The organism is Glaciecola siphonariae (assembly GCF_042652645.1).
Classification (GTDB): Bacteria; Pseudomonadota; Gammaproteobacteria; order Enterobacterales; family Alteromonadaceae; genus Glaciecola; species Glaciecola siphonariae.
On sequence record NZ_JBHSGU010000003.1, the window covers coordinates 1 to 95,429 of the forward strand.

The 95,429-nt window shown below is 45.6% G+C and carries 70 protein-coding genes, 1 tRNA gene and 1 pseudogene; 37 read left to right on the forward strand and 35 right to left on the reverse strand.

What is annotated here, in order from left to right:
* Positions 1 to 816 precede the first annotated feature (816 nt).
* From ACFO4O_RS10675 to ACFO4O_RS10695, 5 genes are all read left to right on the forward strand, one after another.
* Positions 817 to 3,390 carry a hypothetical protein gene (locus ACFO4O_RS10675; protein WP_382408340.1) on the forward strand — a complete coding sequence of 858 codons (2,574 nt, stop codon included), beginning with the start codon at positions 817 to 819 and terminating at the stop codon, positions 3,388 to 3,390.
* Position 3,391: 1 nt separating this feature from the next.
* Positions 3,392 to 4,501, forward strand: coding sequence for a Mur ligase family protein (locus ACFO4O_RS10680; protein ID WP_382408342.1), 1,110 nt, complete (start codon positions 3,392 to 3,394; stop codon positions 4,499 to 4,501).
* On the forward strand, positions 4,498 to 6,852 hold the full coding sequence (locus ACFO4O_RS10685; protein ID WP_382408344.1) for a hypothetical protein: 2,355 nt from the start codon (positions 4,498 to 4,500) through the stop codon (positions 6,850 to 6,852). The genes ACFO4O_RS10680 and ACFO4O_RS10685 overlap by 4 nt, the downstream gene beginning before the upstream one ends.
* Positions 6,853 to 7,020: 168 nt before the next feature.
* Positions 7,021 to 7,182: a hypothetical protein gene (locus ACFO4O_RS10690; protein WP_382408346.1), complete on the forward strand. Its 162-nt coding sequence runs from the start codon at positions 7,021 to 7,023 to the stop codon at positions 7,180 to 7,182.
* Between the two features lie 131 nt (positions 7,183 to 7,313).
* Positions 7,314 to 8,114 carry a LysR family transcriptional regulator gene (locus ACFO4O_RS10695; RefSeq protein WP_382408348.1) on the forward strand — a complete coding sequence of 267 codons (801 nt, stop codon included), beginning with the start codon at positions 7,314 to 7,316 and terminating at the stop codon, positions 8,112 to 8,114.
* A gap of 55 nt (positions 8,115 to 8,169) precedes the next feature.
* Here the strand turns inward: ACFO4O_RS10695 and ACFO4O_RS10700 are convergent, their stop codons facing one another.
* From ACFO4O_RS10700 to ACFO4O_RS10715, 4 genes are all read right to left on the reverse strand, one after another.
* Entirely contained in the window at positions 8,170 to 8,415 is a 246-nt protein-coding gene (locus tag ACFO4O_RS10700; protein WP_382408350.1) for a hypothetical protein, read from the reverse strand.
* Between the two features lie 87 nt (positions 8,416 to 8,502).
* The gene (locus ACFO4O_RS10705; protein ID WP_382408352.1) at positions 8,503 to 9,207 is read right to left on the reverse strand and encodes a FadR/GntR family transcriptional regulator; all 705 of its coding nucleotides are present in this window, start codon (positions 9,205 to 9,207) and stop codon (positions 8,503 to 8,505) included.
* Positions 9,208 to 9,407: 200 nt separating this feature from the next.
* Positions 9,408 to 10,601 (reverse strand): mannonate dehydratase, encoded by a 1,194-nt coding sequence (uxuA, locus tag ACFO4O_RS10710; protein ID WP_382408354.1) that lies wholly within the window; start codon positions 10,599 to 10,601, stop codon positions 9,408 to 9,410.
* 90 nt (positions 10,602 to 10,691) lie between these two features.
* The gene (locus tag ACFO4O_RS10715; RefSeq protein WP_382408356.1) at positions 10,692 to 13,523 is read right to left on the reverse strand and encodes a TonB-dependent receptor; all 2,832 of its coding nucleotides are present in this window, start codon (positions 13,521 to 13,523) and stop codon (positions 10,692 to 10,694) included.
* Between the two features lie 513 nt (positions 13,524 to 14,036).
* Between ACFO4O_RS10715 and ACFO4O_RS10720 the strand changes: the two genes are divergently transcribed.
* The 6 genes from ACFO4O_RS10720 (at position 14,037) to ACFO4O_RS10745 (ending at position 22,828) form a co-directional block, all read left to right on the forward strand.
* On the forward strand, positions 14,037 to 15,368 hold the full coding sequence (locus ACFO4O_RS10720) for a glycoside hydrolase family 88/105 protein (protein WP_382408358.1): 1,332 nt from the start codon (positions 14,037 to 14,039) through the stop codon (positions 15,366 to 15,368).
* A gap of 139 nt (positions 15,369 to 15,507) precedes the next feature.
* Positions 15,508 to 17,973, forward strand: a complete 2,466-nt coding sequence (locus ACFO4O_RS10725; protein WP_382408360.1) for a glycoside hydrolase family 2 protein — start codon at positions 15,508 to 15,510, stop codon at positions 17,971 to 17,973.
* On the forward strand, positions 17,970 to 19,724 hold the full coding sequence (locus tag ACFO4O_RS10730; RefSeq protein ID WP_382408362.1) for a hypothetical protein: 1,755 nt from the start codon (positions 17,970 to 17,972) through the stop codon (positions 19,722 to 19,724). Before ACFO4O_RS10725 ends, ACFO4O_RS10730 begins: the two co-directional genes overlap by 4 nt.
* Positions 19,725 to 19,796: 72 nt before the next feature.
* Entirely contained in the window at positions 19,797 to 20,627 is an 831-nt protein-coding gene (kduI, locus tag ACFO4O_RS10735) for a 5-dehydro-4-deoxy-D-glucuronate isomerase (RefSeq protein WP_382408364.1), read from the forward strand.
* A gap of 28 nt (positions 20,628 to 20,655) precedes the next feature.
* Positions 20,656 to 21,447: a gluconate 5-dehydrogenase gene (locus tag ACFO4O_RS10740; RefSeq protein ID WP_382408366.1), complete on the forward strand. Its 792-nt coding sequence runs from the start codon at positions 20,656 to 20,658 to the stop codon at positions 21,445 to 21,447.
* Positions 21,437 to 22,828, forward strand: a complete 1,392-nt coding sequence (locus ACFO4O_RS10745) for a DUF4861 family protein (protein ID WP_382408368.1) — start codon at positions 21,437 to 21,439, stop codon at positions 22,826 to 22,828. The genes ACFO4O_RS10740 and ACFO4O_RS10745 overlap by 11 nt, the downstream gene beginning before the upstream one ends.
* A gap of 25 nt (positions 22,829 to 22,853) precedes the next feature.
* Here the strand turns inward: ACFO4O_RS10745 and ACFO4O_RS10750 are convergent, their stop codons facing one another.
* Positions 22,854 to 23,828, reverse strand: a complete 975-nt coding sequence (locus ACFO4O_RS10750) for a sugar kinase (RefSeq protein ID WP_382408370.1) — start codon at positions 23,826 to 23,828, stop codon at positions 22,854 to 22,856.
* 291 nt (positions 23,829 to 24,119) lie between these two features.
* Here ACFO4O_RS10750 and uxaC point away from each other — a divergent pair, with 291 nt between their 5' ends.
* The 5 genes from uxaC to ACFO4O_RS10775 are packed head-to-tail and all read left to right on the forward strand — an operon-like array spanning position 24,120 to position 29,829.
* Positions 24,120 to 25,535: a glucuronate isomerase gene (uxaC, locus tag ACFO4O_RS10755; protein ID WP_382408372.1), complete on the forward strand. Its 1,416-nt coding sequence runs from the start codon at positions 24,120 to 24,122 to the stop codon at positions 25,533 to 25,535.
* On the forward strand, positions 25,532 to 27,019 hold the full coding sequence (locus ACFO4O_RS10760) for a mannitol dehydrogenase family protein (RefSeq protein WP_382408374.1): 1,488 nt from the start codon (positions 25,532 to 25,534) through the stop codon (positions 27,017 to 27,019). The genes uxaC and ACFO4O_RS10760 overlap by 4 nt, the downstream gene beginning before the upstream one ends.
* Positions 27,019 to 28,014: a TRAP transporter substrate-binding protein gene (locus tag ACFO4O_RS10765; RefSeq protein WP_382408376.1), complete on the forward strand. Its 996-nt coding sequence runs from the start codon at positions 27,019 to 27,021 to the stop codon at positions 28,012 to 28,014. Before ACFO4O_RS10760 ends, ACFO4O_RS10765 begins: the two co-directional genes overlap by 1 nt.
* Entirely contained in the window at positions 27,998 to 28,525 is a 528-nt protein-coding gene (locus ACFO4O_RS10770; protein WP_382408378.1) for a TRAP transporter small permease, read from the forward strand. Before ACFO4O_RS10765 ends, ACFO4O_RS10770 begins: the two co-directional genes overlap by 17 nt.
* Before the next feature lie 2 nt (positions 28,526 to 28,527).
* Positions 28,528 to 29,829, forward strand: coding sequence for a TRAP transporter large permease (locus ACFO4O_RS10775; protein ID WP_382408380.1), 1,302 nt, complete (start codon positions 28,528 to 28,530; stop codon positions 29,827 to 29,829).
* 9 nt (positions 29,830 to 29,838) lie between these two features.
* On the opposite strand, the gene ACFO4O_RS10780 is transcribed toward ACFO4O_RS10775, so the two are convergent.
* Positions 29,839 to 30,414 carry a YceB family lipoprotein gene (locus ACFO4O_RS10780; RefSeq protein WP_382408382.1) on the reverse strand — a complete coding sequence of 192 codons (576 nt, stop codon included), beginning with the start codon at positions 30,412 to 30,414 and terminating at the stop codon, positions 29,839 to 29,841.
* A 252-nt stretch (positions 30,415 to 30,666) separates the two neighbouring features.
* Between ACFO4O_RS10780 and ACFO4O_RS10785 the strand changes: the two genes are divergently transcribed.
* On the forward strand, positions 30,667 to 31,455 hold the full coding sequence (locus ACFO4O_RS10785; RefSeq protein WP_382408384.1) for an AsmA family protein: 789 nt from the start codon (positions 30,667 to 30,669) through the stop codon (positions 31,453 to 31,455).
* Between the two features lie 206 nt (positions 31,456 to 31,661).
* On the opposite strand, the gene ACFO4O_RS10790 is transcribed toward ACFO4O_RS10785, so the two are convergent.
* Both ACFO4O_RS10790 and ACFO4O_RS10795 read right to left on the reverse strand, forming a co-directional pair.
* Positions 31,662 to 32,993 (reverse strand): NCS2 family permease, encoded by a 1,332-nt coding sequence (locus ACFO4O_RS10790; protein ID WP_382408386.1) that lies wholly within the window; start codon positions 32,991 to 32,993, stop codon positions 31,662 to 31,664.
* Positions 32,994 to 33,209: 216 nt separating this feature from the next.
* Positions 33,210 to 34,100, reverse strand: coding sequence for a DUF72 domain-containing protein (locus ACFO4O_RS10795; RefSeq protein WP_382408388.1), 891 nt, complete (start codon positions 34,098 to 34,100; stop codon positions 33,210 to 33,212).
* Positions 34,101 to 34,416: 316 nt separating this feature from the next.
* Between ACFO4O_RS10795 and ACFO4O_RS10800 the strand changes: the two genes are divergently transcribed.
* Positions 34,417 to 36,477 (forward strand): oxidoreductase, encoded by a 2,061-nt coding sequence (locus tag ACFO4O_RS10800; RefSeq protein WP_382408390.1) that lies wholly within the window; start codon positions 34,417 to 34,419, stop codon positions 36,475 to 36,477.
* A gap of 102 nt (positions 36,478 to 36,579) precedes the next feature.
* On the opposite strand, the gene ACFO4O_RS10805 is transcribed toward ACFO4O_RS10800, so the two are convergent.
* Together ACFO4O_RS10805 and ACFO4O_RS10810 are read right to left on the reverse strand one after the other, a co-directional pair.
* Positions 36,580 to 37,857, reverse strand: coding sequence for an O-acetylhomoserine aminocarboxypropyltransferase/cysteine synthase family protein (locus tag ACFO4O_RS10805; protein ID WP_382408392.1), 1,278 nt, complete (start codon positions 37,855 to 37,857; stop codon positions 36,580 to 36,582).
* 339 nt (positions 37,858 to 38,196) lie between these two features.
* Entirely contained in the window at positions 38,197 to 38,643 is a 447-nt protein-coding gene (locus ACFO4O_RS10810) for a PA2169 family four-helix-bundle protein (protein WP_382408394.1), read from the reverse strand.
* 716 nt (positions 38,644 to 39,359) lie between these two features.
* Between ACFO4O_RS10810 and ACFO4O_RS10815 the strand changes: the two genes are divergently transcribed.
* Together ACFO4O_RS10815 and ACFO4O_RS10820 are read left to right on the forward strand one after the other, a co-directional pair.
* The gene (locus ACFO4O_RS10815) at positions 39,360 to 41,033 is read left to right on the forward strand and encodes a S8 family serine peptidase (RefSeq protein WP_382408396.1); all 1,674 of its coding nucleotides are present in this window, start codon (positions 39,360 to 39,362) and stop codon (positions 41,031 to 41,033) included.
* 124 nt (positions 41,034 to 41,157) lie between these two features.
* Positions 41,158 to 42,111 (forward strand): carbon-nitrogen hydrolase family protein, encoded by a 954-nt coding sequence (locus ACFO4O_RS10820; RefSeq protein WP_382408398.1) that lies wholly within the window; start codon positions 41,158 to 41,160, stop codon positions 42,109 to 42,111.
* A 131-nt stretch (positions 42,112 to 42,242) separates the two neighbouring features.
* Here ACFO4O_RS10820 and ACFO4O_RS10825 read toward each other — a convergent pair.
* The 4 genes and pseudogenes from ACFO4O_RS10825 to ACFO4O_RS10840 all read right to left on the reverse strand — a co-directional run.
* Positions 42,243 to 42,482, reverse strand: a pseudogene (locus ACFO4O_RS10825) (type II toxin-antitoxin system RelE/ParE family toxin); the annotation flags it as partial.
* 79 nt (positions 42,483 to 42,561) lie between these two features.
* Positions 42,562 to 42,750 carry a hypothetical protein gene (locus ACFO4O_RS10830; RefSeq protein ID WP_382408400.1) on the reverse strand — a complete coding sequence of 63 codons (189 nt, stop codon included), beginning with the start codon at positions 42,748 to 42,750 and terminating at the stop codon, positions 42,562 to 42,564.
* 220 nt (positions 42,751 to 42,970) lie between these two features.
* Positions 42,971 to 43,387, reverse strand: a complete 417-nt coding sequence (locus ACFO4O_RS10835) for a hypothetical protein (protein WP_382408402.1) — start codon at positions 43,385 to 43,387, stop codon at positions 42,971 to 42,973.
* A gap of 504 nt (positions 43,388 to 43,891) precedes the next feature.
* Entirely contained in the window at positions 43,892 to 46,348 is a 2,457-nt protein-coding gene (locus tag ACFO4O_RS10840; protein WP_382408404.1) for a methyl-accepting chemotaxis protein, read from the reverse strand.
* A gap of 391 nt (positions 46,349 to 46,739) precedes the next feature.
* Between ACFO4O_RS10840 and ACFO4O_RS10845 the strand changes: the two genes are divergently transcribed.
* Both ACFO4O_RS10845 and ACFO4O_RS10850 read left to right on the forward strand, forming a co-directional pair.
* Positions 46,740 to 48,500, forward strand: coding sequence for a sulfatase family protein (locus ACFO4O_RS10845; protein ID WP_382408406.1), 1,761 nt, complete (start codon positions 46,740 to 46,742; stop codon positions 48,498 to 48,500).
* A 149-nt stretch (positions 48,501 to 48,649) separates the two neighbouring features.
* On the forward strand, positions 48,650 to 49,849 hold the full coding sequence (locus tag ACFO4O_RS10850) for a type II toxin-antitoxin system HipA family toxin (protein ID WP_382408408.1): 1,200 nt from the start codon (positions 48,650 to 48,652) through the stop codon (positions 49,847 to 49,849).
* Between the two features lie 96 nt (positions 49,850 to 49,945).
* On the opposite strand, the gene recD is transcribed toward ACFO4O_RS10850, so the two are convergent.
* From recD to recC, 3 genes are read right to left on the reverse strand one after another with little or no spacing between them, the layout of a single operon-like run.
* Positions 49,946 to 52,141 carry an exodeoxyribonuclease V subunit alpha gene (recD, locus tag ACFO4O_RS10855; protein WP_382408410.1) on the reverse strand — a complete coding sequence of 732 codons (2,196 nt, stop codon included), beginning with the start codon at positions 52,139 to 52,141 and terminating at the stop codon, positions 49,946 to 49,948.
* Positions 52,138 to 56,199: an exodeoxyribonuclease V subunit beta gene (gene recB, locus ACFO4O_RS10860; RefSeq protein WP_382408412.1), complete on the reverse strand. Its 4,062-nt coding sequence runs from the start codon at positions 56,197 to 56,199 to the stop codon at positions 52,138 to 52,140. The genes recD and recB overlap by 4 nt, the downstream gene beginning before the upstream one ends.
* Positions 56,192 to 59,938 (reverse strand): exodeoxyribonuclease V subunit gamma, encoded by a 3,747-nt coding sequence (gene recC, locus ACFO4O_RS10865; protein WP_382408414.1) that lies wholly within the window; start codon positions 59,936 to 59,938, stop codon positions 56,192 to 56,194. The genes recB and recC overlap by 8 nt, the downstream gene beginning before the upstream one ends.
* Positions 59,939 to 60,299: 361 nt before the next feature.
* Between recC and ACFO4O_RS10870 the strand changes: the two genes are divergently transcribed.
* A complete protein-coding gene (locus ACFO4O_RS10870) occupies positions 60,300 to 61,391 on the forward strand; it encodes a polysaccharide pyruvyl transferase family protein (RefSeq protein WP_382408416.1) in 1,092 nt (363 codons plus the stop codon).
* Here ACFO4O_RS10870 and moeB read toward each other — a convergent pair.
* The gene (gene moeB, locus ACFO4O_RS10875) at positions 61,386 to 62,132 is read right to left on the reverse strand and encodes a molybdopterin-synthase adenylyltransferase MoeB (RefSeq protein WP_382408418.1); all 747 of its coding nucleotides are present in this window, start codon (positions 62,130 to 62,132) and stop codon (positions 61,386 to 61,388) included. The two genes, ACFO4O_RS10870 and moeB, sit on opposite strands and share 6 nt — an antisense overlap.
* A 316-nt stretch (positions 62,133 to 62,448) precedes the next feature.
* On the opposite strand from moeB, the gene ACFO4O_RS10880 reads away from it, so the two are divergent.
* Positions 62,449 to 62,694: a MoaD/ThiS family protein gene (locus tag ACFO4O_RS10880; RefSeq protein WP_382408420.1), complete on the forward strand. Its 246-nt coding sequence runs from the start codon at positions 62,449 to 62,451 to the stop codon at positions 62,692 to 62,694.
* Positions 62,695 to 62,696: 2 nt separating this feature from the next.
* A complete protein-coding gene (moaE, locus tag ACFO4O_RS10885; RefSeq protein ID WP_382408422.1) occupies positions 62,697 to 63,146 on the forward strand; it encodes a molybdopterin synthase catalytic subunit MoaE in 450 nt (149 codons plus the stop codon).
* 81 nt (positions 63,147 to 63,227) lie between these two features.
* Here the strand turns inward: moaE and ACFO4O_RS10890 are convergent, their stop codons facing one another.
* On the reverse strand, positions 63,228 to 64,424 hold the full coding sequence (locus tag ACFO4O_RS10890) for a glycosyltransferase family 2 protein (protein WP_382408424.1): 1,197 nt from the start codon (positions 64,422 to 64,424) through the stop codon (positions 63,228 to 63,230).
* 533 nt (positions 64,425 to 64,957) lie between these two features.
* Here ACFO4O_RS10890 and ACFO4O_RS10895 point away from each other — a divergent pair.
* The 4 genes from ACFO4O_RS10895 to moaC all read left to right on the forward strand — a co-directional run bounded on the left by ACFO4O_RS10895 (position 64,958) and on the right by moaC (position 68,444).
* Complete coding sequence (locus tag ACFO4O_RS10895; RefSeq protein ID WP_382408426.1) at positions 64,958 to 66,145, forward strand: DegT/DnrJ/EryC1/StrS family aminotransferase; 1,188 nt, start codon at positions 64,958 to 64,960, stop codon at positions 66,143 to 66,145.
* On the forward strand, positions 66,133 to 66,852 hold the full coding sequence (locus tag ACFO4O_RS10900) for a WbqC family protein (RefSeq protein WP_382408428.1): 720 nt from the start codon (positions 66,133 to 66,135) through the stop codon (positions 66,850 to 66,852). The genes ACFO4O_RS10895 and ACFO4O_RS10900 overlap by 13 nt, the downstream gene beginning before the upstream one ends.
* Positions 66,853 to 66,892: 40 nt before the next feature.
* Complete coding sequence (locus ACFO4O_RS10905) at positions 66,893 to 67,846, forward strand: sulfotransferase (protein ID WP_382408430.1); 954 nt, start codon at positions 66,893 to 66,895, stop codon at positions 67,844 to 67,846.
* 115 nt (positions 67,847 to 67,961) lie between these two features.
* Positions 67,962 to 68,444 (forward strand): cyclic pyranopterin monophosphate synthase MoaC, encoded by a 483-nt coding sequence (moaC, locus tag ACFO4O_RS10910; RefSeq protein WP_382408432.1) that lies wholly within the window; start codon positions 67,962 to 67,964, stop codon positions 68,442 to 68,444.
* Between the two features lie 19 nt (positions 68,445 to 68,463).
* Here moaC and ACFO4O_RS10915 read toward each other — a convergent pair whose 3' ends face one another.
* Both ACFO4O_RS10915 and ACFO4O_RS10920 read right to left on the reverse strand, forming a co-directional pair.
* Entirely contained in the window at positions 68,464 to 70,560 is a 2,097-nt protein-coding gene (locus tag ACFO4O_RS10915; protein ID WP_382408434.1) for a TonB-dependent receptor plug domain-containing protein, read from the reverse strand.
* Between the two features lie 25 nt (positions 70,561 to 70,585).
* Positions 70,586 to 70,945, reverse strand: a complete 360-nt coding sequence (locus ACFO4O_RS10920; protein WP_382408436.1) for a YacL family protein — start codon at positions 70,943 to 70,945, stop codon at positions 70,586 to 70,588.
* Positions 70,946 to 71,319: 374 nt separating this feature from the next.
* On the opposite strand from ACFO4O_RS10920, the gene ACFO4O_RS10925 reads away from it, so the two are divergent.
* A tRNA-Arg gene (locus ACFO4O_RS10925) sits at positions 71,320 to 71,396 on the forward strand.
* 98 nt (positions 71,397 to 71,494) lie between these two features.
* On the opposite strand, the gene ACFO4O_RS10930 is transcribed toward ACFO4O_RS10925, so the two are convergent.
* Entirely contained in the window at positions 71,495 to 71,980 is a 486-nt protein-coding gene (locus ACFO4O_RS10930) for a DUF4174 domain-containing protein (RefSeq protein ID WP_382408438.1), read from the reverse strand.
* 344 nt (positions 71,981 to 72,324) lie between these two features.
* Between ACFO4O_RS10930 and ACFO4O_RS10935 the strand changes: the two genes are divergently transcribed.
* Both ACFO4O_RS10935 and ACFO4O_RS10940 read left to right on the forward strand, forming a co-directional pair.
* Positions 72,325 to 74,496 carry a protein-disulfide reductase DsbD family protein gene (locus tag ACFO4O_RS10935; protein WP_382408440.1) on the forward strand — a complete coding sequence of 724 codons (2,172 nt, stop codon included), beginning with the start codon at positions 72,325 to 72,327 and terminating at the stop codon, positions 74,494 to 74,496.
* Positions 74,486 to 75,115: a thioredoxin family protein gene (locus tag ACFO4O_RS10940; RefSeq protein WP_382408441.1), complete on the forward strand. Its 630-nt coding sequence runs from the start codon at positions 74,486 to 74,488 to the stop codon at positions 75,113 to 75,115. The genes ACFO4O_RS10935 and ACFO4O_RS10940 overlap by 11 nt, the downstream gene beginning before the upstream one ends.
* 104 nt (positions 75,116 to 75,219) lie before the next feature.
* Here ACFO4O_RS10940 and treF read toward each other — a convergent pair whose 3' ends face one another.
* Together treF and ACFO4O_RS10950 are read right to left on the reverse strand one after the other, a co-directional pair.
* Positions 75,220 to 76,830, reverse strand: coding sequence for an alpha,alpha-trehalase TreF (treF, locus tag ACFO4O_RS10945; protein ID WP_382408443.1), 1,611 nt, complete (start codon positions 76,828 to 76,830; stop codon positions 75,220 to 75,222).
* Between the two features lie 23 nt (positions 76,831 to 76,853).
* A complete protein-coding gene (locus ACFO4O_RS10950) occupies positions 76,854 to 78,104 on the reverse strand; it encodes an MFS transporter (protein ID WP_382408445.1) in 1,251 nt (416 codons plus the stop codon).
* Positions 78,105 to 78,517: 413 nt separating this feature from the next.
* Here ACFO4O_RS10950 and ACFO4O_RS10955 point away from each other — a divergent pair, with 413 nt between their 5' ends.
* Together ACFO4O_RS10955 and ACFO4O_RS10960 are read left to right on the forward strand one after the other, a co-directional pair.
* The gene (locus ACFO4O_RS10955; RefSeq protein WP_382408447.1) at positions 78,518 to 78,919 is read left to right on the forward strand and encodes a c-type cytochrome; all 402 of its coding nucleotides are present in this window, start codon (positions 78,518 to 78,520) and stop codon (positions 78,917 to 78,919) included.
* Positions 78,920 to 78,967: 48 nt separating this feature from the next.
* On the forward strand, positions 78,968 to 81,550 hold the full coding sequence (locus ACFO4O_RS10960) for a sensor domain-containing phosphodiesterase (protein WP_382408449.1): 2,583 nt from the start codon (positions 78,968 to 78,970) through the stop codon (positions 81,548 to 81,550).
* A gap of 31 nt (positions 81,551 to 81,581) precedes the next feature.
* Here ACFO4O_RS10960 and rep read toward each other — a convergent pair whose 3' ends face one another.
* Positions 81,582 to 83,597, reverse strand: a complete 2,016-nt coding sequence (rep, locus tag ACFO4O_RS10965) for a DNA helicase Rep (protein ID WP_382408451.1) — start codon at positions 83,595 to 83,597, stop codon at positions 81,582 to 81,584.
* 129 nt (positions 83,598 to 83,726) lie between these two features.
* Here rep and ubiK point away from each other — a divergent pair, with 129 nt between their 5' ends.
* Entirely contained in the window at positions 83,727 to 83,978 is a 252-nt protein-coding gene (gene ubiK / locus ACFO4O_RS10970; protein WP_382408453.1) for a ubiquinone biosynthesis accessory factor UbiK, read from the forward strand.
* Positions 83,979 to 84,029: 51 nt separating this feature from the next.
* Here the strand turns inward: ubiK and ubiA are convergent, their stop codons facing one another.
* Positions 84,030 to 84,899 (reverse strand): 4-hydroxybenzoate octaprenyltransferase, encoded by an 870-nt coding sequence (gene ubiA, locus ACFO4O_RS10975; protein ID WP_382408455.1) that lies wholly within the window; start codon positions 84,897 to 84,899, stop codon positions 84,030 to 84,032.
* On the reverse strand, positions 84,896 to 85,465 hold the full coding sequence (locus ACFO4O_RS10980) for a chorismate--pyruvate lyase family protein (RefSeq protein WP_382408457.1): 570 nt from the start codon (positions 85,463 to 85,465) through the stop codon (positions 84,896 to 84,898). Before ACFO4O_RS10980 ends, ubiA begins: the two co-directional genes overlap by 4 nt.
* A 110-nt stretch (positions 85,466 to 85,575) precedes the next feature.
* On the opposite strand from ACFO4O_RS10980, the gene ACFO4O_RS10985 reads away from it, so the two are divergent.
* Positions 85,576 to 86,025 carry a flagellar basal body-associated FliL family protein gene (locus tag ACFO4O_RS10985; protein WP_382408459.1) on the forward strand — a complete coding sequence of 150 codons (450 nt, stop codon included), beginning with the start codon at positions 85,576 to 85,578 and terminating at the stop codon, positions 86,023 to 86,025.
* A 4-nt stretch (positions 86,026 to 86,029) separates the two neighbouring features.
* Here ACFO4O_RS10985 and glpG read toward each other — a convergent pair whose 3' ends face one another.
* The 5 genes from glpG to ACFO4O_RS11010 form a co-directional block, all read right to left on the reverse strand.
* Complete coding sequence (gene glpG, locus ACFO4O_RS10990) at positions 86,030 to 86,902, reverse strand: rhomboid family intramembrane serine protease GlpG (protein ID WP_382408461.1); 873 nt, start codon at positions 86,900 to 86,902, stop codon at positions 86,030 to 86,032.
* A 3-nt stretch (positions 86,903 to 86,905) separates the two neighbouring features.
* Complete coding sequence (gene glpE / locus ACFO4O_RS10995; protein WP_382408463.1) at positions 86,906 to 87,232, reverse strand: thiosulfate sulfurtransferase GlpE; 327 nt, start codon at positions 87,230 to 87,232, stop codon at positions 86,906 to 86,908.
* Positions 87,233 to 87,273: 41 nt separating this feature from the next.
* Positions 87,274 to 88,311: an L-threonine 3-dehydrogenase gene (gene tdh / locus ACFO4O_RS11000; protein ID WP_382408465.1), complete on the reverse strand. Its 1,038-nt coding sequence runs from the start codon at positions 88,309 to 88,311 to the stop codon at positions 87,274 to 87,276.
* Complete coding sequence (gene kbl / locus ACFO4O_RS11005) at positions 88,308 to 89,516, reverse strand: glycine C-acetyltransferase (protein ID WP_382408467.1); 1,209 nt, start codon at positions 89,514 to 89,516, stop codon at positions 88,308 to 88,310. Before kbl ends, tdh begins: the two co-directional genes overlap by 4 nt.
* A gap of 188 nt (positions 89,517 to 89,704) precedes the next feature.
* The gene (locus ACFO4O_RS11010; protein WP_382408468.1) at positions 89,705 to 90,751 is read right to left on the reverse strand and encodes a glycosyltransferase family 9 protein; all 1,047 of its coding nucleotides are present in this window, start codon (positions 90,749 to 90,751) and stop codon (positions 89,705 to 89,707) included.
* A gap of 90 nt (positions 90,752 to 90,841) precedes the next feature.
* On the opposite strand from ACFO4O_RS11010, the gene ACFO4O_RS11015 reads away from it, so the two are divergent.
* Entirely contained in the window at positions 90,842 to 91,570 is a 729-nt protein-coding gene (locus ACFO4O_RS11015) for a 3-deoxy-D-manno-octulosonic acid kinase (RefSeq protein WP_382408470.1), read from the forward strand.
* Here ACFO4O_RS11015 and ACFO4O_RS11020 read toward each other — a convergent pair.
* The 3 genes from ACFO4O_RS11020 to ACFO4O_RS11030 form a co-directional block, all read right to left on the reverse strand.
* Complete coding sequence (locus ACFO4O_RS11020; RefSeq protein WP_382408472.1) at positions 91,507 to 92,589, reverse strand: RHS repeat domain-containing protein; 1,083 nt, start codon at positions 92,587 to 92,589, stop codon at positions 91,507 to 91,509. The two genes, ACFO4O_RS11015 and ACFO4O_RS11020, sit on opposite strands and share 64 nt — an antisense overlap.
* A gap of 230 nt (positions 92,590 to 92,819) precedes the next feature.
* Entirely contained in the window at positions 92,820 to 93,227 is a 408-nt protein-coding gene (locus ACFO4O_RS11025) for a hypothetical protein (RefSeq protein WP_382408474.1), read from the reverse strand.
* Positions 93,217 to 95,429, reverse strand: a 2,213-nt coding sequence (locus ACFO4O_RS11030; protein ID WP_382408476.1) for an RHS repeat domain-containing protein, incomplete at its 5' end; no start/stop codon positions are given. The genes ACFO4O_RS11025 and ACFO4O_RS11030, both read right to left, overlap by 11 nt.

Sequence of the window (95,429 nt, forward strand, 5' to 3'; positions counted from 1 at the left end):
TAGTAAATCGATTTGGGCTGAAAAGAACTTAGCTCAAATCTAATCTGACAGGCACCGATTGAAAAGCGGGTAAGTGTCAGATCAAGTCTGAGCTAGTACACATAACGCATGATGCTCATGCTAATAAAAGCCACGCCATTACTGGTGTGATCGTCCCCTAAACAACTAGACACTTTTTATTTTCAATATGAAGTTTGATAGGAAGTGCTCCTTGATTTCCACGTTAACCAACATGGATAGATATGTTGAGAACAATAATTCTAACGCAGCGAGAAAATTGATTTTTAACTTAAAAACAAACTCTTAAACATCTTATTTTAAATCGCCTCTCTTTTTCCACTTACAGCCAAGACATATTTCATATTGAGCAACTAATCAGCGAGAGCTAAAATTCAAAACACCTTTTCAAGGAGCCTGACCCCTAGATTCCAGCGTAAGCTAAAAATGAAAACACCTTTTCAAGGAACCTGACCCCTTGATTCAAGAACTTGGTCCTTTGGTCCGTGTTCCGGAATACCTTTTCGAGGAACCTGCCCCTTGATTCCTTTTAGATTCCTTTAGAGGCATTTTCAAGGAACCTGACCCCTAGTTTATTTAGAGGCATTTTCAAAGAACCTGACCCCTAGATTCCCTTTTCAAGGAACCTGACCCCTAGATTCTGATTTGGAACCTGACCCCTAGATTCTTGTAAATTTATTTTGTACAATAATTGAACAATTTAGTATTTACACTAACTACGCCATGGGACTAATGGACGCCGCACGTTAATTTCCGTGAAGTATGGCTTAATGCGAACTTATACGTAAAGGACAATGTATGTCGTACGATGTGTTTAAATTTGTAGCCTTGCGCCCACCCGAAGCTACAAAAGCAAAAAATGACAAAAATACCATCACGCTTGCTTCTGTCACGTCTTCTGAAGCTTTCACCATATATTCACAACTCAACCGTGTTTCAAAAAAACCGACAGAATTCAAAGCTGCCGTTTCTGAAATTGGCGCCGACAAAGCGCTCTCTGCTTTGATGATATCGGGCGTAGACGCGGCGCTTATTAATAAGGTAATAGCAGTATCTGATCTAGACTCAGACGATGTTGTTGTGCTGAATAACGACACAACAAACGCCACCTCAGACAATATCAATCCAATCGTGAATAGCTTACAGCCAAATACAGTGCTTTCGGCTACTGTGAACCCCAATTTAGCCCGTTTTTTTCGTAATAATCGTTTTGAAGGTGTCAGGTTAAACAATGGCAATGCATTAAACGAGGGGAACAACGATACCGCACTCGATGAGGGAAGTGCCGGGAATGTCTTGAATGAGGGGGATAACGATTCCGCGCTTAATGAAGGAAGTGGCTCAAATAGTCTAGATGAAGGAAGCGATGACAACGTACTTGATGAAGGGCCGATACTCCCCGACCTCGACAACGCCTTCGAGGAAGGCCCCGGCATCGATGATAAAATAAGCGAAGAAGATATTGACACTATGCCGAGTTTCTTCCGCCCGGTAGGTGTTGGCGATCTGCAGGTTGTTCAACAAGACTTATATCGTTATGAGTTAGGCGAAATCGCCTACGTTGAAAATGTTCTCGCCAGCGAGTTCAGAGAGCGCTCTCATAAACAATCGAATGAGCAGGAAGTCACGCTATTTGAAGAAGAAGAAACTGAGCACTACATGGAAACAAACCTGCAAAGCTCTGAACGTTTTGAGCTGCAGCTTGCGTCAAAAGAAGAAATAGAAAAAAGAACCAAGAACGAACTGAGCATTAATGTATCGGGCTCGTATGGCCCCACCGTTGAAGTAAAAGCAGGCATGCAGTTTTCCCAAGAAAATGCCAAACGCTCGTCAAACGAACGCTCAAGCCAATTTGCGCAAGAGGTCACTGAAAGCGCGGTTCAGCGAACGCAATCTAGAATTAAAGAGTCACGTAACGAAGTTCAGCGTTCAAAAACTGAGCAATCGAACATCCACCGCTTCGATAATACCAAGAGTAGTGAGCATATCGCTGGCGTTTATCGTTACGTAGATAAAATCTATAAGATGCGCCTTGTAAACCGCGGTGTTCGCTTCTTTTATGAGTTTTATATCCCATCGCCTGGCGCGTATTTGCGGCAACTTAGCGACAATCAGCGCATAAAGCCTGAAAAGAACTTTCCGAAAAAGCCGGCCTTAAAAATCGATGACATCACGCCTGAGAATTACCAAAGTCACGTAGAAAAATGGGGAGTGAGAAACGCACCTGTCCCGCCGGAGCCGAAGGGTGAAACGATGACGGAAGTTGCCTCAGATGCTGACTCAGGCTCAAATGGTGCGCAAAAGGTAAGAAAAGAAGGTTCGTTACTCATAGAGCGTGGCTACGAAGTTACCTCGGTAAACGTCTCTATTACCGCTTTTAAGCAGCATAGCACCGACCCTGAAGTTTGGGTCACCATGGGGAGCGAAACGCTGCAAAAATCCGGCGGCTGGCCAACACTATCAAGCGATGACGACTCAACGGTTTTTAAATTTAAAAGCGCTAAAGGTCAACGCGGTACATTAGGCTTTTCGCTTTATGCGCGCCATGACGCAACCGTACAATTTCTAATTCAAGTGGAGACCAAACCCACCAAGCGCACTATGACTGAGTGGAAACATAAAATCTATGATGCCATTTTTGAAGCCTATCAAGCGCAACTTTCTGCTGCCAAAGCGGAATATGCTGAAACCTTGGCCAACCAATCTGTAGGCGATGTAGTGGATGCTCCACCAGACCGTTTAAGAGAGTTAGAACGCGATGAGCTTAAGCGCTTGTGCTTGCAACTTATGGGCGGAGAAGCGAAATTAGCAGAAGAACGCGTAACCAATGAAAGCAGTTGGGATACGCCGCTTGTGATGGAGAAAAACGAAGGGCCGATGCTCGAAGGCAATCTGCCAATCAGTCGAAAACGCTTAGATCCCATGGCCGTTGAAGTACGATTTGCTGAACAAGCCTTCGAATGGTCCAATATGTCTTTTACCCTATATCCATATTACTGGAACGAGCCGAACCAGTGGGCGAAACTGGTGGCCTTAAAACACGCCGACCCTTTACATGCAAACTTTTTGCGCTCGGGTATAGCAAGAGTACTCGTGCCCGTTAGACTTAATTTTGAAGATAGCGTGCGCGACTTTGTATATCGCGGACGCCCCGCCTTATATTCAACTGAACCGGCGAATATAACTGATGACAGATGGCTTCCCTTGCATCAAGAAATGCGCGAAGCAACTCAGCGTCGACAGAAAGGCGACATTGAAGTAGATACTTGGTTAACGCGAATATCGACTTCCTTAGTTATGCTCGATACCAATGTGCAGGTTGATGAGCATGGGCATATGATGCAACGAAAGAACGACGAGGAAACCGACTAAAATGTCAGGCTCACTTCCACTGATAGTAGGAGTGACTGGCACCAACGGTAAAACTTCAGTCACGACAATGTTAGCGTCATTGTTGAATAAGTTGGGCATTCCAGCGGCGGCTATTGGGCAACGTGTTGAAACACCCGAGGGTGTAAGAGACCGCTGCGAGGTCCCCTCGGGCGTAAAAGGTTTGCCAACTTATATCGCTTGGCTAACGCAAAAATATAACTTAAAAGTGATAGCGATTGAGGTATACAGTGCGGCCCTAGCGAAAGGTCTGCATCGATTAGTCAGGTATGACGCCGTCGCGTTCACTAACATCACCGAAGACCACATGAATGTTCATGGCAATTTCGACGCCTACGTAAAAGCCAAACTAAGGATATTTTCACATTTAGCGCCCAACGGCATCATCGTTTTTGACTCAAGCGAAGAAGGTCTTCTGCCCGTTCAGTCGCAATGTCACGATCTTGGACTTGAGTATGTGATACCAGAGGAACACGCCACCCCCTTTGATTTGAGCTACCAACAACAAAATTGTCGACTTGCACTGTCGTTAGCCGAACAACTTTTGCACGCCAACTCAGAATTGGCATCAAACAAGGTAATATCTCAAGCCCACTTACTCGAAAAGGCCATGGAGCTGCGCTCTCCCCCCGGACGTTATGAGAAATGGAGAATGCCCAATGGAGTGATAGCAGTAGTCGACTTTGCTCACAATCCTGGCGGCATAACAGCAGTTATCAACAGTACTCGCACAGCCTTTAAAAACAATGAAAAGGTAGGTTTTTTATTAAGCTCAAAGGGTGGCTGGGGAGAACAGAAACGACGTTCTATGGCAAAAGCCGCTAGCAGCGCCGACCTCGTCATTGTGAGCGATGATGACCCTCGAAAAGAAGACCCCGCTATTATCCGTTTGCAACTGTCCCATGCACATGGTTACGAAGAGTGTTCACCGCGCAGTCATGCGATTCATACTTTATGCGCAGCAATGAAAAAAGGGGATGTTGCCATTATTGCCGGACGAGGCGCCGACCAGCATTGGCAAAGTATTGTAGGGAGATACCCATACAGTGATGTGCATGTCTTGCAGCAACTAGGCGGCGTAAAAATAGCATGAACAAGGAAGCTCACTATTTTAGTGTTTCGGGTTATAACTTTAATTTGCCCAAGCGAAAAGACGGCTCTTACAATATAAAGTACTTGCATCGCAATGCCACCAATCACGACGAGCTTGCAGTTAACAGACTAAAAATGCTGTTCCAAAAAGAAGGTTTTTTGTATGAGCAAAGCTGTCGAGAAATAAGTAATTCGAGCTCTTTGATGGTAAAGGCTCACATTATCTTTTTTGCCGACCGCAGCTTTGATTTCAAACGAAGCGAAAGATTTAAACGCTTATCTAGAGACTTACCACCCGCCAATCCTGGCGTTACTCTCAGCTTTAGCGGCGCTGATTTGCATAAAGGCATCGTGCGGATCCCCGATGAAGAAACACTGCGCAAAATCGCCCTCATGCAAACGCCTCCGTATGACGCTACAGGCACTATGTCGGGGGCGGAATATGCGCAACATGTATATAAATTCACCCAGAAAAAGGTGGCCTACTACAATCAAGTTCAATCGAAATATTCAGTACGCCCATCAGATTGTGAATTTACTCGAGGTAAAACCGGCGTAAATCTGTATCACTACTACTATAAAACGAAATATAACCGCCTGTACGAAGAATACGGCGGCATATCGAGCTATCCCAAAACCTTTGGCGGTTTCTTGCGAATATTTGATTGGTTTGTTGAGACAAAAGATATCCGCTTAAGCCCGCTAGCCAAAGAATTTGTGAAAGACTTATCAGAGCATATTGATAGCGGTGAGCTAGCGAAGGTACAAAACGTACTGTCGATTAGTGACATTTATGCGGCAATTGAACAGTTGGGTAAAGCAAAAACGAAGGTAATAGAACTTTCTATATTTTCGCACGCATGGTGGGGCGGCCCTGTCTTAGTTAACAGCTTCGATGAACGTTCAGACGGCAAAGCTGGCTTGTGGTTTAAATACGATAGTAATTGTGAGAAACCCAGTGAATTTGCACAAAAATTCACGGATGCAGAATTTGTCGCGGCGCCAATACGAAGCCCTTACGATAAGGATGCCCGCTCAAAATATGACTTCTTATCAACTAGAATACGTTTACATCAGTGGTTAAAAAGTACCTTTCCAGAGGGCGCTGACAGTGTTCGCGGGACCTTAAATGACGAACAGATAAAGTGGTTAAGAGAGCGAAATGTTACGGTTAAAGGAGATTTAGCTCAACGCAATGCTCATGCCCAACAAGCCTTTGACCATCGTTCACGCGTTTTATTGTGGGGATGCAGTGCAGTAAGAGTGCATAAGAAGCTGATTGACGCCTTTCTTCGAAGCGACTCGAGGTCTTATCGCAAGTCTTTTTCTAATAAAGAAAATATAAAGCAGCGGCTTATGAAATATTGGTCGCAAAAAATATCACTTTGGCCGACGAGTTCACAGGGCCCTCAAATTGGCGATATTGAAGAGAATCAAACAAGTGGCATAGCTGCCTACCATGAGCATATTAATCAGTTTAGTAATGAGAAACCGCCTCTCTCTCATGCGTACCAACAACCAAAAAGCCTATCAACATCTACCCTTCGCTTGAAGCAAGGTTTTGCTTCGCCCTGCGACCCGCTGCCTGAGTCAAATGAGAGCATGAAAAGTAGCGATACGATGCACAATATAATCTTCAGAGCCAGTGACACGCCTTATATTTACGGTTTGTCTAGCCCACCTAAATATGAAGACTGGGAAAAATTAAAAAACAATTCAACGTTTATCGAGGCCTTGGGCATTTTTGGGCCCTTCCCACAAGAAGCAAAGGCTTTGGCTAGTGTTTCTGATGATAAAAAATATTGGCAACGATATGTTGATGAAAGAGACAATTCCGATTCGATATTTACCGAAGAGCAACTGCGCAAGGTGCTAGCAGGCGTTGGAGAAAGATTCAGGCGGTCTTGGACCATACAACTTTCACCCAGTCTCATTCCAGAGTACATGGCGATTTATCAGTCTTATAATTGGGTAGTGGCGCTGTCTTGGAGCGTGAAAGTTCAATGTGCTCCGCCGGGCACAGGCACTTTGTTTCAAAGTCAGCGCAGCGACAGAGTTTTTAAATCAAGAGTAAGCCAGGCAAAAAAACGCGTGCCGAAAAAAGTGTTTTATCCGCTCAACGATATTGGTTACCAGCATAAAAGCTATCGCGGATACGCTGAAAAGAATCAAGCCAGAATTAATTTTTATAGAGAGCTGTTTGGTGTAGACACGGCAAAAGACGAAGTACTTAACGAAACAATCGGCTATTTTGTGTTAAACCCAAACGATACCAGCTTTTGGAACTTTGTTTCGTGGCCAGCAATGCGGGACGTGCTGCGAGTAGAGTGGTTAGATAGACAAACTGAGTAGCCCCAAATCTTTACTGCATACAAATACCTATAAGAGTTAAAATTTATTGATTTCAGATCAAAAATAATTTGATGGTCTTCTTTGTAAAAAACCCGATATTAGTCATGTGGGCAGGAGCTTTTGCCTATAGCCACAATCACCATTGATTAGTAATATCGAGAATAGAAAATGAGTAAAGATTACCGCTTCAACAAAAAAGACTATGGTTTTGATGAAGAGCGTTCCGTTGATGGCAATGCGTCAGATAAGCACTTTGATGAAAGAAAGATGTTTGCAAAGCATAAGCCAAAGACAAGTTTTAAGCGTGTAGATAAGCGCAGCTTCGCATAAGCGAGGCGGGTAAACGCCGAGCGCATTAAGGTCTCGGCACAAACCTAGCGTCTACAGTGGTATTTTTCTTGCGCTATGAGCAATAAAGAGTAATGCTTTAAACATCATAGTCAGATTGTAAAGAGTACGTTGTGGACGTTAGGTTTTTTACTACCTTTTTAGAGGTATCAAAAACAAGACACTTCTCAAAGGCCGCGGAGAATTTATACCTTACGCCGGCTGCCGTTAGCGCTAGAATTAAACAGCTTGAAGAATACTTTAACACCACCTTATTTACGCGTGTACGCAACAGCATTCAATTAACCCCTGCGGGCGAAAAGCTCATCCCATACGCAACCGACATGGTTGAAAAATTAAAGCAGGCTCGTCACGCATTAGGCGACCAAGACGCCCAGTTTATGGCGTTTGGTGTTACCCCAAACGCGCGTGCGCTTATTTTTGAGGAGCTTATAGAACACTGCCGACAACTGCTGCCAGAGGCTGCCATCACCGCAGAAACGCATTGTAGCGAGCAGCTCTCAAGACAATTGCATGAGCGCACCATCGATTTTGCCTTTACCACTGAACCACTAAAATCTGCCGATATCGAAAGTATTGAGTTACGCAGCATTGCCCTTTACCTGTACACCGTCAATCACGCAAGCGCCAATGACTACGCGCATATTACCTGGAGCAGCAAAGCCAGTGCGAGCGTGCAAGCATTGAACCCTGCATTTAAGCATTACAGCATTAAAAGCAATAACGCCCTCGATGCACTAGAGTTTGTTCAGGCAAAGGGAGGCACTGTAATGCTGCCGCTTAGTTTAGGAGATAAACTTGAAAACGCGTCGGTCTCAGAGCATGCAATATGCAGCGTAATGATGTATTGCGTGAGGTTAAAAGAAAGGCCGCAGCCCTTTGTTGACAGTATTATAAACTGCATGAGAACGTAAGAATAAACGTTCTCATGCAGCATATTGCATTTTTTATCGGGGTATTGCCCTTGTATTACTGCGGTAAAGAAGTGACTGTTTGATAACCTTCCGCTTCAAGTTCATCGTTAACGCATTGCAATAAGAACTCAGGCAATGCCATACCGTCGGTACCTTCTTCTTCTGCAATGTCTTCACAGAATTGTTTAAAGTCCATTACCACATCAATATCTGCTACGGGCAAGTCTTCGCTAAACGCTTGAGTTGCTGTAAACGAAATACCAAATGCCACTAAAACCGATACTAATAAATTGCGTTTCATGTAAGTCTCCATAAGGGAATAAACCCGCGCAACTTACATCAACATCAAGCCTCTCGCCCAGCAAATTATTATGTATATGACGGCAAATTATTTTTGAAAATGCTTTGCTGCGTTCTCAGTCGCCGATTCTATATGGCGGCGCATTGCTTCGCGGGCAGCGTTTGGATCGCGTTTTTCAAGCGCAGTTAGAATAGCTTGATGCTCGCTTATGGAAGGATGTATGCCCTCGCTTCTTATTCGCTCTAAAAAAGAAGTACTCAGCATAGATTCGTTTCGTAGTGTCCACAGCCAGCCAATCACCGATTCGATGGCGCTGTTTTGGCACGAACGAGCAATAATTTCGTGGAATACTTGGTCGGCCTTTTCAGAAGCATTTGGAAGCTTTTCTTCTTCCTCCATATCTTTAACCGCCTGACGCAGGAGCGCTAAGTCTTTTGATGTAATGCGAGATGCGGCCAGCGCACATGCCTCAGATTCAACAATCAAACGAATTTCGAGTATCTCAAAAGGGCCAATGCCGCTGTCGTCGAGTTTAAGTTGCTGATTGGGTTTTGCCTTCGACGCATAGATCCCTGAGCCAGAGCGAATTTCAATAACGCCGGTCAATTCGAGGGCAATCATGGCTTCACGCACCGTTGGGCGACTCACGCCAAGCTTTTCTGCAAGCTCTCGCTCAGACGGAAATCGTTCGCCCGGTTTGATTACGTCGTTTTCAATTAGCTTTCGTAATTGCTCCGCTACTTTCATGTATAAGCGATCGTTTTTAACGATTTCTAACTGCAAGGACTTCATCGTGCTTCTCTTTTAAGGTAACTGGTGGCTTGACCAAAACTAGCTACGATTCTAATGGCTTAAGAAGATAACTACAATTTTTTCGCTTAACAACTCATTTGCTGAGCATGCGAGTCGCTGGGCGCACAAAAAAGCGGGCCTCGATACAGCATATCAAAGCCCGCTCCAACTAAGCTTAATAATAAGTGGCAATATATTGGCTAGTTCTTTTGCATAAAAGCACTTACCGCGTGCGTGACCCCGCGTAGTTCAGCCAAACCTTTTAAGCGTCCAACATAGCCATATCCAGGTTTTACGCCAGGTTGATTGAGTTCATCTTCCAAGAGATGGCCATGGTCGGGGCGCATTGGAATTGCGCATAGATTAAGTGGACTGCCTGTGCTTTTGCGCCGCTGTTCCTCACTCAATAGGGCTTGCACCAAACCTACCATGTCGTTATCACCGCCTAAATGATCAGATTCGTAAAACGAACCGTCATCTTCTCTAGTCACATTTCGCAAGTGCACAAAATACACGCGCTCAGCAAACTCCTTTACCATTTCAACCAAATCGTTATCGCCGCGCGCGCCATAGGAGCCGGCGCACATGGTTAAACCGTTTGCTGGACTAGGCACTGCATTTAGCAAACGCCGCGCATCATCAGCGGTCGATACCACCCGCGGTAAGCCGAATAAAGAAAACGGCGGATCGTCAGGATGAATGCACATTCTTGCGCCTGCAGCCTCGGCCACAGGAATGATTTCTTTCAAAAAGGCAAACAGGTTGTCTCTAAAACCCTCTGTACCTAAAGCAATGAATTGCTCAATGGCGTCTGTAATTGTATCTCTCGTGTACGACCCTTCACCTCCGGGCAAGCCAGCAATAATGTTTCTTTCAAGCTGTACACAGGCCTCTTCTGACATTTGCGAAAATGCTTTTTCTGCTTTCGCAAGCACGTCTTTTGAATAGCTTTTAGCGGCGCCATTACGCTTGAGAATAAACATATCGTATGCGGCAAAATCACTCATTTCAAAGCGCAGTGCATGACTTTGGTTGGCCAATTGATAGCTTAAGTTGGTGCGAGTCCAGTCCACTACCGGCATAAAGTTATAGCAAATCGTATACACACCGCACTCTGCCGCATTTTTTACACTCACGCGGTAATTTTCAATTAGCTGCTCATAGTTGCCAGTACGGGTTTTAATGTCGTTGTGAAGCGGTATGCTTTCGATAACTTCCCACGTCAAACCTTCGGCCTCTATCAGCGCCTTGCGCTCAAGGATGTCTGACTTTTGCCAAACCTCACCAGTGGGTATTTGGTGCAATGACGTTACAATGCCCGTTGCACCCGCCTGTTTTATCTTTCTAAGCGTTATTGAATCATCAGGACCAAACCATCTCCAGGTTTCAATCACAGTGAGTCCCCTCTATTGTCATACTATTTAATGATAAAAATATTAAGTAAAATCGTGGCTCATGATGTAGCAGATACGTTTAATGGCGATCTAAAGTCTATATTTCAGACCAATAAAGTATCGCGGTCCAGAATATTCAATCCGGTTAAATGCTTCACGAGCAACTCGCTGCTCCACATAGGGCTCATTTGTGATGTTAATCACTTGAAAACGCGCCGTGAGATGCTTAGTCAAGTCATAAGATAAATCAAGGTCCAATGAAGACTGATCATCAACAAAGCGATTGGTCTGAGCCAAGCTCGCACCAAATGGCTTTAGATACTCAGAGCGATACTTATACGAAAGACGCGCAGAAAAGTCATCATTTTCCCAATACAGCTGCGTGTTGAAAGTAGTGTCCGACAATCCTGGTACATTAGCCGGTGGTATAACTTCCAAAACCTCATCACTTATAGCGCCGCCCGCTTCCGGTGTCTCAAAATCGGAGTCAGCGTAGTTGTAGTTAAATACTACACCGAGTCCATCAAAAGGTGCTGGCAAGTCGGTAAAGCGGTGCTGTACGGTAAGCTCGATCCCCTTGATAGAAGATGTGTCATCTACAATAGTTGGCCTCCCCTGCACTTCTACATTATACGACTGTCCGTCTACTATGACATTTTCAAACCCACTCAAAGACTCCAAGCGTGCGTCAAAGCGCTTATAATAAATAGCCGCAGATAAAAGTGTGTCTTGCCCTATAAAGTAGTTGTAGCTGAGGTCTAAATTGTCTGACTCTAAGGCTTCTAAAAATGGGTTGCCGGTAGCGGTAACGTTATCTTGCAAGGCCTCTTCTACTGTCGCAAAGTCGTCATCGGCGCTGGCTCCTCCGATGTTACGTGCAGAGCCGTAATACCACATATCAGGGCGAGAAAGCGCAGAATATGCAGCAAACCGAAGTTGGGTATCTTCAGTCAATCCGAAGTTCAAATTCAAACTCGGCAGTGTATTGCTGTAGTCATTTGTTAGCAAATTCACTTCGGTATCGCTGTTCTCATTAAAAATGATATTACCTTCAGGTGTGGTTTGCACGGTGTAAGAGTTGCGGATGCCCACCGACTCTATATCGGTATTGACTTGACGCACACCAATGTTACCGTCGAGTGTGACATCACCAAGGTCCGTGCTGAATGACACCATGGCATAGTATGACGTGATTTGCTCAGTCAGACGCACGTCGCCTGATGAGGGCGAGCGCGGGTCTACCGACAAGTCAGCATCACCAACGAGCACGTCGTAAGCACATCGAGTATCGTATGTTGCCCACTGGCTTACCGGCGAATTTGCATCCTCACCATAATCAGTCTGCGGCCAGTCAATCGAGCAGCTCGCGCCAACTTCAGCTAGCTTTTCATCTCTCACACTACTTGGCGTGCCAAGCGTTCTGCGCTCTTCTTGATAATTGTCATGCGATCTAACAGAGCGCTGAACACCAAATTTGGCGTCGTTAAAGAAATCACTCTCTAAAACATAGTCAAAGTCTAACCGATAGGCAGCAATAGAATCATCAATATCAAAGCGATAGTTACGCGCTTCGCTGTTAGCATCGAAAAAAGACAAGTCTTGAATGCTTGAAAGCCAGTCGACCGATGAGCCACTTGGGTCATTAAAGTCGGTATACACGTTACTGACATTGGCAAAATTATTGCTTCCTTGATTTTGCCAGTCATAATAGAATCTGTCGCTTCTAAAACGGGTATAAGTGCGCGTTTGATAGCGCTCTGTGCCTGAATAAGAAACATCAAGTTCTGCACCTAGCCGGTCAGTGATGGTCCAATCCACATTGAGCCCTATTCCGCGATAATCCTCATCGCGCACACGATATTCGCCATAGGAGCTAATTCTTGAATTCCCACTGTATGCTAACAGCGCACCTTCATCATTGGTTTGCCAATTCGCGATACGTCTGCGGCCGTCGTCGAATAATAGGTCGTGGCGGTCTTCATAGTAGTATCGACTCGACCATTGGCCGTCTATATTAATATCAATGTCTGAGTTTGGTTGATACTGCACTGCAAAAATGACAGCGTCACGATTTTCTTCAGATGCCATTTGGCGATAAAAGAATGCGTTGGGAATAAAGTAATAATCACCGTTAATCGCTTCACCGCCATTTGCAGCAGCATTTGTATCTCTGAAGCTACAATTGCTGCCGCCGTCGGCGCCAAAATCAGAGTTACAATTGCGAAGGGTTGAGCTGGTATTGTAGCTCTCTTCTGGGGACGAGATGTTTGCGCCTGCATAACCGATGGCAAAGCCAAATTTGCCGCCATCATCCATGTCAAACGTGTTGGTGTATGAAAACGTGGGGCGATATCCAAAACCGTTCTCACCATCAATCTTATCGTGATAAGGGTTGTAGTTGACGCGCATTTCAGCTTGTAAGCGCTCTTTACCATAATCAATTGGTTTGATTGTTTGTAAGTCGATAGTGCCTGAAACGCCACCCTCAAGAATGTCGGCTTTTTGTGCTTTGTAAACCACTACGCCGTTAACTAATTCAGAAGGAAATTGACTAAATGCAACGGCTCTGTTTCCGCTACCAGATGAAATGGCGCGGCCGTTTACCGTTGAAAAGCCTAAAAACGGACCGAGGCCTCGAATCGATATTTCGCTCGCATTACCCTTGAATCGATCTCCACTCACACCGGTAATTCTCTCTAGCGTTTCAGCTACTGATAAGTCAGGTAAGGCACCCATGTCGGCTGAAGATAAAGCATCAACAATCGTAGCAGAATTGCGCTTTTGTGCGATGGCGTTGCGGTATGATTCAGCAATTCCGCGCACCTCAATGATTTCAGTGGCGTTCTCAGTATCGGTTTGGGGCGGTGCTTCCTGTGTTTGAGCAAACGCAATACCGCTGCCCATAGTTAATGCCGTACTCACTAAAGCAGCTATGTACGACGGGCGAAATAAAATGTTACTAGACCTTGAGTGTGTGTTTTGTGCGTGCATGACCTTCTCCGAGATACTTGCGTATTTGTTAACTTGCTTTACAAATTTTTTACACAGTGTCAGAAATATTGGACAGTGTGTCAAGTGGTCAAGCCAATTTAATGAAATAAAGTTTATCAATAAGCTCAACTCACTCACTTACTTTGTGGGTGTAAACACAAAAACGGGGCATGGACGTGTTAAAATATAATAATTTAAGCGTTTTTTGCAGAAAACATTCGAATCTTGGTATTTTAGCTTGAACGTAAAATGCAAAATTGAGCTTGCATTGCGCTCATTTTCTACGCAATAATACATCAAAATTGGTCATGCCACATTACCGAACATGGTGTGGAGATGTGTTTTATTTTGAATCTGGCGTGCGAAAAAAGCTGTATTCGAGCCAAAAATAAACAATTTCAATAAAAAATTAACAAGTATTGAGAAAGCGACAAAGGGGCAGACATGAATTTATTGACCAAATTAAGCGGCCGGAAACGTGCGTTCAGCCTCGGCATTTGCATGAGTCTACTTTTGCCCAACAGCGTTTATGCAGTAAAAACTCCCCATGAACAAGATATGTTTGACCAAGCTAGTCATCCGTCGCAAGTTGAGTACTTGGTTCAATATCAAACGCCGGCCGCTGAATCTAAATCACTGTCGAGTGATTTTAATGCCCAAGCGCTTACCCAAGTCGCAGAACAAGTCGCAAATTGGCAGTTAGCTCAATTTGATATCCGCTCAAACAAAATGCGACCTGAGATGCGCCCCAGCGGTATTCCTAACGGATGGATGTATGCGACCCTTCATTTAGGCTTATGGCGCTGGGCCGAGCAGGTCGACGATGCGGCGTACAAGCAGGCGGTATTAAATCTCAGTCAATTAAACAATTTTGAGCTCGGGCCCCGTGTGTATCACGCTGACGATCACGCGGTGGGTGATGTTTATTTGTCGCTTTATCAGGTCTACGGCGGCGAAAACAAAATTAGCCACCTCAAGCACTTTTTCAACACAATTGTAGACAACCCTGACCAACGCTCCTTTGATTTTGAAGTTAAGGAGCGAGACGTTCATACCTTTGCTCTTCGAACTTTTAAGGACCCATGGTGTACTCGCAGATGGTGCTGGGCAGATGCGGCATTTATGTCGCCGCCAGTATTTGCGCATCTAGCAAAAGTAACGGGAGATAAGCGTTACTTAGATTTTATGCACAAGGAGTTTTGGGAAATGACGAACTATTTATTTGACCAAGACTACGGCCTTTATTTGCGTGACAGTCGATACTTTACTCGAAAAGACGAACAGGGGCGCCCTATCTTTTGGGGTAGAGGGAATGGTTGGGTACTTGCCGGCATTGCTCGAACTATTGAATATTTGCCCAAAGACGATCCGCGTTTGCCCGAGTATAAAACCTTGTTTATCAATATGAGTAACACCCTGCTTAAGTATCAGAACGAAGATGGAAGCTGGCCATCATCACTTTTAGAGGCAGGTAGCGACGCCCACTCAGAAACTAGTGCAACCGCGCTACTGGCATTTGCACTTGCCTGGGGCGTAAATAACCAATTGCTCACACTCAAACAGTTTTTCCCAGCCATTGAGCGCGCATGGACATCGATTGTGACAAACATTCACAATGATGGAAAAGTGGGCTATGTGCAGCAGGTGGCGTTCGCCCCAGGTTCAGCTACTAAAGACGATACGCAGCTCTATGGTAGTGGAGCGGTGCTGTTAGCCGCGGCCGAACTGCATAAGCTTAGCCAAACACTGTCAAAGCGCTCGAAGGCCGAGAATTAAAGTGTTGTCTTTTCTTAACCCGCCGTGGATACAGCAACGCCAAATCCGTATACAAACGGCCGGTCGACTACCGACTCTGCACCTAAGTAATTATCTTTTAATCATGTCCAATGCGACTACCTACAGTAGGACCATAACTATGCGCAAGCGAAGCTATATCTGTGACTTTCTAACCGCCACCGTACTTTTTGTGGGTGTTTGCATCAGTGCAAATGCGGTGCAACATCAAACAGTCAACATTAATAGCGACTGGTTGTATCTGGAACAAAATGCGGCAAATCTTGAAGAGCTCGCCGCCGCCGGAGACAAGGGCTGGCAGTCTATTCATTTGCCGCATACATGGAATGCGGTGGACACATTAGACGCCGCACCAGGATACAGACGAAGTGCAAGTTGGTACTCCAAAGCCTTAAGTCCAGAGCAAATAAATAAAAACGGTAAAACTATTTTATATTTTGAGGGAGCGAATTATGAAACCCAAGTATTTGTTAACAACACTTTTGTAGGAGAACACATTGGCGGATATATAGGATTTCGCTTTGATATCAGCGAGTTTTTAGTGCCCTCAGGCAATAATACTCTTCTAGTTAGGGTGTCTAACCGTTTCAATCCGAATCTTATTCCTTCGCAAAAATCCGACTTTTTCTTATTTGGCGGCATTACCCGAGACGTATGGTTAGAGCACGTGCCTCAAACTTATATAAAACGCATCGTCGCGAAAACACCCGTTGTTAATGCACAAAGCGCTGAGACGCTCGCCGAATTTGAAATCCATGCGCATGAAAACAGTGCTGCTCAACTAAGGGTGGAGGTAAAAGACCCCGATGGGCAAACGGTCTTGACAGAGCTTGCTGATATCCGTCTTGAAAAAGGCACTAACAAAACCGCAGTAGAGCTTCCAAGCCTTGCCGAGCCCTCGCTGTGGTCTCCCGACACTCCCGCACTTTATACCCTACACTTAAGTCTGAACAAAAATAATGAAACTGTGCATCGCGACTCAGAAGTGTTTGGATATCGTTGGTTTGAAATGCGCCCTCACGAAGGATTTTTCCTCAACGGTGAACGTTTGCTTATTCGGGGTACTCATCGACACGAAGAACACGCAGGCGTGGGCGCAGCGGTGTCAAATGAACAGCACTACAAAGATATGCAAATGATAAAAGATATGGGGGCGAACTTTGTTCGTTTAGGGCACTACCCACAAGACCCAGAAGTATATCGTGCTGCCAACGAGTTAGGCTTGCTAATATGGGATGAACTGCCGTGGTGTAGAGGCGGTAAAGGCGGCGAGGAGTGGGAGCGCAACACAGAACATTCCTTAAACGCTATGATCAAGCAAAACATCAATCATCCAAGCATCATATTCTGGTCGCTAGGCAACGAAATTTACTGGGAAGAGGATTTTGTGGGCGGTGGCGATGAAAGCGTCATAAATCCTTACCTTAAGAAGCTCAACGATATGACCAAGGCTTTAGACCCTTACCGATTAACCACGATAAGAAAATACTATCCAGGTTGGGACATTGTGGATGCCTTCTCTCCTAGCATTTGGGCCGGATGGTATGGCGGCTCTTACGATCAATACGAAGAGGCGCTTACCAAAGCAATGGCGCAATACCCTGCCTTTTTGCATATGGAATACGGCGGTTCTAGTCATGTAGGGCGCCACACTGAAACACCAGTAACACCATCTGGGCTGATGGGCGCGCAGGTGTCTGTGGAAGAAGCCGTTAATCAGGCTGTGGTGCGAAGCGTAGCAAAAGACACCGACTGGAATGAAAGCTACATCGTAGACTTATTTGACTGGCATCTAAATGTGTCTGAAAACCTAGAGGGTTTTGCCGGCAATGCACAGTGGGCATTTAAAGATTTTGGTACACCACTGCGGCCTGAAAATCCACTCCCGTATATGAATCAAAAAGGCTTAGTAGACCGCGAAGGCAATAAAAAAGACGCATATTATGTGTTTGCCAGCTACTGGAGTAAAACGCCATTTTGCTGGATTGAGTCAGACACATGGACGCATCGAAACGGTCCAAAAGAAGGTCGGGACGTGACAGTTTATTGCAACACCGAAGAAGCTGAACTGTTTTTAAACGATAAGTCTTTGGGCAAAAAAGCCAAGCAGGCTGGCGTTGTTCCTGCCGGAGGCCTTGTATGGCAAGTGCCCTTTAAAGAAGGTGAGAACGCTCTGAAAGTTGTTGGGTTTAACAATAACAAAGAAATCGCCAACGACACTCGTAACGTCACCTATTTAGTGGGCAAACACGGCAAGTATGACCATATCAAACTCATTGCAAGCCCTTTAGGCGATGACCGCTATTTAATTGAAGCCGAAGCGCGCGATAAAAACGGCAATCGAGTACTCAACTATCAAGAGCGTGTTCATTTTTACAATATTGGCGATGAGGGAACACTCCTAGAAAACTACGGTACGCCGCATAAAAGCAGCACCATTGAAATGGGAAGCGGTTATGCCGCGATTGAGTTTGTTGCCGGTGACAAACCGAGCACGGTTGAGTTTAGAACACAAAACGTCAAAGGCGTTTACGTTGACATACCAGCGGCCAAGGTGGGCAGCGAGCAAGGAGGCGCTGGGAAATGAGTGGCGTATTTCCAAGCATCGAACCGATTAGCAACGCGAAGACCTTCGCTCAGCAAATACGGAAAAAAAGACCGCAGCGCAGTCAACAATGGCTTTGTGCCATAATTAGCATGGCATGCGCGCTGTCGTTTTTAGCAAGCGGTGGTGTCAACGCCGGCGCTCTCGCCCAAAAAGTACACCCCAAAATATTAAACAAAGAGCTGGCACAAAAGCACTATTTGCCAGACTTTTCGTATGCAGGTTACGATAATGGAAATAGCAGCATAGACACCAGTGATTACCGAGTTATTGATGTCGGTGAGCATGGTATATTGCCCAATGACACCATTGATGACAGCAAGGCGCTGATTACATTGCTTGAGCAATTAAAAAACGATGAACACCCGAGTGTTCTTCAGTTTGCCCCGGGGCGCTACATTATAAGCTCTATTATTTATTTTGACCGCAATTATACAGTGCTGCGAGGCGCTGGCAGCGGACCAGGCGGTACTGAATTTTACTTTCCCCGCCCGCTAATTTATGCGCCAGACCCGCCTGAATTAGCTGAGCTGAGAGAATATCTTACCAAGCTTAATAAAGTGCAGCGCGAAAAAAGAAACAATATCGAACTTCCGTTTACTCAGTGGGCTTGGTCAGGTGGATATTTTTGGACTCGTATAAAAGACCAACGGGTCAAAAAGTATCTCGACAAGTTTGATGAACCTGTTCGCGAGCTAGCAAAACCAATATCCGCGACACAAGGTCAATTTACCGTTCAGGTAGACACAGCCAACACACTGAGCATCGGACAGGTTATTGAGATTCAGTGGCTTAATGACAAAGGCAAAGATGGCCCGCTTATTCATGAGCTTTACAAGAGTGAAGATGTGTACGTGGGAAGCCATCATTGGAATTTTGCAAACCTGCCACTCTCGCGCCAGCAGGTAAAAATTACGGCCATTGCCGGCAATACGATTACCTTGGCCTCGCCTTTGCTGCATGACATCAATAACGAGCTGAGCGTTAAGATCGTGCAGTGGGATCACTTGCATCACATCGGATTTGAGCATTTTACCATGACCTTTGCTTATGCAGAGCCTGTGGCTCATCACGTAGAGCAAGGGTTTAACGGTATTTACCTCACTCGACTTTTCAATGGTTGGGTTGACGATGTCCGCATAACCAATGCAGACAGCGGAATTTTAACCGAAGAGGTAGCTAACTTAAGCATCAACAATGTCGTTACCGATGGCAAAAAGTACGCTCACTATTCTGTGCAGATGGGTGGCGTACACAACGTTCTAGTAGACAATTTGCAGGTAAAAAACAAGGTAGAACACCCTCTGAGTTTTAATACTTTTGCCAGCAAAAGCGTTTATCGAGGTGCCCACGTAGAGCTTGATCCCATTCTTGATCAGCATAGTGGTGTTAACCATCAAAATCTTTTTGATAACATAAGTGTTGTTGTGAATTTAACCGATGGCTCACGTGAGTACCCGCTGTTTGCCGGTGGCGGTGCCAAGTACTGGAAACCCAGCCACGGCGCATATAATACATTTTGGAACATCAATGTTCATTTTAACAATGGTCATGACAGTACCGAATCTGTGAAGCTAAATGGTATGAACGATGGCGTAGCCGCTCGCGTCATTGGGGTCAGAGCTAACTTACCGATAACGGTGGAGTATGGCCCTAATCCCTATATTGAAGCGAGTAATGAACGCTTGAGTTATGATTCGCTCTACCAGTATCAGCTCCAGCAGCGCCGCTAATAAAAATCCACTGTGTGTTAAGATAACAAGGGTTTAGAGCAAGCTGTTTAACGACTTTATAAGAGAGACTTTATGCAAATTCGACATTCGACCAATCCGAAAGACGCAAAACACTACGATACAACGCGCCTGCGCGAAGAGTACCTGATTGAGTCTCTTATGGAGCAAGACAAAATTAATTTAGTCTACTCTCAGATTGACCGCGTTATCACCGGTGGTGCCATGCCGGTAAACGAACGATTAAGCCTAGCCGCAGGTGACGCACTCAGAGCCACATCTTTTTTACAGCGCCGCGAATTAGGCATCATCAATGTTGGTGGCGATGGCACGGTAGATGTTGGCGGCACCGAATACGCTTTAGGCAAGTTAGACTGCCTATATGTGAGCAGAGGTGAAGCAGACCCAGTGTTCAGCAGTGTTGATAGTGCTAATCCTGCCCTGTTTTACTTAGTTTCTACACCAGCACACACAGAATATCCTACCACCAAATACACCCAACAAGATGCGAACCCAATCCATCTTGGTAGTTTAGAAACCAGCAACAAACGCACTATCTATCAATACATCCATGAAAAAGGTGTGCGTAGCTGTCAGTTAGTAATGGGATTGACCTTGCTCGATACCGGTAGCGTGTGGAATACCTTTCCGGCCCATACCCACGACCGCCGTATGGAGGTGTATTTTTACTTTAATTTGGGTGAAGACGACCGCGTTATGCATTTGATGGGCGAACCGCATGAAACGCGTCATTTAGTCGTTAAAAATCATCAGGCGGTATTGTCACCTAGTTGGTCAATTCACAGCGGTGCGGGCACCCGAAATTATGGATTTATATGGGCGATGGCCGGCGAGAACCAAGCCTTCGACGATATGGATGCCATTGATTTAAACGATTTTAAATAAACCAAAATTCTTCACTCAAAGGAATAGTATGTCGATTTCACTGTTTGATTTAAGCGGGAAAACTGCCCTTGTAACCGGTGGATACAAAGGCCTTGGTTTAGCAATGGCCACGGGCCTAGGCGAGGCTGGCGCAAACATTATTTTAAATGGTCGCAACGCCTCTGCGGTATCTGTTGCCTGTGAGCAATTAAGGTCAGCGGGCATTGACGCCCATAGAGCAATTTTCGATGTTACCGAATACGATAAGCTTGATGCACACATTCAACACTGTGTTGATGAACATGGTGACATCGACATTCTGGTGAATAACGCAGGTATTATTCAGCGTGAGCCCCTCGCCACCATGTCGGTCGGCGATTTCCAGCGCATTGTAGACACCGACTTAACTGCACCCTTTGCAGTAGCACAGGCAGTTGTTGCCCGTATGCGCGAACGCAAGCAAGGCAAAATCATTAATATTTGTTCAATGATGAGCGAACTCGGCAGAGATGGGGTTGGCGCATATGCTGCGGCAAAAGGCGGATTAAAAATGCTTACTCGCAACATGGCTACTGAATGGGCGAGAGAGGGTATTCAAGTTAACGCCATTGGTCCTGGCTATTTTGCCACAGATATTACCGCACCTATCCGCGTCGACGGTCATCCTTTTAATGAGTTCATCATTAATCGTACGCCGTCTGGTCGCTGGGGAGACCCAGACGAATTGCGCGGTGCGGCCATATTTTTAGCCTCTAAAGCGTCTGACTTTGTTAACGGACAAGTGGTATATGTTGACGGCGGAATACTTGCAACCATAGGAAAGCCAGCTAATGAGTCTTAAAGCATTCAAGCTTAGCGCTGTATTAATAAGCGCGGTGGTAATAGCGGCCTGCGGTCAGGCTACAAATGAGCAACATACCACGGTTGCAGCACCTGCCGGTGAACCTGCCAATACATCAGCGCATACCAAAAAAGGGTCTGCGAGCTTTACGGTAGTCAATACGGCTAATCAAGACTTTAGCAACGTGCCTCTTATTGTAAACAAGGCGCGTCTCAAGGCTTTGGGGTTTTCGTTTGAAACAAACACCGCCAGCCACCCAGTGACGATTGTAAGCACCGATGGCGGCAACAGTTTTGCCGGGCAGTTAGACGATATCGACCAAGACGGTCAATGGGATGAGCTTGCCTTTGTGTTAGATACGCCTGCCAATAGCGAACAGTCTCTTACGATTGCTTTGGGAATGGTCGCACTTGATGATACCGAAAAAGGCGAGCAGCCTATGCGGACAAATATTCGTTTTGGAAAATACATCTCATCACAGCGCAGCGACGCCACTGAGGTACGCGCACTGAGCAGAATGTCAGACGGACTGCCCGCAGACTATGCAAATCAGTTTCAAATGGAAGGGCCAGCCTGGGAGAACGATAATATCGGCTTTAGGCTCTATTTTGATGAACGCAACGGCTTTGACATTTTTGGAAAAACCGGCGCGAATATAGTGCTCGATTCCGTCGGCATCAATGAAAACTACCATGAGCTGCAAGACTGGGGCATGGATATTCTGAAAGTAGGGCGCTCTTTAGGCTCAGGCGCACTTGCTTTTGTCGATTCAGCTGATTCTGCCTCTCCTGTGTTAACCCGAGTAAGCAATGCCCGCAAAACAAGTGCAGAGGTAGTATTAGAAGGCCCTGTGCGTTCCATACTCGACCTGCGCTACGAAGGGTTAAGCAACGCTCAAGGCCAGAGCCTTAACCTTAACCAGCGCATCTCCATTTGGGCAGGCCAACATTTTTATAGCGGTGAACTTACCCTGCACAACGCAAGCGCCGAGCAAGGTGCTGTAGCAAGCGTTTCTGAGGGCAGCTCTCAGAGTATCGCTGTGGGTATTGTCAACCTTCATGACGCAAGCGCTAATCAAAGCGTAATAAACAAACACGCCGTATTGGCAAGTTATAAAGAGCAAGCCGAAGAGAACACAAAACTTGGGATGGCGGTAGTCACTCCGGTGTCATCACATCTTAGCTTTGGGGCTGTTGGAGCCGCGGATACTGGCGTAGAACACTCGTTCTTTAACGTACTAAGCCTTACACCATCAACATCGACTGGCTACGATTTTTATGCCGTTTGGCAACCGCGCATGACCAACATAGATTCAGAAGATGCCTTTATGCAGGTCATTAGCGATGATCTTCTTCGAAAGCAATCGGTGTTCATTCGATAAAACCGATTGCTCGGGCTTAGCGCTTTTATTTAGGCATGGCGTCTATAGAAATAATAGCGCCTTTGCACTGAATGACCTGTGCGGCTAGCCGATGCCCAGCGAGGGCGGCTTCTTTTGGTGGTGTGCCGCCCATACGAGCAGCTAAATACCCTGCATTAAACGAATCTCCCGCCGCCGTGGTGTCTTTGGGCTTCACCTTTTCTGGGATTGCCACATGGGTCGGAAAACTTGGCTCCTTCGAGGTGCAAACATAGCATCCGCACTCACCATCTTTAATCACAAGTTCTTTGAGCGAAAGTGCCAAATATGGCGCATAGTGAGTTTGAACGTCATGAATGGTTTGCGTGCCAAACAACATGGCTTCATCGTCTAGCGTAGGCAAATACCAAGTCACATAGGGCATTATTTTGCTCATATACTGCTGGGCTTGCGACTGGCTAAGCCAATTACGAGGACGGTAATTACCGTCAAACGCAATGGTTTTTCCATCAGCGTGTAGCCTTGCAATGAGGGATACTAGGCTATTTTTTTGAGCCTCATCTAATATACCCAAGCTGATCCCCGATAAATAAATTACATCCATCTGGCGCAGTTGCTGATAAAGCGTTTCTTCCCCCGCAAGCGTCAAATAGCGGCTTGCAGCACTCTCTTTACGCCAGTAGTGAAAGGTGCGCTCGCCGTCTTCGTCTAACTCAATGGCGTATAAGCCGGGCAGGCGCTCTTTATCACGCAGTACATAAGAGGTTTGCACTCCCTCTTGTTGCCATGCATCTAACAGCCAATCGCTGTAATGGTCACTACCCAGCGCCGTAAAAAAATAAGTCTCAATACCCAAGCGAGACGCATAAATGGCGGTATTGAGGGTGTCTCCGCCATAGCCGATACTCGCCGTCATCGAATGATGGCCAGATGCCTGTCGGTCAGTCTGCGATATCTCTAGCATACACTCGCCAATACATGCCAATGACCCTAATGGCATTGAGCCGTCAGATACAGTCAAAGTTACTCTCCAATATAAGCAATACAATAATCAGCGTAACAACAAAACATGCGCCGACATACAAAATAGCGCGCTGTTCACATGCATTTAACCGATGCTCGACACGCCCTTAAAAATTGACAATACTCTAACATAACGTTTACACTCTTGGTCAAGCGGCATGACCAATTTACCACAACAAATTGAAAAGTGTCTCTGCAAAAAAGCAGTCGAGTATAAACGTGTTGAACTACCATATCGGACCGTCTGCCGAAATTAACCATACATCAAAGATTCGCAAGGCAAGTAATCATGAGCAAAGCACTGCAATTAAACGAAATGCGACTATTTCCGACTGAAGCAAATGCGCGAGCAGTGTGTAAACGTTTGTACGACCATGTAAAAGATTTACCCATTATCAGTCCTCACGGTCACACCGACCCTAGCTGGTTTGCAAACAACGAAGCGTTTGAGAACGCTACTTCTCTTTTGCTCACACCCGACCATTATGTGCTTCGTATGTTATACAGCCAAGGCATTAGCATGCAGCAGCTGGGCGTCAAGGGCAAGCAAGGTGAACCATACGAACAAGACCCGCGCAAAGTATGGAGATTGTTTGCTGAGCATTATTATTTGTTCAGAGGTACGCCATCCCAATTATGGTTAGACTATGTATTTGCCAAGGTCTTTGACTTAACCATACGCCTAGACGGTAACAGTGCCGACCAATACTATGACCATATAAATGAATGTTTAAAGCGCGATGAATTCAGGCCGCGTGCCTTGTTCGAGCGTTTCAATATTGAAGTAATATCAACCACCGAATCACCTCTGGACGACCTTGCGCATCATCGTAGAATAGCCGACAGTGATTGGTCTGGACGGGTAATTTCGGCATTTAGACCAGATCCAGTGGTTGACCCAGATTTTGAAGGCTTTCATGCAAACATTGCAACGCTTGCTGATATTACCGGCGAGCACTGCGACAGTTTTACCAGCTACTTAAGCGCGCTTTTTGCTCGCAGAGCTTATTTTAAAAGTCTTGGCGTTACCTCCACCGACCATGGGCATCCTAGTGCAGCCACCGCAGACTTATCTGAACAAGACTGTGAAACGCTGTATCAAACCATTATACGTGGCAAGGCAAAGCCTGCTGACGCTGAACTTTTTAGAGCGCAAATGTTAACCGAAATGGCCAAGATGAGCTTAGAAGACGGATTGGTCATGCAGCTTCACCCCGGCTCATTTCGCAATCACAATACGTCGCTATTTTCCGAATTTGGTCGCGACAAAGGCGCCGATATTCCCATGCAAACCGAATACGTGAATGCCCTTCGGCCGCTTTTAAACAAATTTGGCAATCATCCACAGCTAAGCATCATTGTGTTTACCCTAGATGAAACTACCTACAGTCGTGAACTCGCGCCGCTGGCCGGTCACTATCCTGCTTTAAAACTTGGCCCTGCGTGGTGGTTTCACGACAGTCCAGAAGGGATGCGACGCTTTCGGCAACAAACCACCGAAACGGCTGGTTTTTATAACACGGTCGGCTTTAACGATGACACGCGCGCATTTTTGTCTATCCCAGCCAGACACGATTTAGCCCGGCGCATGGACTGCAATTTTTTATCTACCTTAGTATGCGAACATCGCCTCGATGAAGATGAGGCCATGGATTTAGCACATGATTTGGCCTACGGGCTTGCTAAAAAAGCGTATAAACTATGACCGCCTCACATCTACCGCGCCTTAATCGTGATATTGCCGCTTGCGTTGATAACGCATTAACAAGCAGCCTTGAAAAAACCAGAGCGCCGGGAATTGTTCACCTAGGCATTGGCGCATTTCACCGCGCACATCAGGCTGTATACACCCAATGCGCCATGGAGCTTGAAGGCGGCGACTGGCATATTATTGGTGTGAGTCTTCGAAGTGAAACCGTAGCCAAACAGCTTAATCCACAAGATGGTTTATACACCGTTGTTGAGCGCGACGACAGTGGCAGTAAGCACAGTATTATCCGCGCCGTAAATCAGGTGTTAGTTGCTCCAGAAGCCCCCGAAAAAGTGCTCGATGCGATGTGTTCATCGAACATAAAAGTGATCAGCTTAACTGTGACCGAAAAGGGTTATTGCTACCATGGCGCCAATGCAGATTTACATCTTGAACATGAAGATATTGTGCATGACCTTGCGCATTTAAACAGGCCGCGCAGCGCTATTGGCTTTTTAGTTAGCGCCATCAAAAGAAGAATCTCGCTTCATTTACCGCCGCTTACTATTATTAGCTGCGACAATCTGCCAAACAATGGAAGTTTGCTAAAGCAAATGGTCCTTAGCTTCGCTCAACAAATTGATAAGGAACTTGCCAGGCGCATCGCGTCTGACTATCGCTTTCCTTCTACCATGGTAGATAGAATGGTGCCTGCTAGTACCCCTGACGATTTATCGGTATATGCAGAACAGCTCGGCTATACCGACCAAGGCATGGTGTTAACCGAGCCCTTCACGCATTGGGTAATTGAAGATTCATTTGCCGGACCCATCCCTGCATGGCAAGCCGCAGGCGCGATTATTACCAAAGATGTGCATGCCTTTGAAAAGATGAAGCTCAGATTACTCAACGGGTGTCACTCTGCCATTGCCTACATTGGCTTTTTAGCATCAAAGCGGTATGTGTCTGATGTTATGCAATCGCCGATGCTTGCCGATTTTGTTCTCCATTTGATGCACCATGAAATTCTGCCGAGTGTTGAGGCGCCAGAGGGCGTCGATATTCGTCAGTATTGCAAAGAATTGCTCCAGCGATTCAGTAACCCAAAGCTACAGCACAGTTGCTATCAAGTTGCTATGGATGGGTCGCAAAAGCTGCCGCAGCGCTTACTCAATGCTTTGCAATATCAACTGACTCATCAAGGCATTTGTGCAGGCATTAGCTTTGTTATTGCAGCATGGATGCAATATACCTCAGGGCGCGATTTACACAATGCACCAATTGCGGTGCAAGACCCTCTCGCAAAACCTTTATCTGAATTAGCGTCAGACAATGTTCAGGAGTGGGTGTTAAACATGCTGGCTTTCGATGCAGTATTTCCAAAAAACTTGGCGTATAACGCTCGGCTGGTCAGCGAAATATGTGGATGGTTAAGGCGCATAAGAGACGACAAAAATATTGAGCTATCAATCGCTGCCCTGCTAAAGGAGATATCGTGATGAATAAAGCTAAGCACCTTACCGCATTTTTAATTATCGCCTTGTTCTTAGGCGCGTGCGCACGCGAGCAAACCAGCGTAGAAATCAAATTAGGTCATGGGCTTGATACTCAGCACCCGGTTCATTTAGGTATGGTTTTTATGGCCGATGAATTAGCGCGCCTATCTGGCGGTGAAATGACCATCGACATCTATCCAAATCAGCAGCTCGGCAGCGAAAGGCAGACCCTTGAGTTGCTGCAAATTGGCAGTGTGGGCATGACAAAAGTGTCGGCTGCCGTTTTGGAAAATTTTGCCCCCAATGTAAAAGTGCTAAGCCTGCCCTATGTATTCATTAGCAAGGCGCACGCACATAAGGTAATGGATAGCGACATTGGTCGCGACTTGCTCACCGAAAGCGAGCCTTTCTGGCTGCGCGGCCTCGCGTTTTACGATGCTGGTAGTCGCAGCTACTACAGTGTAGATAAGGCTATCAACCGTCCAGAAGACCTAAAAGGCATGAAAATAAGGGTTCAGCCGAGCGTGACCGCCATGAATATGGTGAGAGCTATGGGCGGTTCGCCAACACCGATTGCATGGGGAGAGCTGTATACCGCCCTACAACAAGGTGTGGTAGATGGTGCTGAAAACAATCCGCCTAGCTTTTATTATTCTCGTCACTACGAAGTTGCCAAGTATTACGTGCTTAATGAGCACACCTCTGTGCCTGATGTTCTGATGATTTCTACCCACCTGTGGGAGCGGCTGAACCCTCAGCAGCAACAATGGTTACAACAGGCGGCAGATGCCTCGGCTGTTGAACAGCGCAAGCTATGGGCGGCGGCTGAAAACGAGGCGCTAGAGGCAGTAAATGCCGCCGGAGTAGAAGTGATATACCCTAATAAAAAGCCGTTTATTGCATCGGTTGATGCCATGTTAGCTGGCTATAAAGATGATCCTCAGGCTTATCAGTATATTCAGCGCATTAAGGAGGCTGCCAATGACGCCGCACAATAATCAAGATCACAAGCTGAACGATGGCAAAAGCGCGAAATTTCATGCTTTGCTCGACACGCTTCTTGAGCCTGCGCTCGTGCTTATGCTGCTATCTCTGGTGTTGGTTGTACTTTGGCAAGTATTTAGCCGCTATGTACTGCAATCTCCAAGCACCGTAACCGACGAATTGGCTCGCTTTTTGTTAATTTGGTTAACCCTGCTTGGCGCCGCATGGGTGGTGGGTCAACGTGGGCATCTGGCCATTGATTTATTAAGTGAAAAATTATCAATTAAACGGGCTGTGCTTTTACAGGGCTTTTTAGTGCTGCTAATGGCCGCCTTCGCCCTTGGCGTATTAGTGGTAGGCGGTCTGCGTTTGGTAGACGTTACACTGACCTTGGCGCAACGCTCCACGGTGCTAGAAGTACCCATGGGATATATCTATTTGGCCTTGCCGATCAGCGGCGTATTTATGCTCGGTTATTGCGCCTGTGCATTTGTGCGCGCAGCATCTTACTTAAAGGAGCGATAGTGATGGAATACATCGAAGTATTGGCACTGGTAGTATGCTTTGTGGTTTTATTAGGGCTCGGGCTGCCGATAGCGTTTAGTATCGCCATTTCTGCAACGCTCACGCTATTGATGAACGTACCAACCATGGCGACGCTCACCACCGTTGCCCAGCGCATGGCAACTGGGTTGGACAGCTTTACGCTCTTGGCTATTCCATTTTTCATTCTAGCTGGGCAGTTGATGAACAGCGGCGGTATTGCGCGGCGTCTTATTGATTTTGCGCGCGCCTTAGTAGGGGCGCTTCCTGGTGGATTAGCCTTTGTAAATATTGTTGCAAACATGCTGTTTGGTGCAATCTCAGGCTCTGCTGTTGCGTCTGCATCGGCGATTGGCGGGGCAATGGGCCCTCGCATGGAAAAAGAGGGATACGACAAAGCTTATTCTGCAGCGGTAAACATCAGTTCTGCTACCACGGGCCTGATCATCCCGCCTAGCAATACACTTATTGTGTTTTCGTTAGCAAGCGGCGGCGTGTCTATTGCAGCGCTTTTTATGGCGGGCTACTTACCAGGTTTATTGATTGGCGGATTGCTCATGCTCACCGCGGGCATTATCGCGAAAAAACGCAATTATCCACGCGGCGAGAAAGCAAGCTTTGGCGAAACCGCTCGCACTCTGGTGGCCGCGACCCCAAGCCTGTTGATGCTTGTGGTTGTGATTGGCGGCATCGTAAACGGATTGTTTACGGCAACGGAGGCCTCAGCCATCGCGGTTCTCTATTCTGCCTGCCTTGTAGCGGCCTACAAAGAGGTATCGCTTTCACAAATACGCCCTCTTCTACTCGACACCATACGCACAACTTGCATCGTGCTATTTTTAGTGGCGACCTCTATCTCGCTTTCATGGGTGATGGCGTATGAGAACATTCCGCAGAGCATTACCACCGCTTTACTGGCTATAAGTGACAATCCGATTATTATTTTGCTGATCATTAATCTTATATTGCTGGCGGTTGGGATATTCATGGATATGACACCGGCGGTATTAATATTTACGCCAATATTTTTGCCTGTTGTCGTAGCCACCGGCATGGACCCCGTGCATTTTGGTATTATGATGATACTCAATTTATGTATTGGGCTTTGCACGCCGCCGGTGGGCTCAGTGCTTTTTGTAGGCTGCAGCGTTGCCAAAATAAAGATTCAAAGTGTCATAAAGCCTTTGTTACCTTTATTTATTACCATGTTGCTCGGCTTGATGCTGGTCGCTTTTATACCTGAGATAAGCCTATTTTTGCCGCGAGTACTTGGCTTAATGGAGTAAAAACACGCGTTAGAAACGAGGCACCACCATCAGCGCACCTTCGGAGACTTTCATATCAAGGGGCACCTTTGAAATAAAGGCGACCTTAGGGTCGTCTAAGTTTAGGGTATAAACCGGTGTCACAGATAAAAAAGCATTCACCAACTCCATCGCGCGGTCGTCTAACAGGCCTAAATTTCCCTGATATCCTCCCGCATCAATGCGCGAATCTAACAAGCGCACGTTGCGAACAAAAATCGCCTTCTTTTCGCCGTCGTAGTAGGGGCTGCCTTCAACCTTTAAATCTAAACCAACACCATAACTTACGCCAAAAGCGCCAATGCTTGCGCTGGAATCAAAGCTAAGCTCCACCGATTCACTTTGGTTTGGCCCGATGTTTACGTCAATTTCGTCTACCTCAAACTTCACGGGCAGTCCCATCAAACTTAATTCATCGCTAAGTTTAGGCAGTTGACTGCGCAGCGCACTTTCAAGATCAGCATTACTCATAGAATACACCGACAAGCTTTTAGTAGCACTGCAAGCATTTAACAGCATGACAATAAACACCAGCAGCATTAGCTGAACATTTTTTTGATTGAACATTGTGAAATTTAACTCCTTTGCCAGCAGGCAATTGACTAGCGCTGATTAAAATCAATGTTGAACATATCAGTATGACACAAGGTGAACTGTAGATACCGCAATTGGTCGTACTAAGGTAACAATTGAAATATAACAATTAAAACGCGGCAGCCAGCATAAAAGTTTGCTTTTCGCGTTTATTGATTTTTTATATCCTTATTCTTGCTATATTGTGAGCAACGAACAACATGTAAATGAATACAAGGAATGACCATGAAAAAGGTTCTAATAGTAATTTTAGTTGTACTGGCGCTGCTAGGCGCGGGCGTATGGTACTTATTCAGCAACGCTGGCAGCTTTATAAAAGCACAAATTGAAGAACAAGGCAGTAGAGTGCTTGGTACGCAAGTGACCGTATTTAGTGTTGACCTTGCTTTGGCCGAAGGCAAATTGACCATTAGCGATATTGACGTAGAAAATCCGCAGGGCTTTAGTCAATCGGATGCATTCAGCCTTGGTTCTATCACGCTAGATATTGGCGGCGCTACCGAAGAGCCTTATGTGATTCAAGAGATCAGCGTTAACGCACCTGAAATTTTATATGAGCTAGACGCAAGCGGTAATGGCAACCTACTTGCTCTAAAAGACAATATCGCAAAAGCACTACCAGCATCCAGTGAGCCTAAGCCCCAGAGCACCGAGCCTGGCGTGAATCCTTTGGTCATTGTTGAGAATGTCAGCATTAACTCAGCGCGTTTAATGCTCAACTTTGAAAACTTGCCCACAGGCGATATTGAATTAGGGCAAAAAGCATACGAAGTGACCTTACCGTCATTCAGCGCAGGTTCCATTGGTAAACCAAGCGGCATTCCCGCAGATCAAGTCGGTGCTGCTATCGCAAAGGCCATGCTCGACAACGTGATTGCGCAAGCAAAAAAAGAGGCTTCAAATCGTCTTGAAGAAGAAGCTAAAAAGAAAATCAAAGAAGAAGTCGACAAGAAAAAAGACGAGTTGATGAACAAGGCCACCGACAGGCTCAAAGGCTTGTTCAACAAAGACTAAGTGTTTTGTTGTTATCTAGTAATGTTTGATTAGTGATTATTGAATTTAGGGGAGTATTCGCTCGAAACGCAATGATGACGACGTTAACAGCGAATCCCATTACAAAGGCGGTTTAAAATAGGTAGTTAAAAGATCTCAATCGAAAATTGCGTTCGTGTCGACACTTGGGGGCGTTTAAATCGCTTATATAAATTTAAGTCACTCGTTTATTTGAGGTCAAAGATATAACGCAACATAAATACAAGGGCCATGACGTAAGTGAGCGCACTGACTTTTTTATATTCACCAATGCCAACCCGAATTCCCACATAAACAATAAAGCCGAGCGCTATACCTTCGCTGATACTGAATGTAAGAGGCATAGCCACGAGTGCAACGGTAGCTGTGGCTACACTGGTTAAGTCATCAAACTCCAGCTCTTTAATGGCATCCATCATAAAAATGCCTACCATGACTAGCGCGGGCGTGGTCGCCATTAATGGCACTGCCTGCATCAGCGGCGATAAAAACAAGGCCAATAAAAAGCATATCGCGACTACCACTGCGGTAAGTCCGGTACGACCGCCAGCGGCAACGCCTGCCGCCGACTCTACATAGCTTGTAACCGGCGATGTACCCAATGCCGCGCCAATCACACCAGCGCTTGCATCTGCACTCATCGCTTGGCCTATTTTAGGAAGATGACCATTACTATCGACTAAATTGGCGCGTTTTGAGACGCCTAAAAGCGTTCCGATAGTATCAAACATATTCACAAACATAAGTGCAAAAATAAGATCCCACGTACTCGCAAAGTTCACGATGGGATAGAGCAAATCCATCGCAAAAAAAGTGTCCCCGATTGGCGCTGGCATCCCAAAAAAGGCATCAGGCGTGGATGTTAACTGCCCGTTTTCAGTAGGGATAAACAAGCCGACTACGCTGATAAGTATGATAGAAATGAGCACCGCGCCAGTCACATTCTTTTTGACCAGTATTAAAGTCATGATGATGCCAACGAAGGCTAGCAAAACAGCAGGCTGTGATAAGTCGCCAAGGGCAACAAATGTAGCTGGGTTTGCAACAATTAAACCCGCGTTTTTTAAGCCTATGAACGCAATAAAAAGGCCAATACCACATTGAACACCAATTTTAAGGGCGTCAGGAATAGCGCCAGCTATCTTCTGTCTCAACCCCGATAGGGTAAGCAACAAAAACAGCACCCCGTTGTAAAAGACAATACCCAAGGCTGCTTCCCACGGTATTTCTCGTGCCATACAAATTGTAAAGGCAAAAAATGCATTCAGCCCCATTCCAGGTGCCATCGCGATGGGATAATTGGTGCGCCACGCCATGAGCAAAGTACCTAAACAGGCGGCCAAAGCAGTTACTGTGATAAGTCCTGATACTGGCATACCACTAAGTCCCAAAATACTTGGATTAACGATAAGGATATACGACATCGCGGCGAAGGTAGTTAGCCCCGCTATCACTTCAGTTTTGACATTTGTTGCGTGCTGCTTTAGCGAGAACGTTCGTTCTAAAAAGCGCTCAATCATACTTAATCCTTGTTATTCTGTGGTGCTTACCTTGCGGTGCTTATGTTGTTGGATGCTTCCGTTGTTGAGGTGCTACGCTTAAGGATAACTGAAAATGCACGATTATCTCGCGATTTTTTGGCAAATACGCCATAGCGCGTTTAAAGCAGATGACTCTGGCAAATGTGCAATAATGCAAAAGTGCAACGCTGCACCTTGCGATTTTAAATGAGTGGGTCAAAGCAATGTAGACTGCTGAGGCACCGGAAATTCAGGCAGGACGCCCGCTTTGTTCTGATTTGTTTGCGCACAGCTTTCAAGCAAGGCTTGATGAAACTGTTTTGCAAAGCTAGGACAATACAGGTTATTTGGGCAGTGTAGACTGAAATAAACCTTAATATCGTGTGCAAAATACTCGCTTAGCATTTTCGCCCACTGCCTAATAAACAGCCCGTTGTCATCGCTGTGTGGATGCATAACCAGACGAACAAACGCTAAGCCGTTATATACCTTTGGCAGCACAGGAACCTTAGGTTTTTCATGCTTAGCCTGCACAACATCAGGGTGCTGTTGGTCACCTCTGTAGAGCGGTCGACTATCTAATACCACACGGTGAGCGCCATATTGGTTCAATATTGGGTTAAGCGCATTCAGTCCCGTCTCATCAAAAAATGCTTGATGGCGCACCTCAATGACGCTCTTAAAATCTGCCGGTAGTTTTTGCAAGATACGCTCAATAAAATCAATATTTTTAGGGCCAACGCTGGCAGGGAACACAAGCAATAATGGGCCTAGATGCGATTGCAAAGGCGAGATTCGCCGTATAAATTCGCTTAGTTCAGCAAAATTTGGCAGGGCATTGTGGGTAACACTTTGCGGTAATTTAAAACATATTTGAAAGTCTTTACCCTCAAGTTGGTCTTTCCAATACTGCACTTTGTCTGGGCTGGGAGTTTGATAAAACGTGGTATTGCCTTCGACCATGTTAAACACACTCGCATAACTGGCAAGCGCCGACGGGCTATCGGTAAAGTACTTATTCTTCCACCCCGAAAAAGCCCATGCTGGCAGGCCTAAACGATAACCTAGCGGTTTGTTTTGCGCCTTTTTGTTAATCACTTTATCCATGCAGCCACTTTATCCATGCAGTCACTTTTGAAAGCTCATATTTTGACAAACAGTGTTTGTCGCTCATCTTTGCGAACCCTGTAGATATGCACCTACGTAATTCATAACTACGCAATATACATCCTCGGTGTGCATAGTACACATTATGTATTAGACATTACGCGGTGCTAGCGTATTGAGTGCATATTTACAATAAGGACTGTATTAGCTCAGCAATACAGCGCCGCTTACGTTTTCGGATTTTGTGCCCAATAGTCAAAAACATCGTATATAAAGAGGTTACAGTATAAGTACATCGACTCAACGAGGCCTAACATTGTCTAGCGAATTGAATCCGGCGGCTGAAACAACAAGCGCCAATAACGTCTTCCCTCACCTTTTAGAACCACTAGATTTAGGGTTTACGACCCTTAGAAATCGCACCTTGATGGGGTCGATGCATTTAGGCCTAGAAGAACAAAAAGGTGGATTCGAAAAGCTCGCGGCCTTTTATGCTGCGCGAGCACGTGGAGGTGTGGGACTTATCGTGACAGGCGGGATTGCGCCAAACATCGCCGGCTGGGTAGCACCATTTGCGGGCAGAATGAGCAGTTCACGCCACGCTAAAAAACACAAGGTCATTACCGAGGCGGTACACAAAGAAGGCGGAAAGATTTGCATGCAAATTCTACATTCCGGCCGTTATGGTTATCATCCTTTGGCGGTATCGGCGTCACCCGTCAAATCCCCAATCACTCCTTTTACCCCAAAAGCACTATCGGCGCGAGGCATTCGCAGCACCATTAAAGATTTTGCAGAATGCGCTAACTACGCAAAAATGGCGGGCTACGATGGCGTTGAGATCATGGGCTCAGAAGGCTATTTAATTAATCAGTTTTTTTGTGAGCGCACAAATTTTAGAGACGATGAATTTGGCGGTAGCTTAGAAAACCGCGCCAGACTGGCCGTGGAGATTGTTAGCGCCACTCGTCAAAAAGTTGGACCAAACTTTATTTTAATTTATCGCCTCTCAATGCTCGACCTGGTTGAGGGCGGAGCCCCGTGGGACGAGGTGGTATATTTAGCAAAAGAGATTGAAAAAGCCGGTGCGACGCTCATCAATACCGGTATTGGCTGGCATGAGGCACGCGTGCCAACAATCGCTACGTCGGTACCACGAGCAGCATTCACTTGGATAACCGAGCGCATGAAGCGCGAAGTTGCTATTCCTCTCATTACCACAAACCGGATTAACACACCTGAGGTCGCCGAGGCGGTGTTAGCTAAAGGCCATGCCGATATGGTGTCGATGGCGCGACCGTTTTTATCTGACCCAGACTTTGTAGCAAAAGCGATGCGCAATGAGTCTGACCAAATCAATACCTGTATTGCCTGCAACCAAGCTTGCCTTGACCACGCTTTTGAACAAAAACGTGCGAGCTGTTTGGTCAATCCGCAGGCTTGCTACGAAACAGAACTCATTTTTAAAACAGTAGCAACACCCAAAAAGCTTGCGGTTGTCGGCGCGGGTCCAGCGGGTCTAGCGTTTGCGACCTATGCGGCCGAGCGCGGTCACCTTGTTCATGTGTTTGAAAAGAGCGGCGAAATTGGGGGCCAGTTTAACTACGCTAAACAAATTCCGGGCAAAGAAGAGTTTTACGAAACACTGCGATATTACCAGCGCAAAATTGAAGTCACCGGCGTGACGCTGCACTTAAACACCGAAGCAAGCGCAGAGCTTTTGAAAGAGCACGGATTTGATGAAGTAATTTTAGCGACCGGTATTAAGCCGCGTACGCCAGATATTGAGGGCATCAATCACCCAAGCGTTATGAGCTATATTGACGTACTACGCGATCATAAACCGGTGGGCAAACGAGTGGCCGTTATAGGCGCTGGCGGCATTGGTTTTGATGTATCTGAATATTTGGTTGAGCAGGCGCATTTAACTACAAACCTAGATCAGTGGTTAACTCACTGGGGCATAGATAAAACCTTTACGCATGCAGGGGCGCTGAAGGCCAAAGAAGAGGTGAAGCCTCAACGAGATGTGTATTTATTACAACGTAAAGCAAGCAAAGTTGGAAAGGGGCTTGGTAAAACCACGGGATGGATCCATCGAGCGTCGTTAGTGAATCATAAAGTAAAAATGATGGGCGGCGTTACGTATGAGCGCATAGACGATGAAGGTTTACATATCTCCATAAATGATAAACCGCAAACTCTTGCGGTAGACAACATCATTATTTGTGCAGGACAAGAGCCACTTAAAGAATTAGAAGAGAGTGTGGTGGCCGCAGGGATGACCGTTCATATTATTGGGGGCGCAGATGTTGCCGCCGAGCTTGATGCCAAACGCGCCATTCGCCAAGGAGCCGAGCTAGCAGCGGCTATTTAGGGTGCTATACAAAGGTTGTGTACCATCGTAAAACTCTTTAGTTTAAAACATGACCTATAAAAAGGGCGCTCAGTGCGCCCTTTTTCAATCTTTCACGTGTAATTACACTTGGCTGGCAGCCAGCGCTTGTTCAATATCGGCGAGAATATCGTCGATATGTTCAATACCCACTGATATTCGCACCATTTCTTCCGACACACCTGCATTGTTGAGCTCGTCAGGATTAAGTTGGCGGTGGGTGGTACTTGCAGGATGGCAAGCAAGAGACTTTGCATCTCCAATGTTGACCAGTCGTAATATTAAGGCAAGCGCATCGATAAATTTAGCACCAGCATCGATACCACCTTTGATCCCAAAGCTTATAATGCCCGCTGCTTTTCCCTTGCAGATTTTTTTGCATGTTTCAAAGTAAGGGCTTGTAGGCAGAGCTGCATAATTGACCCACTCAACAGCCTCATGATTTTGCAGATACTCGGCTACTTTTTCTGCGTTCTCGCAATGGCGCTCCATTCTTAGCGATAGCGTCTCGAGTCCTTGCATAATTTGAAATGCGCTGTTGGCTGAAAGCGCGGCACCTGTATTACGCAAAGGTACAACTCTGCAACGTCCAATATAAGCAGCCGGCCCGAGGGCTTCAGTATATACCACACCATGATAACTAGGGTCTGGTGTGGTCATCATTTTAAATCTGTCTGGATGAGCCGCCCAATCGAACTTTCCTGAATCAACAATAATGCCGCCAATGGTTGTGCCATGACCGCCAATATACTTTGTAAGCGAATGAATCACGATGTCTGCGCCATGGTCAAAGACTCTACAGAGCACTGGGGTGGCAACCGTATTATCTACAATGAGAGGCACGCCAGCATCATGGGCGATGTTTGCCCAGCGCTCAATATCAACAACATTGCCCGCTGGATTGCCGATAGACTCACAAAACAAGGCGCGAGTGTTTTCGTCAATTAGGGCGGCAACCTTGTCGTAATCGTCTGATTTGGCAAAGCGGGTTTCAATGCCTTGGCGCGGGAAGGTATGGGCAAATAAATTGTAAGTACCGCCGTAAAGCTGACTGGTACTAACGATATTACTGCCCACCTCAGCAATCGCCTCAATTGCGTAACGAATAGCAGCCATTCCTGAGGCTACGGCGAGAGCTCCCACACCGCCTTCTAGTTCAGTTATGCGTTGCTCCAATACAGCGTTAGTTGGATTCATGATGCGGCTATAAATATTGCCTGGCACGGCCAAATTAAATAGGTCGGCCCCGTGTTGAGTATCATCAAAGGTGAATGAGGTGGTCTGATAGATTGGCACGGTGGCGGCTTTCGTTGTTGGGTCACTTTGATAGCCGGCGTGTAAGGCAATAGTTTCTGGTTTCATGGTGTCTCCGTTTTATGGATTAATTGTGCCTATTGCGATCCTTTTGGAGCGGCACAACATCACTCTACTAAAGGCAGATTCAAGCGCAATGTGTTGCTCCCTAAAACGTGAAAATAGTGATGCACATCCTAACTAACCTGAATCCTCTTTGAGAAACGGCGCTCTGACACGACCTGACATGACATGACATGACATGACATGACAAAGCATTGTATGGCATGAGTTAGACCCTACTCTTATCGATAAACACAAAAAAGCCGGCAAAAAGCCGGCTTTCTCATATCATTCATCTAAATATAATTTCAACTTAGATTGTGCTGATCAATAAAAGATGAATGCTTACGCTGTTGCCTCTTGTAGGGCCTTCATCTCGTCATGCATTTGCTGCGCTTTTGCTCTAATGGTGCGCAAAGCGATTAGGCATGACTCTGGCTGGTCGTGCTTGAGGGCTTCGTCGAGTACTTCTAATACTCTATCCTCGACCTCTTCCAGTTGCTTGATATAGGTATGGTCCTCATCTGAACTCATTTTACCAATCAGTTGAGTGTAAATTTTACGTGTGCTGACCATCCAATCCGAATCGGTCTCACGCTCACCCTGTTCTTTAATGGCAAAAGGTTGTAGCGATTCAATCGCTTCTTCCTTACCTTTAATCATGCGACGAAACATGTGCTGCACATTTGATGAATCTACCTCACCAATGGCTTTCTGATAAAAATCGATACCACCTTGAAGGACTTTAATTGTATCAGCGATTTTAGTTACATCTTGCGTTTGATTACTCATTAAATTCTCCTTTGTTGTTATCTCACTAGTTTCGTTCTAGCTTACTTCGAAATAAGCAAAGGCCATTCCAGATGTAAAAACCAATACAATCAGTAACTTAAATTTTGATAGATAATCCAACGAAAAACAATTGTGAAAATAATACGCGGCGGTATATAAATTTTTCGTGGGCATGGTTTGCTATGAACACCTTTAATAAATTTTCGAACGGTATTTTCAAAGAATTGTCTCAGATAAACCAAACACTTCTTGCAGCGCGGTTGCTCGGCTAGCAGAAAACGGTGTACTTTATTCTTTATCAATAAGGTATAAAAAGCGCTCTTCTTATTCTCTACCTATTGAAATCCACAAAAAAAGTCGTGGGTGATTTGAAAAAATTTATCCCATTATTTTCTGAAATAGACATTCTCAAATTCGTAGTAAAATTTTTCATTTAGATCATCTATGTCGCAAATGTCTTCCTCGCGCTCTCAAAATAAGTGTAAATTTTTGATTACACTGTTTAGATTTGTTAACACATTGTTTTTATACATATTAATTTGACACTTCATCTCGCTGTCTGCAAATGGCTACGAGAATCGCACAGTTTTTCGAGTCATAACAAACACTTACTTCTATTGCGAAAAATACAAACTGGGTTTAGCGTGAGTTGGCGCAAAATTCTAACAATTAAAAGCGCATCGACATTCAACTAAATAATCAACTAGGAACATATCATGTTGCATACCCAAAAACGTTTCTCTTCGTTCGGCGTATTTGCGCTGTCGGCTTTGGCATTTAATGTTGCAGCAGCAACGCAAAGCCCTTCAGAAGTGACCTCCGCTTTAGATAAAGCACTCCAGCAAGAAGAAGTAGCCACAGTAGGTAAAACTAGCCCTATTAGCGGTAAAGACCTTAAGAATCTTGTTCGCAATGCGGCAAGCACCGAACGCTATATGGTGGTTTTTAAAGAGACGAAAGAAAGCGCGCCTACCACTAACCGCTCTGGCGGCATCGGCCCAGCTGTTCAACAGGCTGTAGTAAACGGATTACTGCAAGAAGATGTAGCTGCAGGTATTTTAAGCCGTGCAGGAGCCCAAAAGGTTCGCACTATGCCTAAGCACAACATGGTTGTTGTGAAGATGGACAAAAAAGCCGCATACAAACTATCTCAAAATCCAACGGTCGATTATATTTCTCTTGACCCACGACGAGAACTTCAAGCTGAAACTACCCCATACGGTATTTCAATGGTTCAGGCCACGCAGTTGAATCAGAACGACCCGGGCCGTCGTAAAGTGTGCGTTATTGATACAGGTTACAACCTTGGCCATCCTGATCTTCCCGATCAAAACGATGGCGTAACAGGTCAGGCAAATAACAATCAGGTAGGAAACTGGTGGAACGATGGTAATGGGCACGGCACCCATGTAGCTGGCACCATTGGCGCAATTGCAAACAACGAAGGTGTGGTTGGCGTATATCCGGGCGTAAATATGCACATTGTTAAAATCTTCAACGACAGCGGTAGCTGGACCTTTGCCTCTGACATCATCGATGCAATCAGCCAGTGTCAAAGTGCAGGCTCAAATGTGGTTAACATGAGTTTGGGCGGCGGTTCGTCTTCAACAGCTGAACGAAATGCAATGCAAGGTTTTGTTGATGACGGCATGATGCTTGTTGCAGCAGCGGGTAATGATGGCACATCTGGCTTGTCTTATCCTGCCTCCTACCCAGCGGTTATATCGGTTGCGGCGGTTGACTCCAGCGAACGCCGAGCGTCTTACTCCCAGTTCAACAACGCTGTTGAAATTGCGGGTCCTGGCAGCGCAGTCTCATCAACATGGCCGGTTAACACCTACCGAAGCATTAGCGGTACCTCTATGGCTACACCGCACGTTGCAGGAGCTGCGGCCTTGGTATGGAGCTTTTTCCGTCAGTGCAGCAATGAACAAATCAGAAACGCATTAAACGTAACCGCAAAAGATAAAGGTAGTGCGGGTAAAGATACCAGTTACGGCCACGGTATTGTGCAAGCGCGAGATGCTTACGATTTTCTAGCAACTAATGGCTGCGACGGTAACTCAGGCGGCGGCGGTGGCGGCGTTACGCCGGTAAGCGGTCAGCTAAGCAACCTTTCAGATAGCACCAATAACTGGAAGCGTTACTCATGGACCATTCCTGCTGGTGTTTCAACGTTAACCATCAGAATATCAGGCGGACGCGGAGACGCTGACCTATATCTTCGCTATGGCTCAGACCCGCAAACTAATCGCTACGATTGCCGTCCTTACAGAACTGGCAACACCGAAGTTTGTACCATCAATAACCCGCAAGCCGGCGCTTGGAAGATTGGTATACGCGCTTACGCCACATATAGCGGCGTAACAATGAACTACAGCTACGAGTAAGACGCTTTAAATAGCGTATCTTAAACAGGTAGACAAAGGGGGGCGTAACAGCCCCCTTTTTTATCTTGCGTTAATGCTTAGCGAAAAATACTATAGAAATTCGGGTTAACAGGAAACGCAAAATATGCCATCGAACATCATCACAGTAGCGCTAGCGCAGATTGCGCCAGTTTGGTTAGACAGAGCCGCGAGCACACAAAAAGTCATGCAAGCAATAAGCGAAGCCGCAGATAAAGGCGCTCAGCTAGTTACCTTTGGTGAGTGTTTATTACCGGGCTATCCCTTTTGGCTAGAGCTCACCGGCGGGGCGCAGTTTAATTCGCCCAAACAAAAACAGATGCAAGCGCATTATTTAACTCAGGCAATTAATATAGAGCGAGGCGACCTTCAGGGCATATGTGAATTGGCTGCACAGCGCAATATTTCGGTAGTGTTAGGCATAGCTGAGCGCGCCAGCGACCGCGGAGGGCACACTATTTATTGCTCGCTAGTAACCATAGATTGCTCAGGCTCAATATTAAACGTACACCGCAAACTTATGCCAACTTACGAAGAAAGGCTCGCATGGGGACCGGGAGATGGGCACGGGCTGCGCACTTTTCCTCTGCAAGACTTTACCCTAGGCTCATTAAACTGCTGGGAAAACTGGATGCCGCTTGCGCGAGCTTCTTTGTATGCCCAAGGCGAAGACTTGCATGTGGCAAGCTGGCCGGGGGGTGAACACAACACTCACGACATCACACGTTTTATTGCAAAAGAAAGCCGTAGTTACGTAATATCGGTGTCGGGCTTGATGAGAAAACAAGATTTCCCAAACAACACACCCATGCTCGAAGAAATACTCGATAACGCAAAAGACACCCTCGCAAGTGGCGCATCTTGTGTGTCAGCACCTGACGGCACTTGGGTGCTAGAGCCTCAGATTGGTGTTGAAGGAGTATTCACAACAGAGCTTGACCATAAAAAGGTACTTGAAGAGCGGCAAAACTTTGATCCCGTTGGACATTATTCACGACCTGACGTAACCCAATTACACGTCAACAGAGAGCGTCAATCAACGGTTAGATTTAAAGATTAACACGTACCCTTCCATTTGGGCCTACAAAGTTTTAATGATTTATCATTAGCATTTGAATATTGATATTCGCATTATACTTTTCTGGCAATGGCATTAAACCACTACTCATCATGACCTGCTTTGTAATAGGTTTATGAACGATTACGTTCCTCTAATATAGGGACGAGTAGTTGAGTTCCGTTTGCGATAGTAATGATGCTAACATCATGTCCGTTTTCATACTCAGTGAGCTCATAAATCAAGCGATAGCTGTATACGATTTTTTCACGGATAGTAGAGTTTTGTAGCTCGGGCACCATGCGGCCATGATGTGGATGGTTAAAGGCGTGTTCAGCCGCATCAATCAGCGCATCGCCTATAATTTCAGCGTACTGAGGGGATTTTTTAAGATGAAGTCAGTAATCGCATCTAAGTCGTCAAACGCCTCTTGAGACCAATGCAGTTTGCCGATTATTTCTGCCATTTTTTTGCGATTCTGTCTCTCACCTCGTCTTGTGTGAAAGTGTCACTATTTTTAACCGCTTCTTGACCACGTTTGATTTTACTAAGCACATAAAGTCTGTAGTGTAAGTCTTCGATATCGCATTCATCAGGCATACTATTTAGTATATGCTGCACTTCGGATTTGGCCACGTTCATTATCGTCATCCCGATCGGTTTTCAATTATATTGGCAGTATACCTTGTGCATAGAATAGTGGATATAGTTTCATGGTTCAGGTGTTGAGTGAGCCATATTTCGCACATAAATATATCGCTCGGGGAAGTCGACCACTAAGCCCAATATATCGATTAATGCACCGGGTCGGCGTGATATCCAACTGAGCCCGCAATAAACTCGAATCTTACACCTTGGTTTTTTAAAAAATGAAAGGGTAAGGCCAAACCCAATCTCCAACAAAAACATTCAACAAAGCAACCGAAACCATCAAAATACCGCCAACAAGAATGACGATTCTAAATATTGGCTTTTCCAAAACAGTGCCTTTGAATTTGATATCACTTTTGCTTTCAATGGTGACTAAAACGCCGAACGCGTTTAAGCAAATTAGTATAACGCCGAGTACTGCGTTGTAAGGGTGAAATAAAATATCAACAGTGAGTATTACGCCGAGAGTCCATGAAAACATCATATCTGAATACTGACTTATTTGTTTCTCTTTAAAGGTTCGTTTTGATCTTCCTAGCGCTAGTTCTAATGTGGCTTCCTCTTGTTCTTTGTTACTAACCGACATCAATAAAAACAACACCGACGAACCGCCATAGATGCTGATCACTCTTGCTACACCGACACCTGCGACAAATAGTAAAACACACGTGATCAACAAAAAAACAGCACTTGGCAAACATACCTTAAGTACATTTATTTTGTTTTAGTTAAGCAGCGTCATAAGCATACGCGTCTAATAGTCCTAAAATATAGGCAGTAATTTTCATCTATTGCTCGCACTGATTTATATTAAAGGCTGTCGACTGATAGCGCGAATAGCAAAATTATGTATACGCAAAATAATACTTTTTTCATTTTTTCATTTTTTCTGTACTGTTAACACCCTCTTCATCATTACCGGGCGATAAGGTCATTCCGTTTTTGCAGGAGCCTCTGCATTTTGATGATCAACAAAGCGCTTCCAACCCATTACAAAAGTATAAAGAGGGCCTCGCGGCAAAAGCCTTAAGAATGAAAAAAAGCTAAACACATTTACTACCCTGCGTTTAGCGCTACGTCTTTAGCTTTACATCCTTAGCTGTGCACGGATTGTTTTAACCATAAGGGTCGGTTAAAACAGCATATCGTCTACGCTTTCTTCTTGTGAATACGAGCGCTGCTTAGCTGCAACCAAGGCTTCATCGATACGTGTCCCCTTGCGTTTTTGCGTAGACCAATTTGCGTCACTTAACTTAAACTTTTCTACCATTTCATAAAGCTTAAGGCTCATTTTACTCATATCTTCACCAATCTGAACGGCAATCGCACTGGCTTGTTGTGAGTTATAAAAACATTCGTCAAGTCCGTCAAAATCTGCCGCTACTGCATCAAAGTTTTCTCGCTGCTCTTTCACAGTAAAGGTAATAGACTCTACTCGGTCGTTAATTGTTTTCATGGTTGAATCGATGCTTTGGAGCTTAGTTTTGGCGGTCTTAATTTTGTCGTAACACTGTGTTGTTGACTGTCGGCCACGCCCCATCGTTTCTACCACTAAATCTGTTTTTGATTGAATGGCTTCAATCATCGATGAAACTTCCAGTGTCGACTCTCGCGTGCGCGAGGCAAGTGCCCTCACCTCATCAGCCACCACGGCAAAGCCTCTGCCAGCTTCTCCGGCCCTTGCCGCCTCAATAGCGGCATTTAACGCTAATAGATTGGTTTGGTCGGCAATCTCGCTGATAACGTCAATCACTCTTACAATGTTGTCACTTTCACCTTTGAGCGAGTCAATTGAGTCAGATGTTTCAGTAATAATAACGTCCAATTGGCCTACTTCTTCTTCCGTTTCGGAAAACGCCGCTAAACCGTCGACCACACCTTTTGCACCTATTTTACTGTCGTCAAAGATTTGATCAGACTCTTCTTTTACTTTGTCAGAGGATTCACTTGCTCGATATAGCCGGTCTCTCATCACTGAAATCTGGCGGTTTTGAGCATTTGCGGCTTTAATAATGAGCTCATTGCCATCGGCTAACTCTTGAGACATCGGAATCAAGCGCATCGCCGATGAAATCAAATCTGAGAGTATAGTATCGATTTGCGCAATAAACTTGTTAAACCAAGAAGACACTTCGGTGACTTCATTATTGCCAATCGTGTCAATTCGAACCGTGAGATCACCCTCACCCTGAACCATATCTTCAATGGTTGCTTGAAGTGAGCTTAAAGGTTTAACCAAAGCTCTGGTGAGCATTAAAGCCGCAAAAATACCGAACACCAATGCGATGCAGACGACAATTATTGCGGTTTGAAAAACGTTGGCACTGAGCGCTTTTACAGGCGCAAAGGCTTCGGCAGAGTCTATTTCACTCATAATTACCCAGCTTAAGCCTTTAATATTCAGCGGTTTATAAGCCGACAATACCTCAATCCCCCTATAATCGGGGAAGATATCAAAACCTGTTTGTCCGCCAATGGCTGCCTGCGTTCCTTTAGTTTTAACCGGCTGTAGCCCTATGGTTGTTTCTTGATTGCCAAGGGCAGAGACTAAAGAATCGTTCAGACCAATACTACGCATCAGTTGTAAATAATTGTCTTTATCTTCAAGCAAGAACCGGCCATTACTGCGCATAGTAAAGTCTTCACCCACTAAATACGTCTCACCAGATTCGCCTAAGCCTGTCTCTTCCCAATTGCCGTTGTAAGTCATCACTTCGTTGATTTTATCAATCGGCATTTGCAAAATTAAGATACCGACCAACTCCCCGTTTTCAAATATAGGACTGCTAATGAATGAGGCTGGGGCATTGTATGAGGGTATGTAGGGGGCAAAGTCAGTGATCCCCGTAAAATCTTTGTCTGTTGCCTTTAATGACAGCTCAAAAGCCTGCGCGATGCCAGATTGCGCATATGGACCATCTTTTAAAGAGGTCGCATAATCGAGTTCTTTAAACACAGAATAAACAATGTGCCCCGTGTTAGGGTCGACTAAAAACAAGTCATAGAAGCCGAATCGTTCAATAAAAACGCTAAAAAACGGATGATACTTTTCGTGAAACTCAGAATAGGTACTCCCATTTTTGGCAGAACTTAGTTTTTGCTTTTCACCCAGTGCGTTGGCATTGTTGCTGATATAGTCAAATTGTAAGAGCCGTTCAGTTTTGCTCAGACCCGTTGAAAGTGCATCTATGTTGAGCTTTGCGTTCGGGTTCAATCGGTCGAATTTTTGACCAAACTCGTTGCGATAAAAATGGCTTAGGCTCTTGTCTATTTTGTCCTCGTCTATTGCGCCCTTACCATAAGCGCTCTCGTTACCATAATTGTTAAATGCACGGGTAAATGCTTGGGTAGCTTCAATCACCATCAAATTGTCGGAGAGCGTCTGCGCTTGGAATTCTATATCTTGAATGTAATTTTCAATTTGTGATGCAGTGATGTCGCGAATAGCAATCAGGTTTTGCTTTGCATCCTCTTGCAAAGATACCCTGCCTACATCTGTTGCACCTAAACCAATAAACAGACTTCCAATTAACAAGGGCAGCGCAGCCAGCATCCCCCCGCCAATTAGCATTTTTGTCTTTATTTTCATAATCAACCCATTCTCAAGAAGCTAAGTAGCCACTCGCTTAAACAAATTTGTGTTGGTGAGTAAGGTTTTCACACAAAGTCTTATAAGGTTATCGGTCGTTTAAACAACAATTACAGTTTTTTTGAGCAATATTGTTTTTGCCATGTTTTTCCCATGAAATTTGGAATGTAATTTGCCATGTACTTTGGCAATACAAAAAGAAACACTTACTCGCAGTTAAACAAGGCAGAAAACAACAAATAACAGAGCTTGAGCTGTGCTTTTTGGTAATCACGCTTGCGCAGTAATTTGCGTAAGTGCTAAACCATATTTATCAAATGAGAAGGGTCGTGCTTTTATGTACATTGATGTTTACAATGTGTTAACAATACGCTCAATGCTAAGGTTTTTGATGCTGCCTTCGATAATCTCTTCCTTTTCTCGCTCCACTCGTGCGCAATTGCATGCAGGAAGTGCCCGCCGTTTTGCTTCTTCTGGCGCTTTGGGACTCTGCTTGTTAATCGGCGGTTGTGCACATCTGCAGGCCGCCGCCTCTGAGCAAGATAAGGCCCACACTACACAACAAAACGTTATTTTTATTCTGACCGACGATCAGCGCTATGACCAACTCGGGTTTATGAACCCAGAGATTCAAACTCCTAATATCGACAAGCTGGCCAGTGAGGGCGTACATTTTAAAAACGCCTTCGTTACAACCTCGTTATGCTCACCTAGTCGAGCCTCGATTCTTACCGGACAATACATGCACAACCACGGCGTGGTAGACAATAATTCGTCTGCTAAAGCTTCTTCTCGTTTTTTCCCTGAATACTTACAACAAGCAGGCTATCAAACCGCGTTTGTTGGCAAGTGGCATATGGGCGGCACTGGCGGCAATAGCCATTACACCGACGACCCGCAGCCTGGGTTTGACTACTGGCTGAGTTTCCCGGGGCAAGGCAATTACTTCCCAGTAAAAGATGCTACGGGTAAAACAAACAGCTTTAATATCAACGGAAAACGCGTTGAACAAAAAGCTTATATAACCGATGAGCTAACCGACTATTCGTTAAATTGGCTTAACGAGCAGCAAAAGGCTTCTGGCGCGAATAAAAAGCCCTTCTTTTTGTACTTATCGCATAAAGCGGTACATGCCGATTTTGCTCCGGCACCACGTCATGAAAATATATATGCCAACGTCGACATCGCACTGCCTGATTCTATGGCCAACACGCCGGAGAATTATGTGGGTAAACCTATGTGGGTGAAAAACCAGCGCAACAGTTGGCACGGCGTTGACTTTCCTTACCACAGCACCCTAAACGTAGCTGAATATAAGCGCCAATACTATCGAGCCATTGCCGCGGTAGACGACAGCATTGGAAGAATAATGCAGTATTTAGAAGACAATCAGCTCAAACACAATACCAGCGTATTTTTGATGGGAGACAACGGGTTTCTATTCGGCGAGCATGGCCTTATTGATAAACGAAATGCTTACGAAGAATCTATCCGAGTGCCATTATTATTGTGGTCTCCGTCTATGGTAAAACCTTCGCAAAGCATAGAAAAAACGGCCTTGGGTATTGATATTGCGCCCACCATTTTAGACATTGCGGGCGCTAAGTCACCATCACAGTTTGAGGGCGACAGCCTATTGCCGCTTATTAACAGTCGGTTTGAGAGCATAAGTGGCAAACGCGCAGCGCAGTGGCGCGATTCGTTTTTATATGAATATTATTGGGAATTTAACTACCCGCATACGCCCACTACTTTTGCACTTAGAACCGATAAATATAAGCTCATTCAATATCATGGCGTGTGGGATACAGAAGAGCTTTACGATATTCAAAACGACCCCAAAGAAATGAATAACCTGATAGAAGAACCTGCCCTTTTGCGCACTAAAGTCGAGATGCGCGAGAAGCTATTTGAGCTTTTAGCCGACAATGACGGCAATCACACTGTGCCTTACACAGAAAAGTATAATAGCGGTGCAGTGCTCAGAAATAAAGTCGGTGCAAAGGCTGCGGAATTTCCTAACAAATGGCTAAGGGGCGAAAACGCCGCCGATAGAACGCAGTATTTTACGCCAGATCGTCAGTTGCTTGAACGCAATGAGCAAGAAGCCAAAGGTCAAGCTAAAGATCAGGCTAAAAGTAGTACTAATTGAAGCATGCTTTTTATTTACATGCTTATGCGCTGGCATACGCTGAGCGTTTTTTGTTCGTTTGCTAGCCTATGTCAGCGCTTGATTGACCTATTTTGCTTAACCCTCTATATTGCGGGCATATTAATCGCACCTTCAAATAGGGTATCGCTATGAGCGCAAAAGCCTTTGTATTTATTCATGGTCTTGACGAAAAGCCTGTTGTTTGCGGTGCCATAAAAGTAGATGAAAGCGGCAAACATGGAGAATTTAGGTATGGCAAAAGTTATCTTAGCCGTGATGATGCTTTTCCACTAGACCCGCTCAATCTGCCGTTAAAACGAGAAGTGTTTACCTGCAACGCCAAAGATGGTTTGTTTGGTGTGTTTACTGATGCAGGTCCCGAGTCATGGGGCAGCAAGGTGCTGCGCTCGCTGGAAAAAACCAAGCCCGAGAGCAAACTGGCCGTTTTAATTAACAGCGCGGGAACTGGGGTGGGCGCGCTCGCTTTTAGTCATTCACACATCTCCCCTGCGCCTACATATAGCGAACAAACATTTGCTGATATACCCTTGTTTTTAGACGCCAAAGACCGACTCTTAAAAAATAGAAAAATACCCAAGGCTGCGGTAAACACCTTTAAACTTGGCGCGAGCATGGGTGGGGCCAGACCAAAAACCTTGCTACAAGATGAGCAAAGCGGCTACATCGTTAAATTCAACAAGCCGGATGATGCCTTTAATCATGTGAAGGTAGAGCACGCCACAATGAACATGCTCCGAGAGCTAGATTGCCGCGTTGCAACAACGGCAACGGTGAGCTTTGAGCAAGGCGATGCGCTTTTAGTTGAGCGCTTTGATGTAAAGAACGGTGTGCCCAGCAGCCATTTTTTAAGCGCCAACTCCTTGTTTAATCTTGGCAAAGTGAACAATAAATCTTTGCAGACGCAATATTGTTATGCCTATCTTGCAGAATTCGTTTTGGAGCATGGCGGTAATCCACCAGACGCTTTAGATTTATATAAGCGTATGATTTTCAATGTATTGATGGGCAATACCGACGACCATGCACGCAATCACGGTCTGCTGTATGATTTTGCGCTTCAAGAATGGTTTCTCGCACCGGCTTATGACGTTTTGCCCATTAATGCTTCTAGGCAGCACGCGATAGGTATCGGTGACTATGCACGCGACGGTAGTTTAGACAACTTAGTGAGTCAGTCTATGCGCTTTACACTTGAACGCTCTGATGCCCTAGATATTATTGATACCGTGAAAGAGCTCTGTTCAACTTGGGAGCATTACTTTAAGCAGTTTGGCGTATCAGACGAGGATATAGCAACGCTTAAAAACATCATACCTACGTTTGATTAAGCCACCCGTCAGTAGCTTTAAGCCCACGCACGCGTTTACCTTTGTGGTTGTGGCTATCTTTGCGCTAATGCTTATGTCGAGTTACTCACGCCACAATTAATCATCTATTTCTAAGCCAGATTCTCTGTTTATCGGGTTTTTTATCGCGTCTTTAAAAATCCTGTCATTTGGTGAGACGATGCTTATCCAATATTTTGCACGCGTGATTGCGGTGTACACTAGCTCTTTACTCACTACCGGATTAACGCGCTCTGGCAATACAAAACATGCATGCTCAAACTCTGACCCTTGAGATTTATGTACGGTCATAGCAAAGACGGTTTCAACCTCTAGCAGGCGGCTAGGAGAGAACCACCTAATTTTGCCATCATCTTGCTCACTCTCAAAAGCGACTCGCGCTACACGCTCCGACTTACCTTGCTTATTGGTAACATAACGCCAAATCACCATGCCCACATCACCATTGGTTAGCCCGAGATTGTAGTCATTGCGGGTGACCAATAATGGTCGGCCTTCATAAAACGAGCCTTGGGCGGCTAGTTTAGCAGCGGGGATCAAGGCTTTTTGCATCATAATATTGAGCGCTTCTACGCCGTAAGGACCATTTCGCATCGCACTTAAAACCTGAAAACGCTGAAAACAGTCCAGTACTTTTTGAGCCAGGGCATCCCACTGCTCATCACTTGAATCAGGGCGTAACTCTGATTGCGCTGCGTCTAAAAGCGATAGATAAGCGCCATAACCAACGGGCGGTTCTATATGTTGATTGTTTTGCATCCGCCCCTTTCCCTCATTCGCAAACATACGGGGGCTACCATCCTTAATATGGTCAACAAATGCCTGAATGCCGGCACCATCTTCTTTTGAAAAGTCGCTTTGCAAGGAAAGGGCATCAGCAAGACGCTTGTTGTTCAAGTCATCTAATAAGCGGGAGTCGAGCGCGCCCCGATTGACCATTTTTGCAAGCTGACCAATACCGCTATTGGCATCAAAACGAAAGCTGTGGTTTAACATCGCAACGTTCTGCGCCAAGGTTTTATTTGTTGAGACCTTAGACGCCTGATCATTAGGTGCCTGAGCATCAGACTGAACCAGAGCAGGTACACCGGTCATAGCCTCTAAATAATTAGACGTGTCTTTACTGTAATTATTTAAGTGAGCGCCCTCGGCGAGCTGGCCAAGTACTGCACCCGCATCTACTGAGGCGAGCTGGTCTTTGTCACCTAATAAAATCAAGCGCGCATCAGGTTTTAAAGCCTCAATGACCGCAGCCATCATACTTACATCAACCATACTGGCTTCATCTATCACCAGTACGTCTATGGCGAGGGGATTATGTTTGTTGTACGTAAACCCCTGGCTTGCACCTCGGCTACCCAAAATACGATGCAGCGTGCTTACCTTTTGCGGAATGTCGTTAACACCGACATGCCCTGGTAACTGCGCCAGCGGTAAGCGCTTTACCGACGAACTAATAGACTGATTTAGCCTAGCCGCTGCTTTACCCGTTGGCGCAGCCAAAGCAATGTTGAGCTTTTTACCAGCCCCATCGCTGGCAGTCACGCTACCTGCAATCGACTGCAAAGCCGCCAGCAATTTCACTACGGTAGTGGTTTTACCGGTGCCCGGCCCGCCAGTAATAATGGCAAAACGACTTCTTGCGGCAAGGGCGCAGGCGTGCATTTGAGACGCTGCATATAGGCGGTCTTTTTGTTCAAAAAGCACATCTATGGCCTGCTTTAGTGCGCCGGCACAATCGTGCGAAAACGCGTTGATATCGCTTGGTGTTGGCAAGCGCGCTCTTATACCTTGGGCAATTTTGAGTTCGTAATGATAATAGCGAGATAAATATAAACGCGTGCCTTTAAGTGCCAAAGGCGCCATATTTTGTGCCGAGGTGCTTACCGCACAGCAGCTTTCTAGCGACTTAAGGCACTGCGATAAACTTGTGCTTGCAAGGAGCTGGCGCAAATTAATTGGCGCTTGTTCGGCAACTAGGTGTTGGCTGGATGCAGGCGCAATATTAATAAAGCGCTCAGGACGCTCAAACATTTTGCGCAAATCAATACATACATGGCCGTCACTGAGATGTTGCGACGCAATAGCCGACAACAACACCGTGATTGGCTCAATACGAAGCTTTGCGGCCTCGCACATTTGCGCTAATTGCGAGGCAAAGGCAAGATCTAAGGGGCGGATTGCATCAACCCGGCGCCATGATGTTAAAAGCTGCAAACACTCTGAGGCTGAGCCTAAAGGCGAGGCTGTTAGGTCTAATTCGAACTGACTCATTGCTCTGCCCCCGTCAAATCAAATGGATGATTATGTTCGCCTGCAAATAGCGCATCTACATGCTCAATTAACGAAAGTGGCGGTTTAGTCGTAAAAACCCCTTGGCTTGAGGCCTTAACGCCGCGCAAGAAATAGTAAACGCATCCGCCAACGTGGCGCTCGTAACTATAATCAGCTATTCGCTGCTTGAGCAAACGATGCAGAGCAACCAAATAAATAACAAACTGCAAGTCGTAACGATGATGCAAAATGGCGTTTTCGATATTTGCTTGGGTGTAGGCCTCGTCGGTTTCACCTAAATAATTGGATTTATAATCGAGCACAAAGTATTGCCCCTCATGTTCAAAGGTCAAATCAATAAAGCCTTTTAAAATGCCTGTCATCATTTCAGGCTTTGCCGAGGGCCTGTTTGCACCATTAAAAGTATTGCTTATCACAGCGCGGTCTATCGCGGCAAGGCTTGCTTGCTCGGTACTAAACCAAAACTCCATTTCCGGAATACATAAGCTCAGCTCGGCAAGAGAGACATGCTTATTCACTGTCCCTCGCGCAATCGGAAAAGGCTTGCTTAATAAAGTATTCATCCACTGGCACAGCACGTCGCTGTAGTGTCCCCAGCCTGCCTTTTCTGCCTGTGACACAATTCGCTGCTCTAATAGCTCTGGTTGATTGGCAATATCAGCAAAGCCTTTTTTGCCCGCCCATTCCAAAATATCGTGCAAAAAAGTGCCCGGTTTGGCACCGCGGTAAAAGTTGTGAAGTGTATAAGCTTCGGTTTCTTCATGTTCTGCCAAACTACTGTCATCTATTGAGCCAACATTATTATCTACTCTGGCTACGCTAGCGCTAGGCTGAACGGGCTCGCCTGCTCCGGCCTGCTCTTCTGTTAACAGATTGAGCGCTCTTTCATCAATATACGCACTGGTGGCGCTAGATGCGCGTACGCTATCGCCATCTGCATCAGTTTCAAATTCGCTTTCGACATAACGAATGCTTGAATAGCTGTACGAACGCCAAAATTGCTCTATGCTGCGCACTGCATGGCGCGCATCACTTAAGTTCTTGCCTGCGTTTGGTGTATAGACACGCGTATCGCCCTCAGGGAAGGGTTCTATAACAATGCTCTGCGTTGCCGGCACAGCTTCACGTTGCTCACTTGCGGGCTTGCTGACCTCTTCATTTGTTGTAGCATTATTTGACTCACTAGTACCTGTGCTTTTTGTGTTTTGTGAGCCAAGGCCCTTAGCTAAGGCAATTAAATGCTGAGCAAAATCGTCTTCTTGATTCTGAACCCCGGTTAAATACGCTAAGCCGCTTTCGTGCCATCCTTTGCAATGCGATGCCCCTACCCATGTGGCATATTTAGCCCGCGTTAGCGCCACATAAAGCTTTCGAATTTCTTCCTTTTGCAATTCTTTGAGTTTGTGCGGCTTATAGCGTTTTACATCAAACGAGCCTGATAACTGACCTTCGTCATCATGATAGGTGATAAAGCTTGTACCCTGCATTAAGGTCGCCGGCTGCGTGGCAAAGGGCAAGAAAACCAGCGGATACTGCAATCCCTTAGATTTATGCACGGTAACCACTTTAATAAGGTCGTTATCGCTTTCTAAGCGCGGCATATTAAACTCAATTTCGTCCTTTTTTTCACTGCTCACTAAGGCTTCATAATACGAAATCAGATTCGCCATGCCGTCGATTTTTTCACTTGCTTGCTGGAGCAACTCACCAATGTGCAGAATGTCAGTGAGCGCTCGCTCTCCGTTGGCGCTTTTAAAGAGTCTGCTTTTAACACCGTAATCAAGCATGAATCGACGCAACATGGGTAACACGCCTTGGCTCGCCCAAATTTCTTTATAAACTTGAAACTGCACAATAAGACTATCTAGATACAGTTCGTCAGTCATGGCATTTTGCAGCTCCTTTAACGAACTACCCAAGGTAATGGTCGCCACAGCATTTCGCAATGAGGGAATATGCATTGGGTTTGCAATGGCACGCAGCCACAGCAAAATATCTTTAGCTTCAGGAGCAGATAGCACGCTGCCGCGAGTCGACAAATACACAGAATTAATGTTTTTCGCTAACAGCGCTTTTCTAATTTCATCGGCTTCTGACTTTTTGTTAACCAGAATGGCGATATCGCTCGGCACAACGGCTCGTCTCTCTCCCAACGCATGAGCCTCAAAGTAGGCCTCACCGCGCTGCGCTTGCAGCAAAATATCAGTAATTTGCGCTGCACAGGCGCCCGCCATGCGCTCTCGCCATTGTGCTACTGTGGAATAGGTTTCACTCTCATGCCAAATGGTCAAGCTGTGAGGCTCATAATTACTCATCACGAACCTATCTTTTAGGCCGTTCGCTTTTACCGCATTAAAGGGGATCAAGCTTTGCCCATGAGCACTAAACTGAAATGCTTTTTCAGGCAAATTTTCAGCGCGGGCAAACAAGTGATTTACCGCGCCTACCATGTTGTGGGTAGAGCGGTAGTTAGTGCCAAGCGTATATTTATTGGCCCCCACCCGCTGACTCGCCATTAAATAAGTATATATGTCGCCGCCTCTGAAGCTATATATCGCCTGCTTGGGGTCACCAATCATAATGAGACTGGTGTAATCGCTTTGTTGCAGACTTGAAGGCTCTGCTGATTGCTGCGAAAGCGGTGCTGGGCTATCCAAATAAATCTTTTCAAAAATACCAAACTGCACAGGGTCGGTATCTTGGAATTCATCAATCAACGCAACCGGGAATTGCTTTGCTATTATACTAATTAAGCTCTCGTTACGCCCCGTCTCAGGCATCGCAGCATCAGAGGTTTCCAGCGCTTGATTAAGCTTTACCAACAAATCGTCAAAGCTGAGCTGGGCCGCCAAAGCCTGCTCTTTTAATACGCTTTGCGCAATATGCACACATGCATGCTGCGATATGATCATCTCACGCTTAGTTACCGTGTTTTCTTTTCCTAAGGCTTTTAGCGTGTGCAGTTGCTCTACCAATTCGCACACAGCAAAAGGGGTATGCGACGGGCCAAAAAATGCGGCAAAGCCCTCAGCAGTAAGATGCTTATAACCGGTAAGGCTATTAAGCTTTTTCGGGACGCTTTGTTCGCTCCCAAGCCAAGCCGCTAGGTCTTCTAGAGCATTTTCAATGGGCTTAATACCTTTAAGGCCGCACCGCATTAAAGCGCTTTTTGCGCTGTCGATATTTTGCTGCCAGTCAGGATTTTTTGTGGCCTTGGTAAGCTGGTCAATCTGTTCAACAATCGGAAATAGGCTATCGGGTTTTTCAATTAAATGAGCCTGCGATAAGCTACTCGATAACTTGCGCTGCAGAGCATCTGGCGAGCTAAAGCATTTACTGAATAACTGTAAACGCTTAGCGCTAAGCGGATACACGTAGGTGCGCCAATAGTCTTCACATGCTTGTTTAATAATGGGCTGCTGGTCGGTTTCAAGCGCTAATTCAAATAAGCTACCGCTATCAAATGCATGCTCACTCAGCATGCGGTTACACCATGAATGTATGGTCGAAATTGCCGCCTCATCCATTAGCTCCAAAGCATCAATGAGCTTTTTACGACAAGCTGAGTGCTCATGCGGCGCATAGCTTTGTTTGAGCGCGTCAAGCAAGCCAATGTCTTGATAGGGTTTGATTTGGGGATTATCTGAGAACACCTCTACTGCAAGGGCTAAATTGGCGCGAATGCGGTCAATTAGCTCTTTAGTAGCAGCTTCGGTAAATGTCACAACCAATATATCTTTTGGAAGTAAGCCCTCAGCAAGCAAGCTTTTTGCTGGCTGGCCATGACCTAAGACCAAACGCACGTATAAAAATGCAATAGTAAAGGTTTTGCCTGTACCCGCGCTTGCCTCAATGAGGGCACTTTCATGAAGGGGAAAATGCAGAGGCTCTAGGGGCAGAGCACTTGTTATATGGAGTTTTTCTTGTTTGTTACCACTTACTAACGTAGCATCTTCTTGAGTTTTGTTTGCGCCTTCAGCGCCACTAGCATTGCGTTTCGGCTGTGCGCCAGACGGAAAAGAGATAATGTTAGTCATGACAAATAATCTCCACCGCTTGGATTAAGGGCAAGTATATACGCTCAGCTAAGTGCTCAAATTCAAGGCTGACGCTAATATCTATTTCGTCTCCAAAGGCCCTACGATAATATCCTTCATCCATCGACAGTCGATTGGCTAACCTCGAATTAATATTTTGCTTAAGCGTCAGGCGGGCTTGCTCATCGAGGTCTGGCGCCATGGCAATCTCACCCGCCCATTCGGCGCCAGCGCGTCCTTCATAACGCAAAGGACGCTGCATTCCCTGATACCAAATGTGTAACACTTCGTGTAAATGCGCCAGCGCATCACGGTGACTAAGCGGCTTAAACACAAAGCAGCAGTCTTGGTCTTTGGCAAGCGCCATCGTAGTAAAAGCCACGCGCTCTTCATCTTCACCAACTGCATGCCCCGCTAGGTGCTCTATCCATAGCTTAAGTAAATTTTCATAGCGCAGTTTAAGTATTGGCTTTGGCTTGTTTTGACTATCATTTACGTCATCGTCTTGCTTGCTTTGGACCAGCTCCATCGCCTCACTTTTGCTGCCTAAAGTGTCGCTTTTACACACCAGCAAACGCACGCGCTCACCTGCATCATTTTGCCAAAAGTCGCCAAAGCTACCTTCGACGTTTATCAATATCTCATCGCTTATTTCAATCGGTAATTGTACATTGAGCATATCGTATGGGAGGCGCTGCATGCCTACCTGAGCATTTACATATCGCCTTCCTAGGGACTGCATCTGCTGCGCAAAACCATAGCTGGTCGCTTGTGCGGTAGACGCTAGGCCAAACGCTCCCATCGCTTGCATTCGCTCTAAGGCATGTTCTATGTTGCTAGCCAATTCATTATGACCACGTGCGGGCAATATTGCGCGGTCGATAACGTCGCTCACCACAGAGTAATTATCTAGATTGTTAAGCGTGAAAACTTCTCGGTCAAAGTCGGTGCTTTTTGCGCTATCAAAATTTATCATCAAGGCTTGTTTAAAAAACGTCTCTACGGGCTTTTTCAAAAAACGCGACAGCACATCTAAAGCCAGCGCACCCTCAGGCGCTATAAAATCTATCGTAATATCGCCGGGCGCCATGTCTACACTAGCCTGCGGCGAACTTACCTGAGTACTCGTATCACTGTCTTGTTGCTTATCTATCAGCGCTTCTCGCCATTCTCGCGCATAGGTAAAAAGTTCAGGGGCTTGATAAGCGGCCAAGGTGGCTGATGCTGTGGCACAATTGGGCGCGGTAAAATACTTCTCGCTGAAGGCTTGTAGAGGATGCGCGCTGGTGAGGGTGTCACTGGGGCTGACCTTATCGCGCAGGGCATCAATTTCGCTTTGCTCGTCGGCAGACGTTGACTCTGGCAAGTGCCAAAATTTATTCACATAGTCCATCAATTGCGAGACCAATAGCGAGGGCGGGCGCTGGGCGTCATCTTTAATACTGCGCCCCACCCAAGAAATGTACAAAGACTCTCTGGCAGCGAGCAGGGCTTCTAGAAAAAGATAACGATCGTCTTCTCGCATAGAACGGTCGCCCGGGCGATAGTCTGAAGCCATTAAATCAAAATCAATGGGCTTATTGTGCCGCGGAAAGTCGCCGTCGTTCATGCCCAAAATATACAAGCGCTTAAAAGGGATTGCGCGCATTGGCATGAGCGTGGCAAAGTTGACGCTACCCATTAAGAAACGGTGATTAGAGCTTGCGCTATCAAGACCATTAAGCAGCAAGTCTTTAATGGTAGATATCGGCAGTTGCTCATCACTTGCATTAGCTTGGGCGAGGTTGTCTACAAGCTTTTCGCATTGTTTAGCAAGTTCCGATTTTATGGCCAAGGTGCTTATTTCTGTATCGGAAAAAAACGCATCGAGCATATTCTGAATATGCCCCTGCCACTGCGCGGCTGTATGCGTGGTATCTAAAATGCATTTAAAGTTACGCAAAGCGTCGATAAATTCAATTAGCGGGCCAATCACCTTTACCTCTAAACCGCCGACATCTGCATAGGCCACCTCGCCCGCCCATTGCTCTGAAGCAGGCATTGCATACCCTAATAACATGGAGCGTAAGCCTGCCTGCCAAGTGCTTAAATGCAAACCTTTTGTGCTCACAAATTGATTGCGATGCTGGGCATCTAATCCCCAACGAATATTGGTGCCTTGGCTCCAGCGTTTAATAACATCAAGCTCAGAAACCGACAGAGCAAACTTCTCTCGTATGGCCGGCAGCTCTAATAACGATAAGATTTCGGTATAGGTAAAGCGGCTTTTATCGAGCGAGAGCAAATGCTCTAGCGCAATAACATTCGGGTCTTGGTCGCGCAAGCCTTGGTCTGAAATGGTAAAGGGAATGTGGCGTGTGTCGTTTTTGTCATAAAGCGCAAATACCGCATTAATATGCGGAGCATATTTATTAATATCGGGCGTCATCACCAGCACATCACTTGGTTGCAACGAGGGATCTTTATTAAATGCATCAAGCAATTGATCGTGCAAAACCTCGACCTCACGCTGAGCACTATGCACCTGATGAAACACAAGCGAATTGTCTTGCCTTGGCTTAAGCACTCGCTTTGCAGCAATAAGCTCGTCGATAGGCGTTAGGTCAAAAATATCGTTTTGAATTTGATTAAGGACACTCACATAACCTTGCTCATTTGCATGAGCATAAGGGGTAAACACATTGATTCTGTCATTTGCTAGATGCTCATGTGCCGCTTCGTCTGCATAAGTGCCGTCGCACTCTTCAAGCAGGCGAATGTAATCTCGCCCTTGTTTGCCTAAGCTGGCAAGAAGTGGATTGGCCTGCTGATGGAGGTCTTCGATATCAAGGGCTGCAAGCTGCGCGCGCTCATCTTGACGAGCTCGCTGTCGTTTTTGTGCCTTTTTACTACTTAAGATAATGTCGCGCTGACTGACTATGTCACCCCAATAATATTGGCAGGGATTTGCCACACAAAATATCACTCGCGTGAATTTACTCACCGCCTGCAGCGCCTCTAATATTTGCTGAGGCATGGCTGATATGCCAAATACGATAATGCGCTTGGGCAGTAAATGCGGATTAACGGGTTTGTCTAAGGCCTTAGCTCGCTGCATAAAGCGCTCATGCACATTCGCTCGGCTGCTAACAGATTGCGCCTCTCCGGCGTCTTTCACTAATACTCGCCATAGATGAGCCTGCCATAAGTATTGTTCCGGCACGGGCACACTCGCACCTTGTTTAAACATCACATCGTTATTGGCTTCCCAAGCCGCCAGCCAGTCGGCGCGGTACACTTGATATTGGTCAAATAAGAGCGCGATGCGCTGGGCAAGCTGAAAACGGCGAATCTCTGGGCTATCGCCTTGTAAAAATTTATGCAGCGGCGCAAAAATATCTTCGTGCACAATGGTTTCTAGTAAACGATACAGACGCCATATCAACACATCTTGGTCGAGCGACGATTGCTCGGGCACCGCATCGGTAGAAAGTATCGCTCGATAAGCCCGCCATATAAACGTAGAGGGCAACGAAAAATTAAACCCTGCAGCAATTCCTAAGCCGCCATTTTCAGGCGACTGCGCCAGCCCGAGTTTTAGCCACTGTGCAATGCCGTTACTTTGCACCAAACACATCTCGTTATGCAGCGGCGGTAGAGGATCGGTACTGCAGATTTTAAGCACCAAATCACGTAAATCTTCAAGTCGATTAGCGTGAATTGAATAAAATCCTGTTGCGCCTTCGGTGCTTTGTGACATGAAAATATGCTCACTTACTTAAATCGACATTACTGGCGTCTATGATACTCAGGTATCGAGACAAAACATGTCTTTTTTATGATTTTTTATGCTAGCTATTTTGCTTAGTATTCAAGGTCTCTTTGTACCCAAGACGTAAAAAAGAGCCTTGTAACAAAGATTTGTGTACAATAGATAACCAATTAATCGCGAGACGTTTTTGTTGCAAAGTAATAAATGGCAAAGTTGCTAAGGGCTTTGAGTACGTAATTTTTTATGCATCCAAACTGTCGCCGCCTGCATTTATCTTTGCCTACATTGGTCTTTGAATATCTTAATGCAATCACCTCAATAATATTACAGGTTGGAAGATTTTTAGTTTATGTCTAATGAACGTTATTTTTTTGTACGCATAATTACTTCATTCAATAATGAAGGTGACCTGCTAATCAACCGAGCCTTACTGCAGTTTGTATCATCTTATGGAAAAGTCATAATCGACAGGCGCTCCAGTCCAGATGAATTCTTAGAAGAACTCACTAAAGATATTGAAAACTGCGAACTTTCAGACACATTTTATAAGACCTTAATCAAAAACACCCTCTCTCGACATAAAACATTTTTGCTGACAATACCCGGGCACTTCTTTGGCGAAGGTATAAAAAAAGCGTTTTCTATTTTTGTAAGCGCATGTTTTTTCTATCTATTAAAGATCGGCGGCGTGAAAATATTAAAATTCGGAGGCTGCTTAGGTCCATTTGACTGGCCCGTTAAAGTAGCAGAACGTTTTCGGGCTAGCGCATTCACTTTTTACGGGATAAGAGACTCGATATCGATAGCTAATTTAAACAAAAGCTCGAAGGTTGAGAGGTTTCCAGACCTTGCATTCGTATCTGACGATATAAAAAAAATATCTGAAAATAAACAAAGCGAGCGCAATGGCAATTTAGTTATTAGTTTTAGAGAGCAAACTAACGCCATGTTCAATGCGCAAGGCTACACCGAAAAAATAACTGACAAGTTGGCAAAACTTATTGAACAAAAACAAGCTAATAAGTTGGTTTTTTGTTATCAGGTGCCCAGCGATCGAGATTTTAATCATAGACTGTTTTGTGAATTTAAAGAGCGAGGATACAACTGCGAATTTATTAACAAAAAGCTAAGACTAAACGAAGCGCTAAAGCTTTACGCAAATTCGTCTTTTGTATTGAGCAATAGGTTGCACATATTAGTGCCAAGCTTATGTTTTGGTACTGCACACCTTGGGATTATTGACAAAAAACAACACCATAAGATTTTGGGAATTTATAGAGACCTTAACATAGACAGCTTATTGGTTGATATTGACGATGAGATCACGCCTGAGACGATAGCGAATACCGCTGAAATCTCTTCTTCAGCGCACCTTTCATCCTTATATAATCAAGAGCTCGAATATGCTCATAAAATACGCTCTAATATTATGAGCCTATGAACACACTTTGCACTGGGCGTGTTTATTTACGCTAAACGTTTGCCAAGTTGAGGTCATTGCATCATACATTTGTAGTCGATTGATTGCGGGCTGACCAAATTCAGTCAATATCTTGATGGCCTCAAGCGCTTGGCTTGCCCCAATTATTCCCACAACGGGCGACATAACACCCGATTCAACACAACTTAAATTTAACTCGCCAAAAAACCGGCTAACGCAGGCGTAACAAGCCGTCTTTGCTCTTGGGTCTGTGCAAAATATTTGCCCTTCCATACGGATCGCGGCGCCAGAAACTAAGGGCTTGTTAAACCGATAAGCAAGCTCGTTTACTAGCTTGCGAGTGCTTAAGTTGTCGCTGCAATCAAGCACAATATCGTGCGCTGGCACTTGTATACCAAGGGTTTGTTCATCGGCTTGCTGGGCTATTGCGTTTATACTTACCGCTGAGTTAATGTTATGCAGCGTTTCAGCAGCAGACGCCACCTTCAACTGCCCGACGTTTGTTTCAAAATGCAAAATTTGACGTTGGAGATTACTCAAGGCCACGGTGTCATTATCCATCAGAGTCATGTTACCAACACCCGATGCACATAAAAACTGTGCCGCAGAGCATCCTAAGCCGCCGGCTCCGATAATTAAGGCCGATTTGCTCATCAGCATTTCTTGTTTATTTAAGTCAAAACCGGGGATAACAATCTGACGGTTGTAACGTATCGCCTCAGCGGTAGATAACTCTTTCATTATATTTATAAAACTAGCTGTGTCCTGTATAGGGTTGTATCACCTGAACACAGTGCTGACAATACCATGAGCACGGTACTGCTTTTATTAGTGACTTTAATCAGTGCTTTTTGTTAGTACTTCTTATTATTGCTGAGTACGAGCCCTTGGCTTGTTACTAGAGTAAAACAAAAGCAAGGGCGTTTAGATGGGACGCAAATACATTTTTGCGTCTTTATTTTGCAAGATAGGGTTGGCAATTGACACCGGGCAAGTGACAATAAAACACCCAAGCTAAAATACTCTTGCCACAAGGCAACACAAAAGGTGTTTTTTAATGATTCAGGTTAAGCTCTTTGCAGATTTTAGGGAGCGCGTCGGCACCGACTCGATACACATAGAGGCCAGCGAACAACTTTGTGTTGCCGGTTTACTTCAACAACTCGCTCAACGCGGTGAGCAGTGGTCGTTTTTAAACAACGAAAACGTGCTTTGTGCAGTAAATCACACGCTTTGCGATGCAAATACTAGCATTCACGATGGCGACGAAGTCGCGTTTTTCCCGCCCGTCACAGGGGGGTAAATATGATTCAGATTCAGCAAGAAGATTTTAGCATGGGGGCGGAATATGACGCTCTGCGGACACAAGCAAGTGGCGACGGTGCCATCGTTACATTTACAGGTTTAGTGCGCGAGTTTAATGACGACGCGTCTGTCTCTAGTATGTTCATCGAACACTACCCCGGCATGACTGAAAAGTCGTTAATGAACATTTGTAATCAGGCAAAGCAGCGATGGAACTTGGGCCAGATTAAAATTATCCATCGAGTTGGCATGCTAGAAGCCTGTGAGCAGATTGTATTTGTTGGCGTAACATCTCGCCATCGAAACGACGCTTTCACGGCTGCGCAATTCATAATGGATCACTTGAAAAACGATGCGCCTCTGTGGAAAAAAGAAGGTAACCCAAAGGCCATGAAATGGGTCGCAACGAAAGCCTCTGATAAAGCAGCATTAGCGAATTGGAGCAAATAGCCCGCTTAAATACGTCTGCCTTATTATGTCCACTTAACTAAGCCCACTTGATGCAGGGCAAACAATCAAGTGTGACTGCAATCACTCAAGTCCATCTTCGTACTTAATAGCGCTACAATCTTTGCCCAAGGCATAAACTGCATCCGCTATTTTCATGCGAGAAGCAAAAGACATAATAACGAATATTCTGTGCCCTTTAGCGTAAGCCTCAGATGGGGTTAACACCTTATAAGTCTGAAACCTATCGCCTTTTTCGGCCCACGAGTCCACCACTAACATAACCTTTGGCGGATTACTTAAAGTAGTGAGTTTATCTAAGAACAAACTTGTTAATATGTCGGTGCCCCATAATACAATTTCCTTTATACCCGAGCCTTGTATTTGACTTAAGATATTGTCGATGATGTGGGGCGACATGTCTTTCTCGGTGGGCGCAAAAAACTCAATACTCTGCGCGCGAATGCGTCTGTCTACCTCTAAGGCATTGTTAAATTGAAAACCATGCTCTTTTTGCCATAGCTCAACATCAAACTTATTGGTAATGCTGGCATGCTGCCCACTGCCGTCGTTTCCCTTATTCGCCACCAACGACTGTTTAGGATACACGGTGACCATGTTTGCTTTCATTTGCAAATAGCAGCCGCGATTATCAAGCCCGTCAATATGTCCGTATGCTTCTGCTTTGTATCGATTTAATAAATCTCTACCATATTCACTGTTCAGTATTTCAATTTGCCGTGCATCACTGCTCAAAGCTTTAAATTCGTCTAGTGGTACAGCTTTGATTTTTTCGAACTTTGGGAGCCACAACCCCATACCCCAAGCAATCATTCTAGGTAGCGCAAACACGTCACTTTCACTCTGTTGGGCGGCGGGCAAAGGCGGAGAATACCCACAAATACTCAACACGTCAGGATGATGCTCATATTCGACCAGCGCATCGTTCATAAATTGCAAGAACCCCGGCGCGGTCACAATGTCGTCTTCTAAAAAAATGACTTTGCCATACTCCCGCATGAGTTGATGCATACCACCACGGCTATTTGCGACCCTTCCGTTGCTAGTGCGCTTAATGACTTTTACCCGTGCAAATTCGCTCACCGAATCAGCATAAGCTCTAAGACGCTGCACCAACTGTTCATCTCCAGGCCTCGGAGCATCAGACAAAATGAAAAGCTCGCTTTGCTGGGCAAGGGTATTTTTCTGTAGAGCAGATACGGTTAACTTAAGGTGTTCTAAGCGTGAATAAGTACTAATAGCAATTGGCGCGAGGCTCATAATGCACCCGTTAATGATGTGTCGACCTATTAGGCTAAATGCATGATTTGTGCCCGCAAAGTTTGTTTCAATAAAATGTCTCTACGCAGAATCCTATTTCTTTAAGCAATCGTGTCTAGATAAAGGTAGTTAGAACAAGGTCGCTTTAAACAATAGCGCCTTAAACAAGAACAGATTCGAGCAATAAACCTCTTTTTCATTGATGAGCCTTGCATGCACTTAAATACATGCTTATTGAAAGCTGGCGCAGCGCTGGTCCAAAGCGATATGGAGCAATATGGCGCAATATGGCGCAATATATGCTTAGTCTGACTACACAAAGTCTGATTACAAAAATGAAAGCCTAGGTTTTTATACACATAAATGCAGTCAGGCCAACAATTTTTGCCGCTTTTATGCCGCGTAAAAAGTCAGTAAACGGCGAAGATTATCCGCTAACGACGAGGTTTTGACAGTGCTTATGCCGCCTCATTGCCCCGAGTTGGCATAAACAACACATAAGTGAACAAAGTAAAAAAAGCACAGAGGTAAACGTGAACAGACTACGCAAAATGAAAGTAGATACCCATCACGATGACGCAAAGCAGATGCGTGGCCGCGTGCTGCCTCTTCATCGCGCCAAGCCAGTTAAAACGCCGGCTCTTAACAACAATATCTTGTTAAACAAGCCACTTGAGCCTGATTTGACTAAGCTACACTATTGGCTTAATAAAATTCACGAAAATCACTGGTACAGTAATTTTGGTCCTCTTCACGACGAGTTAACTCAACGTTTAGAAGACTACCTTGGGGTCAAAAACCTGCTTTTGGTGAACAACGGCACAAGTGCCTTACAGGTAGCTGGGCGTGCATTGGAAGTAGACTCTGTAATATCGACGCCTTTCAGCTATGTCGCCACTGCTAGCGCTTTTTTGTGGCAAAAAGATGATCTGGTTTTCAGTGATATCGACCAACACTCTTATAATTTATGCCCAGAGACTGCAGAAAACACGCTCAATGCTCAGCCTAACACCGACGCGATTGTTGCTACGCATGTATACGGAAACCCATGCGATGTTGACGCTTTCGATGCCCTTTGTGCAAAGCACCATAAAAAGATGATATATGACGGCGCCCATGCGTTTGGCGTGCGTATAAAAAATCGCTCTGTACTGAGTTATGGCGATGCCAGCACTTTGAGCTTTCATGCGACCAAGCTTTTTCATACGGTAGAAGGCGGCGCCATTATATTTAAACATGCTGAGGACTATGAGAACGCTCGCAGCCTCATTTCTTGTGGCTACAAAGGCGGAAAGATTGTTGGTCTTGGTACTAATGCAAAACTTAACGAATACCAAGCAGCGGTAGGTTTGGTCAATTTAGCCCTTATGGATGACGTTATCGCGCATCGTCAGGCGCTGTTTACTGAATACAATGCGCAGCTTAAAGACTATTTGCAGTTACAACAGTGGCATCCGGATGCAACATTTAATGGCGCCTACATGCCTATAGTATGTGACAATGATGCACAATTAGCGCGTGTCCAGACCGCATTGAATGAGCGAAATATTGGCAGTCGCACTTACTTTTCACCCTCGTTAGACGAATTGTTTAATGCATATGCTCCCATGAAAACCAGTCGAGATATCGCGCAACGAGTGCTATGTTTGCCGCTGCATTTTTACATGCAGCTGTCTGAGGTAAAGCTTATTTGCGAAATAGTGAAGCAATGCATCAAATAAGCTCACCAGACAAGCCGACAAGTATTGGTATAGTGCAGCCGTATTTGTTTCCCTATTTAGGTTACTATCAGCTGGTAAATCATTGCGATATTTTTGTGTTTTTTGATACGGTAAATTTTATCAAGCGTGGTTATGTCAATCGCAATAATATTTTACTCCAAGGCAAAGAGCAGCGCTTTACGCTTCCTGTACAAGATGCCTCTCAAAATGCATCAATTGCTTCACTGCGCTATACAAACGAGTACACAAAAACACTAAAAACGATAGCACATGCTTATGCAAAAGCGCCGTATGTAAATGACGTCTTGGACTTGGTGCATAGCGTGATGACCAATAGCAATCGCTCACTTGCCAGTTTAAACGCCAATTCGATTCAAAGTGTGATGTCATACTTATCGATTGATAAACGGTTTTACTTTGCAAGTGACTTAACCTTTGATGACTCAGGCAGTGCGACAGATACCTTGTGCAACATCACTAAGGCTCTTGACGCATGCATATATTGCAACCCGATTGGCGGGCGCTCACTCTACACAAAAGAGGACTTTTTAGCGCAAGGCATTGAGCTTCGCTTTTGCCAAAAACAAGATATTAGCTACTCACAAAATTCAAAGGCATTTGTAGATAATCTCTCTATGATAGATGTGTTAATGTGGAACTCACCAGAGCAAGTAAAAATGCTTTTGCAGGCATATACGCTATCGTAATTCTTACTAGGGTCTGTTGAATAGAGGCTGAATAAAGAGCATGAACGAGCTTGAACGTATCAAGCAGCTAAACCAAGCGTTAGCGCAGATTGTTTTGCCGCCACAAGATGAAGCGCAGGCATCTTCGCACAAGCCGAATTTGTACATCATCGGCTGCCCCAGAAGTGGCACAACTGTTTTACTGCAATACTTAGCACGCACGCAAATTTGGGACGTGCCGAGCAATCTTATGGCCAGGTTTACCAGCTCCCCCTATATTGGCTTACTTGTACAACAGTTGCTTTTAGACGAGGGCACGCTGTCGCCAACAAATAGCGATTATAAATCGCACTACGGCCGAAGTAAGGGCTTACTTAATACCAACGAATTCTTCCATTTCTTTCGTCGATATATAGATACAATAGATATAGCGCATCTTAGTGAATCGCAAATTCAAAATGCACGCATCAAAGAGATGTTTAGCAAACTGAATGAGCCGTCTCGACTTAGCGGAAAACCGTTTTTAACCAAAGCAATGATGCTTCAATATAACCTGACGGATTTTGCCGCCCACTGTTCAAAAGACATCTTTTTATATACTAAGCGTGAACCCATATTTACCATGCAGTCGATATATCAAGCGCGCATAAAAGAAACCGGGTGTATTAACACGTGGTGGTCTGCAAAGCCTGCTCAATACCCCAGCTTGAAAGACCTGCCATACGCTTCACAAATAGCTGGGCAGGTCTACTACACTGAAAAAGCCATTGAAGCGGGTTTGCGCAGTCTTGATAGCAAACGTTATGTGCAAATTGCGTACGAAGATTTGGTATCAAATCCGGCTGGCATACTAAACAGCATTTGCGACAAATATCAGCAAAACGGTTTTGACTTACCCGCTACTACCCTTAGCCAGACACCGCTTAGTAATCAAAATACCGAAAAACTCGACCCCTCTATTCTTGCTCAATTGCAACAGGCATACGCAGACTTACAGCAAAAACATGGCATGTAGCGTTTCGTAACAGTTACTTGAGCTGCGCTTATTATTTTCAATAAGCGATACCTGACAGCGCCAGCACATTACTTTATAGTGCTTTGAAGATAGTCTAGAAAAGGAAGTAAACACTTTGAGTAATCTCACCCATGTAGATGCCAGTGGCTCGGCCAATATGGTTGACGTGAACAGCAAGGCAGAGACTGTGCGTGTTGCCACGGCGGAGGCTTTTATTTACATGTCGCAAGCAACCATTGATGAGGTGCTCGCACATCAAAACAAAAAAGGCGATGTACTTACAACTGCAAAAATTGCCGGCATCATGGCCGCAAAAAAATGCTCCGACCTAATACCCTTGTGTCATCCGCTTATGCTGAGCCAGGTAGACGTAGATATTGAGGTGCAAGCAGAGCAATTGCGTTTAAGGGTCACTTCTTTATGCAAACTCAGCGGTAAAACCGGGGTCGAAATGGAAGCGCTAACCGCAGTGAGTGTTGCTGCCCTTACCCTATTTGATATGTGCAAAGCGTCAGACCCAAACATGCGCATTGAAGGCATGCGTGTGCTAAGCAAGTCGGGCGGAAAAACCGGCGACTGGCAGCATCCGAATACCTGAGCCACGCACAAGCAAAAGCTTAGTGGGCGTCTTCACCAAATCGGATTCTCACGCCTGCGTTTACAATGAAGCCGTCGTTGCGCGACCAAATATCCGTCGTCCACTGCCCGTCGGGTGCTTGATTGGGCAGCACAAGCGAGTCTTCTTTGGTTTGACGAATGTTCAGTAAGTTTTCTAAGTTAATAAAGTAGCTTATTGCGCCCACGGTTATCTCCCCCATCAGGCCTAAATGCCAATACGCCTTGCTCTCATCGCGATAAGGGTTGCCATCAAGGCGCTGTTTGCCGGTATAGTAGGCCTCAAAACCAGTGCGAAATTCTCCATGGCGCTCCCACATGGCTACCAGACCCGCCGAATGCCGGGGAGTAAGCGCAATGCGCTGACGTGTATGAGCATTTAGCATTTGCTCGGTGGCATCTAAATACAAATAACTCGCGGTGACTTTAAAGTCTTTCCATTTGTAGCGCGTTGATAGCTCTGTACCATAAATACGCGACTCTCCCTCACTGTTTACCAAACGCACGCGGTTGCCAATGCCATTGTCGGGGAGAGGGAAATCGGGCGATACAAAAGCCTCAAGCTCGGTTACGCCGTCTACGCTTGAGGCAAATAGGGTAATGTTTGTTTCTAGCTTATTGAATTGATAAGCAATATCAACAGATGATGTGGTGGCGGTTTCTTCTCGTATGTTGTCAAGCGGGGCCAAGCGCACTAAACCCGCAGCCTCGATTTCTTCAACAAACGGCGTTGGCGCAAAATAACCTCGGCCATACGAGGCACGAATAGTCCAGTCGTCAGGACGATAAAGCATAGATATGCGAGGACTAAACTGTGAGCCAAATTCACTATGTCGGTCAAAACGAGCGCTAAGCGAGCTTGATACATAAGATGATATTTCGTAATCAGCTTGAGCAAATATACCGGGTACGTCGTAGCGGTAGTTAAACTGGGCAAAGTCGTCTGATTCAAAGCGTTCTGAATGCATTGCCACGCCCATCACCCAATTCATATCGAGTGTGTAGCCTGATATCGTGCTTTCTATCAAATAACTTTCATGCTTGTCACTATCGAGCACACCACCAAAATCTTTATCGTGATGTTGCATCATGGCAGAGCCGCGCAGACCCCAGCCCAAGGTATCGTTTAGTGCACCACTAGCCACAAGCCCTGCATCGAGACGCTCACTGTTTTGGTTTTGCACAAATTCACTTGCATTTGCAAGCGTCGCACCTGCGCGTGTTCCACCTGTGCGATTCTCAGTCATATAACCGGCTGTAGCATAAACCGTAGCGCCATCGTCCCCTTCCCAAAACAGGCGAGGGCGAGCGGTGTATCGCTCATAACCGGCCATATCTATCCAGCCATCATTGTCTAAATCTTGAATGGCTTGATGATGTGCCCCGCCGGTAAACGATACGCCTATAGCCTCGCTAATAGGGGCAGCAACATAGCTCGTTATATCTTGTCCGTCGCGTGTGGTCGCGTTTAATAAGAGTTCTGCTTCTGGCTCATCGCTGGGGCGGCGCGATATAAGATTGATAACACCGCCCATAGCCGAACCACCATATAAAGATGAAGCTGAGCCCTTAATTATTTCGACCCGCGCAAGGTCGGTAGGTGGAATTTGCAATAGTCCAATTGAGGCGGCCTGACCGCCATAAAGCGCCAAACCGTCGTTTAGTAGCTGCGTATAACGTCCATACAAACCTTGCAAACGAATATTTGCACTGCCTAGCGCAGGCGATGTGGTTTGCACTCGCACACCGCCCGTTTCTGCCACTAGCATAGAAATATTACCCGGGCGCATTATCGCTTTTTCTTCCAGCTCTTCGCGGTTTATCACTTCCACTCGAACGGGTTCATCATTTACTGCTCGCCCAATACGCGTAGACGTCACGATGATGGTTTCAAACTCATCATCATGACCGTGTTCATGCGCTTTGTCTTGTTCGTGTTCGTGTTCGTCAATATCTATGTGACCGCTTTGGTGTTTGTGTGCCTGCTCCTGCAACAAAAGCTGGGGTTCAGTTGGCAAAATTTCCTGAGATTGTGCATTTAGGGTAATAAGAAGACTAAGTGTTAACATGGACGACGAAACATAATTAAAAGTAGTCATGAAGCGAAACCGCCTCCTATTTGGCCTATTGAATAAATGCATACCACTGTTCCAGCATCTCCTTTAGATCTTGCAGCCCGCAGCCAACCGCAGTTTGCTGATCAAGCTCGGTCCCCTCGGGCAGCTCAATGTCTTCGTCATAGAAGCCAAGATGCGTATGCAGCTCGGCTTCTTCGGTATCGAGATTAAGAGTATAGTCGTTGCCCTTTAACTTATGCGATGTGAGTTGCCCAGACTGCAACTGCGCGATCACTTTAAGTAAGTTAAGCACTGTATCGCGACAAGTGCCTATCTCACTGCTTAGCCAATCACCAAACGCGCTCACTTCAGACTCACACTCGGCGACTGGATTTGAGCTCACATCTTTATAAAATTTATAGTCCATGACTTATCTCACTGTTTTGAAAATGTCAGCATCGCCTTTACTGATCACTTCCGGCGCGTCCACGGGTCATTGGCGCAAGCACCATACGGTTTTTTAACGTAAGGTCGTGCCATTGATAAGTGTCAAATAAGGGTGATGTAGACATAGTAACTCGCTTAGTAAAAATAAACTTAAGTAGTAGTTAGTTGTGTTAGGCAACGCACAATACAAGCCCAAACAAAAAATATTTTGTAGGAGAGCCGCAAAAAAGCGCTAATCAAGCGCTCGGCATATGCTTTTGGAAAAATTATGAATGATATATGAACAATCGTATACGCTGCGCCCTAAATAGCGCTGTTACATTAGCAAAAAATATATATAATACACCACGTTGCGCGCCTGTAGCTCAGCTGGATAGAGTAACTGGCTTCGAACCAGTTGGTCGGGAGTTCGAATCTCTCCAGGCGCGCCAATTCTCAAATCAAATTTGTCCATTCAAGCACTACTAAGTCTCTTTGCGAGCAAATAAGCTCGAGCATCTCTGGGCTATACACCGACAACAAGACAGACTTAATATTTTCTACCCGTCAACTCTGCTTTTCGCATCGGCATGCCGTCTATATCGGCAAATACCGCCTTGAGGTCAAAAGATCTGTCTTCCTCATAGACTTCATAAATCGATTTTAACCCCCCATCTAAACCAACTAAAAAAGGACGTTTGTTTGCATCCTGCGTGACTATATTTCTACAGGTTTTGGCCGTTTCAATATCGTAGTGTTGCCCTGTATGGATAATAAGGTGACTGTTTGTGACAAACATCACTCGTAAACGACGCTCTTCTATCGCTGCTTTGTTTTGATTAAGTTGCACAAGCAATTCCGCGTTAGGGTTTGCGCTGCCTAAAGGGATCACTAAGCTGCGATACTGCCAATGTAAACTCGATAAAAATCCGCACACAGCACTCGTGCTGCTGCGTTTCCCCTGAAAACTGATAGCAGTATTTTGCAGTAAAAATAAACCGCATAGCGTGACGAAAATTTTGTTCCTATTGTTCATGCTTCACGTAAAGTTTATTGTTTAAACTAGGGTCTGTTGACCTTTGCTGTATGAATTTTGTTCGTTTCATGTGCTTTCCGATCGCGGCACGTGCTTGCAGGTGCAGTTATTCTGCATCAAGAGCACGTAACAAAGAGCGGGATGCACATGGAACGAACCCTCCGGGCGGCGCTTGTGCACTATTTATTCTGCATCATCGTTACTTTATGTAGATGACTACACTTCAATAACGATTCTTTGCCTAAATAGCGCACAAACTGCCGCAAAATCATACAGCAAAGGTCAACAGACCCTAGTTCTCGTTTTCATTTGATTGAGAGATGTCCATTGGTTATGAAAACAATATGAAAGCAAAAAAAAGCACTTTTGCATTTACAGGCTTAATAGATACGATGCGCAGCATAATATCGGTTTTCCTTATTTTACTGTTTGCGACTCACGCATTTTCTCAGCAAGTTTCGTCGCAAAATACTGCTTCTGTGCAAAGCGAGCTTGCCTCAAACTTTGCTGTGGGCCCGCACATCGAAGTTAGTTTATTAAACGAACAAGACAGTATTGTTGCAGGCAGCACGATACACTTAGGCGTATTGTTTCGCCCAGACCCTCAGTGGCATACCTACTGGTTAAATCCAGGAGACTCTGGAGAAGCGCCCACCATTAAATGGCAAAGCAATTACGACTTGAGCTTTAAAGATATAAATTGGCCATTGCCCGTTGGCATTCCTGTTGCGCATTTAGTTAATTACGGCTACGAGGCTGAAAATTTACTTATTGTTGAAGTTAGCATCCCTGAGGATTTATCTCCCACTCAGAGCCTACAAAGCGCATCAATTGAAAACACTGTGGTGGTTCAAGCCGATGTATCGTGGTTAGTGTGCAAAGAAGACTGCATACCAGGCTGGGCAACGTTAACCCTGTCTTTGCCCATTAGCAATGAGGCGAATCTATCTGAACATGCCGATTTATTTAAAAACACGCGTCAAATGTGGCCAAGTAATGAGCAAAAAACCGGTTTATTTGAGGTGACCGATAGCGCTATTGTATTTGAAGTGAACGATGTTCAGCCCGATGAGTGGAAAGTATTCCCATTTAGAAGCGACCTTATTAATCATGCCGCTGCACAAAGTGTTATTAGCGACGGCACCACCACACGTATCGTGGTGCCACGGTCCGATTATTTTTATGGCGAAGCAAGTGAGCTTAAGTGGTTAATCAGCAATGGCGAACAAGGCTATTATGTACAAGGCACCGCCAGTGCAAGCGCGCCTTCAAATGCTGCTAACAGCGAGCCTGCAAGTCTTGCCTCTTTAGCAATTTTTGCGCTCATGGCCTTTGTTGGTGGCCTAATATTAAATGTGATGCCGTGTGTGCTGCCCATCCTTTCAATCAAGGCCATGGCATTGCAAAATAGTCAGCAAAGCATAACACACAAGCTCGCCTACTTAGGCGGCGTGCTGTTTTGCTTTAATCTCTTTGCGCTTATTATTGTGCTTCTGCAACAAAGCGGACAGCAGGTTGGTTGGGGCTTTCATATGCAAGAGCCAGTCGTCGTTGTCTTACTTGCCTTTTTGTTTACATGGATAGCGTTGGTTTTGCTCGATGCAATGGCCGTAAACTCAAACTTAGCAAACATCGGGCAAGGCTTAGTAAATGGCGAGTCTGCAGGCGCGCATTTTGCTACCGGCACTTTGGCGGTAATTGTTGCGTCGCCATGCACGGCTCCGTTTATGGCCGCGGCACTCGGGGTTGCGTTAGTCAGTGAGCCTTACGTCACGGTGGTCTTGTTTAATGCTTTGGCTGTTGGTTTTGCGCTTCCCCTTACCTTACTTTTTGTGTCTAAACGAGCGAAGAACTGGCTACCTAAACCCGGTGCATGGATGGAAACATTCAAGCGCGTGCTTGCTTTTCCGATGTTCGCCACGGTAGCTTGGCTGTGTTGGGTGTTTGCAGGGCAAAAGGGCGCACAACTACAGTTTGTTTTATTAAGCGCGCTCATTCTCTTTTGCATGTTTATTTATCTTTTAGGCCAAAGTAAAGCGCCCATTACCAAGGCGTTCAATAGTATTGCTGCCTTGCTCTGTTTTTTGCTGCCCGTGTGGGTCAGCACATCAAGTCACTTGGGCTCAATCGAACAAGATGGGCAATCCGATACGCTCAGTTATATTGAGTTTAATAAAGACACGCTCACTCGCTTAATTAATGAAGAAGAGGTGGTCGTTGTCAACATGACGGCAGATTGGTGCATTACTTGTAAGGTCAATGAGCAAGTCGCGTTTTCAAGTGATGAGGTCAAAACAGCATTAGCCCAAGAAGGCGTGACCTACATGCTTGGCGATTGGACCAATAAGAATAATGAGATATTGCAGTATCTCAACGAGTACCAACGAGCCGGTGTACCGCTTTACGTTGTTTACGCGGGCTCAAAAAGCAAACAAATATTACCCCAAATACTCAGTCCTAGCGCTGTAATTAGCGCTATTAACCAAGCTAAAGAGGAAGTCTCTAATGTTAATTAAACCTTTGTTGCATCAATCATTAAAAGTCGTTGTTAGCATATTTATGCTTGCGCTAGCCTGTAGCGCTACTGCAAGAGTCGAGGTAGACGCACCCGCACCTGCATTTACCCTAACGTCGAGCACCGGTGAAAGCGTGTCTTTGTCTGATTTTGCAGGCAAATATGTGGTATTAGAATGGACAAACCACTTGTGCCCATATGTAGTTAAACACTACGGCAGCGACAATATGCAAATGCTTCAGCGTAAATATACCGAGCAAGATGTAGTGTGGTTATCGATTATCTCCTCGGCTGAGGGCAAGCAGGGTTATGTAAGTGCAGAAGAAGCCAACGCTCTCACCCGTGACCGAAACGCGGTCCCTACTCATGTATTATTTGACACTAGCGGTGAAGTAGGCAAAGCCTACTCAGCTAAAACCACTCCGCACATGTATATTATTGACCCAAGTGGGGAGCTTAAATATGCAGGTGGCATCGACAGCATCAAATCTGCTAACCCAGCCGACATTCCAAAAGCAGATAACTATTTAGACCTTGGCATGCAAGCCTTACTCAACGGCCAAGAAATTGAAAAGAAACTTACCCCGCCCTACGGCTGCTCTATTAAATACAAGAGCTAACCATCGGCGTATACCCGTCCAGACTGCCTTCGCGAATATCTATCAACTCAATCAGTTAACGCGATTTTTTGCCAAGGCAGTATTCGACAGTTTACTTAAGGGCTCTAGTTTTGAGCCTTTGCCTTTGATACGTAGTGGCAAAACATCATAGTCACAGCATTTGTCCACCCAAAGCCTTGCTGAACCTCGTATTCACCGCCTTTTGCATGCGCTTGCGTGCCGCTAACATCGTATTTTTCCATCATGCAGCCATGTTGTTGATAAAAGTCTGAGGCTGTATTTATCCAATTTTGCATGATGGTAGAGGCAAGTTCGTTATGGCCGTATTGCTGCAATCCTATTACTGCAAACCATTGAAGAGGTGCCCATCCATTGGGGGCATCCCACTGCTGCGCGGTGTTGCGAAGGGTGGTTTGAAGGCCACCTGCTTGCAAAAAATCTTGCTGAAGCTTGCTCGCCACGCTTTGTGCCTGTTCAGGACTTGCCATACCCACAAAAAGCGGAACAACGGCCGCAAGCGATAGCGCGGAACTTGGCGCCTTGGTCATAAAGTTATAGTCTACAAAAAAACCTTGATCATCGAGGTAGCAATAGCGCGTTAGCGCTGCCTTTCGCTCAAGCGCCCTCTGAGCATAGCGATACGCTGTTTCTGGCTGGCCAACGTCTGCTTGCCACTGTCCTAACTTTTCTTCACAAAAATACAGCAGGGCGTTTAAATCTACGGGCACAATATGCGTTGTTTGAATCGATGTTAAATCTTGGCCATTTTCAAACCAACGAGAACTAAAGTCCCAGCCTGATTCACAGGCTGCTCGTATGTTTCGATAAAACAATGGTTTATTTTCAAGGTCTTTTGCCAGCTCTACATCTTCGCGATACGATTCTGGGCGCGGAGTGGCTTGGTCATCCCAATAGCGGTTGAGTAGTTCGCCTCCATGCATCCTCACCACTCGTTTAGCAGCAGAACAATGTTGCATAAGAGGCTCGTTAGGTAACGATTGCTCTGACTGCATCCAAAACCAGTATTCTGTTTCTAAACCTGCTATGCACTGCGCAAAGAAACGCTCACCCTCTTCGCCTTTAAATACTGATGTTTGCTCTTTCAGCAATGCTATATAAAGCGCCAATACCGGGGGTTGAGAGCGACTGTAATAATAAGTGCGGCTTCCATTAGGAATTAAACCTAAGCGCTGCTGAATCGACAAAAAATTCTTGAGCATTGCTACCACTACCTCACTTTTACCCACTTGCACCAAACCTATTGCGGTAAAGTAACTATCCCAGTAATAAATCTCTCTGAACCGCCCACCTGGCACAATGTAGGGATGTGGTAGGGGGATCAACGAATTAGGCAAACTCACATCTGCATTGCGCTGTAATATACCCCACAACAAATCAATGTGTTCGAGCATGCTCAGTGCTTGTTCAGGCGCTGGATTAACATCGGCTTTACTGACTGCTTCTAAAACAATGGGCTTTGGTAGCTCAAAGTTGCTAGATACAAACTGTTGAAGGTTAAAGTTAGGTGACCTATGTTGCTGCTCATAGTCGGCCAAAATATCATCAATAGTTCGCTTTGGCGTTGCATCGGCAAAGGTCTTGCTGTCGGCAAACAAACCTGCCATCTGGACACGAGCAAATAGCTCGCTTTCAAAAAACGCGAGGCTAGCGTGTAGTGAAAACTCAGGCTTATTGCTTGCTACTTGTGTCGTCATTTTCTCTTCCTGCTGGCCATAAATTAAACCGCCCCTAACTCTACTTCGCGCTTTTGAGCATTCGACAAACGCCTGAAAAACACCAGCGATAGCATGATCAAACCAATGGGCACTAAAGATAAATAAAACGCCGTTTGTCCGCCTAAGGCATCAAATAACGCGCCGGTTACCACTGAGCCAGTGGTGCCGCCTAGAGCTGAAAACACCACAATTAAACCGGTCATTTGTGAATGCTGATAAACAGGCAAGGAACTTAACATGACAGAATTAATGACCGGATACAGCGGCGCCATCATCAACCCTGCTAAGGGCAATAAAAAAGCGGCCAACGGTGCATCAAAAATACTGTCGATGGGCACATTTGTTAAGTCAGTTGCCAGAGGCAAGGTTACGATTATGGCTAGGGCCATTAGGGCTAAGCAAATATTTAAAAATGGATACCAATTAATAAATCTTAGTATTTGCCCAGCTGATAGCCTTCCAATCGCAATCATTGCAGCAAAAATGCTCGTCATCTGAACGGCAATGTGTGAAGGCAAGTGTAAAATTTGATTATTAAATGTGGGTAACCAAGTGCCTATTCCCTGCTCTATGAGTACATATAAAAAGATAGAAATAACGAAAACCAGTACCAAAGGCTTGTAAGTGAGTTTGAGCATATCAACAAAATCTCGCCAAACGGATGTTTGCTCATCTTTTACCGGTGGCGCGGCAATGGGTGCAAAAAAGACCACTAGCGCAGCCAGCAATATCACACCTGCTAGAGGGTAATAAACCTGAAGCCAGCTTAGCGACGCCGGATTTTCGTTATCTATGAACCAAGCGAATATCCAATATCCACTCAACACGCCGAGCATGAAAATACCTTCAATTGTATTGAGTAGCGAGGAGTGTGAGTCGGTATCAGTGCTCAGTTGTCCAACAATGGAGTATACCGACACTTTTACAAAGGCAAACGAAACGCCAATTGCAGCAAACAATAGTTTTACGGCTAAAAAGCTCTCGAAAATAGGCGTCACAAAGCATGCTAATGACACGCCCACTAAGGCTAAAAGCATCGCAAAGCGATATCCTAAGCGAGGAATAAATGACGCCACGGCAAAAGAAACAAAAGCAATAGACAGGTCTTTAAACGCTTCTAACGTGCTCGCCTCGGTCTTGCTTACATCAAAGCTGTTGATGGATTGCAAAATCACCGTGCCTACGCTGTTGAGCAGGATGGCAAAAATAAAGTAAGTGGCTGCAATTGCGGCGATAATAAATAAACGGGACATGGCGTACTCTAATTGGCAAAAATCAATTAAGCGTTAGTGCGTAAATGCATAAACAATGTATGAGGCGCTACGCTAGCAGGTTTTGATGCTCAGGTACAAAATTGAACGCGTTTAAACCGCGATTATATTTTAGTCTTTTGTAAATTGGTCGATATTTACTATATTGGGCTATTATGTACTATATTGAATTGCATCAAAATATGTTGATTTAAGCGCGGTAAAGTGTGGCTTTTGTGAGCCAGCGCATACTGTATTTTGACCTGAGTGCTAGCCAATAATCGGCATAACTGCACCTGCTGTCATGCACACAAGACAGACAAATTACCCTTCATCTGCAACAATTAGTTGTGATGAGGTGCGATGTCGTTATAATCATGCGGTAATTTTGTGCAGCTTGTTTGCAGGAGACCTTTGTGAAAGTAAAAGCATTTTTAACATTAGTACTCACCGGATTTTTCTTAAGCGGTGCAATCGCTCAAACAATGAGCGAAGAAGAAATAAAAGAACGCATTATGCCGGTAGGTAAGGTTAAAGTAGCGGGCGCTGTAGATGCCACCGCTGCACCCGCCGGACCACGCTCTGGCAAAGACATTTATCAGGCTGCTTGCACAGCATGTCACGCTGTAGGTGTGTTAGGCGCACCTAAAACGCAGGTGGCGGCTGATTGGCAGCCACGTCTCGATGAAAAAGGATTTGACCAAGTCTGGAAAAACGCAGTTAACGGCATCGGTGCTATGCCTGCCATGGGAACATGCGGTGACTGCAGCGAAGACGATATCAAATCAGCCATCGAATACATGATTGAAGGCGTTTAACGGACTAGACTTGACCTTTGATCGCCAACTTTAGAGTATAAGTTGTCCATGCAAAGACAAGAAGTTGTTGGTGAACTAAGCGAAACGGAGCTCCGAGCCATTGTGCCGGAGCTTCAAAGTTTAACTGAACGTTATAAACGCTCGGAAAGAATCCAAAAAGCCCTCTATCGTATTAGCGAGCTGTCTAGCTCTGCCGTTAATTTAGACTCCCTCTATTTATCTGTTCACAATGTTGTTCGCGACTTTATGACCGCCGACAACTTTTTTGTTGCCTTTCATGAAAAGCAGGATGAGCGTATTCAGTTTGCTTATTTTGTAGATGAGCGCGACGAAGACACCATGCAGTCTATCTCTTATGAGAAGATTAAAAACGGCATAACAGCCCATATACTGCGTAGTGGCGACAACTTGGTTATGACCAAAGAAAACTACCAGGACCTTGTGCGCGAACATGGATTTGAGGTGCTTGGCACCCCTCCTGTAGACCTTATAGGCGTGCCGCTGAAGCGAGACGGTGATGTTATAGGAGCAATGGTCGTACAAAGCTATCACGACAATGTGCGCTATAGTGACGACGACTTAGAAATTCTTGTTTTTATCTCCCAGCACATAGTTACCACAGTAGACCGCGTTAAACATCGCGAGCTAACAGAAATGCTAATTCAAGAACGGACGCGCCAACTTAGCGATGCTAACAAAGTGCTCGAGGCTCAAATTGCCGAACGTAAACGCATGGAAGCGCTACAAAATGCTTTGTTTGAAATTTCGGAGTTATCGGCCTCCACCGGCATTGATATCATGACCTTTTACGGGCGTATCCATAAAATTCTGCAGCGCCTTATCAAAGCACCGAATTGTTATATTGCCCTAACTGACCGTGAAAAATCTTCTCTCAGCTTTCCGTACTTTGTGGGAAAAAGCAGTGATTCCTCTGGCACGCGTAAAATGGGCAAAGGCTTAACTGAATACGTGATTGAGCGCGCTGAAGCCTGCCTAATTGACGCCAACAAAGTTAATGAACTCACATTAGACAACAAACTTGAAGAAGGCGTTGCCAAAGCAATGCGCGTAAGTGGTAACTGCTGGATGGGCGCGCCTCTGATGCTTGACGGCGTAGTTGAGGGCGTAATCGCGGTACAAACCTACGGCGCCAGCGACGACTACGACGACGAAGACCTAAACATTCTGCGCTTTGTATCGCAGCACATAGCAGTGGCTATTGGCCGCAGACGAAGCGCTCAAAATTTAAAAGAATACAACAAACAGCTTACCGATAAGGTAAAAGAGCGTACCGCAGAGCTTAATCTGACCAACGACTCGTTAAAGCGCCAAATTGAGCAGCGTAAAGAAATAGAACTTAAGCTCATACACGACGCGCATCACGACGCACTAACAAACCTGCCTAATCGGGTGATGTTCAACAATCGCCTCGAGCTTGCTATTTCTAGTAAAAAAAGGCATTCGGCGCACAACTATGCGCTGTTGTTTATTGACCTAGACCGCTTTAAAAACATCAACGATACCTTAGGGCATCATGCTGGCGATGAATTTTTGATTGAGGTAGCTCGGCGTATAAGCATTTGTAAACGCAGTCACGATTTGCTCGCAAGGCTAGGCGGCGACGAGTTTGTCATATTGGTCGATAGTTTTACTAACATTCGCGATGTTGAGATGGTTGCCCAGCGTATCGTCGATAGCATCAGCGCCCCGTTCAAAATTGAAAATAAAGAGGTGTTTTCAGGCGCGAGCGTCGGCATTGCTGAACTGTCTGAATATTACAACGGCGCTGATGATGCCCTGCGTGATGCGGACGCCGCAATGTATCAGGCAAAAAATCTCGGGCGTAATCGCTTTGTGCTGTTCGACGTGAGCATGCGCAATCAGTTAGTAGAAGAAATAGAGCAGGAGACTGAATTTCGACGGGCCTTTAAGCGCGGCGAATTTCAGTGCTTTTTGCAGCCCATTGTGAACCTGCAAAACGATGAAGTATTGTATTATGAAAGCACTATGCGCTGGCATTCTCCACATAAGGGCTTAGTTAAAGACGCTACTTTTTGGAATTTAGCCGACCAGTGTGGTCTCACTTATAGCGTTAATCAACAGCTGATGGATTTTACGTTTAAGCAGCTACATAAATGGCGTTTAGACCCTGATATGCGCAAAATGAAAATAGGCTTAAGCTTATCTATTGAACATCTTTTGCATAAGAAGTCGTTAGAAAATCTTGTTCAGCTCATTGAGTGGTCTGAGATTGAGAGTGAGTGTCTCGTGATTGAATTATCAGAGCAGTCGTTGGGTAAATTCAATAAGTATCTGCCCAATATTCTCGATAGCCTGCACAAAATGGGCGTTACATTAGTACTTGATAACTTTGGCAGCGAAACCGCCTCTCTTGCGTATTTATTTAAATATGACTTTGATTTTATTAAATTAAATGAAAATTTGATCAATACAATTGGAATGTCAGACAAGTACCACAAACTTGTAGAGTCCATTATCTTGATTGCCAATAACAACGGCATTGAGGTAATCGGAGATGGCGTAAACGACATGGGCACAAAAGAGGAGCTACACTTTATTGGCTGTCATTATGCCCAAGGCGCGCTAATGGGCAAAGCTACCGCGGTGTAATTGTCCAATCGAGCAGTTTGAACAAGCTACCTTAATCGTCTGCAAACAAGTTTTTAAGGTTTGCAATGCCCTTCTCAGCCTTGGTTTTTCTGACCTCGTCGGAATCCTTTTTCTTTTGCCACTCCCACTCAACGTCATCATGCGGCAATTCGTATAAGAAGCGGCTGGGTTCAGGCTCAATGAGCTCACCCATTTGTCGACGCTCCCTCGCGATGGTAAAGAACAAGCGTTCTTGAGCGCGAGTGATGCCTACATAGGCTAGGCGGCGCTCCTCTTCGATATTTTCTTCGTCAATACTGCTTTGATGAGGCAGTAGGCCCTCCTCCATACCAACCATAAACACATAAGGAAATTCTAAGCCCTTAGATGCATGCAGTGTCATTAGCTGGACTTGGTCGGCTTCATCATCGTCCTCACCTCGCTCCATCATATCTCGCAAGGTTAAGCGTTGAACAATCTCTGGCAATGTCATTGCGGGCTGTAGAGCATCTCCGCTTAGCATGTCTTTAACCCAGCCAAACAAGGTAGATACGTTTGCCATCGCCATCTCAGCCGCTTTGGGATTATTACTCTGTGCATACAGCCATTCTTCAAAGCCGAGCTTTTTAATAAAGTCTCTGAGCACCGCCACAGCGTCGCCGCGCGTCATATTGTCTTCGGTTTCAACCAAAAGTCGCACAAACTCAGAAATACTCTGATAGCTTGCGGTGGGTAGTACCGTACTCAAGCCTTTATGGCACATCGCATCAAACAAGCAGCATCCCTGTCCATTGGCAAACTCACCTAATTTAGCCAAGGTTGCCCGTCCAATGCCTCGATGAGGGGTATTGACGATGCGCAGCAAAGCGTTGTCATCACTGTGATTGGTCAACAACCTTAGGTATGACATGATGTCTTTAATTTCAGCACGCCCAAAAAACGATGTACCGCCGCTTATTTTGTAAGGGATACGATTTTTCATTAGGACTTTTTCAAATACCCGCGACTGATGATTGCCGCGATACAAAATAGCGTACTGCTTGTACTGCGTATCTTCCATAAAGCGATGCGCAAGCATTTCAGCTATGACCTTTTCTGCCTCGTGCTCATCGTTTTTTGCCACTAACACTTTTAGGCTCTCGCCATAATGCAATTCAGAGAAGAGGCGCTTATCAAATACATGCGGATTATTTTGAATCAATATATTGGCCGCATGCAAAATGCGCCCTGAGGAGCGATAGTTTTGCTCTAGTTTCACCAGCTTTAGGCTCGGAAAATCTTTTTGCAACAGTAGTAAATTTTTTGGCTGAGCGCCGCGCCATGAATAAATCGACTGATCGTCATCTCCTACCACGGTAAATCGCGCGCGCTCACCTACTAAGAGCTTTACTAGCTGATACTGACTGGTATTGGTGTCTTGATATTCGTCTACCAGCAAATACCGAATTTTACCTCGCCATGTTTCAAGAATATTTTGATGATTAAGAAACAGTAAGGTAGGTAGCAGAATTAAATCGTCAAAATCAAGGGCGTTGTAGGCTCGCAAATGCCTCGCATACTCTTGGTAATATAGGGCTTGCTGCTTAATATGCTCGTCTTGTGCATGTTTTATCGCGCCCTCTGGCAGTACCAATTCGTTTTTCCACGCCGATATCCGATTTAACAAGGCGCTTAGAGCGTCTTTATCGCGTTCGTAATCGTCTTCGGTGAGGTCACCAAGCAGCGCTAAAGTGTCTTTGTCGTCAAACAACGAAAAGCCCGCTTTGTAACCGAGAGTGGTCACGTGCTTTTTAATGATATTTAAACCCAGCGTATGAAAGGTCGAAACTTTTAGACCCCTCGACGCCTTTTTTCCGAGTGTTTGCGCGACGCGCTCTTTCATCTCGCGGGCGGCTTTGTTAGTAAAGGTTACCGCAGCGATGTGCTCAGGCTTATACCCGCAGTTATTCACAAGGTGAGCTATTTTATTGGTGATCACGCGCGTCTTACCGCTTCCTGCACCCGCTAACACGAGGCACGGACCTGATACATATTCAACAGCAGATTGTTGAGCCGGATTTAAGCGCATGGCGTAAGATTACTTTGGGTTATGCAAAATCAAGCGCAGATTATAGCAAAAGAAAGGCAATAGAGACTGCATTATCGACCACTTACGACTACAATAAGTAACAGCAAAAGCTATTGAGTAGGAGCACCTATGCTAGATCCTAAAAAGTTAGAAGAAATCGCAAAGAATATTTCAGCCGCCATTCCACCGGGCGTAAAGAATATGGCAGATGAGGCGGAAGGCCGCATCAAGCAAGTGCTACAAGCTCAATTGAGTAAGCTAGACTTTGTGAGCCGAGAGGAGTTTGATATTCAAAGCCAAGTCTTAATACGCACGCGTGAAAAGCTTGAGGCGCTAGAGGCTCGTCTAGATGAGCTTGAAGGTAAGTCTGAAGAATCTTAAGCGCTCTTCTTAAAATTGAAAGATTGGCGTCAATGCGGCATCAATTCGGCATCAATTCGGCAATAACGCCGCAACGATGCCGCAGGCCACTGCCAAACCCACCCAATGATTGTTTAAAAACGCGGCGAAGCATTTCGCTTCTTCTCTTCCACGAGTTTTTACATGTTGGAGCGCGAATAACACAGCCGCGACGTTCAAGCCCAAATATGCCAGCATATTGAGCTCTAAAATATCAAACACTGCGGCTAGCAGCACGACCGTAAGTGCCTGCAGTGCAGCAATTACGATAAGATCGTACTTGCCAAACAATATGGCGGTAGATTTAATGCCTACTTTCAAGTCGTCTTTACGGTCGACCATGGCATATTGAGTATCGTAAGCAACCGTCCAGCACACATTTGCGGCATACAGCAGCCATATCCAATATGGAATACTGCCAAGTATCGCCATCGCCGCCATGGGCATCGACCAGCTAAACGCTAGGCCCAATACAACTTGAGGCAAATGGGTGTAGCGCTTCATAAATGGATAAAGGCTCGCAAGCGCCACCGCGACAAGCGATAGCGCGATAGTTTGCCAATTTAAGCTCAGCACTAACAAAAAAGAGAGTAAAACCAAGAGACCAAATAGCTGTTTTGCTTCTTTTTCGGTGGCCTGTCCGCTGGCTAAAGGACGATGTTTTGTGCGTGTTACCGCGCCGTCTACATGCCGGTCGGCGTAATCATTGATAACGCACCCGGCGCTGCGCATTAACACCACGCCTAATATAAACACCAGCGTTATATGCCACTGCGGTAAGCCATTTGCACTTAACAGTAATGCCCATACTGTAGGCCAAAGTAATAAGTAAATACCAATTGGCTTATCCATGCGCATGAGCTGCCAATAGGCGCGGCGGTTTTTCCAAGATAAGGCTATCACGATGCACCTTCGTAGCAAGGACAGTCGGGCAGAAAAGCTTCGGCAACCAACACGGTGTCATCGCCGCTGCTAAATACCGAGCGTCTTGCCCAGCGCTGTTGATGAGACGTAGATGCAGCAAAAGAGCGATGGCTGAGAGGATGCTCCTCAAGCTGACCAATTTCAAAGTCACTGCGCACAAATTGCGGGTCGTTGAAGATGCGCTGACCTAACGGCTGGGTGCCAATGTTAGCCAGAGATGACTGGCACATGGCGTCAGGCAGGGCGGAGCGTGCAAATACCCAAGGCACGCCATCACCAAAGAGAATTACCTCTCTTATTTGCCATGTTTGTTGCTCTGCGTGATGGCAGGCGCGCGAGAGTATGCTCTTTTCTGCAGCCGATAACGGGAGTACCGACTGACCCAGTAACTCAACATTGAAGCTAGTGCACAAGCCTTGAAGACGCTCAGTTAGCGAGCCTGTATCGAGCAACCAGTCTTTCATGTTGGCAGGTAGCGAGACAAATGATTCCGCTTTTGCCCACCGCACGGCAAGACCAAATGGATAAAGAGAATTGACTAACAAAGGTGAAGATTTCTCGTTATGAACCGATAACTTAAGTCTAACATAGCGAAAAACACATCCCTATGCTCGCTTATAAAATTTTAACTTTATTGTTTAAGGACTTACACATCATGGCAAATACATGGCATAACGCCAAGCGCTGGTGCTTAATATACATGACGGTGCTTGGGATGAGCTTCTTGTTTAGCTCATACGCAGATGCGCAAGATGACGGAGCAAATGCCGTTTCTGGTGTTGCCTATGTTGCCATAGAGCCTGACATTGTGACCAATTATGCGGGCGACAACGGTGAACGCTTGGGTTTTTTGCGTATTACCATAGAGATGATGCTAGACAACCCGGCACTGATCCCCGAACTTGAGCATCATTTGCCGCTGTTAAGAGCAACGGCGATAGAAATTATTGGTGCACAGCCTGAGCAAAAAATTCGCTCGTTGACAGGCCGCGAAGAAATGCGTCGACTTATCTTGAAGCGTTTTCGAGACATAATGTCAAAAGAGGCGGGCGATGAAACGGTTAAAGACATCATTTTTACCAAATACCTTCGCCAAGGTGGCTAAAGCGCTAGGTCGCCTTGCTTTTTGGCAGAGACAAATGCAGCGATAGGGCCAACAAACAGCCAGAAATTAGGCCAAACGCGTGCGCCTCATTAGCCATATCCACAAACAATACACCACTGTAACCAATCGCAAGCCACACTAATAAAAACACCACAAAGCCGTTGGGGATGCTAATACCCCAACGAGGGCGTAACCAGCCGGTCCACCATACAAAGCCAAACAGTGCATACACAACACCCGACATACCACCAAAGTTTGGACCGCTTACGAGTAGCTGTGCGATATTGGCAAATAGGCTCGACACCACAAACAACACCACCAGCCAAAAAGTGCCGAACACACGTTCAAGCTGACTGCCAAATATCCACCACCAAATTAGATTAAAAATGATGTGAGTGGCTGAAAAATGCAAAAAATTCGGCCCAAACAAGCGCCACCACTGATGATTACTCGCAAGTTGATCAAAGTACTCAATGCGCAAAGCGTTAAAAATCACCTCAAAATATCCAAGCAAACCACCTAGATAAACGCCGGCGCACAGTAAAATAATGAGCATGGTAAACGGCGCTTTTGCGGCATCCTTTAAGCTCGGCATAGTGCCTGTCCCTAACATGCTTTGCTGACTGCTAGAAACCTCGCCGGTGTGCCATGCCGCGTCTTGAAACTTGGGCGCGTTTGGATTGGCCAAAAAGTCTTGGGCTATGCTCATAGCAGCATCTTTTTGCGCAATATCACGAATACTTAGCTGAAATGCCTCATTGCCATTATCTTCAATGGGGTCAACTTTACACGCAATTCCTTGCTCACGCAGATAGGCCGCCAATAGCTGCGCTGCGCGCTCCTGACCAAAGCGTATAAAGGGCGTGAAATCACTCAAAGGTTACTTTTCCTCACCTGAATCAAAAGGGTAGTTCGCGCGCCACGCTTCAAAGCCACCATCCATGCTGTAGACCTCTTTAAACCCTTGGTGGATGATGTACTGCGCAGCCTGCTGTGAGCTAATGCCATGATAACAACACACCACTACAGGGACATTTACGTCGCTGTCTTGCACAAACTTTGTCATGCTGGCATTGGTGAGATGATATGCGCCCGGAATACGCCCGAGCGCAAACGACTGTTCATCACGAATATCCACGACCTTAATCTCATTATTATCCAGTCGGGTCTTTGTATCTGCTGGCGATATATGCTGAAACTGCTCCATTTGAAACCTTGTGTGTAAATATAAATGCGAGTGTTGACCGGCTAAGCGACTACGCTATTCCAATCTAAAATGACCTTTCCTGACTGCCCCGAGCCCATGATTTCAAAACCGCTTTGAAAATCGTCTACCGGCATTTGATGAGTGATAATTGGACGTAAATCTAGGCCGCTCTGAAGCAGGCTTACCATTTTGTACCACGTCTCAAACATTTCTCGCCCGTAAATACCTTTGATGGTGAGTCCTTTAAAAATGACCTTATTCCAATCAATCGATACATCTTGCGGCGGAATACCCAACATAGCGATTTTTCCACCGTGGTTCATTTTATCGAGCATATCTCTGAATGCTGATGGCACGCCTGACATCTCAAGGCCAATGTCAAAGCCCTCGGTCATACCTAAATCTGACATGACCTCTTTTAGCGATGTCGTTTGTACGTTAATCGCCCTAGATACGCCCATTTTTCTCGCCAGTTCCAAGCGATATTCGTTGACGTCGGTAATCACCACATGGCGTGCGCCCACGTGCCGAGCTACCGCCGCGGCCATTATACCGATTGGTCCTGCTCCGGTAACGAGTACATCTTCACCCACTAGGTCAAACGACAGTGCGGTATGAACAGCATTGCCGAAAGGGTCAAAAATAGCGGCCATATCGTCGCTTATATTGGCTGGTATTTTGAACGCATTAAACGCGGGGATGACTAAGTATTCAGCAAAAGCGCCCTGTCGATTCACTCCCACGCCGGTTGTATTGCGGCATAAATGACGCCGACCTGCACGACAGTTTCTGCAGTGACCGCAGGTAATATGGCCCTCACCGCTAACACGGTCGCCCTTTTTAAAACCCACGACTTCACTGCCGATGTCGACCACTTCGCCCACGTACTCGTGTCCAACAATCATGGGCACAGGAATAGTGTTTTGCGACCACTCATCCCAGTTATAAATGTGCATGTCAGTCCCGCAAATCGCGGTTTTACGAATTTTGATCAATAAGTCATTGTGCCCCATTTCAGGCATGGGATTGTCGACCATCCACATACCCGGTTTGGGAAGTTGTTTGGCCAATGATTTCATGCTGCGCCTCCTTGTATCACGCCCATTTCGGTACCTACCTCAATAAAGGCATCAACCGCGCGGTCGATTTGCTCAATGGTATGCGCCGCCGACATTTGCGTGCGAATACGAGCCTTACCTTTGGGCACAACTGGATACGAGAATCCTACAACGTAAATGCCTTTAACTAACATCTTGTCAGCCATTTCGCTTGCCACTCGTGCGTCGCCCAGCATTACAGGAATGATTGCATGGTCTTTACCTGACAGCGTAAAGCCGGCGGCTTCCATGCGCGTTCTGAAATGCGCAGCGTTCGCTTTTAGCTGATCGCGAAGGGCTTGCCCGTCTGCCATCATTTCGAATACTTTTAATGAGGCTGCCACAATAGGCGGCGCAACAGAGTTTGAAAACAAATACGGACGCGAGCGCTGACGAAGCCAGTCAATCACCGCTTTTTTACCTGATGTATAGCCACCAGATGCGCCGCCAAGGGCCTTTCCGAGGGTGCCGGTTATAATATCAATACGCCCCATAACATCGCAGTATTCATGCGACCCCCTGCCTTGCTCCCCTACAAAGCCCGTGGCGTGACAGTCGTCTACCATTACCATGGCATCATACTTATCAGCTAAGTCACACACGCCTTTTAGGTTGGCAATCACGCCATCCATCGAAAATACGCCGTCGGTTGCAATCAGTTTAAATCGAGCGCCATCTGCACAGGCCTGTTTGAGCTGCGCTTCAAGGGCTTCCATGTTGTTACTTTCATAGCGATAGCGCTTCGCCTTTGACAAACGAACGCCGTCAATAATACTGGCGTGGTTAAGTGAATCTGAAATGACCGCGTCTTCTGATGACAAAATAGTTTCGAACAAGCCACCGTTTGCATCAAAACAAGAGGGATATAAAATAGTGTCTTCCATCCCTAAAAATGAACTAATTTTAGACTCAAGCTCTTTGTGAATATCTTGCGTGCCGCAGATAAAGCGCACAGAAGCCACCCCAAAGCCATGGCTGTCTAAGCCCTCTTTAGCCGCCTTTATTAAGTTTGGATGATTTGCCAAGCCCAAATAGTTGTTCGCGCAGAAGTTCAGCACCCTATCGCCTGGCTCAACGTCAATATCTGCATACTGTTGTGATGTGATTACCCGCTCGGTTTTATACAAACCTTGCTCGCGGGCTTCATTAAGTTGAGCGTTCAAATGGTCTACAAATGCCTGCGACATTACATACATCCTTTGGAGTAAAAAAGCAGCGCTAATGCTGCTGAATCAAATAAAAATTGTGGTGTGAATTCTAGCCGACAAATACCGAGGTGCAAACGTTTAGGACAAAATACTTATTTAACATCCACAGCGTAAAATGCAGATTTGTAAACAGCGCTTGGCAGTGGTGTTTTACACGTATTAAGGCTTTATGTTGAGGCGCCAAGCGCTGCATCAATACGAGCGATTACTTGCTCTAGGGAAATGTTTGCCATAAGCGAGTCGCCTTTGGCACGCCGCCCCCAAGGCAGTTGTTCCCATTGCTTACCGGTTTGCTGCAATATACATTCATCATATACCGATGCGGTAAAGTCTTGAGATAAATACGGTCCGGTTCTACGTGGATTTGAGTGTGCATACAGCCCGACCACTGGCGTGCCCTGCGTAGTAGCCATATGCGCCGGCCCGGTATCAGGTGCGATTACGAGCGCGGCCTTATCTAAAACTGCAAGCATTTGTTTTAACGTTGTTTTTCCGACTAAATCAAGCGCGATGGCGTCGGTTGAACGAGTAATTTCATCTCTGAGTGCGACGTCGAGCGGCCCCGGCCCGCCGCAAAGCACTACATTCATACCTTTTGAATGTAAATACTCTGCCACTTTAGCATAGCGCTGCGGTAACCAGTTACGCTCAGCCTTAGACGCAGCAGGGCTAATCACAGCAAAACGGCCATATTCAGCTAAAGTATGCTCGGCCCAGGCGCTATCGGTTTCGTCAATGGGAATATTCCAGCATGGCAATGCAGATTGAGACTCTGGCACCCCAATGGCGTGAGCAAAGCCCATAAATCCCTCCAGCACGTGTGCATGCTCTTGAGGTTTTATCCGCTCATTGGTAAAAAGATAATGCCCTTCTTTACTTCTGGCCCAATCAAAGCCAATTCGGCGTTTTGCTTTAATTATCCGCGATAAAAGATTTGCTCTGAGCGCTACCTGCATCACAAAAAGCGCATCAAAAGTGACCTCGCCTAGTGCATCAACCACCGCCTGCTTGGCTTGTTTTCCGCCCTTTTTGTCGTACACCACAAAGTTAACGTTTTGCATGCCCTTGAGCAGGGCGTATTCAATTTTGCCAATTACCCATGTAATTTCAGTATTAGCTTGGTGCTGCAAAATTGCATTTACCATCGCCGCCGCATGACACACATCACCAATGGCAGATAGTCGTAAAATACAGAGTTTAAATGGCTGACTCACTGAGATTCCATGAAGCGCTACACTTGATTTTTTGCTATGTTACCCAAACCAAAAGCAAATATCAGGTTTTTCATCCACAGGAACCCATCCATGAGCATTGACGTACAAACCGCACCGAATAATGTGAGTTTATTACGTACCGAACTTGGTCAGTCTTTAAACCTTGGGCTAAAGCACTTCGACCTCGACTACCTAGAGGGTAAAAACGCAGTCACCAAGACCGCGCAAGGACGGGGCAAAGTATATTTTTTCAAACATCAAGATCGCGAGTTAGCGCTTCGGCATTATCATCGAGGCGGCCTGATGGGCGCCGTTAATCACGACCGGTTTTTATACACCGGCATGTTCAGGACCCGTGGCTTTCAGGAACTTCAAATTCTTGACTTCTTAAACTATCACAACGTTGCAGTTCCTCGGCCCATTGCCGCAAGAATCAGCCGCAATGGGCTTGCGTATAGGGCAGATATCATTACCGAAGTTATCCCCGACGCACAGGAGCTTCATGAGATGCTCAAACTGCATGAAGTTGATGAACAAATTTGGGTAGATATCGGCAAAACCCTAGCGCGCCTGCATCAATTAAATGTACGTCACGACGACATAAACGTTAAAAACGTGCTGATTCAACACAACAAAAACGTGGTAATTATAGACTTTGATAAATGCAAACTACAGGACGTTGGCAACTGGCGCTCAGCCAACATTGCACGTTTTTATCGCTCACTAATAAAGCAATATAACAAGCACAAACCATACTACTTTGCCCAGTCTAACTGGGAGGCTTTGCAAAGCGGGTATAGCGAAGTTATTGGGGTGTAAACATTAAGCAAACCATAGAAACTTGATGATTTTGTCATTGAGAGAGACTTCTTAAAAAAGAACCCACTTGGGTCAGTATAACTCATCGGGTTGTTTAGCACGTAGCTATAGCGATTGTAGGTTTGAGTGTTTTTAGGCGCCTGAACAAAAGGGTCAGCCTGCATGAACCTACCCAGCGTTGGGTCGTAAATTCTGCCGCCCATGTGGATAATATTTACGCTATCCATCATATGATGACCGGTATAGCCTGCCTCTGTTGGCGCTTGATAAACAACGCCACTGAGCAATGAATCACTGTGCAGGCTCATATGCTCACCAAAGGGTGTATACAGCGACTGCTTCACAATATTGGCGTTGGTGTCTGATATCATCACCACCGAGCCTTGTGTGTCTTTATGCAAATAGTGAAACTCGCGCGAATAATCGTTTGCTGCGCTTTGTCGCTTCGTGTAAACCACTTTGCCGTTGGCTAAATGGTACTTATGCTCGGTATGCTGCTCACCGGTGCTTTGTACAATCTTTTCATAGTTGCCAATGTAGGTATGGTCGGTTATTACCCTTTCATTATCTACCATGCGCTCGTGACGCTTATTCAGCAACTGCCGCTCTATGCCATAGCGCATTTGAACAAGGTGTTTATTTTTTTGGATGCGCGTGGGTTTATCAAAGGCTGAGTAGGTAAAGATACGCTCACCGTCGGCTTTTACGTTACCATTATCATCGTAGCTAAATTCCAGTAAGCGATTGGCATCGCTGAATGCTGAGTTGCTATGCACACTTAGCAGCACATTCGGATTATCAGATTGATATTGGTAATAGCCTTTATCAGATTTATAGCGAATATTGCCCGCTAAGTCGTACTCAAAATCAAATCGCTGTTTAAATGGCGTTGGCAGTGTGCCTAAGTGGCTAGTAAGGGTGCGGCTTTCTAAACGGTTGAGCCCGTCATACACATAGCGCTCAACAAAGCTTTGATTGTTAGCCGGTGAGCGGTAAAACTGACTGCGTTTTTCAGACACTCATTTATAAAAATTCTGACACCACACCAATTACTCAAGCATCGTTGCTAGTTATTGAATGTTTTCAATATCGATAACATTTAACCATTTATTCTATTTTTCACCGTGTCGAGCAATAGTCAGATAATTCACTTATGTCAATGTGTCTGTCAGTGAAATATGTCATATCTAAGTTGTACGAAAATTCCTTTTTAAAGGTGTCCGGTTGGACTTGACCAGAACAACATTACTCAATTTAATTCATGAATAACCGATTCTCTAATATCCATGTCATCGCAATTAACGATCTCGTAAATAGCTGATATTTTGAGTGACTCAGCTAATGAATCTATATATAAAGACTGTCGCTCCAATTGATGTTGAGATAATTCGAAAAAACTCATCGAGGATACAGACTCCAACCCTACATTGAGTAAAGAGATTTTTCCTGATATTTTTCCTTGAAAACACATAATTTGATTAGCGTTAAGGCTGATTAAAAGCTCTTCGTTCCCGAGTGCATCTTTGTTTTTAATAACAGTGAATAATCTTTCAAATTCACTCTTATCTATTTCTCTAGGTAAATCTGCTCTCGGTATGTCAGCAATTGCTAAACAAGACAAAAACAGCATGGCTGCCCCAAAAGTCTTACATATCACGAATCCAATCTCCTAAATCATCTCTTACCCGCATACCCCAACTCACTCTGCTGCTGGCGTCTAGATGATTCGAAACACCAGAATAATGCATATACTCATGATGTATAGTCTCAATCATATTTTGATAACCAGTGAGTTTAACTCCCCTTCCAAAACCAGACGCCGCAGGGCCAGATAACCATATGGAATAGCTAGGTTTACCTGCGCTCATATAAATTGTCATTTTACCGCCAGAGTGAGTTCCATCAACATGTTGCCATGCGCCTGTATTGACCAATTCTGTTGCCTCATCCCATGAACTTACAAATTTAAAGTCATCATCTGTAAGCTTTGAAACATCGATAGTTCTCGGTAAAAGTGCTGCTGTATCTGTTTTGTCTACGAGATCTTTCACTGATTCATCTGTGATTAATCCTCGTTTTAACAGCTCATTTTTAGCGTTATCAAAATCACCAGAACCGCCTCCCGGAGCGGAAGCACTTGTATCAGCTTGCGTACCCCAATCTGCTCTTAGTGCGGCAGCAAAAGCGGCTGTGAATGCCCCATTCGCAAACTTGCCTCCGGTAATTTTTGAAATCGTACCACCTACAACAGCAGAACCTATAACTCTACCGACGGGCGTTTTCCCAAATGCACCGCCAGCTAAAGCACTAACCCCTGCACTGATAAATCCGTGTCCAAATTTACCTCCTTGCAAATCAGACATTACGCCGCCCACTAAGGCATGGGCTCCGATATGCCCCACCCCGTTCTTGGCATAAAATCCAGTGCCATCAAATGACTTACCCACTTGCCCAAAGGCCTGTGCGGTAGCATAAGTCACCGCTGCCGAGCGAAACGCTGCGCCGAGACTGCCAGTTACAGAATATGTTGAGGCGGCGGAATATGCTGCACACCCCCATGGGCCTCCAAAATAACACGCTGCTGCCTGAGCAGCTAAATTTATTATTGGAATGTTAGCTATGGCTTTAAGTGCGCCTTTAAAGAACCTGCCTATCGCTTTGAAAAAATACCCACTGGGGTCAGTATAGCTCATGGGATTATTCATCACATAGCTATAGCGGTTGTAGTTTTGAGCATTGTTGGGTGCTTGCACAAAGGGGTCGGCTTGTAAGAATCGACCTATGCTAGCATCGTAAATTCTGCCGCCCATGTGGGTAATGCCTACGCTGCCCATCTCGTGATGTCCGGTGTAGCCACGCTCGGTGGTGGGTTGATAGGCAATGCCATCTAACACCGAGCTTTGAAGCAACTGAATTTGCTCTCCAAATGGGGTATATAAATATTGACTGACCACACTGGCATCCCAATCCGTCACCATTGCCACCGAGCCCTGCACATCTTTGATGATGTAGTGTTCATCGCGCCTGTTTGAAATGCTCTGAGAGGTCGTGCTTTGCCTAAAGGTAAAGACTACGTTGCCATTGGCCTCGGTAAACTTATGCTCAGTTATTTGATTGCCTGTGCTTTTTTCTATGCGCTCGTAGCCATCAATGTAAGTGTGGGTAGTAATAACCAGTTGACCGTTTTCCATACGCTTATGGGTTTTACGCAGTATTTGCCTGTCTATGCCGTAGGTAATATTAACCACGTTACCGCCTTTCGTAATGCGGCTGGGTTTGTTGAACGGGGTATAGGTAAAAGTACGCTCACCATCGGCTAAAGTGTTGCCGTTGTCATCGTAGGCAAAGCTTAAAAGTTTACTGGCTTCACTTAAGCTGGCATCGCTGTGAATACTAACAAGCTGATTGGGTAAATCTGTTTTTGACGGGTCATCGTGGGTGTATTTGTAATGCCCCTTGTCTGACTTGTGCTTAATGTTACCTGCTGCATCATATTCGTAGTCAAAGTTTTGCGTAAAACTGTTAGCTAATGCGCCTTGCGTCATCGCTAACGTGCGTTTATTTAAACGATTCAAGTCATCGGTGTACTCAAAGGTTTCAACAAATGCTTGCGTGCCGCCATTGCCGTCGTAATAGGAGCTGCTCTTTTCATACACGTTGCCGATATCGTCTAGCTCAATATGACTGCTAAAATAGGTAGTATTGCCATGCATAGCGTTAACCGTTGTCAGGGCGCCGTATTCGTTATACAAATACTCTTTTGTAATGCCGTTTGCAAAACGGGCTTTCTCTAACAAACCGCGCTTATTGTATTTTTGCGCTTCCCATATCTTCTCTTCATAGTAGTAATAGATAGACT

Excerpts from the sequence above, each read along its gene's own strand:
- ACFO4O_RS10790 (WP_382408386.1), bottom strand. The coding sequence starts at position 32,993 with ATGATTGAGCGCTTTTTAGAACGAACGTTCTCGCTAAAGCAGCACGCA.
- kduI (WP_382408364.1), top strand. The coding sequence starts at position 19,797 with ATGCAAATTCGACATTCGACCAATCCGAAAGACGCAAAACACTACGAT.
- ACFO4O_RS10775 (WP_382408380.1), top strand. The coding sequence starts at position 28,528 with ATGGAATACATCGAAGTATTGGCACTGGTAGTATGCTTTGTGGTTTTA.
- ACFO4O_RS10815 (WP_382408396.1), top strand. The coding sequence starts at position 39,360 with ATGTTGCATACCCAAAAACGTTTCTCTTCGTTCGGCGTATTTGCGCTG.
- ACFO4O_RS10850 (WP_382408408.1), top strand. The coding sequence starts at position 48,650 with ATGAGCGCAAAAGCCTTTGTATTTATTCATGGTCTTGACGAAAAGCCT.
- ACFO4O_RS10720 (WP_382408358.1), top strand. The coding sequence starts at position 14,037 with ATGAATTTATTGACCAAATTAAGCGGCCGGAAACGTGCGTTCAGCCTC.
- recD (WP_382408410.1), bottom strand. The coding sequence starts at position 52,141 with ATGAGTCAGTTCGAATTAGACCTAACAGCCTCGCCTTTAGGCTCAGCC.
- ACFO4O_RS10745 (WP_382408368.1), top strand. The coding sequence starts at position 21,437 with ATGAGTCTTAAAGCATTCAAGCTTAGCGCTGTATTAATAAGCGCGGTG.
- ACFO4O_RS10890 (WP_382408424.1), bottom strand. The coding sequence starts at position 64,424 with ATGAGCCTCGCGCCAATTGCTATTAGTACTTATTCACGCTTAGAACAC.
- ACFO4O_RS10740 (WP_382408366.1), top strand. The coding sequence starts at position 20,656 with ATGTCGATTTCACTGTTTGATTTAAGCGGGAAAACTGCCCTTGTAACC.
- ACFO4O_RS10900 (WP_382408428.1), top strand. The coding sequence starts at position 66,133 with ATGCATCAAATAAGCTCACCAGACAAGCCGACAAGTATTGGTATAGTG.
- ACFO4O_RS10765 (WP_382408376.1), top strand. The coding sequence starts at position 27,019 with ATGAATAAAGCTAAGCACCTTACCGCATTTTTAATTATCGCCTTGTTC.
- ACFO4O_RS10880 (WP_382408420.1), top strand. The coding sequence starts at position 62,449 with ATGATTCAGGTTAAGCTCTTTGCAGATTTTAGGGAGCGCGTCGGCACC.
- recC (WP_382408414.1), bottom strand. The coding sequence starts at position 59,938 with ATGTCACAAAGCACCGAAGGCGCAACAGGATTTTATTCAATTCACGCT.
- ACFO4O_RS10700 (WP_382408350.1), bottom strand. The coding sequence starts at position 8,415 with ATGAAACGCAATTTATTAGTATCGGTTTTAGTGGCATTTGGTATTTCG.
- ACFO4O_RS10935 (WP_382408440.1), top strand. The coding sequence starts at position 72,325 with ATGAAAGCAAAAAAAAGCACTTTTGCATTTACAGGCTTAATAGATACG.
- ACFO4O_RS10940 (WP_382408441.1), top strand. The coding sequence starts at position 74,486 with ATGTTAATTAAACCTTTGTTGCATCAATCATTAAAAGTCGTTGTTAGC.
- ACFO4O_RS10805 (WP_382408392.1), bottom strand. The coding sequence starts at position 37,857 with ATGAAACCAGAAACTATTGCCTTACACGCCGGCTATCAAAGTGACCCA.
- treF (WP_382408443.1), bottom strand. The coding sequence starts at position 76,830 with ATGACGACACAAGTAGCAAGCAATAAGCCTGAGTTTTCACTACACGCT.
- ACFO4O_RS10845 (WP_382408406.1), top strand. The coding sequence starts at position 46,740 with ATGCTGCCTTCGATAATCTCTTCCTTTTCTCGCTCCACTCGTGCGCAA.
- uxaC (WP_382408372.1), top strand. The coding sequence starts at position 24,120 with ATGAGCAAAGCACTGCAATTAAACGAAATGCGACTATTTCCGACTGAA.
- glpE (WP_382408463.1), bottom strand. The coding sequence starts at position 87,232 with ATGGAGCAGTTTCAGCATATATCGCCAGCAGATACAAAGACCCGACTG.
- ACFO4O_RS10905 (WP_382408430.1), top strand. The coding sequence starts at position 66,893 with ATGAACGAGCTTGAACGTATCAAGCAGCTAAACCAAGCGTTAGCGCAG.
- ACFO4O_RS10985 (WP_382408459.1), top strand. The coding sequence starts at position 85,576 with ATGGCAAATACATGGCATAACGCCAAGCGCTGGTGCTTAATATACATG.
- ACFO4O_RS10915 (WP_382408434.1), bottom strand. The coding sequence starts at position 70,560 with ATGACTACTTTTAATTATGTTTCGTCGTCCATGTTAACACTTAGTCTT.
- ACFO4O_RS10675 (WP_382408340.1), top strand. The coding sequence starts at position 817 with ATGTCGTACGATGTGTTTAAATTTGTAGCCTTGCGCCCACCCGAAGCT.
- ACFO4O_RS10795 (WP_382408388.1), bottom strand. The coding sequence starts at position 34,100 with ATGGATAAAGTGATTAACAAAAAGGCGCAAAACAAACCGCTAGGTTAT.
- ACFO4O_RS10840 (WP_382408404.1), bottom strand. The coding sequence starts at position 46,348 with ATGAAAATAAAGACAAAAATGCTAATTGGCGGGGGGATGCTGGCTGCG.
- moeB (WP_382408418.1), bottom strand. The coding sequence starts at position 62,132 with ATGAAAGAGTTATCTACCGCTGAGGCGATACGTTACAACCGTCAGATT.
- ACFO4O_RS10685 (WP_382408344.1), top strand. The coding sequence starts at position 4,498 with ATGAACAAGGAAGCTCACTATTTTAGTGTTTCGGGTTATAACTTTAAT.
- moaE (WP_382408422.1), top strand. The coding sequence starts at position 62,697 with ATGATTCAGATTCAGCAAGAAGATTTTAGCATGGGGGCGGAATATGAC.
- ACFO4O_RS10780 (WP_382408382.1), bottom strand. The coding sequence starts at position 30,414 with ATGTTCAATCAAAAAAATGTTCAGCTAATGCTGCTGGTGTTTATTGTC.
- tdh (WP_382408465.1), bottom strand. The coding sequence starts at position 88,311 with ATGAAATCATTGGCCAAACAACTTCCCAAACCGGGTATGTGGATGGTC.
- ACFO4O_RS10680 (WP_382408342.1), top strand. The coding sequence starts at position 3,392 with ATGTCAGGCTCACTTCCACTGATAGTAGGAGTGACTGGCACCAACGGT.
- ACFO4O_RS10870 (WP_382408416.1), top strand. The coding sequence starts at position 60,300 with ATGTCTAATGAACGTTATTTTTTTGTACGCATAATTACTTCATTCAAT.
- kbl (WP_382408467.1), bottom strand. The coding sequence starts at position 89,516 with ATGTCGCAGGCATTTGTAGACCATTTGAACGCTCAACTTAATGAAGCC.
- ACFO4O_RS10785 (WP_382408384.1), top strand. The coding sequence starts at position 30,667 with ATGAAAAAGGTTCTAATAGTAATTTTAGTTGTACTGGCGCTGCTAGGC.
- ACFO4O_RS10760 (WP_382408374.1), top strand. The coding sequence starts at position 25,532 with ATGACCGCCTCACATCTACCGCGCCTTAATCGTGATATTGCCGCTTGC.
- ACFO4O_RS10690 (WP_382408346.1), top strand. The coding sequence starts at position 7,021 with ATGAGTAAAGATTACCGCTTCAACAAAAAAGACTATGGTTTTGATGAA.
- ACFO4O_RS10725 (WP_382408360.1), top strand. The coding sequence starts at position 15,508 with ATGCGCAAGCGAAGCTATATCTGTGACTTTCTAACCGCCACCGTACTT.
- ACFO4O_RS10730 (WP_382408362.1), top strand. The coding sequence starts at position 17,970 with ATGAGTGGCGTATTTCCAAGCATCGAACCGATTAGCAACGCGAAGACC.
- ACFO4O_RS10920 (WP_382408436.1), bottom strand. The coding sequence starts at position 70,945 with ATGGACTATAAATTTTATAAAGATGTGAGCTCAAATCCAGTCGCCGAG.
- ACFO4O_RS10960 (WP_382408449.1), top strand. The coding sequence starts at position 78,968 with ATGCAAAGACAAGAAGTTGTTGGTGAACTAAGCGAAACGGAGCTCCGA.
- recB (WP_382408412.1), bottom strand. The coding sequence starts at position 56,199 with ATGACTAACATTATCTCTTTTCCGTCTGGCGCACAGCCGAAACGCAAT.
- ACFO4O_RS10820 (WP_382408398.1), top strand. The coding sequence starts at position 41,158 with ATGCCATCGAACATCATCACAGTAGCGCTAGCGCAGATTGCGCCAGTT.
- ACFO4O_RS11015 (WP_382408470.1), top strand. The coding sequence starts at position 90,842 with ATGAGCATTGACGTACAAACCGCACCGAATAATGTGAGTTTATTACGT.
- rep (WP_382408451.1), bottom strand. The coding sequence starts at position 83,597 with ATGCGCTTAAATCCGGCTCAACAATCTGCTGTTGAATATGTATCAGGT.
- ACFO4O_RS10830 (WP_382408400.1), bottom strand. The coding sequence starts at position 42,750 with ATGAACGTGGCCAAATCCGAAGTGCAGCATATACTAAATAGTATGCCT.
- ubiK (WP_382408453.1), top strand. The coding sequence starts at position 83,727 with ATGCTAGATCCTAAAAAGTTAGAAGAAATCGCAAAGAATATTTCAGCC.
- ACFO4O_RS10950 (WP_382408445.1), bottom strand. The coding sequence starts at position 78,104 with ATGTCCCGTTTATTTATTATCGCCGCAATTGCAGCCACTTACTTTATT.
- ACFO4O_RS10930 (WP_382408438.1), bottom strand. The coding sequence starts at position 71,980 with ATGAACAATAGGAACAAAATTTTCGTCACGCTATGCGGTTTATTTTTA.
- ACFO4O_RS10770 (WP_382408378.1), top strand. The coding sequence starts at position 27,998 with ATGACGCCGCACAATAATCAAGATCACAAGCTGAACGATGGCAAAAGC.
- ACFO4O_RS10810 (WP_382408394.1), bottom strand. The coding sequence starts at position 38,643 with ATGAGTAATCAAACGCAAGATGTAACTAAAATCGCTGATACAATTAAA.
- ACFO4O_RS10705 (WP_382408352.1), bottom strand. The coding sequence starts at position 9,207 with ATGAAGTCCTTGCAGTTAGAAATCGTTAAAAACGATCGCTTATACATG.